This window comes from Aeromonas sp. FDAARGOS 1409, assembly GCF_019048705.1.
Classification (GTDB): Bacteria; Pseudomonadota; Gammaproteobacteria; order Enterobacterales; family Aeromonadaceae; genus Aeromonas; species Aeromonas sanarellii.
The window spans coordinates 4101352-4216694 of the sequence record NZ_CP077395.1; the positions used below are offsets into that span (position 1 = coordinate 4101352).

Below are 115343 nucleotides of genomic sequence, written 5' to 3' on the forward strand. Positions count from 1 at the left end.
CCGAAGTGGGTACCTGGGACTACACCCCGGACGAGGTGCTGGAGAAGGGCCGGGTCGGCCCGGGCGAGCTGTTCGTGGTCGATACCAGCAACGGCAAGATCTGGACCAGCTTCGAGATCGACGACGACCTCAAGAGCCGCCACACCTACAAGCAGTGGATGGACAAGCACTGCAAGCGCCTGGTGCCGTTCGAGCAGATGGACGACGCCAGCACCGGTGCCCGCGAGTTCCCGGACGACCGCCTCAAGACCTATCAGAAGCTGTTCGGCTACTCCTATGAGGAACTGGACCAGGTGATCCGCGTGCTCGGCGAGAATGGCCAGGAGGCGGTGGGCTCCATGGGGGACGACACTCCCATGGCGGTGCTCTCCTCCAGCCAGCGCACCCTGTACGACTACTTCCGCCAGATGTTCGCCCAGGTGACCAACCCCCCCATCGATCCCCTGCGGGAAAACCACGTCATGTCCCTGGCCACCTGTATCGGCCGCGAACAGAACGTGTTCAACGAGACCTTCGGTCACGCCCACCGGGTGCTGTTCCAGTCGCCGATCCTGCTCTACTCCGACTTCCACCAACTGCTGGCCCTGGAAGGGGAGCACTATCGCCATGCGGTGCTGAGCCTCAACTACCAACCCGAAGAGGGGCTGCAATCCGCCCTGGAGCGCCTGTGCGAAGAGGCCAAGACCGCGGCCCGCAGCGGTACCGTGCTGCTGGTGCTGTCGGATCGGGACATCAGTCCGGACACCCTGCCCATCCCGGCCGCCATGGCGGTGGGGGCGGTGCAGCGCACCCTGGTGGACAACAACCTGCGCTGTGACGCCAACATCCTGGTGGAGACCGCGAGCGTGCGTGACCCGCACCACTTCGCCGTCCTGCTGGGCTTTGGCGCCACCGCCATCTACCCCTATCTCGCCTACGAGACCCTCGCCAAGCAGGTAGAAGAAGGCGTGCTCAAGATGAGCCTGCGCCAGGCCATGCTCAACTACCGCAACGGCATCAACAAGGGCCTCTACAAGGTGATGTCCAAGATGGGCATCAGCACGGTGGCGAGCTACCGCTGCTCCCAGCTGTTCGAGGCGGTGGGCCTCTCCAGCGCCGTGGTCGAGCTCTGCTTCCGCGGCGTATCGAGCCGCATCCAGGGAGCCGACTTTGTCGACATCCAGCAGGATCAGGTGAACCTGGCTCGCCTGGCCTGGCTCGGCCGCAAGCCGCTGACCCAGGGTGGCCTGCTCAAATTCGTCCACGGCGGCGAGTACCACACCTACAACCCGGACGTGGTGCAGACCCTGCAAGTGGCGGTGCGCTCCGGCAACTACGCCGATTACAAGGAGTACGCGCGTCTGGTGAACGAGCGCCCGGTGGCGACCCTGCGCGACCTGCTGGTGCTCAGGAAGGGGACCATCCCGGTGGCGCTGGATCAGGTCGAGCCTGCGGCCAAGCTGTTCCCCCGCTTCGACTCCGCCGCCATGTCCATCGGCGCCCTCGGCCCTGAAGCCCACGAGGCCCTGGCCATCGCCATGAACCGCCTCGGCGGTCAGAGCAACTCCGGCGAAGGCGGCGAGGATCCCAAGCGCTTCGGCACCGAGAAGAATTCGCGCATCAAGCAGGTGGCCTCGGGTCGCTTCGGGGTCACCCCCCACTACCTGATGAACGCGGACGTGGTGCAGATCAAGGTGGCCCAGGGCGCCAAGCCCGGCGAGGGTGGCCAGCTGCCCGGTGACAAGGTGACGGCCCAGATAGCCAAGCTGCGCTACTCCGTGCCCGGCGTGACCCTGATCTCGCCGCCGCCCCACCACGACATCTACTCCATCGAGGACTTGGCCCAGCTCATCTTCGACATCAAGCAGATCAACCCGAACTGCCTGGTGTCGGTGAAACTGGTCTCCGAGCCCGGCGTCGGCACCATCGCCTGCGGCGTGGCCAAGGCCTATGCGGACTTCATCACCGTCTCCGGCTATGACGGCGGCACCGGCGCGAGCCCGCTCACCTCGGTCAAATACGCCGGTTCCCCCTGGGAGCTGGGGCTGGCCGAAACCCAGCAGGCCCTGGTCGCCAACGGCCTGCGCCACAAGGTGCGGCTGCAGGTGGACGGTGGTCTCAAGACTGGTCTCGACATCATCAAGGCGGCCATCCTCGGCGCCGAGAGCTTCGGCTTCGGTACCGGCCCCATGGTGGCGCTCGGCTGCAAATACCTGCGTATCTGCCACCTGAACAACTGCGCCACCGGCGTCGCCACTCAGGATGAGAAGCTGCGCCGCGAACACTTCACCGGCCTGCCGGAGATGGTGATGAACTACTTCAAGTTCATCGCCGAGGAGACCCGCGAGCTGATGGCCGAGCTCGGCGTCACCCAGCTCACCGACCTTATCGGCCGCACCGACTTGCTGGAAGCCCTGCCCGGCCTCACCGCCCGTCAGGCCAAGCTGGACTTGTCCGGCGTGCTGGCGACCCCGGTGGCACCGGCAGGCTCCAGCCTGTTCAGCCAGCAGCACAACCCCACCTTCGACAAGGGGCCGCTGAACCTCAAGATGGTGGAGGACCTGCTGGATGCCGTCGAGAACATGAGTGGTGGCGAGTTCCGCTACGACATCCGCAACACCGACCGCTCCGTGGGGGCGCGCCTCTCCGGCGAGATAGTGAAACGCCACGGCAACCAGGGCATGGCGGCCGATCCGGTCAAGGTGCACTTCAACGGCACAGCCGGTCAGAGCTTCGGCGTCTGGAACGCGGGTGGCCTCGAGATGATCCTCACCGGGGACGCCAACGACTACGTGGGCAAGGGGATGACCGGCGGCAAGCTGGTGATCAAGCCCCACGTCGGCGTGGCGTTCAAATCCCACGAGGCGGCCATCATCGGCAACACCTGCCTCTACGGCGCCACCGGCGGCAAGCTCTATGCCGCAGGCACTGCCGGCGAGCGTTTCGCGGTGCGCAACTCAGGGGCCCTGGCGGTGGTCGAGGGGATCGGTGACAACGGCTGTGAATACATGACAGGCGGCATCGTCACCGTGCTCGGCAAGACCGGCGTCAACTTCGCGGCGGGCATGACAGGCGGCTTCGCCTACGTGCTCGACGAGTGCGGCAACTTTGCCAAGCGCACCAACCCCGAGCTGGTCGAACTGCTGGAGGTGGCGGATCTTGCCATCCACCAGGAGCACCTGCGCGGCATCATCACGGCGCACCTCAACGAGACAGGCAGCTCGCGCGCCGAGGAGATCCTGGCCAACTTCGACTCCTATGTGCCCAAGTTCAGGCTGATCAAACCCAAGTCCAGCGACGTCAAGTCCCTCTTGGGTCACACCAGCCGTTCCAGTGCAGAACTCAGAATCCAGGCGCAATAAGGAGGGAACCCTATGAGCCAGAACGTATTCCAGTTTATCGATGTCCAGCGGGTCGACCCGCCCAAGAAGCCGCTCAAGATCCGCAAGATCCAGTTCGTGGAGATCTACGAGCCCTTCAACCAGGCCCAGGTCGGCATGCAGGCGGATCGCTGCCTCGACTGCGGCAACCCCTATTGCGAGTGGAAGTGCCCGGTACACAACTACATCCCCAACTGGCTGAAACTGGCCAACGAGGGGCGCATCCTGGAGGCGGTGGAGCTCTCCCACCAGACCAACAGCCTGCCGGAGGTGTGCGGCCGCGTCTGCCCGCAAGACAGACTGTGCGAGGGTGCCTGCACCCTCAACGACAGATTCGGCGCCGTGACCATAGGCAACATCGAAAAGTACATCACCGACAAGGCGTTCGAGATGGGCTGGCGCCCTGATCTCTCCAAGGTGGTCAAGACCGGCAAGCGGGTCGCCGTCATCGGCGCGGGCCCTGCCGGCCTTGCCTGTGCCGACGTGCTGGCGCGCAACGGCGTCACCCCTGTGGTGTTCGACAAGTACCCGGAGATCGGCGGCCTGCTGACCTTCGGCATCCCCTCCTTCAAGCTGGAAAAGGAGGTGATGCAGCGCCGCCGCGAGATCTTCGAGGGGATGGGGGTGGAGTTTCGTCTCGAGACCGAAGTGGGCCGTGACGTCACCTTCGCCGACCTGCTCGGCGAGTTCGATGCGGTCTTCCTCGGGGTCGGCACCTACAAGTACATGAAGGGCGGGTTCGAGAACGAGACTGCGCCTGGGGTCTACGACGCCCTGCCCTACCTCATCTCCAACGCCAACCGCTTGCTGGGCTTCGAGAAGGCCCAGGCCGATTACATCGACTTCGCCGGCAAGCAGGTGGTGGTGCTCGGCGGCGGCGATACCGCCATGGACTGCGTGCGCACCGCCATCCGTCAGGGGGCCGATCGGGTGATCTGCGCCTACCGTCGCGACGCCGAGAACATGCCGGGTTCCAAGCGGGAGGTGAAGAACGCCCAGGAGGAAGGGGTGGAATTCATGTTCAACCTCCAGCCGGTCGGGGTGGAGCTGGACGCCCAGGGCCGCACCTGCGGCATCAAGGTGGTGAGCACCGAACTCGGCGAACCCGATGCCAACGGCCGCCGCAATCCGGTAGTCATCGAGGGCTCCGAGCAGGTGCTGCCCGCCGATGCGGTGGTGATGGCGTTCGGCTTCCAGCCCAACCCCCAGCCCTGGATGGCGGAACACGGTGTCGAGCTCGACAGCCGGGATCGCATCAAGGCCCCCGAGAAGGCGGAGTACGCCTTCCAGACCAGCAACCCCAAGGTGTTTGCCGGTGGCGATGCTGTGCGCGGCTCGGATCTGGTGGTGACCGCCATCTACGAGGGTCGCAAGGCCGCCGAAGGGATCATGGACTATCTGGCCGTGTGATCTGCCGTCGCAACCAAGCTGCCATGCAAACAGCCCCGCTCGTGCGGGGCTGTTTCTTTATCTCGCCTTCGTGGGCAGTCGCGGCTAGATGCTCCAGTTCTCCGGCTGCCGCTCGGTCAGGGTGGAGATGTACTCGAAGGTACGGGCTCGCCTGGGGGTCGTGAACATCTGGCGTGCGCTGCCCGCCTCCACCACCTCGCCCCCTTCCAGAAAGATCACCTGCTGCGCTATCTGGGCCGCGAGGCGCAGGTCGTGGGTGGCGATCAGCATGGTGGTACCTTCGCGCGCCAGCTGGCGCAGCACGGCCAGCACCTCCAGCGCCAGCTCGGGATCCAGCGCCGAGGTGGGCTCGTCGCAGAGCAGCACCTTGGGGGATGGCGCCAGCGCCCGGGCAATGGCGACCCGCTGCTGCTGGCCGCCGGAGAGGGTGGCGGGCACCGCCTCGGCCTTGTGCCTGAGCCCCACCTTGTCCAGCAGGGCCAGGCCCCTCGCCCTCGCCTTCTCCCTGGGCCACTTCAAGACGGTCACCAGCCCCTCCATCACGTTCTCCAGCACCGTCATGTGCGGGAACAGCTGAAAGTTCTGGAACACCATGCCGGTCTGCTGGCGCAGAGTCAGCACCTGCTGCCGTGACAGGTGATGGGAGAAGTCGAGCTCGCTTCCCCCCAGCACCAGCTGTCCCGCATCGGGTCGCTCCAGCAGATTCACACAGCGCAGCAAGGTACTCTTGCCGCTGCCGGAGGGGCCGATCAGCGCCGTCACCGTGCCGGCGGCCATCGCCAGCCCCACCCCCTTGAGCACGGGCCTGCCACCAAACTGCTTCTCGATACCGCTCAACCGGATCATAGGGCGACCTCCCGGGTCTCTTTGTGGGTCAATCTGCGCTCCAGCCGATCTTGCAACAGGCTGAGCACAGAGCTGAACATCAGGTAGATGAGGGCCGTCTCGATATAGAGGATGAGCGGCTCATAGGTGACGGAGGCGAGGCGCTGGGCCGCCTGAAACAGCTCGGGCACGGTCACCGCCGCCGCCAGCGAGGTGTCTTTGACCAGGGAGATGAAGGTATTGGAGAGGGGCGGCACAGCGATGCGCGCCGCCTGGGGCAGGATCACCCGTCCCATGGCCTGGGGCCAGTTCATGCCGATGGCGTGGGCCGCCTCCCACTGCCCTTTCGGGATCGCCGCCAGGGTGGCGCGAATGGTCTCCGAGCTGTAGGCGCCGATGTTGAGGGTGAAGCCGATGACGGCGGCGGTGAAGGCATCCAGCACTATGCCGGCGCTCGGCAAGCCGTAGAAGATGAGAAAGAGCTGCACCAGCAGCGGCGTGCCCCGAACAAGCCACACATAGAAGCGAGCCAGGGCCACCAGGGGAGACGGGCCATAGAGCCTGGCCAGGGCCACCAGCAAGCCGAGCAATATTCCCAGCACGAAGGTGATAAGGGTGAGTGGCACGGTAAAAATAAGCCCCGCACTGAGCAGGGGCCAAAAAGAGTCGATCATTAACTGCAACCAGGGAGGCACGTTAATTCTCCTTTATTGTTATTATTCGGCCTGAATATTAATTCGAGACGTCGGTGCCGAAATACTTGACCGATATTTTCTGGTAACTGCCGTCTTGCTTGGCCGTGCGCAGCGCCTGATTGATGGCGGCCAGCAATTCCGGTTGCCCCTTGGCCAGCAGCACGGCGGATTGATCCCCCTTGGCCTCGGTGGCTGCCACCTTCAACTTGGCGTCCGGCTTCTGCTTCTTGAAATCCAGGAAGGAGAGGCTGTCGTTGATGGTGGCATCCACCCGTCCGGTCAGCACCAGCTCCAGGGACTGGTTGAAGCCCTCGGTGGCCACCACCTCGGCCCCCGACGCCTTCGCCAGCTGGGCGAAGTTGCTGGTCAGGGACTGGGAGGATTTCTTGCCCTTCAGATCCGCAAAGCTCTTGATGCTGTCATTGTCGCTGTGCACCACGACCACCGCCTTGGAGGTGATGTAGGGATCTGAAAAATCATACTTTTTCAGCCTCTCCGGCGTGATGGCCACCTCGTTGAGCACCAGATCGTAGCGTTTGGCGTCCACCCCGACGATGAGGCCGTCCCACTTGCCCTCGACGAACTCGGGCTTCACCCCGAGGCCGCTTGCGATAAGCTCACCAATCTCCACGTCAAAGCCCACCAGCTTGCCGCTCTTGTCGTGGTAGGTAAAAGGGGGGTAGGCCCCTTCGGTGCCAATCTTGATCACCCCGGCGCTCTGGATGGCGGCGAGGCTGGATTGGGCCTGGGCCGAGTGCATCAGGGCCAGCGGCAATGCCGCCAGCAACAACAGCGAACGTACTTTCTTCATGAACCACCTCGTTATATTTATAAATACCCGGAACGCTTGCCAACCAGAATAGGTTGGCGCCATGCAATGGTTATTTTCCAATCCGGCTGCCGCAGCACAGCGATTAATATTTCCACGTCAGTGCCACACATTAATTCGGCTGGCTATCGGCATGGACAAAACATATCGCGAGACGTTTCCTCTCCCAACCATGAAATACGGGGATATTTAGCGAAATAGTGGATAACGCCAAAAAGAGGGCGACACTGCCAGCGCTGCCGATATGGCAGCAAGCCGGGAGCAGAACGAGGGGACGTAAGATGAGGAAAGAGAGCACGGCGGCTCCGGGGAAGCTAGTGGCTCTGGGGCTCCCATGAGGTGAGCGAGCACCACGGGATGGTGCTCGTCCCATGCGGCAAGAGCCATGGGCTCACAGGCGCGCCACCAGCCACTCCCCCTTGCCCACCGGCACCAGGGCGGTCATGAAGGCCGGATCCTGCACCACCTCCGCCATCCAGTCGCTCATCTCCTCCCGGTGAGAGATGGCGTTGTCCACCACCAGCAGGCCGCGAGGGGCGAGCAGGCGCCGGATCTCGGGCCACCAGCGCTGATATTGCTGGCGATCGGAGTCCAGGAAGACCAGCTGATAACCCGCCGTCGGCAGGGTAGGCAGCAAGCTGCCAGCCTCCCCCGCCAGCTGTTCAATCCAGGGGCCGAGCCCGGCACGCTGGAAGTTGGCGGCGGCCATGGCCAGCTTGCCCGCATCCCTCTCTATGGTGGTGACCCGGCCCCCCAGCCGTTTCACCGCCTCCGCCAGCCAGAGGGTGGAATAGCCGTTGGAGGTACCAATCTCCAGCACATCCGTCGCCCCTCGCGTCTGTACCAGCAGCGCCAGCAGTTCACCTGTGTCCCGGGTGATATTGAGCATCTTGCCGTCACGGGACGGCTGGGCCTCGTCGTGCTGCTCGCCAAAGCGCTCCAGCTCTCGTTTCAATGATTCCAGTACCATCTTGCCTCCTTGGCGGTATCAAGGGGCGGCCTGGCGCACGGCGTGGCCCGTCCCCATCTCTTCATCATGTCTTCACCCTGTCATCCTGCGGCGGCTCGTCCCCCCGCCTGGCGAAGCGCTATCTGGTGGTGGCCGCCTGCGCCGTCGGGCTGCTGGATGCGAAGAGCAAGCCACCGACCTCCTAGGGCGCCGCCACCCGGGTAAAGTCGATGGCGGGGCAGCTTGGCACCACGCCCCGGGTCAGCGCCAGGTGCTGGGCACGATAGCTGAGCCGGTAGCTGCCCGGCTGCGACAGATCGTAGGCCTGCGCCAGATCCGCATCGGCCTGGCTCTGTTCCCCCGGAGCCAGCAGGAGGAAGTCGCCATCTCCGGGTTCACCACGCTTGGCCAGCGGTCCCCGGTAGGCCAGCGGCCGGCCGTCGCGGGTGAGGTCGATGGCATCGGCAAACCACCCCTCGAAGGGGGTGAACCAGGTCAATACCTCAAGGGGGGCCTCCCCCCGGTTGGTCAGGGTCATCACCAGGGGCAGGGGCTCGTTCACCCCGCTCTCGGCGTTGACCGACAGTTCGCACTGCAGGGGGGCCAGCGCCAGGGTGGTGAGCAAGAGAGTCATCATGGGTGCTCCTTCAACAACGGGAAGGGGCCTCGCGGCCCCTTCACGGATTAATTTTCGCTCGGGGTATTCTCGGCGAAGTACTCGTGGTTGTCGGCGTTGTTCAGCGCCTTCTGGGGATCCGTGCTCGCCAGATTGCGGGCATTGGCCTGACCGTATCCCAGATCGTCGGTGCCCGCCACCACGTTGAAGTGGCTCAGCTCGTGGACTATGGTGCCGGCACGGGAATCGGTCCCGGTGACGGGTGCCGTCCAGAAGCTCTTGCACAGATAGACCTTGTAGGGCTGGTCCGGATAGACGTAGGCGAAGTAGCTCTGCTTGCAACCACAGTCGAAGGTGAGCGGCTTGTTGTCGATGGCATCCTTGATCTTGCTGAAGTTCGTCTCGGCCTGGTTCCAGCGGGCGGCGTCATAGGCGCCGAACCAGCTGCGATAACGCTGGCCATCGGGCTTGTCCACCGCCAGATAGCTGCTGGAGTTGTTGGTGATGCCGCTGGCGGCATCGAGCGCGGCCAGGATGTCGCTCTTCTGGGTGTTGGTGCAGCGGCCGCTGAAGCTGACCGAAGCGGTCACCGCCTGGGGCTCGGCCAGGGCCGCCTTGGCCAGCACCCTATCGTCGGCCACCCCTTCCACCCACAGGGTCACGGCATTGGATTCGCTCCCCCGGGCCTGCCTGGCCTTGGCGGTTTTCCCCTCCAGCGCCACGGTCGGCAGCAGGTAGCGGATGCTGTACTGCCCCTGGACGCTCATGTCGTAGAGACCGGAGACCTCCGCCTGCACCGTCAGGCTCTGGCCGGCCTTGAGCAACTGGAAGTCCTTGTCGGTCGGGGCCGCCCGCTTGATCAGGGCCCCCTCGTAGCCAACCGGCTGACCGTCACGCTCCACCTGGAACAGGGGGGCATCCTCGCTGCCAGGCAGCTGCCACTTGAGCAGACGCACCGGCTTGTCCCCCGTGTTGGTCAGGGTCAGGTTGACCCGCACGTCGTCGGTGCCGCCCTCCACCAGGGTGAGCCTGGCATCGAGCCCGGCGGCGCAGAGCGGAGAGATCAGGGAGCCTGCCAGCAGCAGGGCGATGGGAGTCGCTTTCATCGTGTTTCCTCATTCATTGAGTGGCGCCATCAGGCGGTTTGCTTCCATATGGCCCTCTTTGGGGCTCATCCACCCTAGAGCAGAAGCTCGGCGCCCCCATCCCTCCATATGGGGGACGCCCCCCATCGGAGGGGGCCCTCGCCGGTTGCGACAAAAGCTGCCCCCTTGGCGCCGCATCAAGGCCCCCTCCCCTCCCGCCACCGGCAAGCATCCACAAAAAACCCGGCACGGGGCCGGGTGGGGGGGATGAGCAGCTTGCGCCCGGATCAGGGGCCGATCAGCAGCGCCAGGGCCGGCTGTGCGTTGCCGGGCACCAGCCGGTAGGCCTTGTGGTGCTTGACCAGGGTCGTTTTCTTGTTGCCCTGGCTCAGCAGCAGGCCGTGGGAAAAAGCCGCCTGTGCCAATCTGGCCTCGTCGCCGCGCACATAGAGGGTAAGGGACCTGGCCAGCTCACCCGCTTCGATATGGCCCTGATATTCGCTGGCGCTGATGATGAGGCTCGGCTGGCCGCCCGATTGCAGGCGCAGCTTGGCGTTCACTTCGCTACTCGTCAGCACCAGCCAGCCCGCCGCCTCCAGCTCGGCCAGCAGGGCGGCCAGCCGGCCGCCCAGCCCGGTCGGCTCGGCCATGGCGCGCTCGTACTGGCGGATGATCCGCTCAAGCAAGCCCTTGAGATCGGCGCCGGCCCCCAGGGTGCGGCCCAGTTGTACCCAGGCCTTGAGATCCTCCATCACCAGGCGGGAGAAGCGCTTCTCCTTGAGGGAGTCCGCCATCCAGGTGCAGAGGAAGTGGCTCTCCTGGGCCGGGGTGCGCTTGCCCGCCTTCTGCGCACCGGTGCGGGCCAGTTCGGCCAGGCTCTGGCTGGCCATCTCAAGGAGGGCCTGGTTGTAGGTGGGAGGGGTCATCGTGGATCCTCGGATTGAGCGCTGAGATGGCAAAGGCGCCGGTGGCGCCTTTGCAGTTCAATGGGATGGCCCGCCGCTTACTTCGGCTGGCGCGGCTTCCTGGCGGCCGCCAGGCGCTTGAGGCGCTGGCCCTGCAGCTTCGCCTCGGCCATGGCCTGGGCGGCGGCGTTGTCTTCCCGCTGCGGGCGCTTGCCGAAGCGGCGGCGCTCCTGCAACTGCTTGATGAGGTCGTCGCGACTGCTCACCTCGTAACCCGGCACCATGATGCGGCGGATCTTCTGGCCGATGAGCGCCTCGATCTCCAGCAGGGTGCGCTCCTCCTCGCGGCTGACGAAGGAGATGGCCATGCCGCTCTTGCCGGCGCGGCCGGTACGGCCGATGCGGTGCACATAGTCTTCCGCCAGGAACGGCAGATCGTAGTTGACCACGTATTCCAGGCTCGGGATGTCCAGGCCCCGGGCGGCTACCTCGGTGGCCACCAGCACCCGCAGCTTGCCTTCGGTGAATTCGCGCAGGGCACGGCGACGGCTGCCCTGTGCCTTGTCACCGTGCACCACGGCGGACTTGATGCCGTCGAGGTTCAGCTCCTCCACCAGCTCGTCGCAGCTCTCGCGGGTGCTGGCAAACACCAGCACCTGCTGCCAGTTCTGCTTGCCGATGAGCTCGGAGAGCAGCTCGCGCTTGCGCTTCTGCTCCACCGGATAGACGGTGTGGCTGACGGTGTCGGCGGTGGAGTTCTGCTTGTTGACGCTCACCACCTGGGGCTTGTCCAGCATCAGGTTCGCGAGCTTTTTCACCGACTCGGAGAAGGTGGCGGAGAAGAGCAGGTTCTGGCGGGCCTTGTTGACCGCCTGCAGGATCTGCTGCACGTCGGCGCTGAAGCCCATGTCGAGGATGCGATCCGCTTCGTCCAGCACCAGAGTCTCGACCCCGGAGAGGCTGAGGTTGCAGGCGGTGAGGTGCTCCAGCAGCCGGCCCGGGGTGGCCACTATGATGTGAGCCCCCGCTTTCAGCTTCTTGGCCTGCACGTCCTGCTTGCCACCGCCATAGATGGTCAGGGTGGTGATGTCGAGATACCTGGCGAAGTCGTTGATGTTGCTCGCCACCTGGGCCGCCAGCTCGCGGGTCGGGGTCAGGATCAGCACCCGGGCATTGGAGGGCTGTACCGGCGCCGGGTTGTCCACCAGCCGCTGCAGTATGGGCAGCGCGAAGGCGGCGGTCTTGCCGGTACCGGTCTGGGCGCTGGCCAGCACGTCGCGGCCACGGCGGATGGCCGGAATGGCCTGGCTCTGCACAGGGGTCATCTCCTGATAACCGCAATCTGAGATGGCGCGCAAAATCTCGGGGGCAAAATCGAACGATTCAAATCTCATCTTGGGTTCCTGTGTTCCAGCTGGGCTGTAGTTGGCGTGAGTGGCCTGAACCGGCTTGTGGCCCGGTGTCGGCGCGGCTTTTGGCCAAGGACGGCTGGGTCTGACATCACGTCAGAGAGTGAGCCGGAAAATGGCGGGCGCGAAGTGTAACAGATAGGCGGCGGGAATGCCGCCTCAAATGGCTTGAATTTTTGCCCGGAGGCGCCCTGCCCCATCCGGGAAGGCGCCGCCAGAGCGGCCGGCTCAGCGCACCCGCTTGGCCGGCCGCTTGAGCAGCCGCATGCCGATGGCGGCCACGGCGATGACGAAGAGGGCGAAGGAGGTGATCAGCAGGCACTTGGTCAACAACTCGTGGTAATTGGCCAGGACCGGGGTCGCCATCATGACTTTGCCGACCATGCTGAGCACCAGGGACCAGAGGAAGGCGCTGGCGAAACTGGCCATGGCCACCCGTACCAGGTTGAGGCGGGAGACCCCCATCAGCATGGGGGTCAGCACCCTGACGAAGGGGATGAAGCGGGAGACGAACATGGCCCAGAAGCCGTAGCGATCGAGCAGTCTCGAGGCCCGGGGCAGGCTCCCCTCCGGGATCATCCGCTCCACATGGTCCATGAAACGGGTACCGTGCAGCGCCTGACCCTGCCAGTAGGCGATCACGCTGCCAAGCCCGGCCGCGAGCGGCAGATAGAGCAGCGTCACCTCGGGCCCCAGCACGCCCATGCCCACCAGGCCCCCGGCCAGCAGCACCAGGCTGTCGCCCGGCAACGGCAGAAACACGAAACTCGACTCGAGAAAGAGGATCACCACCAGACAGGTGACGAGCAGGCCGACTGCCTGCATGTGTATAAGCTGATCAAAATCCTGATGCCATATGGCAAGCAGCATGTCCTGCATCTGGTATGACTCCCATCAACGTAATGCGCATCCGTCATGACGACCCTAAGGCCCCGTCTGGTAATCCGTCCCTGATACCACCCCAATGTTCGTATGGGATGCCCCTTATACACCCGGGGAACTGAACAATAAATTAATGTTTGCCATTTATGCCGCCGGGCTGACGCCGGACACCCTTGGCAGGCGGGCCAGAAAGACGCCCCCGGGGGAGCGGACGCCGGTGGGAGATTATGGCCAGATGGCACCATGCAGAGCTGCCAACGGAGGCGAAAAACGTTACAGTATAAGGACTCCCCAGTGGACGGGGAGACTCATGGAGCTAGGTATGGCGCAGATCCCCTCTTCTCATGCAACCCCGATTCTGATGGCCGGACTCTGGCTGCTTTGCCATGGCGCCCAGGCCAGCGACGAGAGCCTGGTGCAGCAACGCGCCAATGCGGTGGTCTCCCTGATGAGCTACACAGTGGTGCCCGACATCACCGCCAGCAACCTGGATATCGGCGGAGGGACCAACGAGAGCTCGGCACTGACCATCACCCAGCTTGGCGGTGGCGCCACCATGAGTGAGGGCTTTCCCATCTATCTGGAGGGTACCCTGGGCTACAGCCGCTACGATCCCCAGTTCGTGTTCACCGACGGCAACGAGACCCGCACCATTCCCACCAGGTGGAACAGCCTGAGCGCCACCGGCGGCATCGGCTGGGACTTCAGCCTGCACCGCGACCGCTGGGGTGGCAACCTGGTACTGCGCCCCATCGCCAACGTCACCCTGGGCACGGTGGCGAGCGATCTGCGCATCGGCGCCGCCCTGATCGAGTACAAGACCGGCAAGAACCTCGACTTCCTGGATGGCGGCAACCTCAACGTCTACGGCCTGGGGGGCGCCCTCATGCTCGACTACGAGCTGTTCTCCAAACCCCAGGACATCGACGTCGAGCTGCGCTACTCCTATCAGCACCTGCAGAGCTTCACCGGCACCGCCGACAGCATCACGGGCCAGGCCGAGGCGGAGAACCTCGGTCTCTACCTGCGCCGCCGCGCCCCCATGTGGGACTGGACCCTGCTGGACAGACCCCTGCGCTACGTGCTGGAGGGCGCCAGAACCGAGTACCTGGGAGAGCAGCGGGGCCTGCTCGGCTTCAACAGCCTCAACTCCCTGGGCCTTGGCCTCGAACTCGACAGCAGCAAGTACGACATCTTTATCACCCGCACCCGGCTGGTGGCCCGCTATATGTTCAGCCACAACACCAGCGGCTACTCCATCGGGCTGGCGATGAGTTTTTAAGGGCGTGAGGCTCTCATTACCGGTCCCGGCACCACACCGGCGGTTGTACCATCGGGCTGGCGATGTGTTTCTAATGGCGCAGGATCCCGCGAAGGAGAGAACATGATGAACCTGACCCGGGAGCAGATTGACGACCTGCTCGCCACCTTGCAGGCCCGCTTTGAGCGGCACCCGCAGCGTCACGCGGGGATCCCCTGGTCACAGGTGCGCGCCAGGCTGGACGCCACCCCGCAGTCGTTGCCCTCGCTCCACGAGATGGAGCACAGCGGCGGTGAACCCGATGTCATCGGCCAGGACCCGCAGACCGGGCAGCTCATCTTCTGTGACTGCAGCGCCGAGAGCCCAACCGGGCGCCGAAGCCTCTGCTATGACAGGGCCGCGCTGGAATCCAGGAAGGAGAACAGGCCGGCGGGCTCTGCGACCGAGATGGCCCAGCAGATGGGCATCACGCTGCTGACGGAGGCCGAGTATAGATCGCTGCAGACGCTCGGCTGCTTCGATGCCAAGACATCGAGCTGGATAGAGACCCCAGCGGCGATCAGGGGGCTCGGCGGCGCCCTGTTCTGCGATCGCCGCTACGACAGTGTCTTCCTGTACCACAACGGCGCCCAGTCCTACTATGCCGCCAGGGGCTTTCGCGGCAGCCTGCGAGTCTAGGTAAAGGCCGCGAGCGGCCCCGAATACCCCGAGAGTCGCAGCCTGCTCCCAATCGAGGCTTGACCCTGAAGCAAGATCCCATGGAGGCTCGGTGACATGGACTTCCCCCCCGTTTTCGCTCTTTTGCTGTCGCAGCTCGGCTATCTGCTCCCGCTGCTGCTGATCGCCACTCTGATCAAAACCCCCTGGTTCAAGGGGATGATCGGGGAGTGGTTTATCAATCTCAGCATCCGCCTCTTTCTCGACAAGCGGGAGTATCACCTGCTCAGGGACGTCACCCTGCCCATTCCCCAGGGCACGACCCAGATCGATCACGTGATCGTCTCACGCTTCGGGGTCTTCGTGATCGAGACCAAGAACATGAGGGGGTGGATATTCGGCAATCCGGCCCATAAAAGCTGGACCCAGCAGATCTATCGCCGCAGGCACAGTTTTCAAAACCCCTTGCGCCAGAACCACCTGCATATGACGACCCTCAAATCCCTGCTGGTGCTGGCGGACCACCAGTTTCACTCTGTCATCTACTTTATCGGCGACTGCACCTTCAAGACGCCCATGCCGGAAAACGTGATGAACCGCGGGCTGATCCGCCATATCAAGGGCAAAACCACCCAGGTATTGACCCTGGCCGACGTCCATGGAGCGATCGAGACCATCCAGCAAGAGCGGCTTGCCCCCAACTGGCAGACCCACAGACAGCATGTGGCCCGGATAAAGGCGCGTCATGGTGCCGCCCCCATCAGATCGTTGCCGACTGACGCTCCGCCCCCTCAGCGTCCGATATCGTCCACCGCCACTCATCCGGTGAGCCACCGACAGCACCCAAGCTGCCCCAGGTGCGGCAATACCATGGTGCTGCGCACTGCCAGCCGAGGAGAAAACAGGGGCAACCAGTTTTGGGGATGCAGCGGATATCCGAGATGCAGGGGGATAGTGCAGCTCGCGCATGTCCATGAGGGAGTGGCAAAGGATGAGGCCAATCCCCGATAGTCCGAGATGAAACCAGGGCGGCCACTTGGCCGCCCTGGTTGTCTCTGGCTGTCAGCGAATCGCTGCCATCTTCCGCACACAGGCCTGCTCCCTGTCATCCACCCGCTTGGCAAACCAGGCGGTGGTGAGGTTGCGGGTGATCTTGGGGCTTTTCAGCTGGATGCCGGGCAGCACGGCGCGAGGCTGCCGCTTGCCCGCCTGCTGATCGGCCAGGGCGAAGACCCTGTGATAGAGGTCGGTCTGGGCAAAGTCGGCGCTATCTCCCTTGAGCAGGCTCTGGTGGATGGCCTGCTTGCTCATGTTGACCCGGCTGGCGATGCTGTGGACCGCGAGCTCGGTCTTGCCCGGCAGGTCCGAGTCGTAGCGGACCAGATCCCCGTCCAGGGCCAGGGGCTTGCCGCTGACCCGGCTGACCGCCGCCTGGAAGGCCGCGTTGCGGCTCGCGTACCAGCCCGCATTGAAGTCGGCGAAGCGATAGAGGGTATCCGGGTAGTCGGCGGGATAACCGAAAATGTGTCTGGTGCCAAACCAGATGCCCCCGCGGCGGGTGAAGACTTCGTGGCGGATGGACTCCTTCACGGGATAGGGGTAGCCGCGGGCGTTGGCCTCGGCGAAGGCGATGCTGACCTGCATGGGGCCGCCGGTGCGCACCGGGTTGAGGTTGCCAAAGAGCTGCCTGCCCATGGGCACCGAACCTATCATGTCCTCGAAGATCTCGCTCATCTCCCGCTCGGTACGAAGGGCATCGATGCGCGCGGCATAGGACTTGCCGGTGGGGGACTTGATGGAGAGCGCCGTGCGCACCATGAACTCGGGGATCAGCAGCTTGGCCGCCCGGGCGTTGATCTCCTTCCAGGCTATCTTGCCAAGGCCGGGCACCACGGGATCCGCCTGATAGGTGGCCTCCTGCTCCGCCACCGCCAGCACGGTGCAGACGTTGTGATCGCTCACCGTCAGCCCCTGGGTGCTGAGCGCCGTCACCACGTCGTTGGCCCAGCCCGGCTTGTCGGGTACCTGGCGCGGCAGGAAGCGCACGATGCGGCTCTTCATGTCCGCCGGCTTGCGCGGCTGCATGGCCTTGGGCTGCTTCGCGATGGCGGCGGCCTCCTCCACGGGCGGAGGCGGCTCGCTGGCACACCCCGCCAGCAGTGCGGCCATCAACAGCGGCAGGGCGCGCAGGGACCGGGCAGGAGAGACCTCACGGGGCGCAGAGGCAACTGAAGAGACGACAGGGGAAGAAGAGATCATGAAGGCTTCCGGTAGACAGAGGGGCCCTTCCATCTCAGATAAGGGGCCCCGAACGCAAACAGAGGGCCATTGTAGAGGATCGACGCGCCTGGCTAAAGCCTCGGGCCCGCTCCTGGGGCCGAAACGCCCATCGCCGTGACGACGGGTGGCGCAGCCCAGCTCACTCACCCACTCCACAGTGCACCGACCATTTCCCTATCCGCGATCAATGGCTTTTATTGAGAGTCATTTCTATTTAGAATGCCGCCGAATGACACGCCCTGGCACGGAGCCCATGGACAAGCTGACCCCCCTCTTCGATACCCTGCAGCGCTTGCTGATCACCCCGCTCTGGCAATGTCTGTCCGGGCTGTTCGATCTCAACGGACGCCTGGGCGTCGTCTTCCTGCTGATCTCGGGCACCGTCGCCTACCTGCTCTGCCTGCACCGTCGCCGCCGGGGGGACCCCGAGGCCCGCAGCTTTCGCCGCTTCCTGGGGGGCCGGGCCGTCTGGTTGCACCCCTCGGCCCTGCTCGATTACCAGTACTACCTGGTGCGCGCCCTGCTGCATGTGGCGGTGATCCTGCCAATAATGGCGTGGCTCCATCCCTGGCTGCTGCAGGCCGAGGATGTGCAATCCGCGCTGACCCGGCTCTGGGGGGAACGCCCGAGGCTCGCCGAGGCAAGCTGGCTGATGATGCTCTATGGCCTGGGGGTCTTCCTCATCAGCGACTTCGTCCACTACTGGCTGCACCGCGCCTTCCACAGCCGCTGGCTGTGGGAGTTTCACAAGGTGCACCACAGCGCGACCGTGATGGTGCCGCCGACCGCCAGCCGCATCCACCTGGTGGAGAAGCTGTGCGAGATGCTGGTCAAGGGGAGCTGTCTCGCCCTCTACGGCGGCCTCTTCCATTGGCTCTGTGGTGGCACTGTACGCCCCTACACCCTGTTCGGCATCAGCTACCTGGTGCTCATCTTCAACTCCCTGGCCGCCAACCTGCGCCACACCCATGTCTGGCTCTCCTTCGGCCCCTGGCTCGAGCACCTTCTCAACAGCCCGGCCCAGCACCAGATCCATCACAGCCGGGATCCCCGCCACTTCAACCACAACTTCGGCACCAACCTCTCGATCTGGGACTGGTGGTTCGGCACCCTCTACGTGACCAGCAGCCAGCCCGAGCCACTCTCCTTCGGGGTGGGCCCGAAGGACAACGAGCGCTACAGCCGTCTGAGCGTGCTCATCCTGCGCCCCTTCTGGGTGACGGCGCGCAAGATCTGGCGCGCCCTGCCCCGCCCCCGCAAGCCGCTGGCACAGTGAGCCCCATAAACAACAACGCCACTCCTGGGGTGGCGTTGTTGTTTACCGTGTTGACAGATGAGCCGGGGCTCAGGCGCTCTGGCGCAGGGCCTGATGCTGGGCGGCGCCGTTGATCACCGCCTGCAGGGAGGCGTTGACCACGTCGCGACCGACGGCGACGCCACACATCCGGGTGCCCTCGACGCTCAGCAGCACATAGGCGGCGGCGCGGGACTCGGTGCCGGCGGTGAGCGCATGCTCGGAGTAATCCAGCACATCGATGTGCATCCCGGTCTGGCGCTGCCAGCCGTTGACCAGGGCGGTGATGGCTCCCTCCCCTTCACCGCACAATTGCAGGGTGCCGTGGGGGGTCTGCAACTCCAGGCGCAGGCTCTCCTGACTGTCATGACCGAGCTGGAAGCGACCTATGCGATAGCCGTGGGCGGGTTCGAGATAGTGGCGCTCGAACAGGGTGCGGATCTGCTCCGGGCTGATTTCGCTGCTGCAGGCCTCCGCCTCGGCTTGAACCCGGCGGCTGAAGTCGATTTGCAGCCAGCGCGGCAGTTGCAGACCGAGGTCACGCTCCAGCAGATAGGTCACCCCTCCCTTGCCGGACTGGCTGTTGATGCGGATCACCGCCTCGTAGCTGCGGCCAAGATCGGCAGGATCGATGGGCAGGTAAGCCACGTCCCAGTAGTGATCCGGCTTTTCCGCCGCCAGGGACTTGCGGATGGCGTCCTGGTGGCTGCCGGAAAACGCCGTGTAGACCAGCTCGCCGGCATAGGGGTGGCGCGGGTGCAGGGCAATCTGGGTGCAGGCCCCCACGGTGGCGACGATGGCGTCCATGTCGGACAGGTCCAGCTCGGGGTCAATCCCCTGGCTGTAGAGGTTCATGGCCATGGTAACGATGTCCATGTTGCCGGTGCGCTCCCCGTTGCCGAGCAGGGTGCCCTCGATGCGATCCGCCCCCGCCAGCACCGCCAGCTCGGCGGCGGCCACCCCGCAGCCTCTGTCGTTGTGGGTGTGGATGGAGATGCTCACCTCGGGTCGCGCCTTGAGGTTGCGGCAGAACCACTCTACCTGATCCGCAAACACGTTGGGGGTGCTCACCTCCACCGTGGCGGGGAGGTTCAGGATCATCGGGCGGGCAGCGGCGCGCCACTCGTCGATGACGGCGTCACACACCTCGACGGCAAACTCCACCTCTGTGCTGCTGAAGCTCTCCGGGGAATACTGGAAACTCCACTCGGTGCCCGGATTGCGGGCCGCATACTCCCGCACCCAGCGCGCCCCCTGCACGGCGATGGCCTTGACCCCGTCCTTGCCTGAGTTGAACACATAGTTGCGCTGGGTCGGGTTGACCGAGTTGTATACGTGAACGATGGCCCGCTTCGCCCCCTTGAGCGCCTCGAAGGTGCGGGCAATGAGATCTTCCCGAGCCTGCACCAGCACCTGGATGGTGACGTCATCGGGGATGAGGTTGCGCTCGATGAGTTCGCGCACAAAATCGAAGTCGGGCTGGGAGGCCGCCGGGAAGCCCACCTCGATGTGCTTGAAACCGATGTGGGTCATCAGCGCCCACATTTGCAGCTTCTGGGCCACCGTCATCGGCTCGACCAGCGCCTGGTTGCCATCGCGCAGGTCCACGGCGCACCAGAGCGGTGCCCGCTCCAGTACCCGGTTGGGCCACTGGCGATCCGCCAGGTTGATCACGGGGGCACGGCGGTATTTGCGATGATCGAAGCTCATATTCAGATTCCCTTGACGGATGGGCGAGGCGCCGGACGACCGGGTCGACAGGCGGGTGGGGCAAGGAGGGGAAGCGGGTTGGTGCGGTAACACCGGCCCTGACGAGTCGCGCGGCGGTAACCCCGCGACCGGTTTTCCTGCGGCCCCCGTCGGTCACCGGGGCCGGCCACGGCAGCCGGATCGGGCTGCGGGCGCTGATCCTCTCGCACGCCACCTTTCGGTGTGTTGGCGCAGACGACCTTGTTTGATGAGAATCCAGTATAAAGAGGCGAGCGGGGCGAGAGATTGCGAAGATTGCTGCCAACGCCATATTTTTGGCAATCATCACCAACAAAACCCCGTGATTATGAGATTATTTCACCCATGCTGGGCCGCTTCGCCGCCTTCACTCTCCATCCTGAACCGGATGCGGAAAATAAAAAACCCCGCCATCGCTGGCGGGGTTTGCGTGCATCGGACGGGCAGCGTGCTGCCGGCACGCTTAGCGGTTGTTCACCTTCTCGTGCAGCTCCTGCACCGAGCTCACGTTGGCGGTGGCATCGACGCTGATGGCCATGCAGGTGGCAAAGGCTGCGTGCAGCGTGGTGGTGTAGGCCACCTTGTGCTGCAGGGCGCCGCGACGCAGCTGCTTGGAGTCCTCGATGGCCTGACGACCCTCGGCGGTGTTGACGATGTAGGTGTACTCGCCGTTCTTGATGCGATCCAGAATGTGCGGACGGCCCTCGTGCACCTTGTTGACCAGGCGCGGGTTGATGCTCGCCTCCCCCAAGGTCACCGCAGTGCCGTGGGTGGCGTCGAGGTCATAGCCCAGCTCCAGCAGCTTGGCGGCCAGGTTCACCACCCGTTCCTTGTCGCTGTGGCGAACGGAGAGCAGGGCACGCCCTTCGCGCGGCACCTGGTGACCGGCACCCAGCTGCGCCTTGGCATAGGCCTCGGCAAAGCTGCTGCCCACGCCCATCACTTCACCAGTGGAGCGCATCTCCGGCCCCAGCAGCGGGTCGACACCCGGGAACTTGGCGAACGGGAGAACCACCTCTTTCACCGAGTAGTAGGGCGGGATGATCTCCTGGGTAAAGCCCTGCTCCTTCAGGCTCTGACCGGCCATGACGCGGGCGGCGATCTTGGCCAGCGGGGCACCGGTGGCCTTGGAGACGAACGGCACGGTACGGGCGGCACGGGGGTTCACCTCGATGAGGTAAATTTCGTTGTCTTTCACCGCGAACTGCACGTTCATCAGACCGACCACGCCAAGCTCCAGCGCCAGTTTGCGCACCTGCTCGCGCATCTCGTCCTGAATGGCCTTGGACAAGGTGTAGGGCGGCAGGGAGCAGGCGGAGTCACCGGAGTGGATGCCGGCCTGTTCGATGTGCTCCATGATGCCGCCGATGACCACATCCACGCCGTCGCAGATGGCGTCCACGTCCACCTCGGTGGCGTCGTCCAGGAAGCGGTCCAGCAGCACAGGCGACTCGTTGGAGACGCTCACCGCCTCGGCGAAGTAGCGGCGCAGATCCTGCTCGTCATAGACGATCTCCATGGCGCGGCCACCCAGCACATAGGAGGGGCGCACCACCAGCGGGTAGGTGATGCGCTCGGCGGTCAGCACGGCCTGCTCCAGGGCGGTGACGGTGCCGTTTTCCGGCTGCTTGAGGCCGAGGCGCTCCACGGCGGACTGGAAGCGCTCGCGGTCTTCGGCGCGGTCGATGGCATCCGGGCTGGTCCCGATGACCGGCACGCCGTTCGCTTCCAATGCCCGCGCAAGCTTCAGCGGAGTCTGGCCGCCGTACTGGACGATGACGCCCTTGGGCTGCTCGACCCGCACGATTTCCAGCACGTCTTCCAGAGTCACCGGCTCGAAGTAGAGACGGTCCGAGGTGTCGTAGTCGGTGGAGACGGTTTCCGGGTTGCAGTTGACCATGATGGTCTCGTAACCGTCTTCGCGCAGGGCCAGGGCCGCGTGCACGCAGCAGTAGTCGAACTCGATGCCCTGACCGATACGGTTCGGGCCGCCACCGATGACCATGATCTTGTCGCGGTTGGTGGGGTTGGCCTCGCACTCCTCGTCGTAGCTGGAGTACATGTAGGCGGTGTTGGTGGCGAACTCGGCGGCGCAGGTATCGACCCGCTTGTAGACCGGGAAGATGTTGTGACGGGCGCGCAGCTTGCGCACTTCCCCTTCGGCCACGCCGAGGATCCTGGCCAGACGCGCGTCGGCGAAGCCCTTGCGTTTGAGGCTGCGCAGGAAGTCGGCATCCAGGCCGGCCATGCCGCGCTCCTTCACCTGCTCTTCCAGCTTGACCAGCTCTTCAATCTGCACCAGGAACCAGGGGTCAATCTTGGTCAGCTTGAACACGCCGTCCATGGAGAGACCGGCACGGAAGGCGTCGGCGATGTAGAAGATGCGCTCGGCACCGGCATCCTGCAGCTCGTGGCGAATGCGGGTCAGGGAGTCGGGGGCATTGAGGTCCACCATGGGGTCGAAGCCGGTCTTGCCGGTCTCGAGGCCGCGCAGCGCCTTGTGCAGGGACTCCTGGAAGTTGCGGCCGATGGCCATCACTTCGCCCACGGACTTCATCTGGGTGGTCAGACGGTCGTTGGCGCCGGCGAACTTCTCGAAGTTGAAGCGCGGTACCTTGGTGACCACGTAGTCGATGGCCGGCTCGAAGGAGGCCGGGGTGCGACCGCCGGTGATGTCGTTCATCAGCTCGTCCAGGGTGTAACCGATAGCGAGCTTGGCGGCGATCTTGGCGATGGGGAAACCGGTCGCCTTGGAAGCCAGCGCAGAGGAGCGCGACACCCGCGGGTTCATCTCGATGATGACCATGCGACCGTCTTTGGGGTTGATGCCGAACTGGACGTTGGAGCCGCCGGTCTCGACACCGATCTCGCGCAGCACCGCCATGGAGGCGTTGCGCATGATCTGGTACTCCTTGTCGGTCAGCGTCTGGGCCGGCGCGACCGTGATGGAGTCACCGGTGTGGATGCCCATGGGGTCGAAGTTCTCGATGGCGCAGACGATGATGCAGTTGTCGTTGCGATCCCGCACCACCTCCATCTCGTACTCTTTCCAGCCGATCAGCGACTCGTCGATGAGCAGCTCCTTGGTCGGCGACAGATCCAGACCGCGCTCGCAGATCTCCACGAACTCTTCCGGGTTGTAGGCGATGCCGCCGCCGGAGCCACCCATGGTGAAGGAGGGGCGGATGATGCAGGGGAAGCCCACTTCGGCCTGGACCTTCCAGGCCTCTTCCATGTTGTGGGCGATGCCGGCGCGCGGGCACTCCAGGCCGATGCTGCGCATGGCCTTGTCAAAGCGGGAGCGGTCTTCGGCCTTGTCGATGGCGTCGGCGGTGGCGCCGATCATCTCCACACCGAACTCCGCCAGCACGCCGTGCTGCTCCAGCGCCAGGGCGCAGTTGAGCGCAGTCTGGCCACCCATGGTGGGCAGGATGGCGTCCGGGCGCTCTTTCTTGATGATCTCGCGCACCACTTCCCAGGTGATGGGCTCGATGTAGGTGGCGTCGGCCATCTCCGGGTCGGTCATGATGGTGGCCGGGTTGGAGTTCACCAGAATGACGCGGTAGCCCTCTTCTTTCAGGGCCTTGCACGCCTGGGCGCCGGAGTAGTCGAATTCGCAGGCCTGACCGATGACGATGGGGCCGGCGCCGAGGATCAGGATGCTCTGTAGGTCGTTACGTTTTGGCATGGCTTCTCTTTTCCTCTTAAGCGCGATACTGCTTGATCAATTCAATAAAGTGGTCGAACAGACCGGCACAGTCGTGCGGGCCCGGGCTCGCCTCCGGGTGACCCTGGAAGCTGAAGGCCGGACGGTCGGTGCGATGGATGCCTTGCAGGGAGCCATCGAACAGGGAGACGTGAGTCGCGCGCAGGCAGTCCGGCAGGCTGTTCTCGTCCACCGCGAAGCCGTGGTTCTGGGCGGTGATCATCACGGTGTTGTCGTCCAGGCTCTTCACCGGGTGGTTGGCACCGTGGTGGCCGAACTTCATCTTGACGGTCTTGGCGCCGGAGGCCAGGCCCAGCAACTGGTGGCCCAGGCAGATGCCGAACACCGGGGTGTTGGTGGCCAGGAAAGCCTTGATGGCGTCGATGGCGTAGTCGCACGGCTCGGGGTCACCGGGGCCGTTGGAGAGGAAGATGCCATCCGGGTTCATCGCCAGCACCTCGGCGGCCGGGGTCTTGGCCGGCACCACGGTCAGGCGGCAGCCGCGGTCCACCAGCATGCGCAGTATGTTGCGCTTGACGCCGAAATCGTAGGCCACCACGTGGTACTTGAAGTCGCCCTCTGCCGGGGTGACGTACCCCTTGCCGAGCTGCCAGCTACCTTCGGTCCAGCTGTAGGATTCGCTCACGGTCACTTCTTTCGCGAGGTCCATCCCCTTGAGGCCGGGGAAGGCGCGGGCCTGTTCGAGGGCATGGGCTTCATCGAGCTGCTTGCCGGCCAGGATGCAACCGGCCTGGGCGCCTTTCTCGCGCAGGATGCGGGTCAGCTTGCGGGTATCGATGTCGGCGATGCCAACGATGTTGTGAGACTTGAGGTAATCGGAGAGGGATTGCTGATTGCGGAAGTTGGAGGCCAGTATCGGAAGGTCCCGGATGATGAGGCCCTGAGCATGGACCTGACTGGACTCTTCATCTTCGCTGTTGGTGCCGGTGTTGCCTATATGGGGGTAAGTGAGGGTAACGATCTGACGGGAATAAGAGGGATCTGTGAGGATTTCCTGATAGCCCGTCATCGACGTATTGAAAACCACTTCACCAACGGAACATCCCTCGGCGCCTATCGACACGCCTTTGAACACAGTTCCATCTTCCAGCACTAGCAATGCAGTGTGATTCAAGACAACCTCCAGTTATTTAGCTTTAAATTCAGCAATTTACCTGGGTGTTGCGGGTCCGGACGCTGTTTGAAACAGGGTTCAAACCCGGCAGATTTCTGGCAAATTGGGCGCATTCTACTTAAAAACGATCTCATTTCAACGTCTTTTCGCGTTCGAAATGCATCTAAATTCAATAAACAAGCAACATTACCCATTATCTATGCACTTTCAGGCTTTGCAACCCCCTCCCTCAAAAGAAAAGCAAAAACCCCGAACAAAACCACCACCCCACGCCGCACAAAACACAAAAATTGATTTTTAATCCTTAAAAAACATAAAGATGTGAAACTGAAAAACAAAAAACACAATAAAAAAAGTGTCGTTTGGCGATAGAAAAATGATGACGGCGAATGGAAAACGTTTTTCTTGATTTGAATTTTTAGTCTCTTTCTGGAATAGGGAAAGAGAGCGCTGACGGGGAATATTGAGACCCACTGCCGTTACCCTTTGATGACATTTATGTCGCGGGAGTTTGGCCGGATTGTAAGAATGGAGGGATTTAGGCTGGTTCACTTAAAAAGTGATGCTTAAGGGTTATTTCTACAAAAAAGAGAAGAAAAACCCCGGCGAACCGGGGTCTGGCAACCAGGACGGGGCGGCGCGTCCGCCCGGCACGGCCTATTTGAGGCCGAGCACGTCCTGCATGTCGTAGAGGCCGGCGCCCTGCTGGCCGAGCCACTTGCCGGCCCGCACCGCGCCGTTGGCAAAGGTCAGACGGCTGGAGGCCTTGTGGCTGATCTCCACCCGCTCGCCGATGTCGGCGAACATGACGGTATGCTCCCCCACCAGATCCCCGGCGCGGATGGTGGCGAAGCCGATGGTGTTGCGGTCCCGCTCGCCGGTGATCCCCTCGCGGCCATAGACGGCGCACTCTTTCAAGTCACGTCCAAGCGTCCTGGCCACCACTTCCCCCATGGAGAGGGCGGTGCCGGAGGGCGCATCCACCTTGTGTCTGTGGTGCCCCTCGATGATCTCGATGTCGGTGTAGTCCCCCATCACCCTGGCGGCCTGCTCCAGCAGCTTGAACACCAGGTTGACCCCCACCGAGTAGTTGGACGCGAAGACGATGCCGATCTCCTTGCCCGCCTCGCGAAGGGCCGCCTTGCCCGCGTCGTCGAAACCTGTGGTGCCGATCACCATCCGCTTGCCATGGGCCAGGGCGAAGGCCAGGTTCGCCAGGGTCACCTCGGGACGGGTGAAGTCGATGATGAGATCGAAATCGTCCTTCACCTTCTCCAGGCTGTCGCTGATGGCGACCCCCAGCCGGCCCAGCCCGTTGAGTTCACCCGCATCCAGACCCATCACGGCAGAGCCGGGTCGTTCCAGCGCCGCGCCCACCACCACGCCCTCGGCGTTGGCGATGGCCTCCAGCAGCACCTTGCCCATACGACCATTACAGCCCATCACGGCCACACGGATCGGATTGTCCATCTCCACCCTCTCATCTCTTTATTATGGAAAGAGACCGTTTTACCAGCCCGCGCCCCCTTTGAAAAGCCCGCCGTGGCCGCCGAACCAGCCCCGACAAATAAACAGACAAACACATTAAAAACAGAATATTCGACAGATTTAATCCATATGGCGGAATCATAAGAGAAAAAGAGTTGTCCATCCGGACGTCTATCTTGACCGAACCGCCCCGACTCACTACTGTGGCGCCCCATAACGGCAGGATGCCCGCCCTGTGCCCGAACCCGCCCGGTTCCACACAGGCCGCGACAGGAGGTCATTGTTCAAGCTTCGAGGAACACATGATCCAGACTCCCCCCAGTGCCAGAGCCCTGCTGCCCCTTCTGGTCTTTCTTGCTCTCTTCATCGGTACCGGTACCTGGCTGACCCTGCAGGGGGTCGAGTTCGCCTTCTACCAGCTGCCCGCCCCCGTCGCCGCCCTGCCCGCCGTCATGCTGGCCCTGGTGCTGGGGCGCGAGGGGTTCAACAAGAACCTGGAAACCTTCTTCAAGGGGGTCGGCGAGAGCAACATCATGGCCATGTGCCTCATCTATCTGCTGGCGGGGGCCTTCGCCACCGTGGCCAAGGCCACCGGCGGGGTGGATGCCACGGTCGCGCTCGGCCTCTCCCTCATCCCGGGCTGGTGCCTGCTGCCGGGGCTCTTCCTCATCTCCGCCTTCGTGGCCACCGCCATGGGCACCTCCATGGGCACCATAGGCGCCGTGGCACCGGTGGCGCTGGGCGTCGCCCAGGCGGCCGGCATCGATCCGATGCTGATGGCGGGCACCATCCTCTCCGGCGCCATGTTCGGGGACAACCTCTCCATCATCTCCGACACCACCATAGCCGCCACCCGCAGCCAGGGCTGCGAGATGAAGGACAAGTTCCGCGAGAACGTCAAGATTGCCGCCCCCGCCGCCGTGCTGGTGATCCTGCTCTATCTGCTGCTGGGCTCCACCGGCGCGGCACCGGCGCCCGCCGCCGAGGCGGACCTGCTCAAGGTAGCCCCCTATCTGCTCATCCTGGTGCTGGCGCTGTCGGGCATGAACGTCTTCATGGTGCTGGGGCTCGGCATCATCGCCGCCGGTGGCGTGGGGATGATGGGCGGCTATCCCCTCGGCCAGTTCAGCAAGGACATCTATCAGGGCTTCACCAGCATGCAGGAGATCTTCCTGCTCTCCATGCTGATCGGCGGCCTCGGCGCCCTGATGGAGCGCCAGGGGGGGCTGGCCTGGATAAGCGAGCGAATCGCCGCCCTGATTGCCCGCTTCACCCGTCATCATGATGGCGAGCAGAACGAGAAGGCGGCCGAGCTCGGCATCGCCGGGGTGGTGAGCCTCACCAACCTCTGCACCGCCAACAATACCGTGGCCATCATAGTGGCAAGCAAGGTGGCGCGGGATCTCGCGGATCACCACGGCGTCACCCCGCGCCGCGCCGCCTCCATGCTGGACATCTTCTCCTGTGTGGTACAGGGGCTCATCCCCTGGGGTGCCCAGGCGCTGCTGCTGGGCTCCATATTTGCCCTCTCGCCGCTGCTGGTCGTGAGCATGAGTTTCTACCCCATGGCCCTGGGACTGGCCGCCCTCATCGCGGTCTTTATCAAGCACCAGGTACGCGCCGGCGCCGATAACCGCCAAGTCGCCTGAGTCTTCGCCGTTCCCCCCTCGGGCGCCGCCATCAGGCCGCGCCCTGTCTCGTCTCTCATCCCGCCGAGACAGGGAAGCCCCTGCGCTTTTCATCCCCCGGCGCCCTTGTTAAGGTAAGCCTGCCTTTTCGCACCACCACAGGAGCCCCCATGCCTGACCTTCAGCCCGAGCACCCCGATATGCGCCACTCCCTGCGCCAGCTTGTCCGAGAGCGCAGAAGGCGCCTGAGCCAGGCAGACCAGCAGGCGGCGGCCCAGCAACTGGTCAGCCGTTTCCAGGAAGATCCCGGGATCCTCGCGGCCAGACGCATCGCCCTCTATCTGGCCAACGACGGCGAGCTCGATCCCCTGCCCGCCATTCACTGGCTCTGGGCCCAGCAAAAGGAGGTCTATCTGCCGGTGCTGCACCCCTTCACCCCGGGCCACCTGCTCTTCCTGCGCTACACCGCCACCAGCCCCATGACCCGCAACCGCTTCGGTATCGCCGAGCCCGAGCTCGATGTGCTGCAGGTGGTGCCCCACAGCATGCTGGATCTCATCTGCACCCCCCTGGTGGCCTTCGATGAGGCGGGCAACCGGCTCGGCATGGGGGGCGGCTACTACGATCGCACCCTGGCCTGCTGGCACGAGCACGGACTGGGCCCAAGACCGCTCGGCCTTGCCCACGACTGTCAGCAGGTGGAGGCCGTGCCCCGGGAGGAGTGGGACGTGCCGCTGCCCCAGATCATCACCCCCAGCCGCAGCTGGCTCTTCCCGTGACGACGCGGGTCGCCCCTTCCCCGCCCCTCGGCTCAATAAACAGGCAAACGATTTACATCTTGGGGATTTTTGCCCCGGAACGTGAGCGCCATGGTCGCCCCGGGGGGGTGGCTTGGATATAATGCGCCCGCTTTTTCCATAAGGATCCATCATGACTCAAGATGAAATGAAGAAGGCGGCCGGTTGGGCTGCGCTCAAATACGTGGTACCCGGCTCCATCGTCGGTGTGGGCACCGGCTCTACCGTCAACCACTTCATCGATGCGCTGGCAACCATGAAGGACGAGATCAAGGGCGCGGTATCGAGCTCCGTCGCCTCCACCGAGCGCCTCAAGGGCTTTGGCATCCCGGTGTTTGACCTCAACGACGTCGATACCCTCTCCGTCTACGTGGATGGCGCCGACGAGATCAACGCCACCCGCGACATGATCAAGGGGGGCGGCGCCGCCCTGACCCGCGAGAAGATCGTCGCCGCCGTGGCCGACCAGTTCATCTGCATCATCGACAACACCAAGACGGTGGACGTGCTCGGCACCTTCCCGCTGCCGGTGGAAGTGATCCCCATGGCCCGCGAATACGTGGCCCGCGAGATCCGGGCACTCGGCGGCAACCCGGTCTGGCGTGAAGGGGTGATCACCGACAACGGCAACATCATCCTGGACGTCAAGGGCATGGCCATCACCGACGCCAAGCAGCTGGAAACCCAGCTCAACAGCATAGTGGGCGTGGTCACCAACGGCCTGTTCGCCCACCGTGGCGCCGACGTGGTGCTGATCGGCACGCCGGATGGCGTCGTGACCCAGCAAGGGTGACGGCGGGAGGGCGATCGGGGTCATCTGATCCCTCTTCTTTGCTCCCGTGATATGACAACGGCGCCTGATGGCGCCGTTTCTATTTATCCCTCAATGGCTTGTAGCAGCACTGCTGCAAAAAACGTTGATAACTTCAAAGAATTTGACTTTCGTCACAAATATTCCCTCTCCCAAACGTTTTTGCTACTTTACGGTTTTCTTCACACTGCAAGCCTGAGCGCATTTTTCAAAAACAATAGAGGGAACGTCATGACAGCCAAGTTTTCGCTGGACAAGGATAAGATCAAGGTACTGCTGCTGGAGGGAGTCCATCCCAACACGGTGGAGACCTTTCGGGCCGCCGGTTACACCAATGTGGAATATCTGAAGACGTCCCTGTCGGAAGAGGAACTGATCGAGCGCATTCGTGACGTGCATTTCGTGGGCCTGCGCTCGCGCACCCAGATCACCGAGAAGGTGCTGGATGCCGCCACCAGGCTGGTGGCCATCGGCTGCTTCTGCATCGGCACCAACCAGGTCGCCCTGGACGCCGCCCACGTGCGCGGCATCCCCGTCTTCAACGCCCCCTTCTCCAACACCCGCTCCGTGGCCGAACTGGTGCTGGGGGAGATCCTGCTGCTGCTGCGCGGCATCCCGGAGAAGAACGCCAAGTGCCATCGCGGCGTCTGGGAGAAGCTCGCCAACCGCAGCGTCGAAGCCCGCGGCAAGAAGCTCGGCATCATAGGCTACGGCCACATCGGCACCCAGCTTGGCATCATCGCCGAGATGATCGGCATGAAGGTCTACTACTACGACATCGAGAACAAGCTCTCCCTGGGCAACGCCATCCAGGTGCCCAACCTGGTGGAGCTGCTCAACATGTCTGACGTCATCAGTCTGCACGTGCCGGAGACCGCCTCCACCAAGGATCTCATCGGCGCAGAGCAGCTGCGCATGATGAAGCCGGGCGCCATCTTCATCAACGCCTCCCGCGGCACAGTGGTGGACATCGACGCCCTGGCCGACGCCATCAAGAGCGGTCACCTCTCGGGCGCCGCCATCGACGTCTTCCCAGTGGAGCCCAAGTCCAACGACGAGGAGTTCCTCACCCCGCTGCGCGGCCTGGACAACGTGATCCTGACCCCGCACATCGGCGGCTCGACCCAGGAAGCCCAGGAGAACATCGGTCTGGAAGTGGCCAACAAGCTGGTCAAGTACTCCGACAACGGCTCCACCCTCTCCGCCGTCAACTTCCCGGAAGTCTCCCTGCCGGGTCACAAGGGCTCCAGCCGCCTGCTGCACATTCACCGCAACCAGCCCGGCGTCATGAACCAGATCAACCAGATCTTCGCCGACGAGGGGATCAACATCGCCGGTCAGTACCTGCAGACCAGCAGCGAGATCGGCTACGTGGTGATCGACGTGGAAACCGAGCACAGCGAGAAGGCCCTGACCCGTCTCAAAGAGATCAATGGCACCATCCGTGCCCGTATCCTGCACTGATAAGCCCGTTTATCGAAGCAACAAAAAGCCCGTCGTGATGACGGGCTTTTTTATGTCAGGAGAAAGGTTGCTCTCGCAACCTACCACCATCCCAGCAGATTGCGGCCCACCAGGGCCCCCCATACCAGGGCGTTCAGGGCCAGCGCGATAAAGACGGCGGCGGAGCCCAGATCCTTGGCGCGGCCCGAGAGTTCGTGATGCTCGGAGCCGATGCGATCCACCACCGCCTCGATGGCAGAGTTGAGCACCTCGACGATCACCACCAGCCAGCTGATGCAGACGAGCAGCAGGATCTCGTTGAGGGAGTCACCAATCCAGAACGCCAGCGGCATCAGCAGCAGGATCAGCACCAGCTCCTGACGGAAGGCGGCCTCGTTGATCCAGGCCGATTTGAGACCCTTCATGCTGTAACCGGTTGCGTTGATGATGCGGGTGATCCCGGTCGCGCCTGGCTTTGCCACGATAACTACCTCATTTGAAATGGCTTTTGGGCTCACATCCTATCAGAGCCGCCCGAGGTTTCCATCGGGGGCGTTTTGCTTTATTTTATTCCCTTGCATTTTGGCGTCCCGCCCCTCTTATCCACTCGAGAATTGAGTCGTATGTCCATTCACACCGATGAATTGCGCACCCGTCGCCTGGAGTCCCTGATCACGCCCAGCGAGCTGGCGCACGCCTTCCCGTTAACCGACACCGTCGCCCAGAACCTGCTGGATGCCCGCCACGATGTAGAAGCCATTCTGGCCGGTGACGATCAGCGCCTGCTGGTCATCGTCGGCCCCTGCTCCATCCACGATCCCGCCGCCGCCCGCGAATACGCCCAGCGCCTCAATACCCTGCGCGAGCAGTACAAGGAGAGCCTGTGCATCGTGATGCGCACCTACTTCGAGAAGCCGCGCACCATAGTCGGCTGGAAGGGGCTCATCAACGATCCGCGCCTGGATGGCAGCTTCGACGTGAATGAAGGGTTGAAGCTGGCCCGCCAGCTGCTGGTGGACATCAACGAGATGGGCATGCCCACCGCCACCGAATTCCTCGACATGGTGACCGGCCAGTACATCAGCGACCTCATCACCTGGGGCGCCATCGGGGCGCGCACCACCGAATCCCAGGTACACCGCGAGATGGCATCCGCCCTCTCCTGCCCGGTGGGGTTCAAGAACGGCACCGACGGCAACACCCGCATCGCCATCGATGCGGTGCGCGCCGCCCGCCACAGCCACATCTTCTACTCCCCGGACAAGGACGGCAAGATGACCATCTACCGTACCGCCGGCAATCCCTATGGCCACGTGATCCTGCGCGGCGGCCACAGGCCCAACTACGACACCGCCAGCATCGACGAGGCATGCGAGGCCCTGGCCCAGGTGGGCCTGCCCGAGCGCCTGGTGGTGGACTTCAGCCACGGCAACAGCATGAAGGATCACCGCCGCCAGCTGCTGGTGGCCCAGGATATCTGCGATCAGCTGCGCCGCGGCCGCACCGGCATCGCCGGCATCATGGCCGAGAGCTTCCTGGTGGAGGGGCGTCAGGACGTGGAGAACGGCTGCGCCGCCACCTTCGGCCAGAGCATCACCGACGCCTGCCTGTCCTGGGGCGACACCGAGACCCTGCTGGCCATGCTGGCCGAGGCCGCCAAGGTGCGTCTGGAAAAAATCCGCCAGGGTTAACGGCTGCGTCATCACCCTTCGGTCAGAGCATCACCGATGCCTGCCTCTCCTGGGGCGACACCGAGACCCTGCTGGCCATGCTGGCCGAGGCCGCCAAGGTGCGTCTGGAAAAAATCCGCCCGGGTTAACGGCTGCGTCATCACCCTTCGGTCAGAGCATCACCGATGCCTGCCTGTCCTGGGGCGACACCGAGACCCTGCTGGCCATGCTGGCCGAGGCGGCCAAGGTGCGGTTGGACAAGCTGTCGGCCTGAATCGCCAATGCAACGAGAAGGGGCCGGATATCCGCGATATCCGGCCCCTTCTGCTTATTTGGAACACTTGTTGGGAACTGGTCAGAGCGTCGCCGCCCGTTCCTCACAGGCTCGGCATAAACCAGACCCGGCCTGCCGACTCGACGCGGTCGGTGCGGATCTGGAACACCCGCTCCAGCAGCGCCTCGTCGATGATCCCGACGTCCCCCTCGCCCACCACGCGGCCCTGTTGCAGGCAGAGAACGCGATCCGCCCAGTCGATGGCCAGGTTGATGTCGTGGATGGCGACCACCACCAACAGGCCCTGAGCGGCCAGCTCCTTCAGCAGCCGCAGCAGCGCCAGCTGATGGTGCAGATCCAGCCCCGCCAGCGGCTCGTCCAGCAGCAGGAGCCGCCCGGCCGGGTTGAGGCCGGGCCACAGCTGCAGCAGGGTGCGGGCGATCAGCACCCGCTGCTGCTCGCCCCCCGACAGACGGCTGAAGTCCCGTGCCAGCAGGGCCTCCAGCTCCAGCGCGCGGCAGATCTCGGCTACGGCCCCGTTTTGCGCCTCCCGCGGCCCCTGCTCGTCTAGCCCCAGGCTCAGCACCTGGAACACCGGGATATGGAACAGCTGGGGCTGGCGCTGGGGCAGCATGGCGCGCCGCCTGGCAAGCTCGGACCAGCCGAGAGCGACGATCTCGTCCCCTTCGATCCGCACGGCGCCGTCGGCAGGCAGTATGCCGGCCAGGGCTCCCAGCAGGCTCGACTTGCCGCTGCCGTTGGGGCCGAGCAGGGCCACCAGCTGACCGCCGGCCCAGGCGATATCCAGGGGAGCCAGCCGTTCCGGGATGGCCAGGGCGCGGGCTTCCAGCATGGGATCAACGTCCAGCATCATCCTGCCTCAGCAACAGAGAGATAAAGAGCGGCGCCCCCACAGAGGCGGTGATGACGCCGATGGGCAGCTCCCCGGCCTGCAGCACGGAGCGGGCCACCAGATCGGCCCCGAGCAGCAGGGCGCCGCCGCCGAGCGCCGAGGCGGGCAGCAAAAAGCGCTGATCGCTGCCGCCGCACAGCCGCAGCAGGTGGGGCACCACCAGGCCGACGAAGCCGATGACACCGCAGAGCGACACCGCCACCCCGGTGAGCAGACAGACCGCCAGCACCAGCCGCACCCGCATGCGCTCCACGTTCATCCCCATGAGGCGGGCCTGGGTCTCCCCCAGCAGCAGCTGCTGCAACGCCCGCCCCTGCCAGCCAAGCCAGCAGAGGGTGAGCGGCAGCACCAGCCACCACCAGGCGAACTGCTGGCTGCCATAGGCCAGGCTCCCCATCATCCAGAACATGTACTCGCGCAGGGCGCCGTCATCGGCGAAGTACATCAGCCAGGTCATGGCCGCGTTGGTGAGAATGCCGATGGCGACCCCGAACAGCAGCAGCCGGGTGTGGCCGAGCCGTGCCCGACGCGCCAGCCGGATCAGCAGCATGGTCACCAGCAGGGCACCGCCGAAGGCCGCCAGCGACAGCCCCCAGCCCGGGAGGTAGAGCCCGAGGGCATTCGCCACCGCCATGGCCACCATGGCGGCGAGACCGGCACCACTCGACACCCCGAGCAGGCCGGGTTCGGCCACCGGGTTGTGCAGCATCACCTGCAGCACGGCACCGCCGCAGGCGAGCGCCGCCCCCGCCAGCAGGGCCAGCAGGGCCCGCGGCAGGCGCAGATCCAGCAGGATGCGCAGCTCCAGCTCCCCGAGCGGGTGCCAGGGGAGCAGCACGAACTCCCCGAGGACGAGGGAGAGCAGGAACAGGGCCAGGGTCAGCAGCGACAGGCCCAGCAGCCAGTGGCGCTGCCAGCGCTGCTGGCGATGGAGGAGAGCGAGATACACGAGATCCCCGAGATGAGAGAGGCCGCCCCAGGGGCAGCAGGAAAGGTGCATGATAACAGCGCGTTACCACCCAAGGTCAAGGACGGTAGGGCTTGGCCAGCGCCTCTATCTCGCCGCTCTCCACCATGACCTGCAACGCCTTCGCCAGCCTGGGACCGAGCTCATGGTGGGGTGAGTGCTTGCTCATGCCAAGGTAGAGCGCCGAGGTGTGCGCCGGCCGATAGGCCGCCTTCACGAGGCCTGTGTCATTGCGCTGGCTCAGGGCGTAATCCACCTGGCAGTCGGTGCCCACCATCAAGGGCAGATGGCCCCGCTCCACCATGCGCAGCAGCTGGTCCTCGGTCAACACGCCGTGCTTGTCGAGACCCCCATCGTTATCGAAACGCTCGAAATAGGCCGAGCTCAGCACATAGCCCACCTTCTGTCCGTGCAGATCCCGATAGTCGCGCAGGGAGGCGGCCACCTGGGCCTTGCCGTAGAAGGCGGGATGGCACTGGTAGTAGGACGGTTGCAGGTAGTCGATATAAGCGGCCCGCTCCGGGGTGTGAGCCAGCCCGATCATCAGGTCGGTCTTGCCGGTCTGCATCTGCTTGAGGGCCCGCCCCCAGGGCACCCGCTTCACCTCGAACCGGATACCGCTGTGCGCCTGCAACCGGTGCAGAATATCGATGTCCAGGCCGCGGATCCGGCCATCCTCGTCAGCCATGCGAAACGGCGGCCAGAACTCGGTCGCCACCGTCAGCGTCGGCATGCCTTGCCCCTGCGTCTCTTGCGCGTCCTGCGCCCCCGCCATCCAGCCGACAAACAGCAGACCAAGCACACTCCAGCTTGTCTTGCCCATCCAGTTCAACCTTTGTTGTCACATCCTTGTGGGTTAAAAATACCCGCAAGCCCCACTTATGAAAACCCGTGGAGTCGAGATAAAATGCATTGATTTCAAAGGAGAACCTAATGAACCCTATCATGACCAGTATCGGTCTGCTGATCTGCAGCAACGTCTTCATGACGTTTGCCTGGTATGCCCACCTCAAGAGCATGAATCACAAACCCTGGATCATCGCCGCCCTGGTAAGCTGGGGGATCGCCCTGTTCGAATACCTGTTGCAGGTGCCCGCCAACCGCATCGGCCACACAGTGCTGTCGGTCGGCCAGCTCAAGATCCTGCAGGAGGTGATCACCCTCACCGTGTTCGTGCCCTTCTCCATCTTCTATCTGAAAGAGGATCTGAAGTGGGACTACCTCTGGGCCGGCCTGTGCATCCTGGGCGCGGTGTTTTTTGTGTTCCGCGAAAAACTGACCGGTGCCTGAGGCTGTACACTCAAGCACATCCATCCCCCCCTTCCCTTTGAGCGACGAGGCACTCCATGGAATTGAGAGACATGCTACAGATCCTGGCCAAGCAGGATGGCTCCGACCTTTATCTCTCGACCGGCGCCCCCCCCTGCGCCAAGTTCAACGGCGCCCTGCGCCCCCTCACTCAGGAACCGCTCGAACCCGGTGAGGTGGCCCGCATCGCCGACGGCATCATGGATCTCGAGCAGAAGCAACAGTTCGAGAAGGAGCTGGAGATGAACCTCGCCATCTCCCTGCCCCAGACAGGCCGTTTCCGGGTCAACATCTTCAAGCAGCGCAACGAAGTGTCGCTGGTGGCGCGCAACATCAAGACCGAGATCCCCCGCTTCGAGGATCTCAAGCTCCCTCCGGTGCTGCTCGACACCATCATGGAGAAGCGCGGCCTGGTGCTGTTCGTCGGCGGCACGGGCTCGGGCAAGTCTACCTCGCTTGCGGCGCTGATCGACCATCGCAACCGCAACAGCGGCGGCCACATCATCACCATCGAGGATCCGGTGGAGTTCGTCCATCGCCACCAGAAGTGCATCATCAACCAGCGGGAGGTGGGGGTGGACACCCGCAGCTTCCACGCGGCGCTGAAGAACACCCTGCGCCAGGCGCCGGACGTCATCCTGATCGGCGAGATCCGCGATCGGGAGACCATGGAGCATGCCCTCGCCTTCTCCGAGACCGGGCATCTGGCCATCTCCACCCTGCACGCCAACAACGCCAACCAGGCACTGGATCGCATCATCAACTTCTTCCCGGAGGAGCGCAGGCCCCAGCTCCTCAACGATCTTGGCAACAACCTCCAGGCCTTCGTCTCCCAGCGGCTGGTGAAGACCACGGATGGGGGGCGCCGGGCGGCGGTGGAGGTCATGCTCGGCACCCACACGGTGCGCGATCTCATCAAGCGTGGCGAGTTTGGCGGCCTCAAGGAGATCATGGAGAAATCCAGGGCCCTTGGCATGGTCACCTTCGACAGCACCCTGTTCGATCTGGTGGTGGAGGGGGTGATCGACGAGGAGGAGGCGGTGAAGAACGCCGACTCCCAGAACAACCTGCGCCTCAAGATCAAGCTGTGGCGAGAGAAGGGACAGATAGGCAACAGCGCGGCGGCCAGCGGCTGGAGCCTGGAGCCCACCAAGGACGAAGGGGATCTCATCTAGCCCCCTGCCCCGACCCCCGTTGCACCCGGCCCCGCCCTCGCGGGGCTTTTTTCACCTCCCTCCCCTGCCCGGCCGCAACCTCGGTCAGCCCCTCCCACCACGACAACTCTCGTCACTCAGGATGACGACAGGGCGGGTCTTCCGTCCCCAGCCGGGCAAAAGGAGCTGAAAACCCTTTCGCACAGGCCTCAAAGGAGGCACTATTGAGGCGACATATCAATAAAGAGGTATTCCATGTCGTTACAACCAGCCAACACCGCGAAGGCCAGACAGTTGCTGAACGAGACCATGGCCCTGGTGCTCGCAGGAGGGCGAGGCAGCCGCCTCAAGCAGTTGACGGACGATCGGGCGAAACCGGCCGTCCATTTTGGCGGCAAGTTCCGCATCATCGATTTCGTCCTCTCCAATTGCGTCAACTCCGGCATTCGCCGGATCGGTGTGGTCACCCAGTACAAGTCCCACAGCCTGCTGCGTCACCTGCAGTCGGGCTGGTCCTTCCTGCGCTACCAGATGAACGAGTTCATCGAGCTGCTGCCGGCCCAGCAGCGCGTGGACGAGGTCAGCTGGTATCGCGGCACCGCCGATGCGGTCTACCAGAATCTCGACATCATTCGCCAGCACGGCCCCAAGTACGTGATCGTGCTGGCGGGGGATCACATCTACAAGATGGACTACGCCGCCATGCTGCTCGATCACGTCAACCTGGGCAGCCGCATGACAGTGGCCTGCATCGAGGTGCCGCGCCAGGAGGCGAGCGCCTTCGGCGTGATGGCGGTGGACGGGGAGCGCAAGATCAACGCCTTCGTCGAGAAGCCCGCCGACCCGCCGGCCATACCGGGGCGCCCCGACACCGCGCTCGCCTCCATGGGGATCTACATCTTCGAGGCCGCCTATCTCTACCAGCTGCTGGAAGAGGATCTGGCCGACGAGCAGTCCCATCACGACTTCGGCATGGACGTGATCCCGCGGGTGGTCAGGGAGGGCACCGCCTACGCCCACCCGTTCAGCATGTCCTGCGTCGGCTGTGGGGAGCAGCAGCGCCCCTACTGGCGCGACGTGGGCACGGTGGACTCCTTCTGGGAGGCCAACATGGATCTCGCCTCGGTGACGCCAGAGCTCGACATCTACGATCAGCACTGGCCCATCTGGACCAGCCAAAACATGACGGCCCCCGCCAAGTTCGTGCAGGATCAGAATGGCCAGCACGGCATGAGCATCAACTCCATGTTCGCCGGCGGCACCATCGTCAGCGGCTCCTTCATCATGAGCTCGCTGCTGTTCAACAACGTGCGGGTCGACTCCTTCTGCACCCTGGATCAGGCGGTGATCTTCCCCGGGGTCGAGATCGGGGCCGGCTGCCGGCTGCGCCGGGTGGTGATCGACAAGGGCTGCAAGCTGCCGGAAGGCACTGTGATAGGTGAAAATGCCGACGAGGATGCCCGCCGCTTCCACCGCTCGGAGCAGGGCATAGTGCTGGTCACCAGGGAGATGCTGGCCAGGCTGGCATGACGGCGAAGAGGGCGCCCAGCCGCTGGCCCCGAGCAAGCACCAGGGTGCCGTTTCTGCCCCGCCCGCTGCCCACAAGAAAGGGAACCCTGGGGTTCCCTTTTTCATCTCAGGTGGCGTCAGCCTTTTTGCACCAGCCCTATCCGGCCGGGCTCGCACCACTCGAACGTCACCTCCTCGCTGCTGCCGCAGCAACTGCCGCCGCACAGCCGGGTCTCCCGCTTGACGACGCGCCCCTTGCGCATCCAGACGCCGAGCATGGCCTCCACCGCATCCTCCGAGGTGTGGAAGTGGCGGGCCAGCTCCCGCCGGCTCGCCCGCTTGCTCTTCGCAAGGTAATCCCCCAGCTCGCGCAGTATCACAGGGTCACCACCCTGCGGGCGATGAGATCGCCGTGGCGCCGGCCCAGCCACCACAGCAGCCCCAGGGAGAGCAGATAGCTCAGGGTCCAGATCAGGCTCTGCTCCGGGTGGGCGGCGAAGGTCGCCAGTTGATAGAAGAGGGTGGCGCACAGGAAGGCCACGTAGTTGCACCAGGCGGCGGTGAACAGGGCCCACTGGCGACCGGTCTCCCGCACCAGGGCGCCCATGGCGGCGGCGCAGGGCATGTAGAGCAGCACGAACAGCAGGTAGGCGAAGGCGCCGGCCACCCCGTCGAAGTGGGTCTGCATGTTGCCGTAGGTGGAGGTGTCCACCTCCTGGGCCTCGGCCGCCGCCTGCTTGTCCGCCAGCTCCCCCACCTTGAGCCCCATGGGATCGGCGGGATCGATGTCCGCCAGGTTGGCGGGAATGGTGGCCAGCGCCTCCTTCAGGCTGCCGAGCAGGGAGTACTCGCTCTGCTCCTCGTCACCGGCGCCGCCGGCGTAGAGGCTGTTGAGGGTGGCGACCACCGCCTCCTTGGCGAAGATGCCGGTGAGGATGCCGACCGTGGCCTGCCAGTTGTCGTCCCGCACGCCTATGGGATGCAGCACCGGGGTCACGGACTGGCTCAGCTTGCTCAGCACCGAGTCTTCCTGATCCTGGTTGCCGAAGCTGCCGTCGGTGCCGAGCGAATTGAGCACGCTCAGCACCGCCACCATCAGTACTATGGTCTTGCCGGCGCCGAAGATGAAGCCCTTGAGCTTCTGCCAGGTGCGCAGCCCCACGTCCACCGGACGGGGCCACTCGTAATCGGGCATCTCCATCACCATGGAGTCGCTCTTGCCCGGCAGCAGGGTGCTGCGCAGGAAGAGGCCGGTGAGCACCGCCACCAGGATGCCGAACAGATAGAGACCGAACACCAGGTTTTGCCCCGACTCGGGGAAGAAGGCCACCGCGAACAGGGCGTAGACCGGCAGGCGGGCACCGCAGGACATGAAGGGGGCCATGGCCGAGGTCATCAGCCGCTCGCGCTCCGACCCCAGGGTGCGGGTCGCCATCACGGCGGGCACTGTGCAGCCAAAGCCCATCAGCATGGGGACGAACGCCTTGCCGGGCAGGCCGAGGCGGCGCATCAGGGCATCCACCACGAAGGCGGCGCGGGCCAGATAGCCCGAGCTCTCCAGCACCGCGAGGAACAGGAAGAGGCAGCCCACCACAGGGATGAAGGTCGCCACCGTCTGCAGACCGGCGCCTATGCCGTCCGCGAGCACGGCTCCCAGCCAGTCGGGGGCCGACACCAGCCCCAGCAGGTGGTGCACCCCGTCCACGAAGAGGGCCCCCCCCAGGATGTCGAAGAAGTCGATGAAGGCACTGCCCACCTTGATGGCGAACATGAACATCAGGTACATCACCAGCAGGAAGAAGGGGATGCCCACCCAGCGATTGAGCAGCACCCTGTCCAGCCGCTCGCTCTGGGCGACGGTGAGTCTGCCCTTCTGCTGGCACGCCTGCTGGCACCAGTGGTGGATGTGGCCGTAGCGCAAATCAGCGAGTTGCAGGTCGATGTCCTGGGCGTGGTGGGCGCGGCCCACCAGGTTGGCGGCGGCGGCCTGCTGGCCCGCCGCCAGGGTCGCCTGCATGGCGACGTCCTCCTCCAGCAGGCGCAGGGCGCGACCGCGGGTACTCAGGTGGTGGTGGGCGAGCAGGGTCTCCAGCTCGGCGATGTCCGCCTCCAGGGGCTGGCCGTAGTCGAGCACCAGGGCGGGCTGGGACTGGCCGATGAATTGGTGGATACGGGCCTTGAAGGCCGCCACCTGCTGGCGGTTGTGGGCGGACAAGGAGACCACGGGGCAGCCCAGCGCCTTCGCGAGCAGCGCCTCGTCGATGGCGATGCGGCGCTTCTCCAGCAGATCCATCTTGTTGAGCACCACCACCATGGGCAGGCCCAGCTCCCGCAGTTGCAGGGTGAGGTAGAGGGAGCGCTCCAGGTTCGCGGCGTCGATGACGTTGAGCAGCAGATCCGGCTGCTGGCTCTGGACGAAGCGGCTGGCGATCTGCTCGTCCAGGCTCGCCTCCTGGTTTGCCAGGGCGTAGATGCCGGGCAGGTCCACCAGGCTGTAGTCCTGCCCCTCGGCAGAGAAGGTCCCCATCTTCTTGTCGACGGTGACCCCGCTCCAGTTGCCCACCTGCTGGCGGGAGCCGGTCAGGGCGTTGAACAGGGAGGTCTTGCCGCTGTTGGGATTGCCGACCGTGACCAGGTTGTAGCTCATACCGGCTCCACCTCGATTCGATGATTCAGGCTCTTCTGCTGTGAGTGGCTCATGGCGCTTCCACATTGGTAAGTTGAGCCAGGCTCTTCTGCTGCAAGGAAACTCATACCGGCTCCACCTCGATTTGCTGGGCCAGGCTCCGCTGCATGGAGAGGCAGATGCCCTGGCACTGGATCTGGAGCGGGTCCCCCAGGGGGGCGGCCCGCAGATAGAGGACTTCGGTCTGGGGCAGCAGCCCCATCACCATCAGCTTGCGTCGCAATGGACGCGTCAACTGGTTCATGTTCTTGATGCGAGCACTCTGTCCCGGCGACAGCTGTGTGAGTACCATGACGGGCCCCTGAAGTTAAACAAGAATAATTCGCTTTTAGTGGGAGGATTATAAGCTGTGCCCCCAACATTTATTTGCGTAAAATCAAACTCCGCTTCGCTAACCGACAAAGTATTGCCATGAGTCACGACAACAACAGCCGCCTGGTCTACAGCACGGACGGCGGCATGATCAAGGAATCCGCCCCCGCCCAGAACGCCTCCCCCTTCCCCGCCGACGGGGTCGTGCGCATCCGGCGCGAGACCAAGGGGCGCAAGGGGGCCGGGGTCATCAGCATCTACGGCGTGCCTGCCGATCAGCAGAAGGCCCTCGCCACCCTGCTCAAGAAGAAGTGCGGCACCGGCGGCGGCCTCAAGGAGGGGATCATCGAGATCCAGGGGGACAAACGGGACCTGATCAAGGCCGAACTGGAGAGGGCGGGCTTTCAGGTCAAGCTGGTGGGCGGTTGATCTGCTTGTCTCTCCCGCGCTTTTTCCCTAGAATGCCGGCTCCCATCGAGGGGGAGTAGTCTCGCCGCGGGTGCCAACCCGGTGCGCGATCCTGATCAACATACTTGGTGCCAACTCACCATGGTCAGGGTGATCCGGGCAATGCCGGATTTGACAAGACCTTTGACGGGCCAGTGCCAGAACCGGGGACGGATGGCACAGGCTTGTCTTTGGTTTATTACAATTCCGTCCCCCGGTCATCTTTATGGAAGCCTTGTTAACCTCCACCATCAGCGTTGCCATCGCCGAGATCGGCGACAAGACACAGCTGCTGGCGTTGCTGCTCATCTGTCGTTTTCGCAAACCCTGGCCCATCATCGCCGGCATGCTGGCCGCCACCCTGCTCAACCATGCGGGCGCCGCCTGGATAGGGGAGTTCATCAGTCGCTGGATGGACCCCAGGGTGATGACCTGGCTGGTCGCCGGCGCCTTCATCGCCATGGCCGCCTGGATCCTGGTGCCGGACAAGATGGACGACGAGGAGAGCTCGCTGGACAAATACGGCCCCTTCATGGCCACCTTCGTGCTCTTCTTCATCGCCGAGATCGGTGACAAGACCCAGATAGCCACGGTGCTGCTGGCGGCCAAGTACGACTCCCTCGTCCAGGTCATCACGGGCACCACCCTCGGCATGATGCTGGCCAACGTCCCCGTGGTGCTGCTCGGCAAGCTCGGCGCCGACAGGCTGCCCCTCAAGGGGATCCGCATCGCCTGCGCCGCGCTGTTCGTGGGCCTGGGCGTCAGCACCCTGATCTTCGTCTGACGCCCCGGGGACAAGGGGGTGGGATCAGCGTGAGCACTGATCAACACCGCCGCCCCGGCCGTCATTCCGGCCCCCTCCTCCCGGCGGGGGCTTTTTTGTGCCCGGCGCCGATGTCGCATCCCCACCGCGGATGCTGCCCCGGAGCGCGGCGCCGTGCCATAATGCCTTATCTTTCAGGCACGACGGCTTCAGGAGCCTCGCCATGCACCTCACCTCAAGACAGACCCTGCTCGACTGGGTCAGACGCGGCCGCCTCCCCCGGGAGTCCCTGTCCGCCGCTCTCGCCCTGTGCGATCTGCCCCCGGGCCCCGCCCGCTGGCGCTGGCTGTTCGACCGCCTGCTGCTCTGGCTCGGCTGTCTCTGCCTCGGTGCCGGCCTGGTGTTCTTCGTCGCCTTCAACTGGCAGGCCCTGGGCCGCCTCTCGCGCCTCGCCCTGCTGGAGCTGCCCCTGCTCGCCATGCTGCTGGTACTCTGGCGCAGGCCCCTGGCCGACACCCCGCGCCAGGCCCTGCTGCTGACCCTGGCCCTCAACCTCGGCGCCCTGCTGGCCCTGGTGGGCCAGACCTACCAGACCGGTGCCGATCCCTGGCAACTGTTCGCCACCTGGGCCCTGTTGCTGCTGCCGCTGGCGGCGCTCGGCAGGAGCCCGCTGCTCTGGACGCTCGCCTGGCTGCTCGGCCAGCTCGCCCTGGTGCTCTACTGGCGGCTCGGCCTCATCGATCTCTTCTTCTCCTTCGACGAGGAGGCCCTCGGCTGGTGCCTGACCCTGCTCAACGCCGCCCTCTGGGGGCTGCTCATGCTGGCCCCCGCCCGCTACGCCCTGATGCCCTCCTGGCTGGCGGGGCTGGCCGCCGGGCTCGGGGTCACCCTGCTGGCCCTGCTGGCCCTGTTCGATGCCGCCTCCCCCTGGGTCTGGCCCGCCTGGCTAGGTTGGCTCGCCGCCGCCTACCTGCGCTGGCACCACAGGTTCATCGCCGGGCTCGCCATGGGCTGCCTGAGCCTCATCGCCGTCATCCTGGCGGCGCTCGGCAAGTGGATGGAGCCCGACATGAACGGCTTCCTGCTGCTCTGTCTCATCGCCATCGGTCTGTCGGTGCTGGCCAGCCGCTGGCTGCAACAACAACGGAGGCCACATGTCTGATCCTGTGATCTGGGAGCGCCTGAGGGCCGCCCGTCTGGTGGAAGGGGAGTGCCCCAGGGACGAACAGCCCCACTGGTCGAGCCGCTTCCTACTCGGCATGGTGGGCTGGATTGCCGCCCTCTTCCTGCTCTTCTTTCTGTTCATGGCGTTCGAGGAGTTGACCCGGGAGGCGGACCACGCCCTCGCCATGGGCGCCGTCCTGATGATCGCCGCCCTCGGCCTCAATCGCACCGCCCGACGCACCGATCTCTGGGATCAGTTCGTGCTGGCGCTGGCGCTCGCGGCCGATGCCTGGCTGCTCTACGGCCTGCTGGACAGGCTGGATCTGGACGCGGCCCCCCTCTGGTTCGGCCTCTGCACCCTCTCCCTCGGGATTGCCGCCCTGTTCGAGCACTGGCTGGTGCGCCTGTTCCACAGCTTCGCCGCCGCCATCCTGCTCACGCTTGGACTGGCTTGCCTCGGCCTGCACCTGCTGGCCCTGCCGCTGGTGATGGGGGCCGTCACCCTGTGCTGGCTGCAGGCCGAGCGGGATCCCGTTCGCCATCAGCTCTACGAGTCCCTGACCCTGGGACTGGCCCTCTCCCTGCTGGTGCTGGGACGGCTGCACCACCCGCTCTGGGACGGCGGAGCCAGCGTGCTGGACGAGTTCAGCCCCTCCCGGCTGCCGCACTGGCTCAATCCCCTGCTCTGCGCCGCCTTGCTGCTGGGGATCATGGTGCGCCTCAGGCTGCCGCTGTTCGCCGGCCTGCCCCTGGTGCTGCTCAGCGCCTTCATCCCCGGCATGGGCGCCGGCGCCCTGGTGCTGGTGCTCGGCTTCTACGGCGGCAGCCTCGCGCTCATGACCCTGGCCGTCCTGCTGCTGCTCGGCTTCGGCTCCCTCTATTACTACGATCTGGGGCTGACCCTGATGACCAAGTCCTGGTTGCTGCTGGGCTCGGGCGCCCTGCTGCTCGGCACCCGCCATCTGCTGAAGACCCTCGGCAGGGAGATAGCCTCATGAGACGCCTCGTCTTCTTGCTGATCGGCCTCATCGCATTGCCGGGCTTCGGCGCCCTGTCGCTCGGCGACGCTCAAGGGCACAAGCCCCTTCATGGGAGGAATACCGCATGAGACGCCTTGGTTTCTTGCTGACCGGCCTCGCCATCCTGGTGGGCATCAATGCCGGCGTCTGGCGCTTCGAGCGCGCCATGAGCGCCGGCGAGGTGGTGCTGCTCGAGCTCGCGCCGGTCGATCCCCGCTCCCTGATGCAGGGGGACTACATGCGGCTGAACTATGCCCTCGCCCGCCAGCTGGCGGGCCGTCAGGAGGCTGCCGGCGCCCATACCCTGGTCGTTCGCCTCGACGGGGATCAGGTGGCGCACTGGGTGGCGCAAGGCAACCCCGAGGCCCTGGCCCCGGGCGAGCGCCTGCTGAGGGTGCGCAACGTCCAGGGTCAATGGCGGATCGGGCCGGATGCCTTCTTCTTCGAGGAGGGGGCGGGGGCTCAGTATGAGCAGGCGCGCTACGGCGAATTCCGCCTGCAGGAAGATGGTGACACCCTGCTGGTGGGCCTGCGCGATGAGGCGTTCAAGCCCATCGGCCACAGCCGCCCGGCCTGGTGATGCCTTCTGAAAAGGGCGGCCCCCCCGCCCTCCCCTTCCCCCCTGGGTGGCGAAACCCCATGATTTGGCAACACTTGAAACTGGGCACTCGGAGCAGGACGGTCAGGATGAGAACAGGGATGTCAGGGATCAGGGGCAGGCTCGCCACCCTCGCGGGCACCGCCCTCATGGCGATGCTCTGGGCTGGCCCGCTGCAGGCCAGCCCGGCGCTCGCCAAGCTGCACTACCTCACCGAGGAGTACAAACCCTACAACTTCGCCGGGGAAGGGGGCACCCCCAGCGGCTTCGCCATCGACCTGCTGCACCTGGTGTGGCAGAAGACAGGCACGCCGCCCCAGCCCGTCAGCATCCTGCCCTGGGCGAGGGGCTACTACCTGCTGACCCAGAAGCCCAATGTGGTGCTCTTCTCCACCGCCCGCACCGAGGCGCGCAACCCGCTGTTCAAGTGGGCCTGCCCCATCGGCTATGCCGAGATAGTGCTGATGGGCCTCGCCAGCCGCCCATTGACCCTCACCCGACCCGAGGATGCCCAGCAGTACACCATAGGCGCGGTGCGCGCCGACGTGGGGGAGCAACTGCTGCTCAACGGCGGCTTCGACGAGCAGAAGATCATGACCGCGAACCGCCTCCCCCAGGCGCTCAAGATGCTCACCTCGGGCCGGGTCGACCTCATCTCCAGCAACAAGTCCACCCTGATGGACCTCATCAAGGCCCAGCAGCTGGATCCCGCCCGGTTCGCGGTGCGCTGGGTGCTGAGCTCGGAGCAGTTCTGCTTCGCCTTCAGCCACCCGGTGGACGATGCCCTGGTCAAGGAGTTCCAGCACGGCCTGACCCAGGTGCTGGCCAGCAGCGAGTTCCAGCAGATCCAGCACAAGTACTTCCCCGCCCCCTGAGCCCGGCGCCGTCCCTACTTCACCCGCATCAGGCGGTGGTGCTGCCCGCCCAGCTCGAGCTGGATCACCTGGGAGCGGGCCATGGCCTCGACCCGGGCCAGCATCTCGGCGCTGTAGCCCTTGCGGTGCATCCACTGCATGGGCTCCTCGAAGCTCCCCTCGTTGACGATGAAGGTGTCGGTATAGGCATCCTTGATGATGCTGACCACCCAGATGCGCTGCTGAAACTCAGAGAGCCCGGCGATCAGGGCGGTCGCCTGCGCCGCCAGGGCGCGCAGGGTGCGAATGAAGGGATTGGCCACGACTGGGCTCCGTCTTGGAAAGGGATGGGCATCCTAGCATCGGGGGAGCGGCCTCGCCATGCGCCGCATCAAACCGGCCCCAGGGCCCTCGCGGGCCGGGCCCGTCAATGGGTCGCAGGCGGGATGGGGCCGTCCCCTGCGCTGCGCCGCTGGCGCTTGACCGCATACATGCTCGCATCGGCCCGGCGCAGGGCCTCCTCGACGCTGACCCGTGCCGGATCGACCGCCACCGCGCCCACGCTGGCGCCGGGGTAGTGAAGCACCCGATCCCCCATCGGCAGCTGCAGCACGCTCTGCTCGAACAGGCGGCGCTGGAAGGTCTGCACCGCCGCCTCGACCGAGCGGGCCCCCGGGATGGGCCCCATGCCCACGGCGACAAACTCGTCGCCGCCGAAGCGCGCCAGCATGTCGCCGCTGCGCAGGGTCCCGCTCAGCTGCCGCGCCATGGTGGTGAGCAGCCGATCCCCCGCGTCGTGGCCGTGGGTGTCGTTGATGGCCTTGAAGCCGTCGAGATCGATAAAGGCGATGAAGACGGGGTGCCCGGCCCGATCCGACAGGGAGAACAGCCGGGTGAGCTCCAGCATCAGGGCCCGGCGATTGGGCAGCCCGGTCAGGGGATCGGACAGGGCCTGGCGTGACAGCTCGTCGTTGGCCCGCTGCAACTGCAGCAGCAGGTGCTCGCGCTCCACCTGCTCGGCGATGAGGCGCGCGAAGAAGGCGATCAGCTGCTCCGCCCCCTCCACCAGGGGTTTGCGCTCGGCGCTGGCGCCGCACAGGGTGCCATAGAGGGAGCCGGACGAGGTGCGCACCGGGCTGCTCAGATAGGTACGGATGCCCAGGGCCCTGGCCGCCTGCGAATCCCCCCAGTGGGCGGCGACGTCGTCGGTATAGCGCCTCTCCTCGTCGATGGCCCGGCGGCACAGGGTATCGCTCCACTCCACCGCCGCCCCCTCCGGGATCTGCAGCCCGGCCACGTTGCGGGCATAGCGGATATGCTGGATGCCCTGCTCGAGATCGATCTCGGTCAGGTAGGTCGACTCCAGCCCGGTCACCGTCTCCAGCATCTCCAGCAGGGGGCGGGTCAGACTCTCCAGATCCCGTGCCCCGGTGACCCGTACTGACAGAGCCTGCAATATCTTGTCCATGCCTCTCTCCCGGCTTGCATGCGATTGCCGCACACCTTAGCCAACTCGGGGCACGCCAGACAAGTGCGAGAAAGGGGTAGGCCGGGAAAACGCCCACCCGCTTAAGGCCTGGCGGGCGCACCGCCACGCCCGGGGCCCACCCGGCGGCCCGCCCCGGGCCATAACTTTGAACCAGCGCAAAAAACCCATCATTTCTGACACATCCCTCAGCAATAGCCGTGGATCGGGCCCCGTCGGCTCCGTAGGATGGTAACGGGTGCCCGTTGGCCCCGGTTTCGTCCCGTCGGGTCAGCGGCGCATTGTGGTAGCGAGAGCCAGGGGCGGTAGCAATTCTGGCGGATGCCAGCCCGGCATCCCGCGCCTGCGGCAAGGGGCGAGGGTTTCACCCTCGACGGGAGTGCCCGTCAGCCTCGGGGCTCCATCCTCTCCCCTTGCGGATGAGACGTTGAAAACAATTGGTAGGGTCGAGTAGGGTCGATTAGCGAAGCGTAATCGTCCTCGGTAACCATCCCCTCTCCCCTTGCGGGAGAGGGTCAGGGTGAGGGGTCGCTCACCTGATTGGCACGGCGCCACCATGTAGGGTCGATTAGCGGAGCGTAATCGTCCGCGGTAACCATCCCTTCTCCCCTTGTGGGAGAGGGTTAGGGTGAGGGGTTCGGTAACGTCATTGCCTGGCGAATGCCGCCCCACGCCTAATGGCACGGCTTCGCCATGCAGGACACGAGGGCGCTGCCCTCGACCGGGTTTCGCCCTTATCCCCTCGCCCCTTTGGGGGAGAGGGCCAGGGTGAGGGGTCGGTAACATCATTACTCGATGTCGTAGACCGCTGGATTGACATGGCTTCGCCATGCAGGACGCGAGGACTCCGTCCTCGACAGGGTTTCGCCCGCCCTTCGGGCTTGGGCGAGTGACTTTTCTTTGCGTGGCCAAAGAAAAGTCACCAAAAGAAAGGCCACCCCCGCTTGTTCGCCCTCCTGCGTCGGGTGCCCTCGGTTCCCCCCTTTGTCCGACGGCACGCGCCGATGGGCCATCCCTGGCCCAGCGGCGCTCGCTCGGCGTCCTGCCTCGCGGCCTGGACAAACGGTCTCACCTCGGCGAACAACAGGGGGCAACACGCAACCCGCGGCACCGAGGTCGGTTAACAGGCGTAGGGTGCAATAAGCGCAGCGCATTGCACCGCAGTAACAGCACCCTGTCTATTCGGGGCAAAGATCGGGCTGATTGTTATCTCAGAGCCAATCCCTCGCCCACCCTGTGGCGAGATCAGATTGTCGCACCTATGCAAAAGACTTCATCAACATGGTTGCATAAGTGAAAAAATCATTGTGAGTACAACAGCAAGCGGCACACATCCATATCGGGAAATGGTTTTAAATTGAAGGCCGATAGTGAGTATTCCGCCGTGTTAATAACTTAACTAGGTCAAGTTTTTATTTAGAACAAGTAAAAGCAAAATGAAAATTGATATTATTGACGCAGGGCACGGTGACTGCCTACTGGTTACTTGTGGCGAAAGCATAATCTTGGTTGATTCAGGGCCTGAATCATTCAAGATTCGCCGACAACTAACAAAGAGTCTTAAAAGAATTTTAAATGGGAAGCCAATCAACATTGCAATTGTCACACATAATGATGATGATCACATCGGTGGTTACAAATATCTTATGGCTGATGGCGTGGTTATACAAAAATTCATATTTAATAGTCTTGATTTGATTGAAAAAATTATAAAAAAAGACACTAACAATAAAAAAATTTCCTTTAGACAAGATAGGGAACTTCAAAAGTCACTTTGTACTTTAGGGGTTTATGTTCAAACATTTCAATATGAAGACTCTCCTTTAACCTTCAATAATATAACTCTAACAGCTCTTACGCCAAACAATGACATACTTGAACGGCTAAATGAAAAAGCCAAAAAGAAACAACACAACAAAAAAATATCAGTAACGAGCCGAATTGAAAAATCTATTTGTGAATCTCTTTTGGATTTAAAAAATAATAATGATTTTTTTATCGAAGACACCTCCATCACTAATAGGTCAAGTATATCCTTCATTCTTACATATGAAAAATACAACGTATTGTTTCTTGGTGATAGCCACCCAAGCGATATCATCCAAGCATTAAAGTCAAAAGACCTGTCTAATATATCATTTAATGCAGTCAAGTTATCCCATCATGCCAGCGAGAAAAACACAAACGCTGAACTACTAAAGTTAATAGGCAATACTGATTACATCATTTGCGCAGATAAAAGCCGTCACAATCACCCCAACAACAAAACCATATGTAGAATAATAAACTTCAATAAAAATGCCAAAATACACATGAGCAGTAAAAATGAGCTAATAACTACAATGTATGATCAATGTGTGGTTCAAGGATATAAAGTTTCAATCACCTATCCAGAGAATGGTGTAAATAGAGTTGTGCTATGAGTAGAAAAAATGTGGTGAAAATCATAACTAATCTTTCCGATTCAATCTCTGAGTCAAGTGGCTATCATTTCAAATCTAGCGCTGATGATAGCTCATACGTCATTAGCTCTAAACATGGGGTATGCCATATCTCAAATCAGTGTGAACCTTATAATGATGGTGTTAGTGATTGTTGTAAACAATGTAATATTAAGTTATGCACATCTCATATTACATTAAATAAACACGCGCATATAAAATTAACTCCTCAAAAAATTTATGGCCTACAAAACAAAGATATTTCTATAATTCAAGTACAAGAAAAAAGCTACACACCATTAAGGTTAGGTAAACTTGTAGAAAACAACGGTAATTTCATAGCCTTTGGCTACAAAGCAAAGCAAAATTCCCCATTACGCTTACTTTTAAATTCTCCTGAAATTGACGGTTCTGAATGTTACTTCAATATTCAAAGCAACCCACATCCTGAACTCGTTGAGAAAAGCTCTGATTACAATGGTATATCTGGCTCACTTGTTATTGGACAGGAGTCAACAGATATCCCTATAGCTTATTCAATTTTAACGACCAATGAAGAGGGAAACGATCTCTCGGGTGATATTCTTTTTGATATAAATTTCGATGACTTGAACATTTTCTTTAACTCTCGGGTTTTTTCAGATCAACCAAGTAAAGTAACCCTAGATACGAGTTTTAAAAACCATTTTAAACAAATCTCAACGATTAATGTTAATAGTAACATCTCAATATCAATTTTAGTCCCAATTGATAAAGGATTCCCACATTTCAACTTAAATCCGATTGCTAAATCACTCACCAGTGAACTTGGCTTTGTGTTAGGACACGCAGATAAAGCTTTGAATGGCACGGTTCTGACGTCATCAGCCTTAAAAGTATTGAGGGATCAAAAACATAGGCAACCTGCATATAAATTACTATCAAGTCGCGTAGTTGAATCGGTATTAAACGCGCCTCATATATACTCTACCTACATAGACCACTCTCATTATCATCATGTACATCTTTTAAATGATTCCCAACATGGCCTTGAGTTCATAGTTTCAAGTTTTGGAGGTGAGGGAGCATTGATTGAAAAGTTAAACCAATCACTAAATGACATGATTCAAAATATTACAAAATATTCTTTCAATTCAAAACTAATAGCTGAACGCTCATTTTTAAATATGAAGTACAGCCATGAAGAATGTGAGCTATTGTATAAGGCCCTGTTTAGTGAACAGAATGAGTTCATTAGCAATCTAGCTATAATGCACTGCTTGAATATGCAATCTTGCCCACCATCAAATAATACGCCAATTGAAGATACAATCAAAAACATAGTTCAGCAAGCTATAGATAATATCGACAATGAAACATTGAACTCGATTAATTATGGCCTAAATGTAAGCCTATATGTAATGCCAGTTAATAAGAGCAATGAGATAGCAGATATTATGGAGGAAATTCTTGAATGAACGTCAATGCCGTAAATTATATCTGTGCACGCATTGCGAATAGCGATGACTTTGACCATAAATATGAAAAGCTATGTCTAACAACATCAATTAATAGATTTAATGGTAGTAATTCCAATGAAATTACAATTAAAGAATATCACCAGTTGTTAAAGTATTCCGACTTCTTGTCTAATTCAGACGACAGCTTACATCGAAGTTTATCATTAAAAATAATAGCATCTTTATATGAATTATATAGAAACGAACCAAGCTGCCAGCTAGTTATAAAATCTGTCTTGAATAAATTTGGTCTGTTTTCTGCTGAGAATAAATTTGTCGACCAACGGTTGCATCTTCCTGTCAGCATTGAACTTACCAGTAATTACCGAAAAATTAACCAAAAGATAAGCAACACCTCAGATATATTCACAAATGCACAGTTTGAAATTTACAACGCTATAATTAACAATCGGCATTTTAGTTTTTCTGGTCCAACATCACTAGGTAAATCATTTTTAATTAAAAACACAGCCATAGATCTTATTAAATCCGTTAACAATATAGTTTTCATTCTCCCCACTAAAGCTCTTCTTGAGGAATATCTAATTGACATTAGACGAATGCTCACAGATAGAGAAATTAGCAACATCAATGTGACAAAGGCTGTTTCCAATTTTAACAAAAGCAGTAAAAACATTCTTATCTTCACTCAAGAAAGATATAATAACTTTTTATTTGAAAACTCAGGCACAGATATCATCATTGACGTACTATTTATTGATGAAGCACATAAATTAGCCGATCGAAAAAATAACAGAGCAATAACTCTTTTCAAAGTTATCCGACGAACACTAGATTTTTATCCAAACGTCAGGCTAGTTTTTTCCAGTCCTGTGATATCAAATCCAGAAATGTTTTTTAAAACATTTAATCTAAATGAAAATGCAAAAAGCTTAGTTGTTAGAGAAAGCCCTGTTACTCAAAATCTTTATTTTTCAAACTTAGTCAATGGTGTATTTAAATATTTTGACACTGTAAAAAGAGAAACCTTCGAATTTTCCCCCAAAATAAAATACAACAATGGCTTTGAGCTTATTAGCTCAATTGGCCGTTTATCACATTCAAACCTTATTTACATCTCTAGCAAAATAGAATGTGTTAAAAAATGCGGGCATTTCATTGACTATATGATAGCAAATGGACAACTACATGAAACAGACGACATAGACCTTATCGATGAAGCAAAATTTATTTCAGATTTTGTACATAAAGATTTTATACTCGCGAAGTATTTACGCTATGGCATAGCATTACATAATGGTTCATTGCCAACGTTTATTAGAAAGCGCATTGAGGATTTATATGCTAACAAAAAAATTAAGTACATATTCTGTACATCAACACTATTAGAAGGAGTTAATCTCCCTACACAAAATGTTTTTATATACCCATTTACTCAAAGCACACTTAATGACGCCGAGAAATGTAACCTAGACTTCTGGAATCTAGCTGGCAGAGCAGGGCGGTATCGCAATGAGCTATCTGGAAACATATTTTGTATTGGTGAAATAGAGAAAATTTGGGATTCTGTAGAGATACGGGCTAAAGAAAGTGCAGGAGTAGATATTAATGATGGATTCATTAATTTACTTTCTAAGCATAGGAAAATACTTAACTATCTTGACGGGAAAACAATATCTCCAGATAAAAACATTAAAGAGATAAGTGCATTAATACTCTCGGAAGTCCTTAACTATAAGAACAATGGTGAATTAGGCAGTCTACTCAATGGCTTCAGTGAAAAAATAAGGAATCAGATAATAGACTCTTCCTTGGCCCATTTAGTCCGTAAACAAATATCTGATATTGATCCTATTGCATTCTCAAGCAATCACACTTTCGATAGTGACCTACAGTCTAGAGCTCATCAATACTCTAGAGACCCGAGAAATATATTAAAATCTTATTCAAGAGAAGATGTTTCAAAATACATCAGAACAATTAATGAGGTCTATAACATTAGATCTACAGATAATTCCGTAGACCAGTTGATTAATGTTGTTTACTCTTGGCTTATGGGGTCTCCCCTTTCCGTAATCATTGATAATGGAATTAAATATGGGAAAACTGTTAGAGATCCAGAAACTTATCGCTGGGTTGATTTTGATCAAAATAATCCAGTTCATTTGAACCAAAAGATAATTGAAACAATTTCTTGCATTGAAAATGAAGTAACTTTTGAGCTTGAAAGCCGCTGCTCTCACTTTTATCAATTAAGCAAAGCAGTTTTTGGTGAGTCCGCAGCTGGTTGCAATCTTGCCCCATTGTTAGAGTATGGGACGATGGATATGAGGGAGGCAGCTTTACAAGACTATGGTTTTTCTAGGTTAGCGGCAAGCGAGATAATAAAAAAACATATTAAATGCATTAGTTTCTCTAACGAAGGTTCTAAAGTCATAGTTAATATCCCCATGTTAAAAGAAGCTCTTCGTGGGGATAGTTTTATTAGAAAGGAGTTAAGCTGGATAGCAAAATAAGATTGCAAGTATTAGACATATTTTTTATTTAAACTAAATGAGAGAACATTAAAACCAATATGTACAGATCTAGTTATCACCTGACACCGGCCTCAAACCGGTGTCTTGTTTACGCTACTTTAGTGCGCACTTCCTTCGGTATCAATTTCAGACCCTTCTTGAACATGCTGTAAGGCATCTGTCCCTCCATCATCCTGCCCTGATGTGGCCGCTGGGTGTTGTAGTGTTCCAGGTAGCTATCCAGGTCTGTCTGCATCTGTTCTACCGACTCATACCAGGTCGTCCTCCCCTTGATACGGAAGTGTTCATCCAGCAGTGTGCGATGCAGCCGTTCGATAAAGCCGTTGCTCTGCGGCCTGCGTACCTTAGTTGTCCGGTGCTCAATCCCCTCCAGTTGCAGGAACAGCTCGTAGGGATGGTGGTCAGCTCGTCCACAGAACTCGCGCCCGTTATCCGACAGGATGGTATAGACCCGTGCCTCGTGGGCCTCGAAAAACGGCAGTACCGTTTCATTGAGCACATGAACCGAGGTCACCGGCAGCTTGCTGGTGTAGAGCCGTCCCCAGGCGTGGCGGCTATAGCAGTCCAGCACGGTTTGCAGATACACCTTGCCAACCCCCTTGAGCGCGCCGACGAAGAAGGTGTCGACCGCCACCAGTTCTCCGGTGTAGTGAACCTCAATCTGGCGTTCGCGAAACTCGGGGCTGAAGCGTTCGAGCAGGCGAATCTGCTCGTCATTGAGCTCAATGGTCTGCTCCCGGTGAGTTTTCTCAAGGCGCAGCAAGCGGTCGTGTTTGGAGAGCAAGTCGTGCCGTTGCCACACGCCACGCACACCGCCCGCACTGACATTGATGCCTTGCAGAGCCAGTTCTTGCGCGACCCGCAGCGGGCCATGAGTTGGTCTGGTGAGGGAGTAATCGAGGATGGCCTGTTCAATCTCGGGAGCGACCCGATTGGGATGAGCCCCTTTACAGCCGGGCAATTTGTCGAGCAATCCCTCGGCGCCATAGGTCTGGTAATTACGGCGAATTTCGTAGAACTGCTGACGGCTGTAGCCGATGAGCTTGCAGGCTTTGCTGACATTATTGAGCTCTTTGGCGAGCTCTAGCAGGCTGAGTTTGCGACGTGCTACTTTCTCGTTGGTGGTCATACGGTGACTCCAGATAACACGGTAGGGGTACCGTTTTGTTATCCGGTTTGAAGCCGTATGACCACTCCCTTTTGTGGGCAACTGTCAGGTGAATACCATCTCCATACAACCAATAAAAACCGCAGCCCCAGGGCTGCGGTTTTTTTATTGGGTCAAGCGGTTGGCGCCAGCAGCGCCACCGGCCTTAGGCACGGCGCCAGCTGGTCTTGCCGGCGCTGTCTTCCAGCACTATGCCCATCTCGGTGAGACGGGCTCTAGCGGCATCGGCGGCAGCCCAGTTCTTGTCGGCGCGGGCCTGGTTGCGCTCGGCAATCAGGCGCTCGATCTCGGCGACCTCTTCGTCCGCTTCGTCACCCTTCAGGAAGGCATCCGGATCCTGCTGCAGGATGCCGAGCACGGCGCCCAGCTCCCGCAGACGGGCACCGAGGCCGGCGGCCACGGCCATATCTTCACCCTTTTGGCGGTTGATCTCGCGCACCAGGTCGAACAGGGCGGAGTAGGCTTCCGGGGTGTTGAAGTCATCGTCCATGGCCTCCTTGAAGCGGGCCACCTGCTCCTCGCCACCGGCGGCGGCGGCCGCCGGCAGATCCCGCAGGGCGGTGTACATCCGCTCCAGGGCGGCGCGGGCCTGCTTCAGGTTGTCTTCCGAGTAGTTGAGCTGGCTGCGGTAGTGGCCGGACATCAGGAAGTAGCGCACGGTTTCGGCGTCATAGTGGGCCAGCACATCGCGAATGGTGAAGAAGTTGCCCAGGGACTTGGACATCTTCTCCTTGTCCACCATCACCATGCCGCTGTGCATCCAGGTGTTGACATAGTCGCCGCCGTGGGCGCAGCAGGACTGTGCTATTTCGTTCTCGTGGTGCGGGAACTGCAGATCCGAGCCGCCGCCGTGGATGTCGAAGTGGTTGCCAAGGTGCTTGGAGTTCATGGCGGAGCACTCGATGTGCCAGCCGGGGCGACCCGGGCCCCAAGGGCTGTCCCAGGTCGGCTCGCCGGGCTTGGACATCTTCCACAGCACGAAGTCCAAGGGGTTCCTCTTGGCATCCACCACGTCGACCCGGGCACCGGCCTGCAGCTGCTCCAGATCCTGACCGGAGAGCTTGCCGTAGTCGGCGTAGGAGTCGACGATGAACATGACGTCGCCGTTGTCCGCCACGTAGGCATGCCCTTTTTCCAGCAGGGTTTCGACCAGGGCGATGATTTCATGGATGTGCTGGGTGGCGCGGGGTTCGATGTCAGGGCGCACCATGCCGAGGGCGTCGAAATCCTGGTGCATGTCGCCGATGAGGCGCTCGGTGAGATCGTCACAGGTCACGTGCGTTTCGGCGGCGCGCTTGATGATCTTGTCGTCCACGTCGGTGACGTTGCGCACATAGTTCAGCTCGTAGCCGCTGTAGCGCAGGTAGCGAGCGACGACGTCGAAGGCGACGAAGGTGCGACCGTGGCCGATATGACAGTGATCATAGATAGTAACGCCACACACATACATGCCCACCTTGCCCGGGTGGATAGGTTTGAATTCTTCTTTTTGACGAGTGAGTGTGTTGTATATCTTCAGCATCTTATGACCACTGCCTGTGAGTAAAATGGCCTGCCATTCTAACCGCATCCGGTATAGAAAACGAGGCGCAAAAGCCGACTCTCCCCCCTGCCATCTATGCCGCAGGGCCCTGATGGGCTAGAATTGCCACCACTTTATGCCATACACCTGCGAGCACCTTGCCGCTCGCGTCAAAATGAAAGGACAACTCATGGTCACTCTGCACACCAACCACGGCGACATCACCCTCACCCTGAACGCGGAAAAAGCCCCGGAAACCGTGGCCAACTTCCTGCAATACTGCCGTGACGGTCACTACGACAACACCATCTTCCACCGCGTCATCGACGGCTTCATGATCCAGGGCGGCGGCTATGCCCCGGGCTTCAAAGAGAAAGAGACCCGCGCCCCCATCAAGAACGAGGCGGCCAACGGCCTGTCCAACAAGGTCGGCACCATCGCCATGGCCCGCACCATGGAGCCGCACTCCGCCAGCGCCCAGTTCTTCATCAACGTGAACAACAACGACTTCCTGGACTTCAAGTCCGCCACCACCCAGGGCTTCGGCTACTGCGTGTTCGGTGAAGTGACCGCCGGCATGGACGTGGTCAACAAGATCAAGGGCGTGAAGACCGGCAACTACGGCCGCATGCACCAGGACGTCCCGACCGAAGACGTGGTGATCACCAAGGTGACCCTTGCCGAGTAATCCCTACCGGCCAGGCTCTGATACCACTGCGGCCCCGGCCGCAGTTTTTCCATCTGCCGCCCCGAACTGGCGCCGCCTCGACTATCTGGCCCGTGGCAACGCACGCCAGCGCTCGGCCCATGCCCTGCTGAGTGCCGGCCTGTGGGATGAGCTTGGCCCCCTGTGCGACGATATGGCCCTGGTGAGCACGGTCGCCATCGGGCTCGACCGACCCGGCAGCGATCTCGACATCCTCTGCCAGCACCCGGGCCCGGCCTCTCTTGCCGCGATGCTGGCAACCCAAGGCTGGCAGGTGCGAAGCAAGGGCGAGCAGGTCTGGATCGCCGAGCAGAGCCGTCGCGGGCCCGATGGCCAGTGCTGGTCCCTTGAGCTCTATATCACCCCAGATCCCCTCGAGCACCTCAACGGCTGGCGCCACCTCAGCCTGATGGCCGCCCTGCTGGCCCATTTTGGCGAGCCCTTCCACCAGGCAGTGCTGCGCCTGCGCTTTGATGAAGGGCTCAAGGGGGAAGCGGCTATCTGCCGCCTGCTGGGCCTGTCCGGCGACCCCTACGAGGCGCTGCTGACCCTGGAGGGGCGCAGTCTTGCGGGGCTTTGCTGGTCTCCCCTCATCCACCCGGCCGACGGCCCCTGCGATTCGCCTCGGCGGGACTCTCTTACCATGATGCCCAGGACCTCATGAGCACCCTCTTTATCAGTGACATTCACCTAAGCCAGGGCAGGCCCGACATGACCGCCGCCCTGGTGCGCTTTCTCGCCGAGGAGGCGCCCGGTGCCGACGCCCTCTATGTGCTGGGGGATCTGTTCGAATTCTGGATTGGCGACGACGACCCCAACCCGCTCCACCGCGAGGTGGCCGATGCCTTCCTCGCCCTGAGCAAGCAGAACGTGCCTGTCTACTTTATCCACGGCAACCGCGACTTCCTGCTGGGGCGCCAGTTTGCCAGGCGGGCCGGTATGACCCTGCTCGGCGACCCCTGCGTCATCGAGCTCTATGGCGAGCGGGTGCTGCTGAGCCACGGCGATCTGCTCTGCACCCGGGATGAGGGCTATCAGAAGTTTCGCCGCATCACCCAGCAGAAATGGCTGCGCTGGCTCTTCCTGCGCCTGCCGCTGGCACGCCGACAAGCCATCGCCCACAAGATGCGCGGCCAGAGCCAGATGGAAAATGCTCACAAGAGCCAGATCATCATGGACGTGACCCCGGAAGCGGTGGACGACATGCTGCGCCGGCACGGCTGCCGCCTGATGATCCACGGCCACACCCACAGGCCCGCCATCCACGACTTCCCCCTGGACGGTCGACCGGCACGGCGCATCGTGCTGGGAGACTGGTTCGAGCAGGGCTCGGTGCTGGTGTGCACCCCTGCGGGGCAGCGGCTCGACACCCGCGCGCTCGGCTGAGGCCCTCTGCCTGCCATGGTCATGAGCGAGTCTCATAAGACCGTTTCTGACTCACGCCGACCCGCGGCGGGATACAACCCGGATCCCTGCGTATACTCTGGTTCTTTGCACACATTCTTTGCACACAACGAGGACGAGCTCATGGGATTTCTTACCTGGGTGGTATTGGGATTGATCGTCGGCATCCTGGCCAAGTGGATCATGCCGGGCAAGGATGGCGGCGGTTTCTTCATGACGGTGATCCTGGGGGTGGTCGGTGCCATGGTGGGGGGCTATGTCAGCACCCTGCTCGGCATGGGAACCGTCACCGGCTTCAACCTGCCGAGCATCATCATCGCCACCGTCGGCGCCCTGATAGTGCTGTTTGTCTACAACAAGCTGCGCAGTTGAGAAACCAACGTCAACCGATGCGAGGGCGCCACTGGCGCCCTCGCTGTTTTTCGCCCCGCCCCATCCCTTCAGCCCCTGGCTTGCATTATTTCTAGACGAGGCGTCTAATAACCCCCATGCAACCCAATGACGCCCTGCCCCGCCGCCCCCGCGGCCGCCCTGCCCAGCACGGACACACCTATGCCGACACCCGGGATCTGCTGATCCGCCGGGGCATGGAGCTGCTGACCGAGCAGGGCATCGCCGCCACCTCCATCGAGCGGGTGCTGCAGTCGACCCGGATCCCCAAGGGCTCCTTCTATCACTACTTCGCCACCAAGCACGACTTCACCCTGGCGGTCATGGATGCCTATCACCACTACTTCTGCCGCAAGCTGACGCGCTATCTGGGGGATGCGAGCCTGTCCCCCCTGGCGCGCCTTGGCGCCTTCGTCGACAGCGCCTGCCTGGGCATGACCCGCTTCGCGTTCCAGCGTGGCTGCCTCGTGGGCAACCTGGGCCAGGAGGTGGTGCAACTCTCCCCCGAGCTGCGCCTTCGCCTCGAGCAGATCCTGCTCGACTGGGAGGCGCTGCTCGCCCAGTGCCTGAGGGAGGCGGTGACGACGGGGGATCTGCCTCACGACAGCGACTGCCCCGCCCTCGCCCATCAGTTCTGGATCGGCTGGGAAGGCGCCGTACTGCGCGCACGCCTGGTGGGCAATACCGAGCCTATGCTCTCTTTTCTCAATTTTTTCATGAAGTTAGCCAAGTGATTTTTTAACGTTCATTAATAGTCACGCAGTCCAATTAATGCGAGGAAACAAGATGTTCAAGGGTATTCTGATCGAGAAAGACGAGACGGGTTATCGCGCCAGCTACCAGAGCCTCCCCGAGGAGGTACTGCCTGCCGGGGATGTGACCGTGGCGGTGGAGTGGTCTTCCCTCAACTACAAGGACGGCCTGGCCCTCACCGGTGCCGCCCCCGTGGTGCGCCGCTTCCCCCTGATCCCCGGCATCGACCTTGCCGGTACCGTGCTGGAGAGCCAGCACCCCGACTGGCGCCCCGGCGACAAGGTGGTGTTGAACGGATGGGGCGTGGGTGAGACCCACAGCGGCGGGCTGGCGGAGCGGGCACGGGTCCAGGGCGACTGGCTGGTGCCTCTGCCCTCTGGCTTGAGCCCCCGGGATGCCATGGCCATCGGCACCGCAGGGTACACCGCCATGCTCTGCGTGATGGCGCTGGAGAAGCACGGCGTGGCCCCCGGGGACGGTGACATTCTGGTGACCGGCGCCAACGGCGGCGTGGGCAGCGTGGCGATCGCCCTCCTGACCAAGCTGGGCTATCGGGTCGTGGCCGCCACCGGACGTCTGAACGAGGCGGATTATCTCCAGTCCCTCGGCGCCGTCGAGGTGATCGATCGCGCCGAGCTGGCCGCGCCGGGGCGGCCTCTGGGCAAGGAGCGCTGGGCCGGCGTCATCGACACCGTCGGCAGCCATACCCTGGCCAACGCCTGCGCCACTACCCGCTACGGCGGCGCCGTGGCCGCCTGCGGCCTGGCAGGGGGGATGGACTTCCCCTCCACCGTCATGCCCTTCATCCTGCGCGGCGTCACCCTCTATGGCATAGACAGCGTGATGGCGCCGCGTCCGCTGCGCCAGCAGGCCTGGGCCCGGCTGGCCGAGGACCTCGACCTGACCCGCCTCCATCTCCTCACCCGGGAAGTGCCCCTCTCCCAGGTCGTGGCCCTGGGGGATGCCTTCCTGGCAGGCCAGGTGCGCGGCCGGATCCTGGTCAATGTCCAGGGGTGATGACTGACTCGATATGAGCCGGATCGCCTGACCAAGTCAGGCGATCCTCTCTGTGGCCAGGCTTATTCAGGCCATGGCAACCAAACCGGGATGCCATTTCGTCAGTGGCAGAAAACGATCTGCTAGCCGATCACCGAACAACATGACGACGAGCCCGGTCAGCATGACCAGCATTCCCCCCAGCCTTATCACAGATACCGGACGCTGGATGGTGCCCAGCAGACCAAAATGGTCGATGGCCTGGGATGACAGCAGCTGTCCGACGATGGCCAGCCCAAGCAGGGCCGAAAACCCGACTTTCGGTGCCAGCACGACATAGCTGAACAGGGCGCATGCACCGATCAGGCCGCCAGCCAGACTCCACAGAGGCTGTGACGGAATAGCCGCAAGGGAGGTGAATAATCCGCCGCGCAGCAGCGAGAAGATCCCAAGGCTGAATGCCCCGGCCGCGAAGGAGAACAAGGCGGCGGTGACCGAATCTCCCCCGAGTCCTCGTGCCAGCTGGCTGTTCAGGGTCGTCTACAGAAAAATGCGTCCTTGAGTCTCATCACAGGCACGATCAAGACCCCAACAGCCTTTGGCAGACCGATTTTGAATACAGACCCGTCAACCTGTCACGCAGCTTCTCAGCCGGCTAATCCCTCCTTCTTGAGTCTGGCGCTGAAAAACTTCAGCGCTGTCTGGGTCTTTGCTGACTGGTCCGCGCCGAGGGCGATCCCGTGGCTGGCCAGGTAAGCCTTGAAATCGGCCGCGACCTGGAAGGCCTCTTTCGGCAGGCTCTTGACGGACAGCTCCATGATGTGTGAGCCATCAGGATAGAGCCAGACCTCGGTGACGATGGGGCGATCGAACACCGTCGTTTTCGGCGTGTGCTTGGCCTTGAGCAGGAAGGCGGGTCCGAGGAGGACCAACTGGTCCATCGGGATATCCGCAGGAGCATGGGCATCATAGAAGGCGCGTTGTTCCTTGGAGAACAACTTACGCAAAGGCATCTCGCCCGAGGCCACGTCAAGCACCTCCTGACCGGTACAGACCCCCTTGAACGAAGCCGAGCAGACGAATCCACCCGGCATCGCATCCACCTCGATCTTGAACGCTGCCACGCGGCGCAGCTCAGCATCTATGGTGGAGGGATCCACCGGGCGAAGCTTGATGACAGTGTCTCCATCCCCCCCCTGGATGCGCCGCGCCCGGACGACGATGCCGGCCTTATACAGGGCCAGCTCGGGTGTATCGAAGAAGAAAGCCTGTCGCGGCTGGGCCTCGACCGGATCGAGCCCTATGCTCTTGATCGTCGCACGGGCGCTGGTGAGGGGAACCGACAACTTGAGTTCAACACTGGTGGACCCCTTCACGAGCCTGAACATTTCGATTATCTGCTCGCTCGTAAGGGGCTTGGCCAGTGCTGGCTTCACCGTCTTGTGGGGCGCTGGTGCTTGCTGCTGGGGAGCGACGGCCTTGGTGGTACTTACAGGCTTCGCGCTCAGTGTGGGTGTTGTGGTCGCCTTGCTCATCATGATGACATCCCCTTCGCTGCATTCAGCAAACCATTCGGCTCGATCGCCAAAACCTTTCTCATTGCAAGTAGAGCAACATTCAGTCTCCGAAACGCTCGGCCAGCACGCCGTGACGCAGACCGCGATCGCTGACGGTGAAACTGTCCTTGCCCAGTTTCTCCATTATCGTTCGCACCACGCAGGCTCCGGCGAGGATCACCTCCGCACGCTTCGGCTGCAGGCCGACGATGGCGCGACGGGCATCCGCATCCCTCGACCGGTAGAGCTCGATCTGACGGTCAAGCTCCCCACGATCGACGATGCTGCCCTGAACAACTACCGGGTCATAGGTCGCGAGACGATGCATCACGGCCGTGATATTGGTTACCGCACCGCCCATCCCGGCCAGCGCGTCCGGTACCAGGTGCCCGTCAAGGCGCGAGAGGTCGGCCGAAATGGCCGCCATGACCTCGCGCAGCACCTCGGGCGAGACGGCACGGTCGAGCCCGAAACGCTCGGTGTAACTCACCGCTCCGACGTTGACGCTGAAACGCGTGTCGACCACGGCATCGTGCCCAAAGGTGAACTGGGAACTGCCACCGCCTGTGTCGAAGACGACCAGCGAACCCCGGTTCAGACCCAGGCCGGCCTTGGCAGCCAGATAGGCCATCCGGCTTTCCTCTTCACCCGAGATGACTTCGATATGAATGCCGGTACGCGCTCGAATGGCATCTACAACGTCACCGCCATTGGATGCAATTCTCAGCCCGGCGGTACCGACGGCGGCGATGGCCCGTACGCCATGCTGGTTGGCTTCGCCAACCATGCTTGCTATCGCCGCAATCGTCCGCTCGATGGCCGCTTCGATGATTCTGCCCCCTTGTGAAAGGCCTTCACCCAAGCGGGTCATCTCAGCCCGATCGACGACGGTCCGCCATTTTCCGTCGATGCTGCGCTCGCCGACGTGAAACTTGATGGAGTTGGTGCCGGCGTCTATCACGGCGTAGCGTTCGTTAACATCGTCTATCAGGGCGGCCAGGCCCCGGGGATAGCTGGTGTTCGTGTAACCCTCCAGGCCGAGCCCCCGCACAGCCCGCATCACGCCGGCAGCGTCCTCCGATTCGACCGCAAGGGTTCGGGTCGACTTGCCGTCCGCCACCACCTCTGAGAGCTCTGCCATGCAGCCATCGACCGTATAGCGAACTCGCCGCTTGTGCACCCTCACGGCTCGGACTGACCCACCCGGCGCGGCAAACTGCCCAATGAATTCATCGAGCGTATAGCTCTCACGCACCGACGTCGGCACCGGCAGCCGGAGGGCCTCAAGTACTTTCACGGCCTCAACCCCAGGAAGCGGGAAACCGGCCTTCATGACGGGCGTCCACTGCTCCAGGCCATCGGCGTTAACCTCCCGCAACACCTTGATATCCATCAACGCATCTCGTACTTTCACGTTCTCGCCAGCGCCGGATAGCAGGTAGATCTCGTCACTTTCCTGGACTCCGCTAGGAGCGAGCCGAGCCAGCCGCTCCTCTGCAGCCCCGAAGCGCCTTCCAAATGAACGCCACTCCCAGCGTGGTCTGATCTCAGTCATCACCGTCTCCTTCTTTCCAATCAGGTATCCTGCTCCACGCGATTCCCATTGCGCACTGGCGAGTCTGATGGCACTTCCCGTCAACCATTGGAAGGCTGCACCTGGATTCCGAGTGTAGTGGCCTAACGGTGATTCCCCCACTCTTAAGATGGGATTGCCTCATCTCCCTAGCGATGTGGGGAAAGCGGGTGGGATCTGTGTCGCCAGTTGCAAGCTGTGTAGACAAGAAATGGACAAAAAAGGAAAAGTGAGAGAGGGGAAACGCTGGGGAGCAGAAACAAAAACGACGCCATGAGGCGTCGTATCTGTTTAATCTGTCAGAAATTTTTCTTTAATCTTAATGGTCGAGGCCGGAATCGAACCGGCACGCCGCGAACGGCGAGGGATTTTAAATCAAAGGGCCTCGTTCGCATCCCACTGCATGAAATAGCAAGCAGATGGAGCGAGTAACACCGCAAGTTCGCAACAAATCGCACCCCGTCATAGAACATCGCATACCGCTTATCACAGAATTCGCAAAGATACGCCGCCGTGTTGGTCTTGCCCCCGATCTGATAATCTCTGAGCCTTCGCATTTGCAATCGTTTCAGTCGGAGTCCCCCATGGCAGCCTATTCCCCTCCCTTCACCCTGACCCACGCCATGTTGAGCCGGGTGGCGGAGATCGCAGAATTGGTGGGGCAATGGCGCTCGACGCAGAGCTCGCAAGTCCCCATGCTGCGCCGGGAAAACCGGATCCGCACCATCCAGGCATCCCTGGCTATCGAGCACAACACCCTGAGCCTGGATCAAGTCACGGCAGTGATCGACGGCAAACCTGTACTGGGATTGCCCCGTGAGATCCAGGAGGTGCGCAATGCGTTTGCCGCTTATGAAGCAATGTCGGCTTGGGCCCCTACCTCTTCTGCAGATTTGCTCAGGGCCCATGGACGTTTGATGCACGGGTTATGCGATGACTCAGGGCAATGGCGTAGCAGTGGGGTCGGCATCTATCGAGGTGAGCAATTAGTGCATATGGCTCCCCCCGCGACTCAGGTTCCGCGTCTGATGGAACAACTGATGCAATGGTTGGCAGAAACAGAGGCCCATCCCTTGATCGCCTCTTGTGCCTTGCACTACGAGTTGGAGTTTATCCACCCCTTTTCCGATGGAAATGGTCGTATGGGACGCTTGTGGCAAACGGTGATCTTGAGCCGTTGGCAACCAGTGATGGCCTTCCTGCCGGTGGAAGCGATCATCAAAGAGCGCCAAGAGCACTACTACCACCAATTAAGTCAGGCCGACAGGCTGAGTGACTGCACCGATTTTATTCTGTTTCTGCTAGAGGCGCTGCGAGATGCGTTGGCCGAAGCGATTACCGCACAGCCGACATCTCAGCCCACCCCGCCAGAAAAAGTGAGGGTAGAAACGCCGGTAGAAATGAAGGTAGAAATGCGGGCAAAAACACCGGATGCAGTGTTGGCGCTCTTGGCGAGCGAGCCTGCCCTGACCCTGACACAAGTAGCCGAGCGAATAGGCAAATCGACCAGCACGGTGGAGCGAGCAGCTGCCGCATTGGTTAAAGCGGGGCGATTGCGCTTTGTTGGTCCGCGCAAGGGTGGGCATTGGGAAGTGTTGTCATAGGACAGCTTGCTAATGCCACCGAGTGTGTTACTACAGCCGCCCAGCTTCCGGGTCGCATCAGTAAACATACAACCAGCCAAGTAAACCCAAACGCAACGAACCCCATTTGCGCACAAAGGGGGGGCAGTAACTCTCTGTTTTATCTCACTAACACCACAAGGTGTAAGATCTCCATTGGGGATAATCAGATACTGTGATACTTGCCCCACATCCCAATGGATAGACTCTTACAGGTCAGCTAACCTGACCTCACCACATCCCCAAAAGACGCATGAAATGGAATTCTCGTCGCTCGCGGTATCTGTTCTGGCAACTACTGGCTTGTTCCTGTGCCCAATATTCTTATCTGTCGGAATCATCTTGTTAATAAGAAAAAGGCTTCGCTCACATAGGGTCAGCCCGTTGACCGCCGACCTGCTCAGGCCAGCGGGTCACACCCTGCAACAGCAAATCCAGGACCTGCAAATAGATCTCTTTTCCCAAATGCTATTCACGCCATTGACCATGATGATGATCGGGTTCTACCTCTTGTTACAGAGCTACATCGATAAGAGGGCTATGAGCACGACAGTGATGCTGATTTCCGGGGTCGTTATGCTGGGCCTCTTTATCTATGGCACAACCAAAACTTACAAAATGGCCAACAAGGTTCAGCACCTCAAGCTGGGTTATTCCTGTGAACTGGCAGTCGGTCAGGAGTTGGACCAAATCGTTAGGCCCCCACAGCACCCCTATCGGGTTTACCACGATATCCCGTTTGATGGCTTCAATATCGACCATTTGATCATTTGCCCTAACGGGGTCTTTGTCATCGAAACTAAAGGCCGCTCCAAACCCATCAACAATGGAGAAAAACAGTTCAAGGTTCGGGTCGAAAATGATGCGCTTCACTTCCCAAACCATGTTGAAAAAGCGCCGCTCGAACAGGTCCGCCGTAACGTCACTACCGTGCGTAACTGGCTCAACAGTGCAACTGGGACCGAAGTCCCGGTAGGTGGCGTTCTAGTTCTACCTGGCTGGTTTGTGGATTTACGCCAGAAGATCACCTTCCCCTACATCGTCAGTGCCGCTGCACTCCCCAAGCAACTCCCCCAATTTAGGGCTGGCTCACTAGAACTGGCCCAGATCCAGGCCATAGCGCACCAAGTAGAGCAAAAAGTACGGGACGTCGCCAAGGCAGGCTAACAGGGCTTGATTGCCAACTGATACGCCATCAGTCAGCAAACTTATCCCTCCACCCTTGAATGCCCCTCAGTTTGAGGCTCTTGGGGTATAGAGGAAACCGGGGGGAGTTCGCAGCGATGAAATTGAAGTCACCCATTGCGGGTAAAAAGCCAGCGGCGCTATTGTACTAATGCCTTTTTTGCACAAGGAGTGTACTCGATGTCTATCTCGCCTATGGATCTCGCAACTTATTACGGTGTCGATGACATTCCTGCTGCCCTATCGATAGGCGATAACCTCCATAGTTTGCTCGTAGCCATATTCAGGAATGAGCCTCTGACTTCGCCCCGCTACGACATTCTAGCCAGCTACGACCTCAACGCCTTGAGAGGCTTTATCAACGGCGATATGACTCTCCCTGAGTTCAGACGCCAATCTGCGGTAGAACAGGAGCAGCGCCGTTCTAAATCTCTTTACTATAAGGGCCGAAAGATTGTGCATCGCTACCAACCTTCAATCACGAAGCCCTTGGCTGCTCAGCCAGACGACAAAGCTAATATAGAGAAGACCAGTCAAAATCCCACTTGGGATTACCTGCAGAAATTCCGGATCAAAAATGGTCTGGCCGATGGCCAGAATTCTGTGTCCCTCCCCCCGCATGAACTGGCCAGACAATTCTGGGTGGATGATATCACCAGTGCGATCACGGGCGGTGCCAGGTTGCACAGCCTCCTTGTCGCGGCAGGACAAGGCGCGACGATATCAGCAGCTAACAGACAATTTCTCTTGAACAGAGGGTTGAATGCCTTGCTGTGCTTCTTGACCGGCGAACTCTCCCAAGAGCAGTTTGACCAAAAAGGGAAAGCGGAACAGGAGCAACGAAACGAGCTTGCGCAACAGAAACAACGCGAGATCGCCGCTCAGAAGGCCGCAGATGAAGAACGTTATAAAGCCGAGCAGAAAGCCCGAAGTGTGCGACTTGAGGCTGAGCGGATTCAGCGTGAGAGTGACCCCAAGTACATCGCACGGATGAAGAACCAAGCACTCAGGGAGAAGTATGGTGTAACTGGATATGTCGAATCACATCACCTCAAACAGCTCATGGCAATCCTTCTCAAGCTGGATGCAGGTACACGGCTGCTGGAGACTGAAACCATCTGGCTCAAGAGCAATGGCCGTGAGTACGAGACAAAGGAGATTCTGCATAGCTACAACCGACTCGAAGCTGATCACTGGCTAGCGGAGTACCGCAACAGCAAGAACCCATGGAGTGCAGTCAATGCCAGCGGACACTTGCGTAAATGCGCAGCATCGAATGAGGCGATTGCGCTGCTGAGTGCCATCCCAGTCAAGAGGCAGGTTCAGCCCAAGCTGAAATCCGCCATTCTCACCACGCATGGTGGCGCGATGCGTGACCATGGCGACCATACTGCCGCATTGAACATGGGCGCTGAGGCTCACCGTCTTCAACCCAACAACTTTCGCCCCTGCACACTACTTGGCGCAGTCTGTATCGAGCTTGGCAACATTAGTGAGGGACATGAGTGGTATTGCAAGGCGGAAGCCAGAGGCGCTGGTCGTGACAGTATTATGTCGGATGTCAGGTCGCTTCTTACCCGGATGACAGCCGATAAACGTGAAGCAGTTATCGCAGAGCTGTTACGCATTCATCCCGAACAGTATCGATGGCTAACTAAGTGGCGTCAGGCCAAGGCATAATTGACATTATTGCTAGCAAACTGAAAGTGAATCGCTACCCGTTACTGAGAATGGACTGGATGTGTTTAGAACACTGGTAGCGATTCACCCTTTTTATTAAGCCAGCTTCGCCATTGTCGAGAAGATGCCTTCAGTGGTCGAATCGATTTCGCTTTGCAGCAACTCATCAATCCGGCGCGATTGGATTTCGCGATTCACACCAAACAAATCTATCTTATCCAGCAGGTGCATGACCAAAGAAGTGACGACAGCAGTCAACATGGATGAAGCAATGATCGCAAGCCACTCTGGCATGCCAGAACTGCTTAGCCATGATTCAATGGCAAGAGAGGCAAAGATGGATAGTGAGCCCGCGAACAGCTTCAGCAGGGCATCGCCTTTCTGTGTCGACGTAGTTTTCTCATCCCGCAAGATAGGAATAGCGCTCATCAATATCTTGAACCCTTCCTTCACCAGTCGCATGACTTGCTTGAAGACACCAACAAAGCAATTAAGAATGCCTTCCATTAGCATCGAAAGGAAGTTCTTAAAAAAGCCCAGCGCGGCATCCTTGAGCAACGGAAGTGCATGAGACCACAGGTGGTCTTTCATTCTCCCCAAGCGGATCTTAAGGGCTTCCGAAAAGCTGTCGGCCCCAACCCCCTCCTCGATACCATTCTTGATACAGTCGCTCAGCTCATAGTAGATAGGCTTTATCGCGAATATGATCACGTTGCCTAGCGCATAGTGACTGGATGCATTGGCCGCATCCTTCCCTAGCGTGATCTGCACTTCGTTGTCGAAGAGAACGTTTTTGGCTACGGTCACATTGGTTTTGGTATCAATGGCTTGTTGTGCCTTATCCATCGCCTCGATTTGGTTTTGCCGGGTTTTCCTCTCTTCATCGCTAAGTTTGTGCTTTTTGTTTTTGAACTGGACATACCCTTGGTCTAATTCAGCCTGCAACTCATCCCGCGTTTTGTCGAACTTGCCGATATTAGAGCCGGCGTTGTTTTGCTTGCTGGTGACGGCATAGTTTTCATCAATGTTGATGATGGTTTTGATGTCGTCCAGATGTAGCGCCTTATTGCTCTTTAGCGAGTTGCAAATCTCAGCACAAGAAACGATGTGATCCGTTTCAGCATAACGATCACTTCTTCCCTCACTATTGGCCTGAGCTTTTGTCAGGAAAATGTCCTTTCCGTCGTACTCATCTTTGGCACGATAATCGCCATTAAAATGAGCCTCCTTCTTGGCTTTCATCTTTTTACCATCACGCATCAAGAGTTCTTCATCTTTGCGCGTCATGGATCCGCCATTGAAGCTCGAATGACTGCCGAACTCCGCAATGTTGTCCCGCTCATTCAGGTTTTCGGTATAGCTATCTACCATTGGGCTACTGTTTGCAGCATTCGCATAGGTAAACACCCTGCACTCCTGATACAGGCGGGAGGCAGTTAGCCCCTGCTTGGTGCCCATCTTGAAAGCCCGCATAACACCGTCGAACAAGCTGAGGAAGACAGGCTCCAATATTTTTTCGATGGCACTGCCTGTGTTCAGGCTATCCAGAAGAGCCTGAGCCTCTCTTTGAGTAGCTATGGCATCCGTGTCTTCAAGCTGGTTACTGAAGGCTTTTGCCGAATCAGTACCTTCAATGAAAGCCTGATCAACCGGGGTGTCCAAAAACTCCACCATCGTTGAAGGCGATGCAAGCGCTCTTGGGGTCTGTACATCTCTGGCTTGACGCATCTTTTCCAGACGGTCTAAATGTTGATTTTTAGTTGTCATATCGCGCCGACTCCCATTACGCTGCTGCCAGCTTGTTCCAGATCTCAACAAACTCAACATCAGCTTTAGTCGGGTTTTCTTCAATACTCGCCATGATGTCAACGATTTCGGTGAACATTCGCTTGTGATGCGGCTTATCAAAGCCCTTTTCTCTGATGAGCGACCAGACCGTTCTCAAGTTTGGCGGGGTTAGTGTCATTTCCCTGACTTGATCTTGGACGTGTTTGGATCGCGTTTGCACCTTGCCAATGCCGAACACCAAGTCTTCCAAGGCTTCGACCTTGTAGACTGGCAATGACCCATTAGCGCGGGCACAGCTAATGCCGACTGCATAGGCGCAAATGATGAGATCATCACGCTTGCTCGCTTCTTCAGTCATCGCCTTGATGCTTTGATGTAACTGAGCAAGTTTGGCAGCATATAGAGCTTTCCCCTTTTCTTTCCCTTTTTCCTCCCCCTTTTTATAGCCATCGGCATGACCTTCTTTTTTGCCAGATTCTTTGCCTGCAAAATACGTCATTAAGATTGCCGCAACCGCCCCGACTCCTGCCGCTATTCTTCCAAAGCTCATTGGCCGCTCCCTCTTGTTGCCATTATTATGAATGGTGAATAGTCTGCCATAACAATATAGCTAGCTGTTATTCCCCCACTGCGAGGCGCTGATGCGATAAACCTACTGGATTTGACATTACATGAGTAGGTAGCGGGATCACAATCACAGGAATTCTGGCGTATTCTTCGCACCAAGCGAAGTGGGTGTGTGCTCCTATTCAATCCAACCCTCTTTCGGTATCTCCCTCAGTGGCAAGATGAATCGCCCCGGCTTCTCTAGACACTTTCGAGCCGCTCGAAATATTGCTTTTCACACTCTACTGGCGATAGCCCATTGTTGAAACTGTGCCGGCGCTTGGGGTTGTAAAACATTTCAATGTAATCGAACACATCCTGCCGGGCTTCCTCGCGATCCGCATAGGTTTTACGTCGGATCCGCTCGCGTTTTAGGAGCTGGAAGAAACTCTCCGCCACCGCGTTATCATGACAATTGCCACGTCTGCTCATGCTGGCCTTAAGCCGATGATCCCGCAAAAAATCCTGCCAGTCATAGCTGCTAAACTGGCTCCCTTGGTCGGAATGAACCAGCACTTCCTGCTCCGGTCGCCGTCGCCACACCGCCATCAGTAACGCGCTGATAGCCAGCTCTCGGTCGATACGTGGCCCCATTGACCAACCAATGACTTGTCGTGAGAACAAATCCAATACCGCGGCCAGATAGAGCCAACCTTCATGGGTTCGGATATAAGTGATGTCTGTTACCCAGACCTTATTTGGCTCAGTCACATCGAACTGGCGTTCAAGATGGTTCGGTGCAACCACCGTTGGCCGGCCACCATAATGACCGGGACGGCGGCGATAACCGGTTTGTGAACGTAAACCTTCATGACGCATTAATCGCGCCACCCGGTGTTTCCCACAGGTCTCGCCCATCTCTCGCAGGTCATCCCGGATCTTGCGATAACCATAGATGCCCCCGCTTTCTAGCCAACATTGCTTGATCTGGCCAAGAAGGCGTTGGTCTTCCAGGGCTCGGGCAGATAAAGGCTGGTGCTGCCAGGCGTAATAACCGCTCGGGTGGACATTCATCATCCGACACAGTCTGCGGATGGGATGTGCGGACGCGTGCTCCCGGATGAAGGCGTACCTTACCCTGACAGCTTGGCAAAGTACGCGGCGGCCTTTTTTAAGATATCTCGCTCATCGGTGACGCGACGCAGTTCAGCCTTGAGGCGCCGAATTTCGGCTTGCTGGCTGGAGTCATCCTGTTGCTGCGCTTCGGGTTGGCTGTAGCGTTTGATCCAGACATAAAGACTGTGGCTGGAAATACCAAGTCGTTCAGCGACCTCTGCTACTGGGTAATTGCGCTCAGTCACCTGCTTGACGGCTGCCAGTTTGAATTCTTCTGTGTAACGTTGCTGCTTGCTCATAACACCTCCTGATTGACCTCAGTTTGAGGCTCTTGAGGTGTCTAGGAAAGTAGGGGCGATTCAGTATTGACCGGAAGAGACCAAGGCACTGGCGACAGAATGGCGAGCCGTATGGAAGCAGACCTCATCAAGGTTTTCGATACCGGCTTTCTGCAACACCCTCTCATAGGCGCACCTTGGTTCACCGATGGGCTTGCCCTGACAGCGAATGTGCTGACTCGCGAACACATAGGGATTACCGGCTATTCTGGGGAGCTTCTCCAGAATATCGATAGCCAATGTGCTCAGGTAAATGATCCGGCTCTTGCCATTCTTGGTCAGGGGTACGAACAGCGTCTTATCCTCCCAGTTCACATGCTCCCATTTAGCGAGTAACACCTCTGATTTTCTTGCCCCCGTCAGATAGAGCATCGCGATGAAACTGCCTGCGGCTTGATTGCGGTCCTGCAATGCCACCTCAATGACCCGTTTCATCTCTTCAATCGATAGGAAACGCGTCCTGGCATTGTCCTCCTTCAACAGCTTGATCTTGGCCGCCTCATTAGTGTCCAGAATGCCCCAGCGCACCGCATAGCTGCCCATGGTCTTTAACTGGGCCAGCACACGGTTGGCGGTACTCGGTGCGTAGGCCGTCTGCTGAGGGTTGTTGGGGTGAACCATCTCCGATTGCAACTGCAGGACATCCATCGCCTTGAGTTGCCGGTAACGCATGGCACCAAAGCGTGGTTCGATATTGTGTTTAAACCGCTGAATGTCGCTGCTGATCGACCGTTTACCAATGGTCTTGAGGTGCGGCAAAAAGGTCTGCCAGAAGAACTCCGACAGGGTGGGCTCTGTTTTGTAGCTGTCGCGTTCTGCTACCGGGTCGATGCCTTCTGCCAGCATCGCCTTGTACTTGCGGGCAATGGTCCTGGCTTGGCTCACATCGATATCACCGAATCGTCCCAAAGCGATGCTGCGCTTCTTGCCCTGGAGGGTATAGCGCAGTAGGAAACGCTTACTGCCCTGGCTTTTTCCTGACAAGAGTTTTAAGCCGATGACCTCTGTATCGGAGAACTCCAGTTCAGTAGCGCCAGCCTCTCGTTGTTGTGCGGGCAAAGCCTTGATGGCTGCATTGGTAAAGCGAAATTTGGTCTGCATAGATACCTCCGATGATGGGTTAGATCATGGGATTAATATCTGTTTCAAAGAGGATTCAATGCGGGTTTGGGAGGGGTGAAGACGAAGGGGTAACGGTGAGCGGCACTTGCTTCAGCACCAGAAACAGACCCCGGAAAAGTCCGGAGCAGTAGCCTACCAAACGTCCTTGGCTATGTTGGAAGACTGAGCAGGTTGTTCGCAACGAATTGCAGGAAGTAGTAAGTCGCTTAGACAAGAAATGGACAAGAAAGGAAAACTGACAGAGGGAAAACGCTGGGGAGCAGAAACAAAAACGACGCAATGAAGCGTCGTATCTGTTTAATCTGTAAGGCTTTTTTCTTCAATTTTAATGGTGCCCGAGGCCGGAATCGAACCGGCACGACGCGAACGTCGAGGGATTTTAAATCCCTTGTGTCTACCGATTTCACCACTCGGGCACCGCAATCGGTATCAAGTCCGCGCGGCGGGCTTGTCAATATGGAGGCACGTTCCGGAGTCGAACCGGACTAAACGGATTTGCAATCCGCTGCATAACCGCTTTGCTAACGCGCCATGCAAAAGAGAGAAACTCTCGATTGTCTGAATTTGGAGCGGGAAACGAGACTCGAACTCGCGACCCCGACCTTGGCAAGGTCGTGCTCTACCAACTGAGCTATTCCCGCATCGGTCCGGCTGACTGCCTGACTGTGAGAACGCATTCTAGCGATGTTCCTCGTCCAGTCAACCAAAAACATTTAATACGCTGATCGTTCGGGTGTTTTTTACCCTTGTCCCGCACTTTCAGCACTCATGGCCGTTTCTCGGCCCCAGTGGCAAAGAAACGATCATTTTCCCATCGGCGACTAGAAGCGGGAGTGGTAGGTCAGATCGCCCCAGGCCGCCTTCATGTACTGGAACATGGACCAGAAGGTAAGCACGGTGGCCACATAGAGCAGCACATAGGCGAGCCACACCATCCAGATGTCGTATTGCCAGATGAGGCCGGTGAGCGACACCATCTGGATCATGGTCTTCCACTTGCCAATCCAGCTGACCGCCACCGAGGAGCGCTTGCCAAGCTCGGCCATCCATTCGCGCAGGGCGGAGATGATGATCTCGCGGCCGATCATGGTCATGGCGGGGATGGTGACCCAGACGGTGTTGTAATGCTCGACGATGACCACCAGGGCCGCGGCCACCATGATCTTGTCGGCGACCGGATCGAGGAAGGCGCCGAAGGCGGTGGACTGGTTCAGCTTGCGGGCGAGATAGCCGTCAAACCAGTCGGTCGCGGCCGCCAGGATGAAGACGATGGCGGCCGCCATGTAGGACCACTGGTAGGGAAGGTAGAACAGGATGACGAAGACGGGGATGAGCAAAATCCGAAAGAACGTCAGCAGGTTAGGAATATTTGTCATTATTTTCAGCCACTTCTTGTATGCCGCTACATGGTAGCCCCAAGCCGATCGCCGATGCAACCGGACAGGTGCCCGCCTTGGTCTATTAATCCATCAATAACCTCAGGATGCGGGCCATTATGGCATTTGCGGCCCCCCTGCGTCACGGCTCTTGTGCGTCTGGTGCGAGGCCTGAGCACCAAAACGAGGGACGGATCGTGAATCGCCAGGCTCATCCCGCGCCGGCATGGCGGCTATCTATCCAAACCTGGGCGAAACCGCACTCTATGGTCGTTCACTCGGGCACCTCGGATGCTTGGTTGGGCGCCTCCCACTCTCCGGGAATGCCCCGAGTGAACAACCGACAGCGAGATCACAGCTAGAGCGAGTGCAGGGCGTCGTGGATGGACTGGGCCAACTCCTGGCTGATGCCGGGCACCTTGGCAAGCTCGTCCACCCCGGCTTTTTTCACCTCCTGCAGACCGCCCAGGTATTTGAGCAGCGCCTGCCTCCGTTTCGGTCCCACCCCGGGAATGTCTTCCAGGGTACTGGTGGTGCGCGCCTTGGCACGGCGGGCGCGGTGGCCGGTGATGGCGAAGCGGTGGGATTCATCGCGAATGTGCTGGATGAGGTGCAGGGCGGGCATGTCCGCCGGCAGGTGCAGCTCCTCGTGACTGTCCCCCAGGATCAGGGTCTCCAGCCCCGCCTTGCGGGTCACCCCCTTGGCGATGCCCACCAGGAGCGGATACTTGCCGCCGAGAAACTCCAGCTGGTGCGCCAGTATCTCCTCCGCGCGGCGCAACTGGCCGAGACCGCCGTCGATGAAGAGCACATCCGGCACCTTGTCCGGCTCCTGCTGCTTGCCAAAGCGGCGCTCCAGCGCCTGCTCCATGGCGGCGTAGTCATCGCCGCCTGTGATGCCGTCGATATTGAAGCGGCGGTATTCCGAGGAGAGCGGCCCCTCCCGGTTGAACACCACGCAGGAGGCCACGGTGCGCTCCCCCATGGTGTGGGAGATGTCGAAGCACTCCATGCGGGCGATGGGACGCTCCAGCTCCAGCAGTTCCTCCAGCTGATCGTAACGGGCGGTGATGGTGCTCTTGTGGGCGAGGCGCGAGCGCAGCGCGGTCTGGGCGTTGATGGCGGCGAGCTTGATGAAACGCGCCCGTTCGCTGCGCGTCCGGCTCACCACCCGCACCCTGTAGCCGGCGGTCTGGCTCAGGGTGTCGGCGATGACGCTCTCATCCTCCAGCGCCACGTCCAGCAGCACCTCGCTCGGGATCTGCCGCCCCCCCTGCCCCGACAGGTAGAACTGCAGCAGGAAGGATTGCACCACCTCCTCCAGCGGCGTGTCGGCCGGCACCTTGGGGAAGTAGCTGCGCGAGCCCAGCACCTTGCCCTGGCGAATGAAGAGCACGTGGATGCAGGCGGTCCCCTGCTCGAAGGCGACCCCCACCACGTCCAGCTCGTCCAGCACGTTGCCGCTCACCGACTGCTGCTCGGTGACCCGACGCAGGGCCTGGATCTGATCCCGATAGCGGGCCGCCTCCTCGAAGCGCAGATCGCCGCTGGCGGACTCCATCTTGCCCACCAGTTCCCCTATCACCTGCTGGTTCTTGCCCGCCAGGAACAGCTTGGCCAGTGCCACCTGCTGGGCATACTCGGCCTCGCTCACCAGCCCCGCCACGCAGGGGCCGGCGCAGCGCTTGAGCTGGTAGAGCAGGCAGGGGCGGGTGCGGTTGGCATAGACGGCGTCCTCGCACTGGCGCACCGGGAAGATCTTCTGCATCAGGTGCAGGCTCTCGCGCACCGCACCGCCGGAAGGATACGGACCGAAATACTCCCCCTTCACCTTGCGGGCACCGCGATGGACACCGATACGCGGGTGCTGATGGTCGGTGATGATGATCCAGGGGTAGGACTTGTCGTCCCGCAGCAGCACGTTGTATCGAGGCTGGTACTGCTTGATGAGGTTGTGCTCGAGGATCAGCGCCTCGGTTTCGGTGTGGGTGACCGTTACCTGCACATCGGCGATCTGGCGCACCAGGGTGCGGGTCTTGATGCTGTCGACGTTGGCCCGAAAATAGGAGGCGAGCCGTTTTTTCAGATCCTTGGCCTTGCCCACGTAGATGACAGTGCCGCCGCTGTCGTACATGCGGTAGACGCCGCTCTGGTGGGTGACGGCGCTCAGAAATGCCTTGCTGTCAAACAGGGGCTCGGGAGAGGGGGTCATGGGCAACTCGACTCAACGGATGAATGCAAAAAGACGGGGGAAGCATACTGCGCCCGCAGACTGAAAAGCAAAAGGGGCTGAAAAAGCAAAAGGCGGCACAGGCCGCCTTTGGTGTCCACACGCCCCCTTACAGGGTGTCGGCATCCAGCATGCCATAGCGAATGGCCAGATGGGTCAGCTCCACATCGCCGTTGATCCCCAGCTTGCTGAACAGGCGGTAGCGGTAGCTGTTGACCGTCTTCGGGCTCAGGTTGAGCTGCTCGGAGATGTCGGTCACCTTCTGCCCCTTGGTGATCATCATCATGATCTGCAGCTCCCGCTCGGAGAGGGACTTGAAGGGGTTCTCGTCGGCGGAGGCAAACTGGCTCAGGGCCATCTGCTGGGCGATCTCCGGGGAAATGTAACGCTGCCCGGAGTGCACCAGGCGAATGGCGTGGATCATCTCGTCCGGCGCGGCCCCCTTGGTGAGATACCCGGCGGCGCCCGCCTGCATCACCTTGGTGGGGAACGGATTTTCTGAATGAATGGTCAGCACTATGATGCGCACATCGGGGCGGATCCGCAGGATCTTGCGGGTCGCTTCCAGACCGCCGATGCCCGGCATGTTCATGTCCATCAGGATCACGTCGGGGTGATGTTGCCGACAGAAGGCCACCGCGGTCTCCCCGCTCTGCGCCTCGCCCACCACCTTGATCCCGCGGACGTCTTCCAAAATGCGTCTTATCCCTGTACGCACCAACTCATGATCATCGACCAGGAATACATTAATCACCCAAACACCCCGTTTTTTATCTCGTTATATGCCAGTTAGGGTTAACACGGCGTCTTGCATCATAACCAAACTCGCCGATTTGGCAAACCATGGCCGGGAAAAGTTTGAAACTGCTCGTAAAATCCGTTTTAAATCAAATTACTATATAAAGAATCAACAGAAAAACGGCGCCTTGAGGCGCCGTAATGCATCAAACCCGTTCAGCCGGCCTCATCCGGCCAGCAGCGCGCGCACCTTGTCCAGATCGGCCTGGGTATCCACCCCGACCGGCGGGGCCTCGAGCGCCTGGGCCACGTGGATCTTCTCCCCGTACCAGAGCACCCGCAGCTGCTCCAGCGCCTCGACCTGCTCGAGCGCGCTGGGCGCCCAGTCCACGTAACGCTGGATGAAGCCGGCGCGATAGGCGTAGATGCCGATGTGGCGCTGGTAGTGCGCGCCAATCTGCTCGTGGCTCCCCGCAAAGCGATCCCGATCCCAGGGAATGGGGGCGCGACTGAAGTAGAGGGCATACCCCTCCCTGTCGGTCACCACCTTGACGGCATTGGGGTTGAACACCTCTTCGGCATCGTGGATCGGCACCGACAGGGTCGCGATGGGCGCCGTGGCGGCGGCCAGGTTGTCCGCCACCTGGCGGATGATGGCGGGGGGAATGAGGGGCTCATCCCCCTGCACGTTGACCACGATAGTGTCGGCGGCAAAGCCGTAGTGACGGCACACCTCGGCCAGACGCTCGGTGCCGGACTGGTGATCCGGTGAGGTCATGCACACCTCGACCCCGGCAGCGGCGGCAAAGGGGGCCAGGGCCTGCTGCACCCGCTCGTCATCGGTGGCGACTATCACCCGATCGGCGCCCGATTGCAGGGCCTTCTCCACCACGTGCTGCACCATGGGCTTGCCGTGGATGTCGGCCAGCGGCTTGCCCGGCAGCCGGGTGGAGGCATAACGGGCCGGAATGACGACGACGAAACTCATGGCTTCAGCTCTTCCAGCGGCAGGTGGCGGGCCCGGTTCTCCAGCAGCACCGGGATCCCCTCTTCCAGCGGATAGGCCAGCCTGTCGAAGCGGCAGATGAGCTCCTGGGAACCCGCGTGAGCCTGATAGTGCAGCTTACCCTTGCAGACCGGGCAGGCGATGATGTCGAGCAGTTTAATATCCAGTGCCACAACCAAACTCCTTTAACGATGTCGGACAGGCGATGATGCCTGGCCATTGATATGCTGTGCCGGGCCCGCTGCCGGGCCCGTTCCGTTGCGTGGGCGCGGGGTCAGGCCGTGCGCCCTCTCTATGTTTTCCGGTTGCCGGCCGGGGCCGACACACCCGCCCCCTGCAGGGTACGCAGCAGCGCCTCCCCCAGGGCATCGGGCAGCTCGGCGCTGACCGGCAGGTACCACCAGTGCGCCGGCGCGAAGGGGCGGCACTTGACCGCATCCTTCTCCGTCATCAGCAAGGGGCGCTGGCCGAAGCGGGCGAGCAGTTCGGCGGCGTCGAACGCCTGGTGATCCCCGTAGCCGACGCTCTGCTCCAGCTCGTAGCCGAGAGACGTCAGAGTGGCGAAGAAGCGGGGGGGATGGCCGATGCCCGCCAGGGCGTCCACAGGCCCCGAGAGGGGTGCCTCGAGCGGCGCGTCGTCGCACACCCGGCGAGGGGTGCCCGGGATCAGGCCCATGGCGTACTCGCCCGGCGCGGGCTCGCCGCCGTTGCAGAGGATGGCATCCACCCGCTTCAAGCGGGTGATCGGCTCGCGCAGGGGCCCCATGGGCAGCAGGCAGCCATTGCCGAAGCGGCGCATCCCGTCCACCACCACCAGCTCGATGTCGCGGGCCAGGGCATAGTGCTGCAGGCCGTCGTCGGTGACTATGATGTCCACCTCGCCGCTATGCTCCAGCAGGCGCACCGCGTCGGCCCGTTTGGGGGCCACCGCCACGGGGCAGCCGCAGCGTCTGGCGATGAGCACAGGCTCATCCCCCGCCTCGGCCGGGGTGCTGGTCTCATCGAGCCGATAGGGATAATGGGGGGCCTTGCCGCCATAGCCGCGGCTCACCACGCCGGGGCGCCAGCCGCGGGCCTGCAGTTGCTCCACCAGCCAGACCACCACCGGGGTCTTGCCGTTGCCCCCCACCGACAGGTTGCCCACCACGATGACCGGCAGGCTGGCGCGATAGCTCGCGAGCCAGCCCCGGCGATACCCCAGACGGCGGATGCCGCTGACCAGGGCAAACAGCAGGGCGAAGGGGGCCAGCCACCAGCGCCAGCCGCTGTTTCCGTACCAGAGCCGCGCCAGCATCAGGCCTGGTTATCCACGGCAGCGCCGGCCGCCGCATGGCCGAACTGGATGGCGCGCAGCTGGGCATAGGTGCCCTGCCGGGCCATCAGTGCCTGGTGGTTGCCACGCTCGACGATATGGCCCTCGTCGATCACCAGGATCTCGTCCGCCTTCTCGATAGTGGAGAGGCGGTGCGCGATCACCAGCGAAGTGCGCGCCTTGCACAGCTCGTCGATGGCCGCCTGGATGTGGCGCTCGGACTCGGTGTCCAGGGCCGAGGTGGCCTCGTCCAGCAGCAGCACCGGGGAGTCGCGCAGCAGGGCGCGGGCGATGGCGATGCGCTGGCGCTGACCACCGGAGAGGGAGGCGCCGTTCTCGCCGATGACGGTGTCATAGCCGTCCGGCATCTTACGCACGAAGTCGTCCGCATGGGCGATGCGGGCCGCCTGCTGGATCTCCTCCAGGCTGTAGCGCTCTTCCGCCGCGTAGGCGATGTTGTTGGCCACGGAGTCGTTGAACAGATGCACGTGCTGGGAGACCAGGGCGTACTGCTTGCGCAGCTCGCTCAAGCGGTATTCGCGGATGTTGACGCCATCCAGCAGGATCTCCCCCTCTTCGATGTCATAGAAGCGGGTCAATAGGCTCGCGATGGTGCTCTTGCCGGAGCCGGAACGGCCCACCAGGGCCACGGACCTGCCCGCCTCCACCTTGAAGCTGATGTTGTGCAGCGCCGGGGTGTCCTTGGTCGGGTAGGTGAAGGTGACATTGCGGAATTCAATTTCGCCGCGGGCACGATCCAGGGTGCGGGTGCCGGTGTCCTGCTCCGGGGTGGAGTCCAGCAGGCCGAACAGGCTCTGGCAGGCGGTGATGCCGCGCTGGAACTGGTTGTTCACGTCGGTCAGGCTTTTGAGCGGCTTGAGCAGCATCATCATGGAGGTGACCATGACGGTGAAGGTGCCCGCGGTCAGGGTCGCCTTGACGCTGTCGATGGTGGCCACATAGAGGAAGACCGCCAGGGCGATGGAGGCCACCATCTGGACGATGGGACTGCCGATGGCGTCGGCGGCGACCATCTTCATGGTCTGCTGGCGCATCCGGTTGCTCACCTGGTAGAAGCGCTTGTCCTCCACCTCCTGGCCACCGAACATCAGCACCTCCTTGTGCCCCTTGAGCATCTGCTCGGTGGAGGTAGTGATGTCACCCACCGCCTGCTGGATGTGGCGGCTGATCTTGCGAAAACGTCGGCTGATGATGCTGATGAGGATCCCGACCAGGGGACCCACCACCAGGAAGATCACCGACAACTGCCAGGAGTGCCAGAACATCAGGCCGAGCAGGCCGATGACGGTGGCCCCTTCCCGCACCAGGGAGACCAGGGTGGAGCTGGCGGCAGACGACACCTGGCCGGCGTCATAGGTCACCTTGGAGAGCAGGTTGCCGGTGTTCTGACGATCGAAGAAGCTCATGGGCATCGCCATCAGGTGGCTGAACACCTGCTGCTGCAGGCGCATCACCACGTGGTTGCCGACCCAGGCCATGCAGTAGTTGGAGAGGAAGGCGGCGCAGCCGCGCAGGGCCACGATGCCGAGCACGAAGAAGGGCATCCACTTCAGCACGCTGCTGTCGTTGCCGTTGAGCCCCTGATCGATGAGCGGCTTGATGGAATAGACGAAGGTGGTATCCACGGCCGCATAACCCAGCATGCCGATGATGCCGCCAACCAGTCCCAGCTTGCGATCCCGGACATAACCGAGCAGGCGCTTGAAGACGGTCCAGCTCTCTTGTGAGGTTTCTTGTTGCATGAATAGCCGTTAATAAGGGAAATGACGGGCTATTCTAGCCAAACCTTGAAGCTTCACCAAGCGCCGCCGGCGCGATGGGCCGAACCCGGGTCACAAAGGGGGGCCTCCTGGCAAGGGGCGACTTGCCGGCCGCTCACTCCTCCCGCCATGCCTGGGGTCGCCACCAGGCTCCACCGCGCCTGTACCAGGGACCCTGCTCCCGCTCGGCCCGGATCCTGAGCCCCTCTTTCCCAGACTCGATCAGGATGGCGCCATCCTCGCCGGTCACCCACTGCCGCGCCCCCTGGTAACGCGCCACCACCTCGGGCCGGGGAAAGCCCCACTGGTTCATGAAGCCCGCGCTGTGCACCACTAAGGCCGGCTGCACGGCGGCGACAAAAGCCGGGGTCGAGGAGGTGCGGCTGCCGTGGTGAGGGCTCACCAGCAGGGTGCTGGCCAGCCCCTCTCCCCCGCCCTCCTCGCTTTCCAGGGCCAGCAGGCGCCGTTCCGCCTGCTGTTCGATGTCACCGCTGAGCAACAGTCGATGGCGCCCGTCACTCAACTGCAGGACGCAGCTGTCGTTGTTGCGCCCCGCCCCGGGCCCCGGGGGCCAGAGCACCCTAAGATCCAGCCCCTGCCAGCGCCACTGCTGGCCACGACGACAGGCCTGGGTGCTCGGCGCAAACGGGAAGGAGGAGAGCTCGCGGCGCACCGGCATGCTCTGCAGCACCGCCTGCCGGTTGCCCGCGTGATCCCTGTCCCTGTGGCTGATGATCAGGGTATCGAGCACCCTGACGCCAAGCCGGCTGAGCAGGGGCAGGATGGCCGCATCCGCCATGTTGTAGCCCCCGGGGTAGCGATCCCCCGTATCGAACAGGATGGCTCGCTCCCCCCGGGTGACGAGCACCGATAGCCCCTGTCCCACGTCCAGCACCCGCACCTGCCAGGGGGTGGGCCTGGGCCAGACGGCCAGCAGCAGGGCCGCCACCACAGGGAGCAGCAGGAAGCGGCCTCCCGGCAGATGCCAGGCCCCCCACAGCAGGATCAGCAGGACGCTGGCAGGCATCAGCCAGCCGGGGACAGGCCACCAGAGCTGCAGGTGGTCAGCCAGCCATCCCAGCCCCCGGAGCACCCACTCCAGCCCCAGATCGGACAGCCAGAACAGGCCATGGGCCAGGGGGCTGGCGATCGGGGCCACCAGCACGCCGATGAGCGCCAGCGGAATGATGCCGAGGCAGAACAGCGGCAACGCCAGCAGGTTGAGCAGGAGCGCCAGGGGCGCCATCCCCTCGAACAGCAGCAGCTGCAATGGCAGCAACCCGAGCAGCAGCAAGAGTTGCAGCCGCACCAGGCCGGGACGCACGTGCAGCAGGCTCGCCAGCAACAGCAGGGCCACTGCCATAAAGGAGAGCCAGAACCCCGCCGAGTAGAGGGCGAAGGGGTCCCACAGGATCAATACCACGAAGGCCCACAGCCAGATGCGGTGGCTGGGCCAGTCCCGTTTCAACCAGCGCAGCAGGCTCCACACCAGCACCATGATGAGGGCCCGCTCGGTGGCCACCGCAAACCCCGCCAGCCAGCTGTAGGTGGCCGCGAACAGGAGCGACACGCCGATGGCCCCGCGCAGCCCGAACAGCCGGCCAAGCCACCAGCCGAGCACCGCCACCAGGGCGATATGCTGGCCGGAAATGGCGATGATGTGGGTCAGGCCGCTGCCGCGAAAGAGCTCCCACTGGGCGTCCGTGATCCCCCCCTGCTCCCCAAAGGTGAGCGCCGCCAGCAGGGGAGCCTGCGCCAGCCCCTCCCAGGCGCGGCTTGCCGTTGCCAGCCAGCGTTCGCGCAAGCCCGGGGGGACGGCATCCAGGGCGATGACCCGGCGCAGGTTGCCGGTGGCCGTGATCCCCTTGCCGAGCAGCAGGCGCCGCCCGTCCATCCCCGCCTCGTTGGCCAGGCCATGGGCGGGCTTGAGGGAGGTCGCCAGGGTGACGCGACTGCCGGCGGGCAGCGGCGGCAGCGCCTGGTAGGCATTGACCCGCACCAGGGGCGACGGGGCAAGGGGGCGATCGTCCAGGGTCTCGAGGCGCAGCAGCAGGCGCACGAATTTATCCTGATCTTTATCGCCAGAGGGCTCCGTACTTTGCACTTGTGCGGTTATGATGTGGCTCGTTTTTTTGCCCAGCTGATCCAGCCAGGCCAGCCGGTGGTGCATATTTCCCTGCATCCAGAGGATGCCGAGCAGCAGAAACAGCAGCCGCCAGCAGCGACAACCGGCGAGAGGGAGCGCGAGCAGCAGCGCCAGGCCCCCCCATTCCCATGAAGGCAGCCATGGCCAGAGCAGTGAGGAGCTTGCCCCCAGGGCAAACGACAGCAGACGCAGATCCATGGAGCAAGTATCTAGCAAGGTTTAACACATGCCCAAACGAATCATAAAACGCTGGTTGCCCGACCAGGACAAGCTCAAGGAGCACAAGCACCTGCGGCTGTTCGGCAGGCTGCTGCTCGATGCCAACCTGTGGCATCTCAACCGGCGCTCCGCCGCCGGCGCCTGTGCGGTCGGCCTCTTCATGGCCTGGATCCCCCTCCCCTGCCAGATGCTGCTGGCGGCCGGCGGCGCCATCGCCTGCCGGGTCAACCTGCCCCTCTCCGTGGCCCTGGTCTGGCTCTCCAACCCCTTCACCATGCCGCCCATGTTCTATGGCGCCTATCTGACCGGCTGCCAGTTGCTGGGGCAACCCTCCCGGCACATCGAGATCGAGTTCACCTGGGCCTGGCTGGTGTCTGTGTTCGAGACGGTGGCCCCGCCGCTCTTGCTGGGCTCCCTGGTGCTCGCCCTGTTGAGCTCGCTGATCGGCTACACCCTCATTCGCACCTGCTGGCGCATCAGCACCGTTCGTCAGTGGCACAGACGCAAGGTGGTACGCGCATGCTGAGCCGCTGGTTTGCCCGCTTCAAGATGGACCCGGACACCCTGCGCCGGCAGAAGTGGTTCGCCCTGTTTGGGGAGCGCCTGCTGACCCCCGACCTCTGGCAGAGCACCCCCCGGGCCCTCTGCGGCGCCGTGGCGGTCGGGCTTTTCGCCAGCTGGATCCCGGTGCCCATGCACTCCCTGGTGGCCGTCGCCCTGGCGCTGGCGTTTGGCTTCAACCTGCCGCTGGCCCTGCTGGCGGTCTGGTTCAACAACCCGCTGACGCTCCCCTTCATGTACCTCTATGCCTATCGCACCGGCTGCCTGGTGCTGCATGAGACGCCGGAGCCCTTTCACCTCATCTGGTCCCTGCACTGGCTGGAGCACGAGGCCGCCACCCTGGTGCCCCCCTTCCTGCTGGGCAGCCTGCTGCTGGCGATATTGACCGCCACCACAGGCGCCCTGCTCACCCTGCTGACACTGCAACTGGGCAGACGGATCCGCGCCTCCTGAGGATCCCCCACCGTCACGCCGCGTCCACCGGGCGCGGCTTGCCATCATTTGGCTCTGCCACCACACTCCTTGTAACCCGTTGTTTTTCGTCCCTCATGCGAGACAAGGAGCCCCCCATGGCCGAACCGCTCACGCTGGCCCATGCCAATGGCCACCCCCTCTCTCTGCTGCCCGCCATGGCCAATCGCCACGGCCTCATCACGGGCGCCACCGGAACCGGCAAGACGGTCACCCTGCAGGTGCTGGCGGAGGGCTTTTCCCGCCTCGGGGTTCCCGTCTTTCTGGCGGACGTGAAAGGGGATCTGAGCGGCCTGGGCGCCGCCGGCATGCCATCCCCCAAGCTGGACGCCCGCCTGGCCCAGCTCGGCATCCCCGCCCCCGCCTTTGCCGCCAGCCCCACCCTGTTCTGGGATCTCTTTGCCCTGCAAGGTCATCCGGTGCGGGCCACCGTCTCCGACATGGGGCCCCTGCTGCTCGCCCGCCTGCTCGGCCTCAACGACACCCAGAGCGGCGTGCTGGAGCTGGTGTTCAAGGTGGCGGACGACGAGGGGTTGCTGCTGCTCGATCTGAAAGACCTGCGCGCCATGGTGCAGTTCGCGGGGGACAACGCCAAGACCCTCACCACCCGCTACGGCAACGTGTCCACCGCCTCCATCGGCGCCATCCTGCGCAACCTGCTCACCCTGGAGAGCGCGGGGGGCGATCACTTCTTCGGCGAGCCCATGCTGGACATTCAGGACCTGCTGCAGACCGACGAGGCCGGTCACGGCCATATCAACGCGCTGGCCGCGAACAAGCTGACCCAGTCCAGCCGGCTCTATGCCTGCTTCCTGCTCTGGCTGCTCTCCGAGCTGTTCGAACAGTTGCCCGAGGTGGGGGATCCGGAGAAACCCGTGCTGGTCTTCTTCTTCGACGAGGCGCACCTCCTGTTCAACGACGCCCCCAAGGCGCTGCTGGAGAAGATAGAGCTGGTGGTGCGGCTCATCCGCTCGAAAGGGGTGGGTGTCTACTTCGTGACCCAGAGCCCGGCCGACATTCCCGACAGCGTGCTGGGGCAGCTCGGCAACCGGATCCAGCACGCCCTGCGCGCCTTTACCCCGAGCGATCAGAAGGCGGTGCGCATCGCCGCCAACACCCTGCGCGCCAACCCGGCCTTCGATGCCGCCGGCGTCATCACCGAGCTGGGGGTCGGGGAAGCCCTGGTCTCCCTGCTCGACGAGAAGGGGCGCCCCGGCGTGGTGGAGCGCGCCTTCATCGCCCCTCCGGCCAGCCGCATCGGTCCCCTGAGCGACCCCGAACGGCAAGCCCTGATCCAGGGCTCATTGCTCTACGGCCGCTACGAGACGCCGGAAGATAGGGAGTCCGCCTTCGAGCGGCTCAATGGGGGCAAGGTGACCCCCACAAGCGAGCAAGGCAGCGAGCAGCCATCCAACGGGGAAGGCGGTCTGCTCGATGCCCTCAACGGCATCCTGTTCGGTCGCACCGGCCCGCGCGGTGGCCAGCACGACGGCGTGGTGCAGACCGCCGCCAAGAGCGTGGCCCGCACCCTGGGCAACGAGGTGGGGCGGCAGCTGGTACGGGGGGTGCTCGGCTCCCTGCTGGGGGGCGGCAAGCGTCGCCGCTGAGGTAAAAACCGCAGGAACGAAAAAGCCCGCCGAGTCTCCCCGGCGGGCTTTTTATTGAACGGATACCCATGGCTCGCTTACAGCACCTTGGCGATGGCGTCGCAGAGCGGATCTATGTTGGCTCGGGTGATCCCGGCCACGCTGATCCGACCGGAGCCGACGATGTAGATGGCGAACTCGCTCTTGAGGCGCTCCACCTGATCCTTGGAGAGGCCGGAGAAGGAGAACATGCCGTTCTGCTCGCGGATGAAACCGAAGTCCTGGCTCACGCCGCGTTCCGCCAGCTTCGCCACCAGCAGCTCGCGCATCTCGCGAATGCGCACCCGCATGGCGGCCACTTCTTCCACCCACTCGGCATAGAGGGCCGGATCGCTCACCACGGCGGTGACGACGGCGGCGCCGTGGGACGGCGGGTTGGAGTAGTTGGCACGGATGACGGTCTTCACCTGGGTGAAGGCGACGTCGGCAACGTCCTTGGTCGCGCAGACCAGGGTAAAGGCACCGACCCGCTCGTTGTAGAGGCCGAAGTTCTTGGAGAAGGAGCTCGCCACCAGCAGCTCGTCGTGGCACTCGGCGAAGATGCGCAGGCCTTCGGCATCTTCCTCGATACCGCGGGCAAAGCCCTGATAGGCGAAGTCAAACAGCGGCAGCCAGCCGGCGGCGGCGCTCTGCTCGGCCAGGGCGCGCCACTGATCGCTGGTGGGGTCTATGCCGGTCGGATTGTGGCAGCAGCCGTGCAGCAGCACCAGATCGCCGGCCTGGGCCTCGGAGAGTGACGCCTGCATGGCCGCAAAATCGAGCCCCTTGGTCGCGGCATCGTAGTACTTGTACCACTTGACGGTCAGACCGGCCGCCTGGAACACGCTGACGTGGTTGGCCCAGGTGGGATCGGAGATCCAGATGGTCTTGGCCAGGCCGTTGCGCACCACGAACTCGGCGGCGATGCGCAGGGCACCGGTACCACCCGGCGCCTGCGCCGTCTTGGCGCGACCGCTGGTCACCAGCGCCGAGTCACGGCCGAACAGCAATTGCTGCACGATGCGGCCGTATTCGATATTGCCTTCGATACCGAGATAGTTCTTGGTCTTCTCGTCGGTCAAGAGCTTCTGTTCGGCTTTCTTGACGCAATGAAGGATAGGAGTAGCACCGGTCTCGTCCTTGTAGATCCCGACCCCCAGGTTGATCTTGTGGCTGCGAGAGTCGGCACGGAAGGCCTCGGTCAGGCCCAGGATCGGATCCGCTGGGGCGGCAACAACCTTTTCAAACATGGTATTCCCTGTATTCCGTTGAGTTCGTTGGCTGGCAAAGTAGGTTGGCAAACAAAAGCGCCCGTCTGGCGAGCGCTCCGTCAACTCTTTATACCACCGCCTTCCAGAGGGGAAAACCGCTTTCTCGATGTCGCTGGCAGCCCGTCAGCCAACGGCGTGCCAGTCGGGCGCCAGGGCGCACACCTCGGCCGAGAGCCCCTGGTTGGACTCCACCAGATCGGCGCACAGCGCCAGCAGCGGGCGAGGGAGACGGCTCGGCTCCCAGGGGCGACTGTCCTGCAGAGGCGCACCGTAGGCCGCCTTGATGGGCACGAGATCCCGCGGCAGCCACCAGCTCGCCGGGCGCCCCAGCCGCTGGGCCAGCATCAGCACCCTGTCGACGCCGGCCGGATCCAGGGCGGTGAGGTGACTCCAGAGCGTATGGGGAGGCAAGGCGGCAATCAGGGGTTGCAGGGCGCCGGGATCCTCGGCGGGATGCCAGACCAGCAGGGCGTCGGCGGGCAAGCGCAGCTCGGCAAAGGCGCCGACGCAATCCGTGCTGATCACCCGCTGGATCTCCCCCTCCCCCCAGAGGATCTTGCCAAGCCCCGTCAGGGTGCGGGCCGGCAGCGCCACCTCCCCCAGGGTCTGAAGCCAGGGGGTGGCATCGAGCAGGGTGCCGCCGCTGAAGAAGAGGCTGAACGGGCGTGCAGAGCGCAGGCGAAGCGGCAGATCGCGGCACAACCGGATCCCCTTGTCTTCGAAGTCGATCTGTTCGATGGGGCTGAAACTCGCCTCCCCCTTGCGGTAGAGGGCCGCCAGCACCCGATCGTTGACCTTCTCCCCCAACTGCCAGCCGTGGGACTGCAGCCACTCCTCCGGCTCCGGGGGGGCGCACGCCATCTCCGCCAGCATCAGCTCGCGGGTCAGATAGCGCCGTCCGGCCGGGGTCAGCTCATAGCGATGGTTGCCGAGGGTGAGTAGCAGCTGGTTGTCCCTCAGCATGCCGACAAGGGGCTGCCACTGGCGACCACGGATAACCTGGGGGGGCCCGCTCAACAACTGCTGCGCCAGCGCGCGCCACTCGGGGTGGGTAAAATCGATCAAAAGGTATCCTTCCCTGCCGGCCTGCCCTGTTTCAACAAATTGAATAATCTAGCGATTTACGAGAAGAGAGCCAAGGGGGCAAGGAAGACAACGTGACCTGGCGCAGCACCAGACGTCAAAAGGAAGCGAAGGAGGTGAAAGGCAAACAAAACAAAACGGCCAAGCAAGCTTGGCCGTTTATCCACTAAACCCGTACTAGGACTGGATTAGAAGTTGTATTGCAGGGCAACAGTGAACTCGTCGTCCAGATCGTCGATACCTTGGATCTTGTACTCGGTGTACGCCTTCAGCTTGGAAGTGAAGTTGTACTGAACACCCAGCAGGGTTTCGTCAACCTGGTCTTCGTAAGAAGAACCGGCCAGCTTATCCTTGCCTTCCTTGAAGTTGTAGCCAGCCAGGAAGGTCCAGGCATCTACGTTGTAGGAAGCAGCCAGTTCATAACCGTGGCCTTTGCCACCGATACCGTTGGAGTCGTTGCTGATCTCACCTTCGGTGTAGACACCGGCGAAGTAGAAGCCGTTGATGGCGTAGTGCGCGCCCAGGGCCCACTCGGTCTTGTCACCGGAATCGCCAGTGATCTTGTTCTCCAGGTCGGAGTAAGCGTAACCAGCGTTGAAGCCCAGACCGAAGTCGAAGTCGTAACCGGCAGCAGCTGCATAGCCGTAGTTACGCTTCAGGTTGGGAAACACGTCAGTAACGGTTTGACCACCTACGTCGGAGACGATGACCGCGGTGTCGTCGTTGGTCTGGTAGGACAGCTTGCCTTTGAAGCCCTGGTAGCTGTTGGAATAGATGATCTGGCCTTCTTGACGACCGTCATAGTAGTTACCAGCATCACCCCACTCGTTGAAGATGTCGGTCGGCTCCAGCACGTCGTAGAACGCGGTGTCGGTCTGGCCGAAGATGATCTTGCCGTACTGGGTACCGTCGAAACCGACATAAACGTGACGTGCCTTGAAGGTGTCGCTGTCGGAGTCGTTGTTGTTGGAGTTCTCGGAGGCAACCTGCCACTCGGTCTTGGCAATACCGGACCAGGTGTTGTTCAGCGCAACTTTACCGGACCAGCCCAGACGGGAGGTACCGATCAGCTCTGCGTCAGCATCGTTGTGGTCGGTATAGTAGTTAGCCTGAACACGGCCATAGATATCAAAGGAGGTGCCGTCTTTGTCGTAAACGACAGCAGCGTTGGCTGCGGATGCGAACAGAGCCGGGATAGCAATAGCCAGAATTGTCTTTTTCATAGTTGTTTCCAATGCCTACTGTAATTAAACACTAAGTCCTTGTTATTCCCTGTGTTAGCGATGTTCTTTGCATCACTATGCCGCCGAGACTATCACCGGGTTTTCCGATCCGCAACGAAAAAACTTGGAACTTTTTGAGAAAACCATAGTCATAGGGAAAAAATTGTGAGCTGAATCCCATATTATTTGCCCCGCTAGGGAAAACGTTTACAGCGATACTCTCTGCCTGAATCACGCTTTTTTGGTGGTTTATTGCACGCGCCATCCACCCCATGACATAAGTGCGGCCCCCCTTCCATGACGGCTGCTTCCCCCTTGCCTCGACCCGAGTCACCTCTTGCGGGTATCCTGTGCTGATTCACCTCCCACAGGGTTACACCGCCTTTATGCTATCGACTCGTCTCAAAGCCACCATCCGCAATACCTATCGCCAGATTGCCGATGGTTTACCCGGTTTTGTGCCGCGTAAGGAGCAGAATTTTCTGGTGGCCGAGATCGCCAAGACCCTCACCGGTGAATATGACAAAAGCCGCCGCATCCTGGTGGCCGAGGCGGGCACCGGCATCGGCAAATCCCTCTCCTATGCCCAGGGGGCCATACCGGTGGCACGACTGACCCAGAAGAAGCTGGTGATCTCCACCGCCACCGTCGCCCTGCAGGAGCAGCTGATCCACAAGGACCTCCCGTTCTACCATCGCCACAGCGAGCTGCCGTTTCGCTTCATGCTGGTCAAGGGCCGCCAGCGCTACTGCTGCGAGCATCTGCTGGAACAGGCCGCCCAGGGCAGCGACATGGCCAACTTCGAGCTCGACTTTGGCGCCCTGAGCAAACACAAGCCGTCGGATGCCGACAAGGCGTGCTACCAGGCTCTGTGGCAGGCCTATACCGAGGGCAAGTGGGACGGCGATCGGGACAACTGGCCCAAACCCATCCCGGACACCTGCTGGGATCCCATCGCCGCCGATCGCCACACCTGCAACAAGGCGCTCAGCCACCACCAGCACTGCCCCTTCCACCGGGCAAGAAACGACATGGATGCCGCCGACGTGCTGGTGGTCAACCATGCCCTGCTGCTCTCCGACCTCACCATGGGGGGCGGCATCATTCTGCCGCCGCCGGACGAGTGCATTTATGTGCTGGACGAAGCCCACCACCTGCCCACCATAGCCCGCGACCACGGCGCCGCCAGCGCCAGCATCAAGGGATCCCGCCGCTGGCTGGAGAAACTGGCGCAGAGCGCGGGCAAGCTGGCCAGGACGCTGAACAAGGAGAGCCTGCTCGACCCCCAGCTGAAACTGCAGGATGCCCTCGCCTCCCTGCAGCCGGATCTCAAGGCGCTGGAGCAGTGGCTCGCCAGCCACGAGCACCTGTTTGGCAGCGAGCAACACCACAGGTTTGCCGACGGCGTCCTGCCCGACCCCCTGCCCATGCTGGCGGAGAACCTGAAAGAGGCGAGCAAGAAGGCGCTGCGGGCGCTGGACAGAATGCAGGGCGCCATCGGCGAGGCCCTGAAAGACGGCGAAATTCGTCGCAAGGAAGCCGAGCCCCTGCTGGCGGAGAGCGGTTTTCACCTGCAACGGCTGGAGAGCTTCTGCGCGCTGTGGGAGATGCTGAGCCGCCATGTGCCCACCGGCAAGACGCCCCTCGCCCGCTGGATGGCCAGGAGCGAGGATGGGGACATCTGGCTGCACGCCTCCCCCATCGAGGTGGGTTATCTGCTGGAGGAGTGGCTCTGGTCCAGGTGCCTTGGCGCCGTGCTGGTCTCGGCCACCCTCACCGCCCTCTCCTCCTTCAATTATTTCCGCCATCAGGTAGGGCTGAAAGAACACGATGGCACCCGCTATCTGCGCCTTCGCTCCCCCTTCGACTATCACAAGGCCGAACTCTATCTACCCAAAATGGTCCATGAGCCCAGCGCCCCCGCCTTCACACAGGAACTGATCGATACCCTGCCCCGCCTGCTGGCCGGCAAGGAGGCGAGCCTGGTGCTCTTCTCCTCCTACCGGCAGATGAACGAGGTGGCGCTGGGGCTGCGGGCCAAGGGGATGTCGCTGCTGGTGCAGGGGGAGGCGTCCCGCAGCGCCCTGCTCACCCTGCACAAGCAGAAGTGCGACGGCGGCCAGGCCAGCATCCTGTTCGGCACCGGCAGCTTCTCCGAGGGGCTGGATCTGCCCGGCCACTACCTCACCAACCTGGTGATCACCAAGCTGCCTTTCGCGGTGCCGAACTCCCCCGTGGAGGAGGCGACCGCCGAGTGGATAGAGCAGCGCGGCGGCAATCCCTTCCTGCAACTGACGGTGCCTGAAGCCTCCCGCAAGCTCATCCAGGCCTGTGGCCGCCTCATCCGCAAAGAGGCGGACCGGGGCCGGGTGACCATACTCGACCGCCGCCTGCTCACCAAACGCTACGGCAAGGGACTGCTGGACGCCCTGCCCCCCTTCACCCGGCGCATCGAGTAAGGTTCGGGGTTCTCAGGCCGACGAACCGAGCGGGGATCCCGGGAGGCAAGAGCAAGAGAGAGCAAAGCGGCTGTCCACCCTCTCGCTGGCGGAGGATTCCCTCCCCCTCACGGCGGACGGTGTCATAAACGGCTATTGCCGCTCCAGGGCAAACCTGTAAAAATGAGCCCCTATTTTTCAGTGGGCAATCGCCTGACTGTTCAAGGAGATGAAATGAAACTGACTGTTCTGGTGCCGGCCCTGGCTGGTCTGTTGTGGGCAGGTAGCGCCCTGGCTGATAGCCAACTGGAAATAACCAATCCCTATGTGGTGCAGCTCATCGATGGCGAGACCATCAACCCCAAGCTGCTCGACAAGACCAGCAGCTTCTCCATCAGCGCCGGCAAGCACCAGGTGGTGGTGGCCTTCGAGGGCAATTACTCCAATCGCAACGACATCAAGCTGGTGACCGCCGAACCCCTGGTGATCAACTTCACCGCTGGTGACAACCAGACCCTGGTGCTGGACTACAAGAAGCCCCGCAACGAAGACGAAGCCAAGGCCTTTATCAAGGAGCAAAAAGTCGTCCTCAAGGACAAGGTCAGCGGCCAGGCCGTCGAGACCGAACAGTTCGTCATGCCGACTGTGGATGGCTTCCAGCTGACCCGCGACTATCAGCAGGAGCTGATCAAGATGGGCAAGGCCTTCAACCAGCCCAAGACGGTCGCCGTCTCCAGTGCCGCCGTCATGGCTGCCGCCAGCGCACCGGTCGAAGTGGCCCCGAGCAAGGCCCAGAGCAATCCGGAAGCCCTGACCCAGCTGCAGAGCTGGTACAACAAGGCCGATGCGGAGACCCGCAAGGCCTTCCAGATCTGGGTGATCCAGCAGCAGTAATGGCGCCTCGCACGCCTGCATGAAGGGGAGCCTGGCTCCCCTTTTTCATATCCGTTCAGGCCGACGCTGCATGTCACTGCGCATCTTCTATCACCCCCACTACTCCGCCCTGGTGCTGCCCGAGCGCCACCGCTTTCCCCTGGCCAAATACCAGGCGCTGTTTGAACGACTCGGCGACCTCGGCTATCCGCTGGCAGAGGCTCCGCCCGCGAGCCGCGATCAGATAGCGCGGGTTCATGATGCCGACTACGTGGATGCCGCCCTCCAGGGGCGCCTCGACCAAGCCGCCATCCGTCGGCTCGGCTTTCCCTGGTCACCCCTGCTGATCGAACGCACCCTGCGCTCGGTGGGCGCCACCCTGGCCGCCAGCCGCCACGCCCTCGAACAGGGTTGCGGCTTGCAGATCTCCGGCGGCTACCACCACGCCCATCGGGACTTTGGCAGCGGTTTCTGCCTGTTCAACGATCTGGTGATCGCGGCCCGGACCTGCCTGGACGAGGGACGCTGCGAGCGGGTGCTGATCGTCGATCTCGACGTCCATCAGGGGGATGGCAGTGCGGCGCTGTGCGCAGGCAGCCGCGATATCATCACCCTCTCATTGCACGGGGAGCACAACTTCCCACGCCACAAGCCAGCCTCCCACCTGGATTTCGCCCTGCCAAGCGGCATGGGGGACGACGCCTACTTCGAAACCCTGGCCCAGGCGCTGAGCCTGGCGCTGAGGCTCCACGCCCCCGACCTCATCCTCTATCAGGCCGGGGTGGATGTGCACCGGGACGACGAGCTCGGCTACCTCTCCCTGACCGACGCCGGCGTGCGCCAGCGCGATGCCATGGTCTTTGACTATGCCGTTCGCAACGGACTGCCCATCGCAGCCGTACCGGGAGGCGGTTACCGGCGAGACTGGCAACAGTTGATCCCGCTGCACCTCTCCCTGTTCGAGGAGGCGCGGCGCCGCTTTGGTTGAGCGGCCCCCCCCCCCCGGCCCAGGACATGCAACAGGCGACCCCGGGGTCGCCTCTTCCTTATATGGGGTCGCCTCTTCCTTATATAAGGCACAACAGTGATGGCCGACACGCGCTTCGTGGACAAGAGCGGCCAACAGATGGCACCGCTCTTTGGTCACGGACAGGCCCGTCTCAGGCATGGGCCATCGGCGTCGGGTGTTCGCCCATCTTGCGCAGCAGCATCAGCAGATAGACGAGGGAGACCCCGGCGATCACCATGAACAGCTGCTGATCCGAACAGTGCTGCATCAGGAGCGCTGTCAGGGTCGGGCCGAGCAGGCTGCCGATGGTGTAGCTCAGCAGCAGCGCCTGGTTCATGGCCACCAGCTGATGCTGCTCGACCTGCTCGCAGGCCCAGGCCATGGCCACCGGATAGAGGGTAAAACCCGCAGCCCCCAGGATGAACAGCGTCGGCCCCATGGCCGCACTGCCGAGCATTGCCACTGAGCCCAGGATGACCACCAGCACCTGTACCCGCAGCACCTGCATGCGCCCAAAGCGATCCGCCAGGCGACCGGCAGGCCACTGCCCCAGGATGCCGGCACTCACCAGCACCGCCATCCAGAAGCCGATGCCGGCATCGCTCACCCCCCTATGATTCAGATAGAGCGGCATCAAGCCATAGAGCGATCCCAATACGATGCCGGAGATGATGCAGCCGCTCACCCCCAGACGCGCCTGACGCAGGCGCAGCATGGGCCAGACCTGGGTCGTTGCCTGATGCCCGCCGGGGGCGTTGACGATGCGGGTGAACAGCAGGGGCAAGATGGCCGCCAGCACCAGAGCGGTCACCCAGGGCAGCACCGCCATCAGCACCGTCGGCACCTTGCTGACCAGCAGTTGCCCGAGCACTGTGCCCACGTAATAGACCATCATATAAGCGGCCAGCAGGCGCCCCCGGTTGCGCGCGTTGCCGCTGCACATGAGCGCACTCTCCACCACCACCCAGATCATGGCGCAGCCGATCCCTGCGATGAATCGCCATGCCAGCCAGCTCCAGAATCCCAGGGTGAGCCCCAAGCCGACGCAGCCAGCGGCAAAGATCGCGGACGCCAGATAATAGCTGCGGTTGAACCCGCAATGGGCGATCAGCGTCCCCGCCAGCAGGGTCCCCAGCAGGTTGCCGGTGAAATAGGCGGAGCCGACCATGCCCACCTGCCAGGTCGGCAGATGGGCATGGGCGAGCCAGAGCGGCACCAGGGTATTCAACACCGCGATGGCCAGGGTCAGCAACAGCAGGCCGCAGAGCAGGAGCAGCACCGGCCGGGAGTATGTGGTCATGGATAAAACCCTGAGGAGAGGCAAGAGGCGAGCGGCGAGCGGCGAGCGGCGAGCGGCGAGCGGCGAGCGGCGAGCGGCGAGCGGCGAGCGCATCATGCCACCGCCCGCCAGGTTGTCAATCCGTCTGAAACGGCGCGCTCAGGGGGTTGCTGCGCGTAGGGGGGCTGCACTGACGGCTCCCCTGAAACACCGCCCGGCATCAGGCTTGTCCCGTTCATCCACCGGATGGCTGGTTCAGGGCAGGGAGGCGATTGAGCTGCCTCACTCCGCTGTCCGCCCCCTCCTGACCGTGAGGGTGCTCCCGCGCCCATAAGAGAAGCGGCGACCCCGGGGTCGCCGCTTCTGCACATCTGTACGCTGACAGCAGGGGGTCATCTCTGACGCTTCTTGGCGTACTTGCGACGGGCCCGGGCCTGGCGCTCCTCTTCCCGCTCGGCCTTCTCCTTGGCCTTCTGCTCGGCCTCGGCCTCGGCCTCCACGATCTCGACCCTCACCATCTCCGGGGTCTCCAGGGAGATGCGGCCCAGCATGCCGGAGCGGAACTCGTTGACCAGGATCTCGGACGCCTTGTGCAGATCCGCCAGGCCCCCCTTGCGCATGAAACCGCGCTGGCGAGCGATGAGATCCAGCAGCTCGATCTCGGTTTCGGGCAGCTCGCTCAACTGGTAGCGCGCCTTGATGCGCTCCGGATAGGCCTTGATGAAGTAGTCGGCGGCGAACATGGCGATGTCGGCGTAGTCGAAGACGGTATCCTTGATGGCCGCGGTGATCGCCAGGCGATAGCCACAGGAGGGCGGGTTGAGCTTGGGCCAGAGGAAGCCCGGGGTGTCCGTCAGGATGACGTGGTTGTCCAGCTTGATCCGCTGCTGGGACTTGGTCACCCCCGCCTCGTTGCCGGTCCTGGCGATGATGCGACCCGCCAGGGTGTTGATCAGGGTGGACTTGCCCACGTTGGGGATCCCCATGATCATGGCGCGTACCCCGCGCAGCTCGAAGTTGCGCTCCGGCAGCATCTCGTGGCACAGGGTCAGCAACTGCTTGATCTTCTCCGGCTCCTGCTGGGTCAGGGGCAACGCCTTGATCCCCTTCTCCTGCTCCATGTGGGCCACCCAGAGCGCGGTGATCTCGGGGTCGGCGAGGTCTGCCTTGTTCAGCACCTTGATCACCGGCGTCTCGCCGCGCAGCTCCGGCACCAGGGGGTTCTCGCTGGAGAAGGGAATGCGGGCGTCGAGCATCTCGATGATGACATCGACCTGGGGCATGACCTCTGCAATCTCTTTGCGGGCCTTGTGCATGTGGCCGGGGAACCAGTTGATGGACATATCCGTTACTCTCTCATTGGAATGCGGGCCCCTCTCGGGGCTGCGGGCGCGTGGTGATGCGCCAAACTGCTGGCACTCATCGCAAGGGGGCGCATTTTACCTGCTGCGGCCCCGATTTGACAGGCCATTCTGGCCGGGTGTTGTCACCCCGGTGGCGGATGCCCGTGGCGCCCCCGGGCCGGGAGCGCCCGCACACGACCAGCATAACCCATTGATATAAGATAACATTTACAATGCACCTTCACCGTATTGTCATCTCTCTTCACTAAAAGTGTCATCTGTCCCCTCTAGGCTGCGCTCAGGTTTCACAAGGAGCGAACCCCAATGAGAAAGATGGCAGGACTTGCAGTGATGATAGGCGCCGCCCTGGCCGCCGGCTGCAACTCCAACAACGACAGCACCACCCCCGAGCCCAGCGCCAGGAACGTGATCTTCTTCCTCGGGGACGGCATGGGCCTCAACACCCTGACCGCCGCCCGGATCTACGGCGTCGGGGAAGAGGGCAACCTCACCATCGACACCCTGCCGGAAACGGCCTTCATCAAGACCTTCTCCCACGATGCCCAGGTGACCGACTCGGCCCCCTCCATGGCGGCCTACATGACCGGGGTCAAGAGCAACAACGGCGTCATCAGCATGGACAGCGACGCCACCCAGGAGAGCGACTGCAGCCAGAGTGGCGGCAAGCCGGTCACCACCTTGCTGGAGCTGGCCAAGGCCGACGGCCGCGGTACCGGCGTGGTCACCAGCACCCGGGTGACCCACGCCACCCCGGCCGCCACCTATGCCCATATCTGCAACCGGGATCTGGAGGCAGACATCGCCACCCAGCTGGTGCCGGGCGGTTCTGGCTACAACTCGGCCCTGAAAGAGGGCCTGGACGTGGTGCTGGGGGGCGGCAGCGGCTTCTTCCTGCCCACCGCCGACAAGGGCAAGCGTACCGATGGCCGCAACCTCATCGCCGAGATGCAGGCCAAGGGCTACCAGTTTGCCAGCAATCTGGACGAGCTGAACCGGGCCGAGGCGGGCAAGCCGCTGCTGGGACTGTTCGGCGCCAGCCACATGAAGTACGACCTGGACAGGCCGGCCAGCGAGCCGTCCCTGGCCCAGATGACCCTGGCCGCCATCAAGCAGCTCAAGGATAAAGAGAAGGGCTACTTCCTGATGGTGGAGGGGGGGCGCATCGATCACGCCCTGCACGACACCAACGCCAAGCGCGCCCTGCAGGACACCCTGGCCTTCGACGGCGCCATCCAGGCCGCCATCCTTGAGGTGAAGAAGACAGACCCCGAGCTCAAGAACACCCTGATCGTGGTCACCGCCGACCATGACCACACGCTCGTCCTGAATGGTTATGCCAAGCGCACCGGCAAGACCACGGCAGGCAATCCGGGCGTGCTCGGATTGGTGAAGAACTACGAGACCGGCGAGCCGAGCAAGGACAGCGATGGCATGCCCTACACCATCATCGGCTTTGGCAACGGCTACAACCGGGTGGACGGTCCGCGCAGCAGCGTAGCGGCCCTCGACGACGCCACCGTCTCCGCCGACGACTATCACCAGGAGGTGGTGGTCAAGGTGGGTGAGCTCGGCAACGAGACCCACGGCGGCACGGACGTCTTCCTCGGCGCCATCGGCCAGGGGGCGGAGAGCTTCCACGGCTCCCTCGACAACACCGCCGTGTTCGGCAAGATCAAGGCTGCGGCCAAGCTGTAAGGGACTATCAGGATGAATATCACCATGAAAAAGACGCTGGTCTGCACGGCCCTGCTCGGCGCCCTTTGCGGCACTCAGGGCGGCCTCTCCCAGGCACAGGCCGCCGACGCCAAGAACGTCATCCTCTTTATCGGTGACGGCATGGGCCCCACGGTACTCACCGCCACCCGCCTCTACAAGGTGGGGGAAGCGGGGGATCTGGAGATGATGAAGCTGCCCCGAAGCGCGCGCATCAAGACCTTCTCCCACGATGCCCAGACCACCGACTCGGCCCCCTCCATGGCGGCCTACACCACGGGGGTCAAGATGAACAACGAGGTGATCGCCATGAGCAGCGACACCCAGGCCGTCGCCCCCGGCAAGGATGCCAACGGCAACAAGGGCGTCAACCACTGCACCAGCGACAACGGCACCCCGGTGCCCACCATACTCGAACTGGCCAAGGCGGCGGGCAAGTCGGTGGGAGCCGTCACCACCACGGAGCTGACCCATGCCACCCCGGCGGCCACCTACGCCCACATCTGTCACCGGGACGCAGCCTACGCCATCGCCGAGCAGGCGGTGCCGGGCGGCGCCGGTTTCAACCCGGCGCTGGGGGACGGGGTCGACGTGCTGATGGGGGGCGGCGCCAACCACTGGACACCGTACAACAGCGCCAGCAACAAGGGCGGCCGAGCCGACGGCCGGGATCTCACCGCCGAGCTGACGGCCCAGGGCTATCACTACGTCACCACCAAGGACGACCTCGCCAAGATAGAGAGCGGCAAGGTGCTGGGCCTGTTCAGTGCCAAGTCCCACCTCGACTACGAGCTGGACCGCGTCGCCAAGGGGGCGGCCAGCACCCAGCCATCCCTCTCCGAGATGACCGCCAAGGCGATCGATCTGCTCAGCCAGAACGACCAGGGCTACTTCCTGATGGTGGAGGGGGGCCGTATCGACCACGCCCTGCACGCCACCAACGCCAAGCGATCGCTGACCGATGCGGTGGCGCTGGACGAGGCGGTCAAGACGGCCCTCGGCAAGGTGGACCTGAGCGATACCCTGATCGTGGTCACCGCCGACCACGACCACACCATGACCATCAACGGCTATTCCGCCAAGGGCAACCCTGTGCTGGACCTGGTCAAGAACGCCGATGGCTCCACCCAGAACGACGCGGACGGCAAGCCGTTCACTACCCTGGTGTTCGGCAACGGCCCGAACCGCCAGGATCAGCGCCCCAGCCTCACCAGCGATGAGGTGATGGCGGACGACTACCTGCAGGAGACCGGCGTCAAGCTCGGCTCCGAGACCCACGGCGGCGGCGATGTGATGCTGTTTGCGGACGGCGCCGGCAGCGACCGCTTCAAGGGGACGCTGGACAACACCCGGGTGTTCGGCAAGCTCAGGGAGGCGCTCGGCCTGTGACCGACGGGGCCCGGCACCGCGCCGGGCCCTGCCCGTTCGAGCGACAGACGATGATGAAAACTCTGTTTTCTTTGTGGCTGCTGGGCAGCGCCCTCTCCTTCCCCCTCCTGGCCGATGAAGTACCCGATCTGGCCGCCCGCATCCGCTATCAGGACAGGGTCACCGGCAGCGATGGCATCACCCGGGAGAGCCAGTGGCAGGAGAAGTGGCTGCGGGTCGGCAACCAGGTGTGGAGCCAGCGGCTCATTCCCCTCCCCCTGGCGCGAGCCTATCACGCCACCCACGACGCCAACCCCGGTCACAAGCACTTCACCCACCAGATGGCGGCGCGCTGGGTCACCCTGGATGACGGGGGAGACCTGCAACTGCGCTACGCCGATGCCTGGCACAACCAGCTGGTGGAGGTACCGCCCGAGGAGTATGGCCAGGTGGCCTTCACCCCCCACTGGAACAAACTTCGCCACCTGGTGGACCCCGCCCTGCTGCAAGGCATGATCCCCCTCGACGAGGCGGCCCCCGAACAGGCCCGCTGGTACGATAAGCGCGAGGGCAGGCAGCGCACCCGCATCCTCTGGTCCAGCCGCTGGCAGATCCCCCTGATGGTGGAATCGGCGAGCCTCGACGGCTATCGCAGCTACCGCATGGAGGTCACCCTGAAGCCCCTGCCCAAAGCCCTGCCCTGGCAACGGCTGGAAGGGTACCAGACCCTGGATCTGCGGGATTTCTTCGACTGAACTCGCCCCGGTCACCATGGGCAGGCTGACATCGGGTAACGGGATGTTACACTCTGTGCATTCATCCCGGACCTGACTTTCCATGCGCCTCGTCATCCTGCTCCTGTTGCTTTGCTCCCCGCCCCTGTGGATCCCCCGCGCCCACGCCGTGGTCGTCGTGGCCGCGGACATTCCCCCCTATGTCATTCGCTCCCATCAGGGGGCACCGAGTGGCATGGCCATCGAGGTGCTGGAGGAGGCGGCTCGCCGCCTCGGGGAGACGCTGGAGATCGAACTGATGCCGCTGGCCCGCGCCCTCAGCCAGACCCGCCACCGGCCAGACGTCCTGCTGCTGCCGCCGGCCAGAAATCCCCAGCGCGAATCCCAGTTTCTCTGGATTGCCCCCCTCCTGGAGGAGGCCTTCGTGCTGGTCAGCCACCGCAACCATCACCCGACCCCCCTCACCGTGGCGGATCTGCCCGGCCTCACCGTCGGCGTATTGCGGGGCTCCCATGGCCAGAGCCTGCTCCTGCCGCTGGCGGGCGTGGCCCAGGAGCAGGTCGGCGAGGAGGTAGACAACGCCAGCAAGCTGGCGCGCGGTCGCATCCAGGCCTGGGCCGTGGCCTGGAACACCGCCCGCTACAACCAGCAGCGGGCCGGCCTGCCGCTCCCGGATCTGGTGCGGGGCCAGACCCTGCAACAGAGTACCCTCTACCTGGCTGCCAGCCCCCGCTTCTCTCGCAGCGAGGCGCTGCGCTGGCGCCAGGCCATCCAGGGGATGCGGGAGGATGGCAGCCTCGCCCGCATCCTGCACCAGTATGATTATCAGGCGCCCTGAATTGCCAAAGCCATTCAGAATGGTTATGGTATCCCCATGAAAGCAATCATGATTTCTTCAAGTACGCTCACACCCCGCTGAGCCCCCGCCCTCGCCCCGCTGCGCGAGTCGCTCGGGGGCATCGCGCTTGCGATCTATTCTCATCATTCGAACCCATTGTCGACCAGCCTGCCCGTCATCCTGGTCTCGTCAGCCATTGATAAGGAATACCCCATGCAACAGCCTCATCTCGTCATCTCCAGCCTGGATCTGGATCGTATCGAACAGCTGCTCGGCAGCCACCCGCAGCACCTGGCCCTGCAGGAGGAGCTGGATCGCGCCGAGATCCGCGAACCCGCCGACATGCCGCCGGACGTGGTGACCATGAACAGCACGGTGCGCTTCAAGATGCAAAGCAGTGGCAACGACTTCTGCCTGACCCTGGTCTACCCGAAGGACGTGCAGGGGGACGAATCGAAGATCTCCGTGCTGGCGCCCGTCGGCAGTGCCCTGCTGGGGCTCAAGGTGGGTGACAGCATCGCCTGGCCCGGCCCAGCCGGTCGCACCATCCAGGTGGAGATCCTGGAGGTGGTCTATCAGCCGGAGCGCGCGGGCGAGCTGCACCGCTGACGGGCTGCCAGACGGCCATCTAGGTCTGATGCTACCAGGTGGCCGATCCGGCACTCCTTTGCCCGGTCGGAGCTGCGGGCCACCGAGCCGGGCTGAACCCCGTCGGCTCAGGCCGGCAGACAGACCCGGTTCTTGCCGCTGCGCTTGGCCCGGTAGAGGGCGCGGTCGGCCTGGCTGAACAGGGTGTCGAAGTGCCATTCGCGGGCGCCGGGTACCAGCCCCAGGCTGGCGGTGACCTGGATCCCCGCCAGGGGCAGCGTGGCAATGGCCTGGCGGATCTGCTCGCAACGGGCCTGCTGAGCCAAGGCATCTCCCTCGGGCAGCAGCACGAACTCCTCGCCGCCGAAGCGGCTGGCCACCAGATCCCCCTGCGCCGCCAGATAGCGTCCCACCGCCGCCAGCACCCTGTCCCCCGCCTCGTGACCGTGGCGATCGTTGATCTGCTTGAAGTCGTCCAGATCCAGCACCACCAGGGCCCCCTGCTTCGGCGCCCTGGCGCAGTGCTCCATAAAGCCGCGCCGGTTCAGGAGGCCGGTCAGGGGATCCTGGCTCGCCTGCCGGCGCAGGGCCAGCGCCCGGTACTGGGTGCAGAGCAGCAACACCCCGAAGGTGGAGAGATAGTTGCCCATCAGCATGGAGAGGAAGGGCAGCACGTTGACCACATGCTGATCCATCAGCACCCGCGCCTCGCCGCTGAGCAGGGAGCCCATGCGCACCAGGTTGAAGCCGTAGAGCAGGATGTTGACCACGGTGAACACCAGCACGGCCGGCAGGTAGGCGGGATAGCCGTGCCGCCAGATGAGAAAGACAATCACCGCCCCCAGCACCATGTAGCTCAGGCAGGCCAGCAGCACCTTGGGGGCCATGTGATCGTTGAACAGTACGCTCCAGCAGAGGATCGGCACATAGATGGCCATGAAGAGCGCGAAGGCACGCCAGTTTGGCGGCTCGCCGAAGAAGCGCTGGATAGCGAGTGGCATCAGGGCGATGCAGAGGGTGATGAGCAGGTTGGTGAGCCAGATCCCCGCCATGTGGGGTGCGAACGCCTGCAGGAAGAACAGCGACTGGGCCGCCAGGGCGCAGAGGCTGGACCACCACCAGAGGCCGAGGCCCGGGATCTCCCTGTGGGTGGACCAGATGATGGAGAGGGTGATGAATCCCAGGCTGTAGCCCCCGAGGGCCATGAGCATCAGTGTGAAGACATCCAGATTGAGCAGAATTGAGGCGTCCATTGCCGAACCTTCCAATGGGGATGGCTGAGTATATGGAAAGCCCATGACAAGACACAGAGGGAGCCTTCTGGCATGGCAAAAATAATTCTCCGGCCTGCCCCGCCCCCACGCTTAAGGTTAGGGTTGAGCGTCGTTCGACCCCAAATCCTCCTGCGACATGAATGCCGGAGATTTTTGCACTTGAACCTGCGCCATTAGATAGATATGTTGTTTTCGTGTGGTTTTATGAGTCGCCACGAGCGGGAAAAGCGCCCATAACTTATTGAGTCTTCTGGCACAATCAGATTTTGGTACATTTTTCACTCAATGGACCATTCATAGAATCTCATATGGGGCTTTTGCCCCGACCAAGACAATAATCCTGTCTTGCCTGCTGCCGGATGCAGCAGTCTCTTGTGCCACGGAGTCGCACGGGAGCAGGTTCAAGGCCGAACACACTTTCGACAGAGACGTCATTTATGATCAAAAAACTCATTCTCTCTACCTTGCTGCTGTGCGGGCTGGCCAATGCTGCCCCCAGCTCCACCCTGGATGCCGTGCTGGAGCGCGGTGTGCTGCGGGTCGGCTTCGACGCCGGCTACCAACCCTTCGAGATGACCAACAAGCAGGGCCAGTACATCGGCTTCGACGTGGACCTGGCCAAGATGGTCGCCAAGGAGATGGGCGTGAAGGTTGAGTTCGTCAACACCGCCTGGGACGGCATCATCCCGGCCCTCTTGACCGACAAGTTCGACGTCATCATGGGCGGCATGACGGTCACCCCCCAGCGCAACCTGCGCGTGAACTTCGCCGATCCCTACATCGTCGTCGGCCAGACCATCGTCCTGCGCAAGGACAAGGCGGGGGAGATCAAGTCCTTCCAGGATCTGAACGATCCCAAGTACAAGATCGCGGTCAAGCTCGGCACCACGGGCGAGCAGGCGGTCAAGCGCATGATCCCCAAGGCCACCCTGCTGCAGTTTGAAACCCAGGACGACGCCAAGCTGGAAGTGATCAACGGCAAGGTCGACGCCTTCGTCTACGACCTGCCCTACAACGCCATCTTCGCCTCCCAGAACCAGGGCGCCGTGGTGCACCTCGACAAGCCGTTCACCTTCGAGCCGCTGGCCTGGGCCATCCGCAAGGGGGATCAGGACACCCTCAACTGGCTGAACAACTACCTGCGCCAGATCAAGGGCGACGGCAGCTACGACCGTCTCTACAAGAAGTGGTTCGAGTCCACCGCTTGGCTGGACCAGCTCAAGTAACCTCCCAAAGGGGCGGCATGCCGCCCCTTCACGCAGACCCCCCACAATAACGACAAAAGAGGTTGTGACAGTGATCAACCCCAAAATCACAAGACAGATGGAAAAACAGCCCAATCAGCTGCTCTGGCACGGGGTCTTCCTGCTGCTGGTGCTGGCCGCCATTTTCGGCATCTACAAGGCCGTGCAGGCGGTGGACTACACCTGGCGCTGGGAGCGCATTCCCCAGTACATCGCCTATCAGGCGGAGCAGAAACACTACGCCGAGTTTGACGGCACCGTGGTGGCGGAGAAGGGGCAGCTCTTCCTGCAGGACGATCTCGACCCCAACCGTCGTCAGGCCATCGCCGCCCAGGGCACCCAGCTGGCCGAAGGGGACACCGTCTTCCTCGGCGACACCCTGGATGTGCAACTGAGCTGGACCGCCGGCCCCATCGCCTGGGGCGTCTGGGTCACGATCAAGCTCTCCCTGGTGGCCGGGGTCTTCGCCATCCTGCTCGGCACCCTGGCCGGGCTCGCCCGCCTCTCCCCCAATCCGGCCCTGCGCAACCTGGCAGTGACCTATGTGGAGCTTATCCGCGGCACCCCGTTGCTGGTGCAGATCTTCATCGTCTACTTCTTTATCGGCACTGTACTCAATCTGGATCGCTTCACCGCCGGGGTGGCGGCGCTCGCCGTCTTCACCGGCGCCTACGTGGCGGAAATCGTGCGTGCCGGCATCAGCTCCATCCACAAGGGGCAGATGGAGGCGGGCAGGAGCCTTGGCATGACCTCGGCCCAGACCATGCGCTACGTCATCCTGCCCCAGGCGTTCAAGCGCGTGCTGCCGCCGCTGACGGGCCAGTTCATCAACCTTATCAAGGATTCGTCGCTGGTGTCGGTCATCTCCATCACGGACCTCACCAAGGCGGGGCGCGAGGTGGTGAGCTCCACCTTCAGCCCGTTCGAGGTATGGTTCACCGTGGCCCTGCTCTATCTGGTGCTCACCGGCACCCTCTCCTTCCTGGTGCGTCGTCTGGAGGTGAAATATGCGCGCAGCAACTGATCCCGCTATCAAGGCCCAACCGTTGTCGAGACGTTCTGCCATCACCGGCACTCCCTGCCCCTTCCCGGTGCGTCGTCTGGAGGTACAACATGCGCGCAGCAACTGATCCCATTATCAAGGCTAGCGGCGTGGAGAAGTTCTACGGCACCGAGGTGCACGCCCTCAAGAACGTCAGCACCCAGGTGGCCGAGGGGGAAGTGGTGGTGATCGTGGGCCCGAGCGGCTCGGGCAAGTCCACCTTCCTGCGCACCCTCAACCAGCTGGAAACCATCAACGACGGTCACATCCTGGTCGACGGCATCAGCCTCACCGAGCCCGGCGACGTCAACAAGCTGCGGGAGGAGGTGGGCATGGTATTCCAGTCCTTCAACCTCTTCCCCCACCTGACGGTACTGGACAACATCACCCTGGCGCCCCAGAAGGTGCGGGGATTATCTCGCAAGGAGGCAGAAGACAGGGCCAAGGCGCTGCTGCTCAAGGTGGGGCTCTCCAACAAGGCGCAGAGCTACCCCTCCCAGCTCTCCGGCGGTCAACAGCAGCGGGTGGCCATCGCCCGGGCGCTCGCCATGCAGCCGCGCATCATGCTGTTTGACGAGCCCACCAGTGCCCTCGACCCCGAGATGGTGGGGGAAGTGCTGGACGTCATGAAGGGGCTGGCCCGGGAAGGCATGACCATGGTGGTGGTGACCCACGAGATGGGCTTCGCCCGGGAGGTGGCGGATCGGGTGCTCTTCATGGAGAGCGGCGAGCTGCTGGTGGACGAGAAGCCGGCGGATTTCTTCGACAACCCGCCCTCTCCCCGCCTGCGCCAGTTCCTGAGCCAGGTGTTATAACCCGCGACGCACAAACACGAAGAGGGAGCCCATGGCTCCCTCTTCTATGCTGACCCTCCTCATCCACCCCCAGGTCATCTCCCTGGCGCGTTCCTTGCCGCAGCCTTTCGCCATCGGGTTGTTCACCACCCGGATGGAGCAAGGATGTTAATGAAATTTTAAATCCATCCGGTATGCTGACATCCAACTGGTCCAACCGGATGGCTCATATGGATGTGCAACTGCTGCTGCTCTACCTCTCCCCCCTCTTTCTGGCCTTCATCGGCTGGGAGATGCTCTACCTGCGAAGACACGGCGCCGCCTATCCCACCGCCGGCTACCAGTGGAAGGATCTCTTCGCGAACGCCACCCTGGCGCTGATGCATCAGGGGGGCGATGCCCTGGCGGCCGTCGCCATCGCCTACCTCTATGACGCCCTCTGGGGCTGGCGGTTATTCGATATCGAGCTGACCTTCTGGAGCCTCTTGCTGCTGTTCCTGTTGCAGGATCTCTGCTACTGGCTGTTCCACTTCGCGAGCCACCACGTGCGCTGGCTCTGGGCCTCCCACGTGGTGCACCACAGCTCGGAGCGACTCAACCTCTCCACCGCCTTTCGTCAGAGCCTGATGTATCCGGTCTCCGGCATGTGGCTGTTCTGGATCCCCATGATCCTCATCGGCTTCCCGCCAGAGGCGGTGGTGGCCACCGTGCTGCTGAGCCTGGGCTTCCAGTTCTTCGTCCATACCCAGGTGGTGGGCAAGCTCGGCAAATTGGAGTGGATCCTCAATACCCCTTCCCACCACAGGGTGCACCACGCCAGCAACCCCAAATATATCGATCGCAACTTCGCCGGGGTGCTCATCATCTGGGACAGGCTGTTCGGCACCTTCGTCGAGGAAGACTTAGGTGAGCCGTGCCGCTTCGGCATCACCAAGCCCGTCCACAGCTTCAACCCCCTCACCCTCACCTTCCACGAGTGGCGCGACATGCTGCAAGAGGCCCGCAGCCTCCCCTGGCGGCAGAAGCTCGCGGTGCTGTTTGGCAAGCCGACCGGTCCTGCCAGCCGCTGAGCACGCCCGGCAGACAACCCGCGGACAAAAAAAGAGCGCCTCTGGGCGCTCTCTTCATTGAGTCACCACCTCACTCAGACGTGAGCAAAAGACCAGATGGCGGGAATGAGGCTCAGCAGCGTCACCCCGGCCAGCAGCCGCTCGCGCCCGCTGAGCCGCCGCTCCGCCCCGAGCTGGCGGCGGCTGTAGAGAAACAGCAGCAGACCCGGCCCGTAGAGCAGCAAGGAGAGCAGCAGGTACTCCACCCCTGCCGCGTAGAGCAGCCAGAGGCCGTAACCGCTCGACACCAGCGCCACCACCCGCATCAGACCATTGCCCTCGCCACGCAAGGAGAGCTTGAGCAGGAACAGACCGATCAGCAGGTAGGGCACCAGGATCATGGAGGTGGAGATAAGCAGCAGGTTGGTGTAGCCCTTGCCGAGCAGCCACACCAGCAGCAGACAGCCCTGCACCGTCAGGCTGGTGAGCCAGAGCGACGCTATGGGGGTGCCGTTGCGGTTCTGGCGCCGGAAGATGGCCGGGAAGGCCCCGTGGCGCGCCGCGCTGAACGGCACCTCGGCCGAGAACAGGGTCCAGCTCACGTAGGAGGCGAGCACCGATACGATGAGGCCGGCGCTGATGAGCAGTTTGCCCCAGGAGCCGGTCATCTGGGCCATCAGCCCCGCCATGGAGGGGTTGGGCAGGGCCGCGAGCTCGGGGCGACTCAGGATCCCGAGCGCCAGCACCGAGATGAGCACATAGAGCAGCAGCGCCAGCACCACGCCAAGCACGGTGGCCGTGCCCACGTCCCGCTTGTTTCTCGCCCGGGCCGACAGCACCGCTGCCCCCTCGATGCCGGTGAAGACCCAGAGGGTGATGAGCATGGTGTTGCGCACCTGCTCGGAGACCGGCACCGCCAGGGTGCTGCCCTGCTGATCCGCCGCAAAGGTGACCGGATCGAACCAGTAGCAGGCGAACAGGATGAACAGCAGCAGCGGCAGGCTCTTGGCCAGGGTCGCCACCAGATTGAACAGGGCCGCCTGCTGCACGCCGCGCGCCACCAGCAGGTGCACCGCCCAGAGGATGCAGGACTCGCCGATGAAGGCGCCCAGGGTGTTGCCCTCGCCGAACCAGACACTGTCAGGGGTATCGACGAAACTGCCCAGGGCCGCGAAGGCGATCACCAGATAGCCCACCACGCCTATGGTGGCACAGAGCCAATATCCCCAGGCGGAGAAGAAGCCCACCAGATCGCCGAAGCCGGCCCGGGCATAGCTGTAGATGCCGCCGTCGAGCTCGGGTCTGAGTCGCGACAGATAGAGGAAACTCGCGGCCAACGCCAGTATGCCGACCCCGGTGACGCCCCAGCCGATCAGCACGGCGCGGGCCCCCGCCACCTCGGCCATGTTCTGGGGCAGGCTGAAGATGCCCGCCCCCACCATGGAGCTGAACACCAGGGCGGTGAGGGACCAGAGGCCTATCTTGCTCTCTTTCATGGGCGCTCCTTAACGCAGCCGGCTGGCCAGCGCCTCGATGTGTTCCGGGCCTATGCCGCAGCAGCCGCCGATGAGGTTTGCCCCGGCAGTGCGCCAGCGCTCGGCCCAGCCGAGGTAATCCAGCGGCCCCAGATCGCCGCGGATCTCGTCCAGACCGTCGTTGGCGGTGGCCTCCTTGGGCTGGGGCGGGAAGGCGTTGGCATAGGCGCCGAGGCGAACCTCGGTACGACCCAGGGCCTGCAACGCGGCGCCGGCTACCTTGAGCGCCCCTTCGATCACCTCGGGCTGGCAGCAGTTGAACAGGATGGCATCCACCCCGACCGACGCCAACGCGGCCACGGCATCGGCTACCCGCTCCCCGGAGCGCAGGGTCGGTTCGCTGCCCGGCGCCTCGTCTTCCAGGGTGAAGGAGACCCAGAACGGCTTGCCATCATCGGGCAGCAGGGCCTTGAGGGCCAACGGCTCGGCGATGAGGCTCATGGTCTCCGCCAGCCAGAGATCCACGTGGGGGGAAAGCGCCCGGATCAGCGGGGCTGCCAGCTCGCTCACCCGCTCGGCTTGATACAGATCGGCGCGATAGGAGCCAAAGAGCGGCGGCAAGGAGCCGGCCACCTGCACGGAGCCCGGCTGCTCGTCGGCCACCTCTCGGGCCAGTTGCCCGGCCAGGGCCGCCAGCCCCTCCCCTTGGGCGGCAAAGCGCGCCTCGCCGATATGGAACGGCACCAGGGCATAGCTGTTGGTGGTGATGACCCTGGCCCCGCTCGCCACATAGGCCTGATGCACCTCGCGCACCGTCTCGGGTGCCTCCATCAGGGCCAGCGCCGACCACTCCGGCTGGCGAAACGGCGCACCCCGCCGTGCCAGCTCGCGCCCCATGCCACCATCCAGTACCCACAAATCCTTTGTATTCATCTCTGTCTCTCTGCGTGCCCCCGTCGTGACGGGTGTTTATTGTGTGGAACCACATCAAGCCATCAAAACATCTAGACGGCTAGAATGCTTTTTACATCATGACCCAAAGTAGAGGAAGAGGCAATCGGGCGCTACGAACAAATTCGAGCAAGCTCAGGGGGATAGCGGCAAAGGAAGGGGACGTCCTGACCACTGAGGCCTCAGCCCCAGGGTGAGAAACGGCAAGAGGCCACCCGAAGGTGGCCTCTTGTGGCGACAGATGAACTGGCGGCTCAGCGCCCGGCCAGCACCCGCTTGGTCTGCTTGACCCAGTCGGAGACCCGGCCCTGCTGGGGGTATCCCTGCCAGATCTGCTCCCACTGGGCGGGACTCAGGGGGCGGCCCAGCCTGCGCTGTACCCCGGCGTAGAGGTAGTCGTGGGCCGTGGTGCGCGCCTGGGCCGAGGTGAGGAACTTGGAGACGGGATCGGTCAGGCGCACGTCCCGCATGCCGAGCAGGGGATAGTCGCTGTGCACCGCCGCCAGCATGGTCTCGCGCATGGCTGACTCGATGTAGCCGCGGGCAAACAGGGCGGTCACCGACTCGAGCGACCCCTGATCCGGGCCGTGATACTCCTCGTCGAACACAGGGCTGGGCTCCGCCACGGCGCTCTGCACCACCGCATCGGGATCCGGCTGCGGCACGACCACGGCGGCCTTGGGGGCTGCCGGTTTGGCGACTGTGGTGGCCTTGCGCGGAGCGCTCTGGCTGCAGGCGCCGAGCACGAGGGCGAGCGCCACACAGGCCAGCGCTCTGGAATGAGACGACATCTTCATGGTTCCTTGTTAACTCCTATCACGCTTCCTGAACGGGCTTGTCGGCCGGGACGGGCTCGACCCGGGTGACCAGCAGCTGGTCAATCTTGTAGCTGTCGATGTCGACGACTTCGAACTTGTAACCGGCGTATTTGACCGAGTCGGTCCGCTTGGGGATCTTGCGCAGCATGTACATGATGAAGCCGGCGATGGTCTCGTAGTTCTGGTTTTCCGGGAACTCCTCGATGTCGAAGGCGCGCATCACGTCGGAGATGGGCGTGACCCCGTCCACCAGCCAGGAGTTCTCGTCCCGCTGCACTATCTGCTCTTCCACCACGTGGGTGGCCCACTCCCCCATGACGGTGCTCATCAGGTCGTTCATGGTGACTATGCCCACCACCAGGGCGTACTCGTTCATCACCACGGCGAAGTCGCCGCGATGGTTCTTGAAGTACTCCATTGCCTCGTAGAGGTTCAGGGTGTCGGGGATGATGATGACGTTCTGCACCAGGGAGCCGCTGTTGAGATCGATGCTCTGGCCGCCGATGACCCGGATCAGCAGCTCCTTGGCGTCGACGAAGCCCTTGATGCTGTCGAGGTTGTGGTCGCACACCAGGAACTTGTTGTGGGGGTGCTCGGCGATCTTCGCCTTGATGCTCTCCTCCCCCTCCTGCAGGGTGAAGTAGATGAGGCTCTCCCGCGCCGTCATGGCGGAGGTGACGCCGAGGGACTGCAGCTCGAACACGTTCTCGATGAGCTGGTGCTCCTCGCGCTGGATGACGCCGGCCTCGGCCCCCGCATCCATCACCGCATAGATGTCGTCCGAGGTGATCTCGTCGTTGCGCACCATGGAGATGCGCAGCAGGCGAAACAGGCCATTGGCCATGCCGTTGAACAGCCATACCAGCGGCATCAGCAGGGTGACGCACAGCAGCATGGGGCGCACCACCACCACGGCGATCCGCTCGGGCATGGTCATGGCGAGGCGCTTGGGCATGAGATCCGCGATCAGGATGAACATGCCGGTGACGAACACGAAGGAGGCCGCCGAGCTGATCTCGCCGAGCCAGGGCCCCTGATAGAACTCGGAGATGAACGCCTTGATGGCCGGATTCAGGGCGGACTCGCCCAGGATGCCGCCCAGGATGGCGACGGTATTGAGGCCTATCTGCACCACGGTGAAGAAGTTGCCAGGCTGAGCCTGCAGCGCCAGTACCTTCTCGGCATGGCGGTTGCCCTCGTCGGCCATCACCTGCAACTTGATTTTGCGGGAGGCGGCGAGGGAGATCTCGGAGAGCGAGAAGAACACGCTGCCGGCGACCAGCAGCATCAGAAAGAACAAACTATCGGCAAAACTCATGATTGACCTATTGCGACAGCCGCCTTGACACAAGACGGCAAACTGGGCCCGGGAAACCGGACCGTGACTCCATCCGGGACTCACACAGGGGCCACATTCTAGCAGAAAAGCCCCCGTTGGGGGGCGTTATCTTAAGATGCCCCTGGATGCAACAAAAAAAGGCGCTTTACGCGCCTTTTTATTCATGTCGGGATCAGTGTTTGCCCAGCAGATCGTTCAATTCGTCCGCCTTGGTGTGGCGCACGTCCTTGCCCTTGACGTAATAGACGATGTACTCGCAGATGTGCTGGCAACGATCGCCGACCCGCTCGATGGCCCGCGCCGCCCACAGCACGTTGAGCACCTGGGGGATGGTGCGGGGGTCTTCCATCATGTAGGTCATCAGCTCGCGGATGATGGACTCGTACTCCCGGTCCACCTTGTCATCTTCCTTGTAGACCGCGAGCGCCGCGTCCAGATCCATGCGGGCGAAGGCGTCGAGCACGTCGTGCAGCATCTTGATGGTGCGGCGACCCATGTTCTCCAGCGACACCAGCGGCGGCTGGGGCTTGTTGGCGTTGTCGGTCAGCATGCGGGCGATCTTGTCCGCCACGTCGCCGATGCGCTCCAGATCCGTAATGGTCTTGATGATGGCCATCACCAGGCGCAGGTCGGACGCGGTGGGCTGACGCTTGGCGATGATGCGGGTGCACTCCTCGTCGATCGCCACTTCCATGGCGTTGACCTTGTGGTCGTTGGCGACGATCTTGCGCGCCGCATCCAGATCCTGGCCATGAATGGCGGCGATGGCGTCGGTGAGCTGCTTCTCCACCAGCCCCCCCATCACCAGCACCTGGTTGCGCACGCTCTCGAGCTCGGCATTGAACTGACCGGAGATGTGTTTGTTGAGGTTCATATTGTCCATACAAATAATCCTTGTTGCTCCGAGTATGCCTTAGTCGTGGAACCGACTGCCAATCTGTTTGTTGATGCTCATCTTGTTCATCTCAATAACCCCTGTTGCACCAACATGCCTTAGCCGTAACGACCGGTGATGTAGTCTTCGGTCTTCTTCTTGGCCGGGGTGGTGAAGATGGTGTTGGTGTTCGAGTACTCGATGAGCTCGCCCATGTACATGAAGGCGGTCTGATCCGAGACCCGCGCCGCCTGCTGCATGTTGTGGGTCACGATCACCACGGTGAACTGGCTCTTGAGCTCGTTGATCAGCTCCTCGATGGTGAGGGTGGAGATGGGGTCCAACGCCGAGGTCGGTTCATCGAGCAGCAGCACTTCCGGCTCGATGGCGATGGCACGGGCGATCACCAGACGCTGCTGCTGGCCGCCGGAGAGGCCGAAGGCGTTGTCGTGCAGGCGATCCTTCACCTCGTCCCAGAGCGCCGCGCCGCGCAGGGAGCGCTCGGCGGCCTCGTCCAGGGTACGGCGGTCGTTGATGCCCTGCAGGCGCAGGCCATAGACCACGTTCTCGTAGATGGACTTGGGGAAGGGATTCGGGCGCTGGAACACCATGCCCACCTGGCGGCGCAGGGCGGAGACATCCACGCTCTTGTCGTAGATGTTGTGGCCGTGCAGCTGGATCTCCCCCTCGATGCGGCAGATCTCCACCAGATCGTTCATCCGGTTGATGCAGCGCAGCAGGGTGGACTTGCCGCAGCCGGAGGGGCCGATAAAGGCGGTGACCTGCCCCTTGGGGATCTTCATGTTGACGTTGAACAGCGCCTGCTTGCTGCCGTAGTACAGGTTGAGATCCTTGACCTCGAGAGCGGTCTGCTCCGGGGTCAGGTTCAGCAGATCGGTGGCGGTGTGCTGGGTCGAACTCGGTGTTACGTTGATCATCTGTTTACCTCAAATCTGTCGGTGGCGGCGGACACTCTCATTGTCCGCGGCCGGAATGCTTGGCTGACAAGGGGGCGGCG

Annotated in this window: 100 protein-coding genes and 3 tRNA genes (1 of these 103 running past the window's edge); 48 read left to right on the top strand and 55 right to left on the bottom strand. The window is 61.7% G+C overall.

Annotated elements, in window-relative coordinates; genetic code table 11:
* Both gltB and I6L39_RS19005 read left to right on the top strand, forming a co-directional pair.
* Window positions 1–3341 carry the 3' portion of a glutamate synthase large subunit gene (gene gltB / locus I6L39_RS19000; protein WP_216990518.1) on the top strand. 1117 nt of this gene lie to the left of the window's left edge, so only the last 3341 of its 4458 coding nucleotides appear in the window; its start codon lies off the left edge, out of view; the stop codon is at window positions 3339–3341.
* Window positions 3342–3353: 12 nt separating this feature from the next.
* Window positions 3354–4769: an FAD-dependent oxidoreductase gene (locus I6L39_RS19005; protein ID WP_216990519.1), complete on the top strand. Its 1416-nt coding sequence runs from the start codon at window positions 3354–3356 to the stop codon at window positions 4767–4769.
* Between the two features lie 84 nt (window positions 4770–4853).
* Here the strand turns inward: I6L39_RS19005 and I6L39_RS19010 are convergent, their stop codons facing one another.
* The 9 genes from I6L39_RS19010 to I6L39_RS19050 form a co-directional block, all read right to left on the bottom strand.
* Window positions 4854–5615: an amino acid ABC transporter ATP-binding protein gene (locus I6L39_RS19010; protein ID WP_216990520.1), complete on the bottom strand. Its 762-nt coding sequence runs from the start codon at window positions 5613–5615 to the stop codon at window positions 4854–4856.
* On the bottom strand, window positions 5612–6268 hold the full coding sequence (locus I6L39_RS19015; RefSeq protein WP_209428977.1) for an amino acid ABC transporter permease: 657 nt from the start codon (window positions 6266–6268) through the stop codon (window positions 5612–5614). The genes I6L39_RS19010 and I6L39_RS19015 overlap by 4 nt, the downstream gene beginning before the upstream one ends.
* A gap of 58 nt (window positions 6269–6326) precedes the next feature.
* Complete coding sequence (locus tag I6L39_RS19020) at window positions 6327–7100, bottom strand: amino acid ABC transporter substrate-binding protein (protein ID WP_216990521.1); 774 nt, start codon at window positions 7098–7100, stop codon at window positions 6327–6329.
* A gap of 409 nt (window positions 7101–7509) precedes the next feature.
* Window positions 7510–8088, bottom strand: coding sequence for an O-methyltransferase (locus tag I6L39_RS19025; RefSeq protein ID WP_216990522.1), 579 nt, complete (start codon window positions 8086–8088; stop codon window positions 7510–7512).
* 181 nt (window positions 8089–8269) lie between these two features.
* Window positions 8270–8704 carry a protease gene (locus I6L39_RS19030; RefSeq protein WP_216990523.1) on the bottom strand — a complete coding sequence of 145 codons (435 nt, stop codon included), beginning with the start codon at window positions 8702–8704 and terminating at the stop codon, window positions 8270–8272.
* 47 nt (window positions 8705–8751) lie between these two features.
* A complete protein-coding gene (locus I6L39_RS19035; protein WP_216990524.1) occupies window positions 8752–9789 on the bottom strand; it encodes a M35 family metallo-endopeptidase in 1038 nt (345 codons plus the stop codon).
* Between the two features lie 266 nt (window positions 9790–10055).
* Window positions 10056–10694, bottom strand: a complete 639-nt coding sequence (locus I6L39_RS19040; RefSeq protein WP_209792866.1) for a DUF2913 family protein — start codon at window positions 10692–10694, stop codon at window positions 10056–10058.
* A gap of 77 nt (window positions 10695–10771) precedes the next feature.
* Window positions 10772–12067: a DEAD/DEAH box helicase gene (locus tag I6L39_RS19045; RefSeq protein ID WP_209792868.1), complete on the bottom strand. Its 1296-nt coding sequence runs from the start codon at window positions 12065–12067 to the stop codon at window positions 10772–10774.
* A gap of 243 nt (window positions 12068–12310) precedes the next feature.
* Complete coding sequence (locus I6L39_RS19050; protein ID WP_209792870.1) at window positions 12311–12961, bottom strand: DedA family protein; 651 nt, start codon at window positions 12959–12961, stop codon at window positions 12311–12313.
* A gap of 364 nt (window positions 12962–13325) precedes the next feature.
* On the opposite strand from I6L39_RS19050, the gene I6L39_RS19055 reads away from it, so the two are divergent.
* The 3 genes from I6L39_RS19055 (at window position 13326) to I6L39_RS19065 (ending at window position 15893) form a co-directional block, all read left to right on the top strand.
* Entirely contained in the window at window positions 13326–14246 is a 921-nt protein-coding gene (locus I6L39_RS19055; RefSeq protein ID WP_254203786.1) for an autotransporter domain-containing protein, read from the top strand.
* A 102-nt stretch (window positions 14247–14348) separates the two neighbouring features.
* The gene (locus I6L39_RS19060; RefSeq protein WP_216990526.1) at window positions 14349–14903 is read left to right on the top strand and encodes a DUF4256 domain-containing protein; all 555 of its coding nucleotides are present in this window, start codon (window positions 14349–14351) and stop codon (window positions 14901–14903) included.
* Between the two features lie 96 nt (window positions 14904–14999).
* Window positions 15000–15893, top strand: a complete 894-nt coding sequence (locus tag I6L39_RS19065; RefSeq protein WP_216990527.1) for a nuclease-related domain-containing protein — start codon at window positions 15000–15002, stop codon at window positions 15891–15893.
* A gap of 51 nt (window positions 15894–15944) precedes the next feature.
* On the opposite strand, the gene I6L39_RS19070 is transcribed toward I6L39_RS19065, so the two are convergent.
* On the bottom strand, window positions 15945–17051 hold the full coding sequence (locus tag I6L39_RS19070; RefSeq protein ID WP_216991846.1) for a DUF1615 domain-containing protein: 1107 nt from the start codon (window positions 17049–17051) through the stop codon (window positions 15945–15947).
* A gap of 364 nt (window positions 17052–17415) precedes the next feature.
* Between I6L39_RS19070 and I6L39_RS19075 the strand changes: the two genes are divergently transcribed.
* Window positions 17416–18438 carry a sterol desaturase family protein gene (locus I6L39_RS19075; RefSeq protein WP_216990528.1) on the top strand — a complete coding sequence of 341 codons (1023 nt, stop codon included), beginning with the start codon at window positions 17416–17418 and terminating at the stop codon, window positions 18436–18438.
* A 69-nt stretch (window positions 18439–18507) separates the two neighbouring features.
* Here the strand turns inward: I6L39_RS19075 and leuA are convergent, their stop codons facing one another.
* The 3 genes from leuA to carA form a co-directional block, all read right to left on the bottom strand.
* A complete protein-coding gene (gene leuA, locus I6L39_RS19080; RefSeq protein ID WP_216990529.1) occupies window positions 18508–20166 on the bottom strand; it encodes a 2-isopropylmalate synthase in 1659 nt (552 codons plus the stop codon).
* Window positions 20167–20647: 481 nt separating this feature from the next.
* Window positions 20648–23872: a carbamoyl-phosphate synthase large subunit gene (gene carB, locus I6L39_RS19085; protein WP_216990530.1), complete on the bottom strand. Its 3225-nt coding sequence runs from the start codon at window positions 23870–23872 to the stop codon at window positions 20648–20650.
* Window positions 23873–23888: 16 nt separating this feature from the next.
* Window positions 23889–25025: a glutamine-hydrolyzing carbamoyl-phosphate synthase small subunit gene (gene carA, locus I6L39_RS19090; RefSeq protein WP_216990531.1), complete on the bottom strand. Its 1137-nt coding sequence runs from the start codon at window positions 25023–25025 to the stop codon at window positions 23889–23891.
* A gap of 66 nt (window positions 25026–25091) precedes the next feature.
* Between carA and I6L39_RS19095 the strand changes: the two genes are divergently transcribed.
* Window positions 25092–25319 carry a hypothetical protein gene (locus I6L39_RS19095; protein WP_216990532.1) on the top strand — a complete coding sequence of 76 codons (228 nt, stop codon included), beginning with the start codon at window positions 25092–25094 and terminating at the stop codon, window positions 25317–25319.
* Window positions 25320–25682: 363 nt separating this feature from the next.
* On the opposite strand, the gene dapB is transcribed toward I6L39_RS19095, so the two are convergent.
* Complete coding sequence (dapB, locus tag I6L39_RS19100; protein ID WP_216990533.1) at window positions 25683–26495, bottom strand: 4-hydroxy-tetrahydrodipicolinate reductase; 813 nt, start codon at window positions 26493–26495, stop codon at window positions 25683–25685.
* Between the two features lie 320 nt (window positions 26496–26815).
* On the opposite strand from dapB, the gene I6L39_RS19105 reads away from it, so the two are divergent.
* The 4 genes from I6L39_RS19105 to serA all read left to right on the top strand — a co-directional run bounded on the left by I6L39_RS19105 (window position 26816) and on the right by serA (window position 31213).
* Entirely contained in the window at window positions 26816–28162 is a 1347-nt protein-coding gene (locus I6L39_RS19105; protein WP_216990534.1) for a Na+/H+ antiporter NhaC family protein, read from the top strand.
* A gap of 149 nt (window positions 28163–28311) precedes the next feature.
* Window positions 28312–28920, top strand: coding sequence for a 5-formyltetrahydrofolate cyclo-ligase (locus I6L39_RS19110; protein WP_042078151.1), 609 nt, complete (start codon window positions 28312–28314; stop codon window positions 28918–28920).
* Window positions 28921–29071: 151 nt separating this feature from the next.
* Complete coding sequence (gene rpiA / locus I6L39_RS19115; RefSeq protein ID WP_042078150.1) at window positions 29072–29731, top strand: ribose-5-phosphate isomerase RpiA; 660 nt, start codon at window positions 29072–29074, stop codon at window positions 29729–29731.
* A 249-nt stretch (window positions 29732–29980) separates the two neighbouring features.
* Entirely contained in the window at window positions 29981–31213 is a 1233-nt protein-coding gene (serA, locus tag I6L39_RS19120) for a phosphoglycerate dehydrogenase (RefSeq protein WP_216990535.1), read from the top strand.
* Between the two features lie 80 nt (window positions 31214–31293).
* On the opposite strand, the gene I6L39_RS19125 is transcribed toward serA, so the two are convergent.
* Window positions 31294–31674 (bottom strand): diacylglycerol kinase, encoded by a 381-nt coding sequence (locus I6L39_RS19125; RefSeq protein ID WP_042078148.1) that lies wholly within the window; start codon window positions 31672–31674, stop codon window positions 31294–31296.
* A gap of 141 nt (window positions 31675–31815) precedes the next feature.
* Here I6L39_RS19125 and I6L39_RS19130 point away from each other — a divergent pair, with 141 nt between their 5' ends.
* Window positions 31816–32883, top strand: a complete 1068-nt coding sequence (locus I6L39_RS19130) for a 3-deoxy-7-phosphoheptulonate synthase (protein WP_216990536.1) — start codon at window positions 31816–31818, stop codon at window positions 32881–32883.
* Window positions 32884–33239: 356 nt separating this feature from the next.
* Here the strand turns inward: I6L39_RS19130 and I6L39_RS19135 are convergent, their stop codons facing one another.
* The 3 genes from I6L39_RS19135 to I6L39_RS19145 all read right to left on the bottom strand — a co-directional run bounded on the left by I6L39_RS19135 (window position 33240) and on the right by I6L39_RS19145 (window position 35839).
* Complete coding sequence (locus tag I6L39_RS19135; RefSeq protein ID WP_216991847.1) at window positions 33240–33989, bottom strand: ATP-binding cassette domain-containing protein; 750 nt, start codon at window positions 33987–33989, stop codon at window positions 33240–33242.
* A 4-nt stretch (window positions 33990–33993) separates the two neighbouring features.
* On the bottom strand, window positions 33994–34998 hold the full coding sequence (gene btuC / locus I6L39_RS19140) for a vitamin B12 ABC transporter permease BtuC (RefSeq protein ID WP_209792892.1): 1005 nt from the start codon (window positions 34996–34998) through the stop codon (window positions 33994–33996).
* Between the two features lie 76 nt (window positions 34999–35074).
* The gene (locus I6L39_RS19145; RefSeq protein WP_216990537.1) at window positions 35075–35839 is read right to left on the bottom strand and encodes an ABC transporter substrate-binding protein; all 765 of its coding nucleotides are present in this window, start codon (window positions 35837–35839) and stop codon (window positions 35075–35077) included.
* Between the two features lie 110 nt (window positions 35840–35949).
* Here I6L39_RS19145 and I6L39_RS19150 point away from each other — a divergent pair, with 110 nt between their 5' ends.
* The 3 genes from I6L39_RS19150 to glgC all read left to right on the top strand — a co-directional run bounded on the left by I6L39_RS19150 (window position 35950) and on the right by glgC (window position 39008).
* A complete protein-coding gene (locus tag I6L39_RS19150) occupies window positions 35950–36306 on the top strand; it encodes a DMT family protein (RefSeq protein ID WP_010675200.1) in 357 nt (118 codons plus the stop codon).
* Between the two features lie 56 nt (window positions 36307–36362).
* Complete coding sequence (gene tapW / locus I6L39_RS19155; RefSeq protein WP_209792896.1) at window positions 36363–37499, top strand: PilT/PilU family type 4a pilus ATPase; 1137 nt, start codon at window positions 36363–36365, stop codon at window positions 37497–37499.
* A gap of 234 nt (window positions 37500–37733) precedes the next feature.
* Complete coding sequence (gene glgC, locus I6L39_RS19160) at window positions 37734–39008, top strand: glucose-1-phosphate adenylyltransferase (RefSeq protein ID WP_216990538.1); 1275 nt, start codon at window positions 37734–37736, stop codon at window positions 39006–39008.
* 116 nt (window positions 39009–39124) lie between these two features.
* Here glgC and I6L39_RS19165 read toward each other — a convergent pair whose 3' ends face one another.
* From I6L39_RS19165 to I6L39_RS19175, 3 genes are all read right to left on the bottom strand, one after another.
* The gene (locus tag I6L39_RS19165) at window positions 39125–39367 is read right to left on the bottom strand and encodes a FeoC-like transcriptional regulator (protein WP_216990539.1); all 243 of its coding nucleotides are present in this window, start codon (window positions 39365–39367) and stop codon (window positions 39125–39127) included.
* Window positions 39364–41634 carry a Fe(2+) transporter permease subunit FeoB gene (gene feoB, locus I6L39_RS19170; protein WP_216990540.1) on the bottom strand — a complete coding sequence of 757 codons (2271 nt, stop codon included), beginning with the start codon at window positions 41632–41634 and terminating at the stop codon, window positions 39364–39366. The genes I6L39_RS19165 and feoB overlap by 4 nt, the downstream gene beginning before the upstream one ends.
* 103 nt (window positions 41635–41737) lie before the next feature.
* Window positions 41738–41965 (bottom strand): FeoA family protein, encoded by a 228-nt coding sequence (locus I6L39_RS19175; protein ID WP_041213109.1) that lies wholly within the window; start codon window positions 41963–41965, stop codon window positions 41738–41740.
* 119 nt (window positions 41966–42084) lie between these two features.
* On the opposite strand from I6L39_RS19175, the gene I6L39_RS19180 reads away from it, so the two are divergent.
* From I6L39_RS19180 to I6L39_RS19205, 6 genes are all read left to right on the top strand, one after another.
* Window positions 42085–42414 carry a translation initiation factor gene (locus I6L39_RS19180; protein ID WP_042078139.1) on the top strand — a complete coding sequence of 110 codons (330 nt, stop codon included), beginning with the start codon at window positions 42085–42087 and terminating at the stop codon, window positions 42412–42414.
* Between the two features lie 244 nt (window positions 42415–42658).
* Window positions 42659–43216, top strand: coding sequence for a TMEM165/GDT1 family protein (locus tag I6L39_RS19185; RefSeq protein ID WP_041213111.1), 558 nt, complete (start codon window positions 42659–42661; stop codon window positions 43214–43216).
* 202 nt (window positions 43217–43418) lie between these two features.
* A complete protein-coding gene (locus I6L39_RS19190; protein WP_216990541.1) occupies window positions 43419–44357 on the top strand; it encodes a DUF2157 domain-containing protein in 939 nt (312 codons plus the stop codon).
* Window positions 44350–45357, top strand: a complete 1008-nt coding sequence (locus tag I6L39_RS19195; protein ID WP_216990542.1) for a DUF4401 domain-containing protein — start codon at window positions 44350–44352, stop codon at window positions 45355–45357. The genes I6L39_RS19190 and I6L39_RS19195 overlap by 8 nt, the downstream gene beginning before the upstream one ends.
* Before the next feature lie 106 nt (window positions 45358–45463).
* Window positions 45464–45958: a GDYXXLXY domain-containing protein gene (locus I6L39_RS19200; RefSeq protein WP_209792906.1), complete on the top strand. Its 495-nt coding sequence runs from the start codon at window positions 45464–45466 to the stop codon at window positions 45956–45958.
* A 167-nt stretch (window positions 45959–46125) separates the two neighbouring features.
* A complete protein-coding gene (locus I6L39_RS19205) occupies window positions 46126–46851 on the top strand; it encodes an ABC transporter substrate-binding protein (protein ID WP_209793166.1) in 726 nt (241 codons plus the stop codon).
* Window positions 46852–46865: 14 nt separating this feature from the next.
* On the opposite strand, the gene I6L39_RS19210 is transcribed toward I6L39_RS19205, so the two are convergent.
* Window positions 46866–47153, bottom strand: coding sequence for a hypothetical protein (locus I6L39_RS19210; protein ID WP_216990543.1), 288 nt, complete (start codon window positions 47151–47153; stop codon window positions 46866–46868).
* Window positions 47154–47257: 104 nt separating this feature from the next.
* Entirely contained in the window at window positions 47258–48298 is a 1041-nt protein-coding gene (locus I6L39_RS19215; RefSeq protein WP_216990544.1) for a diguanylate cyclase, read from the bottom strand.
* A 1454-nt stretch (window positions 48299–49752) separates the two neighbouring features.
* Between I6L39_RS19215 and I6L39_RS19220 the strand changes: the two genes are divergently transcribed.
* Genes I6L39_RS19220 through I6L39_RS19230 form a run of 3 tightly spaced genes read left to right on the top strand, consistent with a single transcriptional unit; the run spans window position 49753 to window position 54733 of the window.
* The gene (locus tag I6L39_RS19220) at window positions 49753–50739 is read left to right on the top strand and encodes an MBL fold metallo-hydrolase (RefSeq protein WP_080633015.1); all 987 of its coding nucleotides are present in this window, start codon (window positions 49753–49755) and stop codon (window positions 50737–50739) included.
* The gene (locus I6L39_RS19225) at window positions 50736–52214 is read left to right on the top strand and encodes a hypothetical protein (protein WP_216990545.1); all 1479 of its coding nucleotides are present in this window, start codon (window positions 50736–50738) and stop codon (window positions 52212–52214) included. The genes I6L39_RS19220 and I6L39_RS19225 overlap by 4 nt, the downstream gene beginning before the upstream one ends.
* On the top strand, window positions 52211–54733 hold the full coding sequence (locus I6L39_RS19230; RefSeq protein WP_080633013.1) for a DEAD/DEAH box helicase: 2523 nt from the start codon (window positions 52211–52213) through the stop codon (window positions 54731–54733). The genes I6L39_RS19225 and I6L39_RS19230 overlap by 4 nt, the downstream gene beginning before the upstream one ends.
* 109 nt (window positions 54734–54842) lie before the next feature.
* Here the strand turns inward: I6L39_RS19230 and I6L39_RS19235 are convergent, their stop codons facing one another.
* Together I6L39_RS19235 and cysS are read right to left on the bottom strand one after the other, a co-directional pair.
* Window positions 54843–55883, bottom strand: coding sequence for an IS481-like element ISAs19 family transposase (locus I6L39_RS19235; RefSeq protein ID WP_216990438.1), 1041 nt, complete (start codon window positions 55881–55883; stop codon window positions 54843–54845).
* A gap of 184 nt (window positions 55884–56067) precedes the next feature.
* The gene (cysS, locus tag I6L39_RS19240) at window positions 56068–57444 is read right to left on the bottom strand and encodes a cysteine--tRNA ligase (protein ID WP_216990546.1); all 1377 of its coding nucleotides are present in this window, start codon (window positions 57442–57444) and stop codon (window positions 56068–56070) included.
* A 190-nt stretch (window positions 57445–57634) separates the two neighbouring features.
* Between cysS and I6L39_RS19245 the strand changes: the two genes are divergently transcribed.
* The 6 genes from I6L39_RS19245 (at window position 57635) to I6L39_RS19270 (ending at window position 61714) form a co-directional block, all read left to right on the top strand.
* Entirely contained in the window at window positions 57635–58132 is a 498-nt protein-coding gene (locus I6L39_RS19245; RefSeq protein WP_216990547.1) for a peptidylprolyl isomerase, read from the top strand.
* Entirely contained in the window at window positions 58122–58814 is a 693-nt protein-coding gene (locus tag I6L39_RS19250; protein ID WP_216990548.1) for a DUF4269 domain-containing protein, read from the top strand. The genes I6L39_RS19245 and I6L39_RS19250 overlap by 11 nt, the downstream gene beginning before the upstream one ends.
* Window positions 58811–59536 (top strand): UDP-2,3-diacylglucosamine diphosphatase, encoded by a 726-nt coding sequence (gene lpxH, locus I6L39_RS19255; protein WP_216990549.1) that lies wholly within the window; start codon window positions 58811–58813, stop codon window positions 59534–59536. The genes I6L39_RS19250 and lpxH overlap by 4 nt, the downstream gene beginning before the upstream one ends.
* 141 nt (window positions 59537–59677) lie before the next feature.
* Window positions 59678–59926: a GlsB/YeaQ/YmgE family stress response membrane protein gene (locus tag I6L39_RS19260; RefSeq protein WP_010675223.1), complete on the top strand. Its 249-nt coding sequence runs from the start codon at window positions 59678–59680 to the stop codon at window positions 59924–59926.
* 116 nt (window positions 59927–60042) lie between these two features.
* A complete protein-coding gene (locus I6L39_RS19265) occupies window positions 60043–60678 on the top strand; it encodes a TetR/AcrR family transcriptional regulator (RefSeq protein WP_216990550.1) in 636 nt (211 codons plus the stop codon).
* A gap of 52 nt (window positions 60679–60730) precedes the next feature.
* Window positions 60731–61714 carry an MDR family oxidoreductase gene (locus I6L39_RS19270; RefSeq protein ID WP_216990551.1) on the top strand — a complete coding sequence of 328 codons (984 nt, stop codon included), beginning with the start codon at window positions 60731–60733 and terminating at the stop codon, window positions 61712–61714.
* A gap of 66 nt (window positions 61715–61780) precedes the next feature.
* On the opposite strand, the gene I6L39_RS19275 is transcribed toward I6L39_RS19270, so the two are convergent.
* From I6L39_RS19275 to I6L39_RS19285, 3 genes are all read right to left on the bottom strand, one after another.
* Window positions 61781–62176, bottom strand: coding sequence for a DMT family transporter (locus tag I6L39_RS19275; RefSeq protein WP_254203697.1), 396 nt, complete (start codon window positions 62174–62176; stop codon window positions 61781–61783).
* Window positions 62177–62340: 164 nt separating this feature from the next.
* On the bottom strand, window positions 62341–63231 hold the full coding sequence (locus I6L39_RS19280; protein WP_216990552.1) for a hypothetical protein: 891 nt from the start codon (window positions 63229–63231) through the stop codon (window positions 62341–62343).
* A 79-nt stretch (window positions 63232–63310) separates the two neighbouring features.
* Window positions 63311–64804 carry a hypothetical protein gene (locus I6L39_RS19285; protein ID WP_216990553.1) on the bottom strand — a complete coding sequence of 498 codons (1494 nt, stop codon included), beginning with the start codon at window positions 64802–64804 and terminating at the stop codon, window positions 63311–63313.
* A 602-nt stretch (window positions 64805–65406) separates the two neighbouring features.
* On the opposite strand from I6L39_RS19285, the gene I6L39_RS19290 reads away from it, so the two are divergent.
* From I6L39_RS19290 to I6L39_RS19300, 3 genes are all read left to right on the top strand, one after another.
* Window positions 65407–66426, top strand: a complete 1020-nt coding sequence (locus I6L39_RS19290; RefSeq protein ID WP_216990554.1) for a Fic family protein — start codon at window positions 65407–65409, stop codon at window positions 66424–66426.
* A gap of 276 nt (window positions 66427–66702) precedes the next feature.
* Window positions 66703–67611 (top strand): nuclease-related domain-containing protein, encoded by a 909-nt coding sequence (locus I6L39_RS19295; protein ID WP_216990555.1) that lies wholly within the window; start codon window positions 66703–66705, stop codon window positions 67609–67611.
* A gap of 198 nt (window positions 67612–67809) precedes the next feature.
* Window positions 67810–69309: a hypothetical protein gene (locus I6L39_RS19300; RefSeq protein ID WP_254203699.1), complete on the top strand. Its 1500-nt coding sequence runs from the start codon at window positions 67810–67812 to the stop codon at window positions 69307–69309.
* 96 nt (window positions 69310–69405) lie between these two features.
* Here the strand turns inward: I6L39_RS19300 and I6L39_RS19305 are convergent, their stop codons facing one another.
* The 15 genes from I6L39_RS19305 to I6L39_RS19375 all read right to left on the bottom strand — a co-directional run bounded on the left by I6L39_RS19305 (window position 69406) and on the right by I6L39_RS19375 (window position 85006).
* The gene (locus I6L39_RS19305; protein WP_216990556.1) at window positions 69406–71076 is read right to left on the bottom strand and encodes a hypothetical protein; all 1671 of its coding nucleotides are present in this window, start codon (window positions 71074–71076) and stop codon (window positions 69406–69408) included.
* A gap of 16 nt (window positions 71077–71092) precedes the next feature.
* Window positions 71093–71647: a hypothetical protein gene (locus I6L39_RS19310; RefSeq protein ID WP_102948592.1), complete on the bottom strand. Its 555-nt coding sequence runs from the start codon at window positions 71645–71647 to the stop codon at window positions 71093–71095.
* A 257-nt stretch (window positions 71648–71904) separates the two neighbouring features.
* Window positions 71905–73058, bottom strand: a protein-coding gene (locus I6L39_RS19315; protein ID WP_216990557.1) for an IS3 family transposase whose coding sequence is annotated in 2 segments (ribosomal slippage) — window positions 71905–72821 and window positions 72821–73058 — 1155 coding nt in all. Because the reading frame shifts where the segments join, the coding sequence is not laid out codon by codon here.
* 60 nt (window positions 73059–73118) lie between these two features.
* Complete coding sequence (locus I6L39_RS19320) at window positions 73119–74198, bottom strand: site-specific integrase (RefSeq protein WP_216990558.1); 1080 nt, start codon at window positions 74196–74198, stop codon at window positions 73119–73121.
* A 350-nt stretch (window positions 74199–74548) separates the two neighbouring features.
* A tRNA-Leu gene (locus I6L39_RS19325) sits at window positions 74549–74635 on the bottom strand.
* A gap of 41 nt (window positions 74636–74676) precedes the next feature.
* A tRNA-Cys gene (locus tag I6L39_RS19330) sits at window positions 74677–74750 on the bottom strand.
* A 34-nt stretch (window positions 74751–74784) separates the two neighbouring features.
* A tRNA-Gly gene (locus I6L39_RS19335) sits at window positions 74785–74860 on the bottom strand.
* Window positions 74861–75040: 180 nt separating this feature from the next.
* The gene (gene pgsA, locus I6L39_RS19340; RefSeq protein WP_042078839.1) at window positions 75041–75595 is read right to left on the bottom strand and encodes a CDP-diacylglycerol--glycerol-3-phosphate 3-phosphatidyltransferase; all 555 of its coding nucleotides are present in this window, start codon (window positions 75593–75595) and stop codon (window positions 75041–75043) included.
* A 358-nt stretch (window positions 75596–75953) separates the two neighbouring features.
* Window positions 75954–77807, bottom strand: a complete 1854-nt coding sequence (uvrC, locus tag I6L39_RS19345; RefSeq protein WP_216990559.1) for an excinuclease ABC subunit UvrC — start codon at window positions 77805–77807, stop codon at window positions 75954–75956.
* 127 nt (window positions 77808–77934) lie between these two features.
* Window positions 77935–78579 (bottom strand): UvrY/SirA/GacA family response regulator transcription factor, encoded by a 645-nt coding sequence (gene uvrY / locus I6L39_RS19350; protein ID WP_010675231.1) that lies wholly within the window; start codon window positions 78577–78579, stop codon window positions 77935–77937.
* A gap of 210 nt (window positions 78580–78789) precedes the next feature.
* Window positions 78790–79551: a 3-deoxy-manno-octulosonate cytidylyltransferase gene (kdsB, locus tag I6L39_RS19355; RefSeq protein ID WP_216990560.1), complete on the bottom strand. Its 762-nt coding sequence runs from the start codon at window positions 79549–79551 to the stop codon at window positions 78790–78792.
* A complete protein-coding gene (locus I6L39_RS19360) occupies window positions 79548–79742 on the bottom strand; it encodes a Trm112 family protein (protein ID WP_042078837.1) in 195 nt (64 codons plus the stop codon). The genes kdsB and I6L39_RS19360 overlap by 4 nt, the downstream gene beginning before the upstream one ends.
* 119 nt (window positions 79743–79861) lie before the next feature.
* Window positions 79862–80863: a tetraacyldisaccharide 4'-kinase gene (gene lpxK, locus I6L39_RS19365; RefSeq protein WP_216990561.1), complete on the bottom strand. Its 1002-nt coding sequence runs from the start codon at window positions 80861–80863 to the stop codon at window positions 79862–79864.
* The gene (gene msbA, locus I6L39_RS19370) at window positions 80863–82644 is read right to left on the bottom strand and encodes a lipid A ABC transporter ATP-binding protein/permease MsbA (RefSeq protein WP_216990562.1); all 1782 of its coding nucleotides are present in this window, start codon (window positions 82642–82644) and stop codon (window positions 80863–80865) included. The genes lpxK and msbA overlap by 1 nt, the downstream gene beginning before the upstream one ends.
* Before the next feature lie 133 nt (window positions 82645–82777).
* Window positions 82778–85006 carry a DNA internalization-related competence protein ComEC/Rec2 gene (locus tag I6L39_RS19375; RefSeq protein ID WP_216990563.1) on the bottom strand — a complete coding sequence of 743 codons (2229 nt, stop codon included), beginning with the start codon at window positions 85004–85006 and terminating at the stop codon, window positions 82778–82780.
* 28 nt (window positions 85007–85034) lie between these two features.
* Between I6L39_RS19375 and I6L39_RS19380 the strand changes: the two genes are divergently transcribed.
* The 3 genes from I6L39_RS19380 to I6L39_RS19390 all read left to right on the top strand — a co-directional run bounded on the left by I6L39_RS19380 (window position 85035) and on the right by I6L39_RS19390 (window position 87666).
* Complete coding sequence (locus I6L39_RS19380) at window positions 85035–85553, top strand: DUF2062 domain-containing protein (protein ID WP_209792941.1); 519 nt, start codon at window positions 85035–85037, stop codon at window positions 85551–85553.
* Window positions 85547–86041, top strand: a complete 495-nt coding sequence (locus I6L39_RS19385; RefSeq protein ID WP_216990564.1) for a DUF2062 domain-containing protein — start codon at window positions 85547–85549, stop codon at window positions 86039–86041. The genes I6L39_RS19380 and I6L39_RS19385 overlap by 7 nt, the downstream gene beginning before the upstream one ends.
* 116 nt (window positions 86042–86157) lie before the next feature.
* A complete protein-coding gene (locus I6L39_RS19390) occupies window positions 86158–87666 on the top strand; it encodes a helicase HerA-like domain-containing protein (RefSeq protein WP_216990565.1) in 1509 nt (502 codons plus the stop codon).
* A 77-nt stretch (window positions 87667–87743) separates the two neighbouring features.
* Here I6L39_RS19390 and I6L39_RS19395 read toward each other — a convergent pair whose 3' ends face one another.
* The 3 genes from I6L39_RS19395 to I6L39_RS19405 all read right to left on the bottom strand — a co-directional run bounded on the left by I6L39_RS19395 (window position 87744) and on the right by I6L39_RS19405 (window position 91261).
* Window positions 87744–88934, bottom strand: a complete 1191-nt coding sequence (locus tag I6L39_RS19395; RefSeq protein ID WP_216990566.1) for an amino acid aminotransferase — start codon at window positions 88932–88934, stop codon at window positions 87744–87746.
* Window positions 88935–89078: 144 nt separating this feature from the next.
* Complete coding sequence (locus tag I6L39_RS19400) at window positions 89079–90020, bottom strand: hypothetical protein (protein ID WP_216990567.1); 942 nt, start codon at window positions 90018–90020, stop codon at window positions 89079–89081.
* Window positions 90021–90226: 206 nt separating this feature from the next.
* A complete protein-coding gene (locus I6L39_RS19405; protein ID WP_216990568.1) occupies window positions 90227–91261 on the bottom strand; it encodes a porin in 1035 nt (344 codons plus the stop codon).
* A gap of 386 nt (window positions 91262–91647) precedes the next feature.
* Between I6L39_RS19405 and dinG the strand changes: the two genes are divergently transcribed.
* The 3 genes from dinG to I6L39_RS19420 all read left to right on the top strand — a co-directional run bounded on the left by dinG (window position 91648) and on the right by I6L39_RS19420 (window position 95560).
* Entirely contained in the window at window positions 91648–93720 is a 2073-nt protein-coding gene (gene dinG / locus I6L39_RS19410) for an ATP-dependent DNA helicase DinG (protein WP_216990569.1), read from the top strand.
* A gap of 213 nt (window positions 93721–93933) precedes the next feature.
* The gene (locus I6L39_RS19415; protein ID WP_216990570.1) at window positions 93934–94593 is read left to right on the top strand and encodes a DUF2057 domain-containing protein; all 660 of its coding nucleotides are present in this window, start codon (window positions 93934–93936) and stop codon (window positions 94591–94593) included.
* Window positions 94594–94663: 70 nt separating this feature from the next.
* A complete protein-coding gene (locus tag I6L39_RS19420; RefSeq protein WP_216990571.1) occupies window positions 94664–95560 on the top strand; it encodes a histone deacetylase in 897 nt (298 codons plus the stop codon).
* Between the two features lie 172 nt (window positions 95561–95732).
* On the opposite strand, the gene I6L39_RS19425 is transcribed toward I6L39_RS19420, so the two are convergent.
* Together I6L39_RS19425 and ylqF are read right to left on the bottom strand one after the other, a co-directional pair.
* On the bottom strand, window positions 95733–96881 hold the full coding sequence (locus tag I6L39_RS19425; RefSeq protein WP_216990572.1) for an MFS transporter: 1149 nt from the start codon (window positions 96879–96881) through the stop codon (window positions 95733–95735).
* Between the two features lie 371 nt (window positions 96882–97252).
* Window positions 97253–98203, bottom strand: a complete 951-nt coding sequence (ylqF, locus tag I6L39_RS19430; protein ID WP_043759497.1) for a ribosome biogenesis GTPase YlqF — start codon at window positions 98201–98203, stop codon at window positions 97253–97255.
* 324 nt (window positions 98204–98527) lie between these two features.
* On the opposite strand from ylqF, the gene I6L39_RS19435 reads away from it, so the two are divergent.
* The 5 genes from I6L39_RS19435 (at window position 98528) to rnk (ending at window position 103486) form a co-directional block, all read left to right on the top strand.
* Complete coding sequence (locus tag I6L39_RS19435) at window positions 98528–99919, top strand: alkaline phosphatase (protein WP_216990573.1); 1392 nt, start codon at window positions 98528–98530, stop codon at window positions 99917–99919.
* Between the two features lie 24 nt (window positions 99920–99943).
* Entirely contained in the window at window positions 99944–101326 is a 1383-nt protein-coding gene (locus I6L39_RS19440; protein WP_254203700.1) for an alkaline phosphatase, read from the top strand.
* A 50-nt stretch (window positions 101327–101376) separates the two neighbouring features.
* Window positions 101377–102060, top strand: a complete 684-nt coding sequence (locus tag I6L39_RS19445; RefSeq protein ID WP_216990575.1) for a hypothetical protein — start codon at window positions 101377–101379, stop codon at window positions 102058–102060.
* A gap of 82 nt (window positions 102061–102142) precedes the next feature.
* Window positions 102143–102877 (top strand): ABC transporter substrate-binding protein, encoded by a 735-nt coding sequence (locus I6L39_RS19450; protein ID WP_216990576.1) that lies wholly within the window; start codon window positions 102143–102145, stop codon window positions 102875–102877.
* Between the two features lie 213 nt (window positions 102878–103090).
* The gene (gene rnk / locus I6L39_RS19455; RefSeq protein ID WP_042076417.1) at window positions 103091–103486 is read left to right on the top strand and encodes a nucleoside diphosphate kinase regulator; all 396 of its coding nucleotides are present in this window, start codon (window positions 103091–103093) and stop codon (window positions 103484–103486) included.
* Window positions 103487–103593: 107 nt separating this feature from the next.
* On the opposite strand, the gene I6L39_RS19460 is transcribed toward rnk, so the two are convergent.
* Window positions 103594–104718 carry a diguanylate cyclase gene (locus I6L39_RS19460; protein ID WP_216990577.1) on the bottom strand — a complete coding sequence of 375 codons (1125 nt, stop codon included), beginning with the start codon at window positions 104716–104718 and terminating at the stop codon, window positions 103594–103596.
* A 458-nt stretch (window positions 104719–105176) separates the two neighbouring features.
* Between I6L39_RS19460 and I6L39_RS19465 the strand changes: the two genes are divergently transcribed.
* From I6L39_RS19465 to I6L39_RS19480, 4 genes are all read left to right on the top strand, one after another.
* On the top strand, window positions 105177–105965 hold the full coding sequence (locus tag I6L39_RS19465; protein WP_042076411.1) for a transporter substrate-binding domain-containing protein: 789 nt from the start codon (window positions 105177–105179) through the stop codon (window positions 105963–105965).
* A gap of 97 nt (window positions 105966–106062) precedes the next feature.
* Window positions 106063–107007, top strand: coding sequence for an amino acid ABC transporter permease (locus I6L39_RS19470; protein WP_216991849.1), 945 nt, complete (start codon window positions 106063–106065; stop codon window positions 107005–107007).
* An 89-nt stretch (window positions 107008–107096) separates the two neighbouring features.
* Window positions 107097–107840, top strand: coding sequence for an amino acid ABC transporter ATP-binding protein (locus I6L39_RS19475; RefSeq protein ID WP_254203701.1), 744 nt, complete (start codon window positions 107097–107099; stop codon window positions 107838–107840).
* A gap of 209 nt (window positions 107841–108049) precedes the next feature.
* Complete coding sequence (locus I6L39_RS19480) at window positions 108050–108889, top strand: sterol desaturase family protein (RefSeq protein WP_216990578.1); 840 nt, start codon at window positions 108050–108052, stop codon at window positions 108887–108889.
* 74 nt (window positions 108890–108963) lie between these two features.
* Here I6L39_RS19480 and I6L39_RS19485 read toward each other — a convergent pair whose 3' ends face one another.
* The 6 genes from I6L39_RS19485 to pstB all read right to left on the bottom strand — a co-directional run bounded on the left by I6L39_RS19485 (window position 108964) and on the right by pstB (window position 115263).
* The gene (locus I6L39_RS19485) at window positions 108964–110364 is read right to left on the bottom strand and encodes a basic amino acid/polyamine antiporter (RefSeq protein WP_216990579.1); all 1401 of its coding nucleotides are present in this window, start codon (window positions 110362–110364) and stop codon (window positions 108964–108966) included.
* Window positions 110365–110373: 9 nt separating this feature from the next.
* Entirely contained in the window at window positions 110374–111276 is a 903-nt protein-coding gene (locus I6L39_RS19490) for a homocysteine S-methyltransferase family protein (RefSeq protein WP_216990580.1), read from the bottom strand.
* A 272-nt stretch (window positions 111277–111548) separates the two neighbouring features.
* Window positions 111549–112091, bottom strand: coding sequence for a hypothetical protein (locus tag I6L39_RS19495; protein WP_209792990.1), 543 nt, complete (start codon window positions 112089–112091; stop codon window positions 111549–111551).
* 19 nt (window positions 112092–112110) lie between these two features.
* Window positions 112111–113430: a hemolysin family protein gene (locus I6L39_RS19500; RefSeq protein ID WP_042076397.1), complete on the bottom strand. Its 1320-nt coding sequence runs from the start codon at window positions 113428–113430 to the stop codon at window positions 112111–112113.
* A 193-nt stretch (window positions 113431–113623) separates the two neighbouring features.
* Window positions 113624–114334, bottom strand: a complete 711-nt coding sequence (gene phoU, locus I6L39_RS19505) for a phosphate signaling complex protein PhoU (protein WP_042076394.1) — start codon at window positions 114332–114334, stop codon at window positions 113624–113626.
* 110 nt (window positions 114335–114444) lie between these two features.
* Window positions 114445–115263 (bottom strand): phosphate ABC transporter ATP-binding protein PstB, encoded by an 819-nt coding sequence (gene pstB, locus I6L39_RS19510; RefSeq protein WP_042076392.1) that lies wholly within the window; start codon window positions 115261–115263, stop codon window positions 114445–114447.
* Window positions 115264–115343: the final 80 nt, after the last annotated feature.

Excerpts from the sequence above, each read along its gene's own strand:
- I6L39_RS19005 (WP_216990519.1), top strand. The coding sequence starts at position 3,354 with ATGAGCCAGAACGTATTCCAGTTTATCGATGTCCAGCGGGTCGACCCG.
- I6L39_RS19010 (WP_216990520.1), bottom strand. The coding sequence starts at position 5,615 with ATGATCCGGTTGAGCGGTATCGAGAAGCAGTTTGGTGGCAGGCCCGTG.
- I6L39_RS19015 (WP_209428977.1), bottom strand. The coding sequence starts at position 6,268 with ATGATCGACTCTTTTTGGCCCCTGCTCAGTGCGGGGCTTATTTTTACC.
- I6L39_RS19020 (WP_216990521.1), bottom strand. The coding sequence starts at position 7,100 with ATGAAGAAAGTACGTTCGCTGTTGTTGCTGGCGGCATTGCCGCTGGCC.
- I6L39_RS19025 (WP_216990522.1), bottom strand. The coding sequence starts at position 8,088 with ATGGTACTGGAATCATTGAAACGAGAGCTGGAGCGCTTTGGCGAGCAG.
- I6L39_RS19030 (WP_216990523.1), bottom strand. The coding sequence starts at position 8,704 with ATGATGACTCTCTTGCTCACCACCCTGGCGCTGGCCCCCCTGCAGTGC.
- I6L39_RS19035 (WP_216990524.1), bottom strand. The coding sequence starts at position 9,789 with ATGAAAGCGACTCCCATCGCCCTGCTGCTGGCAGGCTCCCTGATCTCT.
- I6L39_RS19040 (WP_209792866.1), bottom strand. The coding sequence starts at position 10,694 with ATGACCCCTCCCACCTACAACCAGGCCCTCCTTGAGATGGCCAGCCAG.
- I6L39_RS19045 (WP_209792868.1), bottom strand. The coding sequence starts at position 12,067 with ATGAGATTTGAATCGTTCGATTTTGCCCCCGAGATTTTGCGCGCCATC.
- I6L39_RS19050 (WP_209792870.1), bottom strand. The coding sequence starts at position 12,961 with ATGCAGGACATGCTGCTTGCCATATGGCATCAGGATTTTGATCAGCTT.
- I6L39_RS19055 (WP_254203786.1), top strand. The coding sequence starts at position 13,326 with ATGGCCGGACTCTGGCTGCTTTGCCATGGCGCCCAGGCCAGCGACGAG.
- I6L39_RS19060 (WP_216990526.1), top strand. The coding sequence starts at position 14,349 with ATGATGAACCTGACCCGGGAGCAGATTGACGACCTGCTCGCCACCTTG.
- I6L39_RS19065 (WP_216990527.1), top strand. The coding sequence starts at position 15,000 with ATGGACTTCCCCCCCGTTTTCGCTCTTTTGCTGTCGCAGCTCGGCTAT.
- I6L39_RS19070 (WP_216991846.1), bottom strand. The coding sequence starts at position 17,051 with ATGGCCGCACTGCTGGCGGGGTGTGCCAGCGAGCCGCCTCCGCCCGTG.
- I6L39_RS19075 (WP_216990528.1), top strand. The coding sequence starts at position 17,416 with ATGGACAAGCTGACCCCCCTCTTCGATACCCTGCAGCGCTTGCTGATC.
- leuA (WP_216990529.1), bottom strand. The coding sequence starts at position 20,166 with ATGAGCTTCGATCATCGCAAATACCGCCGTGCCCCCGTGATCAACCTG.
- carB (WP_216990530.1), bottom strand. The coding sequence starts at position 23,872 with ATGCCAAAACGTAACGACCTACAGAGCATCCTGATCCTCGGCGCCGGC.
- dapB (WP_216990533.1), bottom strand. The coding sequence starts at position 26,495 with ATGGACAATCCGATCCGTGTGGCCGTGATGGGCTGTAATGGTCGTATG.
- I6L39_RS19105 (WP_216990534.1), top strand. The coding sequence starts at position 26,816 with ATGATCCAGACTCCCCCCAGTGCCAGAGCCCTGCTGCCCCTTCTGGTC.
- I6L39_RS19110 (WP_042078151.1), top strand. The coding sequence starts at position 28,312 with ATGCCTGACCTTCAGCCCGAGCACCCCGATATGCGCCACTCCCTGCGC.
- rpiA (WP_042078150.1), top strand. The coding sequence starts at position 29,072 with ATGACTCAAGATGAAATGAAGAAGGCGGCCGGTTGGGCTGCGCTCAAA.
- serA (WP_216990535.1), top strand. The coding sequence starts at position 29,981 with ATGACAGCCAAGTTTTCGCTGGACAAGGATAAGATCAAGGTACTGCTG.
- I6L39_RS19130 (WP_216990536.1), top strand. The coding sequence starts at position 31,816 with ATGTCCATTCACACCGATGAATTGCGCACCCGTCGCCTGGAGTCCCTG.
- I6L39_RS19135 (WP_216991847.1), bottom strand. The coding sequence starts at position 33,989 with ATGCTGGAAGCCCGCGCCCTGGCCATCCCGGAACGGCTGGCTCCCCTG.
- I6L39_RS19145 (WP_216990537.1), bottom strand. The coding sequence starts at position 35,839 with ATGGGCAAGACAAGCTGGAGTGTGCTTGGTCTGCTGTTTGTCGGCTGG.
- I6L39_RS19150 (WP_010675200.1), top strand. The coding sequence starts at position 35,950 with ATGAACCCTATCATGACCAGTATCGGTCTGCTGATCTGCAGCAACGTC.
- tapW (WP_209792896.1), top strand. The coding sequence starts at position 36,363 with ATGGAATTGAGAGACATGCTACAGATCCTGGCCAAGCAGGATGGCTCC.
- glgC (WP_216990538.1), top strand. The coding sequence starts at position 37,734 with ATGTCGTTACAACCAGCCAACACCGCGAAGGCCAGACAGTTGCTGAAC.
- feoB (WP_216990540.1), bottom strand. The coding sequence starts at position 41,634 with ATGAGCTACAACCTGGTCACGGTCGGCAATCCCAACAGCGGCAAGACC.
- I6L39_RS19175 (WP_041213109.1), bottom strand. The coding sequence starts at position 41,965 with ATGGTACTCACACAGCTGTCGCCGGGACAGAGTGCTCGCATCAAGAAC.
- I6L39_RS19180 (WP_042078139.1), top strand. The coding sequence starts at position 42,085 with ATGAGTCACGACAACAACAGCCGCCTGGTCTACAGCACGGACGGCGGC.
- I6L39_RS19185 (WP_041213111.1), top strand. The coding sequence starts at position 42,659 with ATGGAAGCCTTGTTAACCTCCACCATCAGCGTTGCCATCGCCGAGATC.
- I6L39_RS19190 (WP_216990541.1), top strand. The coding sequence starts at position 43,419 with ATGCACCTCACCTCAAGACAGACCCTGCTCGACTGGGTCAGACGCGGC.
- I6L39_RS19195 (WP_216990542.1), top strand. The coding sequence starts at position 44,350 with ATGTCTGATCCTGTGATCTGGGAGCGCCTGAGGGCCGCCCGTCTGGTG.
- I6L39_RS19200 (WP_209792906.1), top strand. The coding sequence starts at position 45,464 with ATGAGACGCCTTGGTTTCTTGCTGACCGGCCTCGCCATCCTGGTGGGC.
- I6L39_RS19205 (WP_209793166.1), top strand. The coding sequence starts at position 46,126 with ATGGCGATGCTCTGGGCTGGCCCGCTGCAGGCCAGCCCGGCGCTCGCC.
- I6L39_RS19215 (WP_216990544.1), bottom strand. The coding sequence starts at position 48,298 with ATGGACAAGATATTGCAGGCTCTGTCAGTACGGGTCACCGGGGCACGG.
- I6L39_RS19220 (WP_080633015.1), top strand. The coding sequence starts at position 49,753 with ATGAAAATTGATATTATTGACGCAGGGCACGGTGACTGCCTACTGGTT.
- I6L39_RS19225 (WP_216990545.1), top strand. The coding sequence starts at position 50,736 with ATGAGTAGAAAAAATGTGGTGAAAATCATAACTAATCTTTCCGATTCA.
- I6L39_RS19230 (WP_080633013.1), top strand. The coding sequence starts at position 52,211 with ATGAACGTCAATGCCGTAAATTATATCTGTGCACGCATTGCGAATAGC.
- I6L39_RS19235 (WP_216990438.1), bottom strand. The coding sequence starts at position 55,883 with ATGACCACCAACGAGAAAGTAGCACGTCGCAAACTCAGCCTGCTAGAG.
- cysS (WP_216990546.1), bottom strand. The coding sequence starts at position 57,444 with ATGCTGAAGATATACAACACACTCACTCGTCAAAAAGAAGAATTCAAA.
- I6L39_RS19245 (WP_216990547.1), top strand. The coding sequence starts at position 57,635 with ATGGTCACTCTGCACACCAACCACGGCGACATCACCCTCACCCTGAAC.
- lpxH (WP_216990549.1), top strand. The coding sequence starts at position 58,811 with ATGAGCACCCTCTTTATCAGTGACATTCACCTAAGCCAGGGCAGGCCC.
- I6L39_RS19260 (WP_010675223.1), top strand. The coding sequence starts at position 59,678 with ATGGGATTTCTTACCTGGGTGGTATTGGGATTGATCGTCGGCATCCTG.
- I6L39_RS19265 (WP_216990550.1), top strand. The coding sequence starts at position 60,043 with ATGCAACCCAATGACGCCCTGCCCCGCCGCCCCCGCGGCCGCCCTGCC.
- I6L39_RS19270 (WP_216990551.1), top strand. The coding sequence starts at position 60,731 with ATGTTCAAGGGTATTCTGATCGAGAAAGACGAGACGGGTTATCGCGCC.
- I6L39_RS19280 (WP_216990552.1), bottom strand. The coding sequence starts at position 63,231 with ATGATGAGCAAGGCGACCACAACACCCACACTGAGCGCGAAGCCTGTA.
- I6L39_RS19285 (WP_216990553.1), bottom strand. The coding sequence starts at position 64,804 with ATGACTGAGATCAGACCACGCTGGGAGTGGCGTTCATTTGGAAGGCGC.
- I6L39_RS19290 (WP_216990554.1), top strand. The coding sequence starts at position 65,407 with ATGGCAGCCTATTCCCCTCCCTTCACCCTGACCCACGCCATGTTGAGC.
- I6L39_RS19295 (WP_216990555.1), top strand. The coding sequence starts at position 66,703 with ATGGAATTCTCGTCGCTCGCGGTATCTGTTCTGGCAACTACTGGCTTG.
- I6L39_RS19300 (WP_254203699.1), top strand. The coding sequence starts at position 67,810 with ATGTCTATCTCGCCTATGGATCTCGCAACTTATTACGGTGTCGATGAC.
- I6L39_RS19305 (WP_216990556.1), bottom strand. The coding sequence starts at position 71,076 with ATGACAACTAAAAATCAACATTTAGACCGTCTGGAAAAGATGCGTCAA.
- I6L39_RS19310 (WP_102948592.1), bottom strand. The coding sequence starts at position 71,647 with ATGAGCTTTGGAAGAATAGCGGCAGGAGTCGGGGCGGTTGCGGCAATC.
- I6L39_RS19320 (WP_216990558.1), bottom strand. The coding sequence starts at position 74,198 with ATGCAGACCAAATTTCGCTTTACCAATGCAGCCATCAAGGCTTTGCCC.
- pgsA (WP_042078839.1), bottom strand. The coding sequence starts at position 75,595 with ATGACAAATATTCCTAACCTGCTGACGTTCTTTCGGATTTTGCTCATC.
- uvrC (WP_216990559.1), bottom strand. The coding sequence starts at position 77,807 with ATGACCCCCTCTCCCGAGCCCCTGTTTGACAGCAAGGCATTTCTGAGC.
- kdsB (WP_216990560.1), bottom strand. The coding sequence starts at position 79,551 with ATGAGTTTCGTCGTCGTCATTCCGGCCCGTTATGCCTCCACCCGGCTG.
- lpxK (WP_216990561.1), bottom strand. The coding sequence starts at position 80,863 with ATGCTGGCGCGGCTCTGGTACGGAAACAGCGGCTGGCGCTGGTGGCTG.
- msbA (WP_216990562.1), bottom strand. The coding sequence starts at position 82,644 with ATGCAACAAGAAACCTCACAAGAGAGCTGGACCGTCTTCAAGCGCCTG.
- I6L39_RS19375 (WP_216990563.1), bottom strand. The coding sequence starts at position 85,006 with ATGGATCTGCGTCTGCTGTCGTTTGCCCTGGGGGCAAGCTCCTCACTG.
- I6L39_RS19380 (WP_209792941.1), top strand. The coding sequence starts at position 85,035 with ATGCCCAAACGAATCATAAAACGCTGGTTGCCCGACCAGGACAAGCTC.
- I6L39_RS19385 (WP_216990564.1), top strand. The coding sequence starts at position 85,547 with ATGCTGAGCCGCTGGTTTGCCCGCTTCAAGATGGACCCGGACACCCTG.
- I6L39_RS19390 (WP_216990565.1), top strand. The coding sequence starts at position 86,158 with ATGGCCGAACCGCTCACGCTGGCCCATGCCAATGGCCACCCCCTCTCT.
- I6L39_RS19395 (WP_216990566.1), bottom strand. The coding sequence starts at position 88,934 with ATGTTTGAAAAGGTTGTTGCCGCCCCAGCGGATCCGATCCTGGGCCTG.
- I6L39_RS19405 (WP_216990568.1), bottom strand. The coding sequence starts at position 91,261 with ATGAAAAAGACAATTCTGGCTATTGCTATCCCGGCTCTGTTCGCATCC.
- dinG (WP_216990569.1), top strand. The coding sequence starts at position 91,648 with ATGCTATCGACTCGTCTCAAAGCCACCATCCGCAATACCTATCGCCAG.
- I6L39_RS19415 (WP_216990570.1), top strand. The coding sequence starts at position 93,934 with ATGAAACTGACTGTTCTGGTGCCGGCCCTGGCTGGTCTGTTGTGGGCA.
- I6L39_RS19420 (WP_216990571.1), top strand. The coding sequence starts at position 94,664 with ATGTCACTGCGCATCTTCTATCACCCCCACTACTCCGCCCTGGTGCTG.
- I6L39_RS19425 (WP_216990572.1), bottom strand. The coding sequence starts at position 96,881 with ATGACCACATACTCCCGGCCGGTGCTGCTCCTGCTCTGCGGCCTGCTG.
- ylqF (WP_043759497.1), bottom strand. The coding sequence starts at position 98,203 with ATGTCCATCAACTGGTTCCCCGGCCACATGCACAAGGCCCGCAAAGAG.
- I6L39_RS19435 (WP_216990573.1), top strand. The coding sequence starts at position 98,528 with ATGAGAAAGATGGCAGGACTTGCAGTGATGATAGGCGCCGCCCTGGCC.
- I6L39_RS19440 (WP_254203700.1), top strand. The coding sequence starts at position 99,944 with ATGAAAAAGACGCTGGTCTGCACGGCCCTGCTCGGCGCCCTTTGCGGC.
- I6L39_RS19445 (WP_216990575.1), top strand. The coding sequence starts at position 101,377 with ATGATGAAAACTCTGTTTTCTTTGTGGCTGCTGGGCAGCGCCCTCTCC.
- I6L39_RS19450 (WP_216990576.1), top strand. The coding sequence starts at position 102,143 with ATGCGCCTCGTCATCCTGCTCCTGTTGCTTTGCTCCCCGCCCCTGTGG.
- rnk (WP_042076417.1), top strand. The coding sequence starts at position 103,091 with ATGCAACAGCCTCATCTCGTCATCTCCAGCCTGGATCTGGATCGTATC.
- I6L39_RS19460 (WP_216990577.1), bottom strand. The coding sequence starts at position 104,718 with ATGGACGCCTCAATTCTGCTCAATCTGGATGTCTTCACACTGATGCTC.
- I6L39_RS19465 (WP_042076411.1), top strand. The coding sequence starts at position 105,177 with ATGATCAAAAAACTCATTCTCTCTACCTTGCTGCTGTGCGGGCTGGCC.
- I6L39_RS19470 (WP_216991849.1), top strand. The coding sequence starts at position 106,063 with ATGGAAAAACAGCCCAATCAGCTGCTCTGGCACGGGGTCTTCCTGCTG.
- I6L39_RS19475 (WP_254203701.1), top strand. The coding sequence starts at position 107,097 with ATGCGCGCAGCAACTGATCCCATTATCAAGGCTAGCGGCGTGGAGAAG.
- I6L39_RS19480 (WP_216990578.1), top strand. The coding sequence starts at position 108,050 with ATGGATGTGCAACTGCTGCTGCTCTACCTCTCCCCCCTCTTTCTGGCC.
- I6L39_RS19485 (WP_216990579.1), bottom strand. The coding sequence starts at position 110,364 with ATGAAAGAGAGCAAGATAGGCCTCTGGTCCCTCACCGCCCTGGTGTTC.
- I6L39_RS19490 (WP_216990580.1), bottom strand. The coding sequence starts at position 111,276 with ATGAATACAAAGGATTTGTGGGTACTGGATGGTGGCATGGGGCGCGAG.
- I6L39_RS19495 (WP_209792990.1), bottom strand. The coding sequence starts at position 112,091 with ATGAAGATGTCGTCTCATTCCAGAGCGCTGGCCTGTGTGGCGCTCGCC.
- I6L39_RS19500 (WP_042076397.1), bottom strand. The coding sequence starts at position 113,430 with ATGAGTTTTGCCGATAGTTTGTTCTTTCTGATGCTGCTGGTCGCCGGC.
- phoU (WP_042076394.1), bottom strand. The coding sequence starts at position 114,334 with ATGGACAATATGAACCTCAACAAACACATCTCCGGTCAGTTCAATGCC.
- pstB (WP_042076392.1), bottom strand. The coding sequence starts at position 115,263 with ATGATCAACGTAACACCGAGTTCGACCCAGCACACCGCCACCGATCTG.